This window comes from Hongsoonwoonella zoysiae, assembly GCF_013266695.1.
Lineage (GTDB): Bacteria > Pseudomonadota > Alphaproteobacteria > Rhizobiales > Stappiaceae > Hongsoonwoonella > Hongsoonwoonella zoysiae.
In genome coordinates this window covers 557,374-671,107 of the sequence record NZ_JABRXF010000001.1, presented here as the reverse complement: position 1 = coordinate 671,107, position 113,734 = coordinate 557,374, and the positions used below count along the sequence as shown (strand labels likewise).

Annotated in this window: 103 protein-coding genes, 1 tRNA gene and 1 pseudogene (1 of these 105 cut by a window edge); 53 read left to right on the top strand and 52 right to left on the bottom strand. The window is 61.8% G+C overall.

What is annotated here, in order from left to right; translation table 11 throughout:
• The first annotated feature begins 35 nt into the window (after positions 1-35).
• Complete coding sequence (locus tag HPQ64_RS03090; RefSeq protein WP_172886909.1) at positions 36-2,039, top strand: VTT domain-containing protein; 2,004 nt, start codon at positions 36-38, stop codon at positions 2,037-2,039.
• Here HPQ64_RS03090 and hisA read toward each other — a convergent pair.
• The 4 genes from hisA to hisB are packed head-to-tail and all read right to left on the bottom strand — an operon-like array spanning position 2,036 to position 4,565.
• A complete protein-coding gene (gene hisA, locus HPQ64_RS03085) occupies positions 2,036-2,770 on the bottom strand; it encodes a 1-(5-phosphoribosyl)-5-[(5-phosphoribosylamino)methylideneamino]imidazole-4-carboxamide isomerase (RefSeq protein ID WP_172886908.1) in 735 nt (244 codons plus the stop codon). The genes HPQ64_RS03090 and hisA overlap by 4 nt on opposite strands.
• A 34-nt stretch (positions 2,771-2,804) precedes the next feature.
• A complete protein-coding gene (hisH, locus tag HPQ64_RS03080; protein ID WP_172886907.1) occupies positions 2,805-3,455 on the bottom strand; it encodes an imidazole glycerol phosphate synthase subunit HisH in 651 nt (216 codons plus the stop codon).
• Positions 3,456-3,457: 2 nt separating this feature from the next.
• On the bottom strand, positions 3,458-3,967 hold the full coding sequence (locus tag HPQ64_RS03075; protein WP_172886906.1) for a DUF2628 domain-containing protein: 510 nt from the start codon (positions 3,965-3,967) through the stop codon (positions 3,458-3,460).
• 4 nt (positions 3,968-3,971) lie between these two features.
• Positions 3,972-4,565, bottom strand: coding sequence for an imidazoleglycerol-phosphate dehydratase HisB (hisB, locus tag HPQ64_RS03070; protein ID WP_172886905.1), 594 nt, complete (start codon positions 4,563-4,565; stop codon positions 3,972-3,974).
• Between the two features lie 180 nt (positions 4,566-4,745).
• Here hisB and pyrF point away from each other — a divergent pair, with 180 nt between their 5' ends.
• Positions 4,746-5,459, top strand: a complete 714-nt coding sequence (gene pyrF / locus HPQ64_RS03065; RefSeq protein WP_172886904.1) for an orotidine-5'-phosphate decarboxylase — start codon at positions 4,746-4,748, stop codon at positions 5,457-5,459.
• A 6-nt stretch (positions 5,460-5,465) separates the two neighbouring features.
• Here pyrF and HPQ64_RS03060 read toward each other — a convergent pair whose 3' ends face one another.
• Together HPQ64_RS03060 and HPQ64_RS03055 are read right to left on the bottom strand one after the other, a co-directional pair.
• A complete protein-coding gene (locus tag HPQ64_RS03060; protein ID WP_172886903.1) occupies positions 5,466-6,650 on the bottom strand; it encodes a pyridoxal-phosphate-dependent aminotransferase family protein in 1,185 nt (394 codons plus the stop codon).
• Positions 6,651-6,721: 71 nt separating this feature from the next.
• Positions 6,722-7,903 carry an NAD(P)/FAD-dependent oxidoreductase gene (locus HPQ64_RS03055; protein ID WP_172886902.1) on the bottom strand — a complete coding sequence of 394 codons (1,182 nt, stop codon included), beginning with the start codon at positions 7,901-7,903 and terminating at the stop codon, positions 6,722-6,724.
• Between the two features lie 169 nt (positions 7,904-8,072).
• Here HPQ64_RS03055 and aepX point away from each other — a divergent pair, with 169 nt between their 5' ends.
• From aepX to HPQ64_RS03015, 8 genes are all read left to right on the top strand, one after another.
• Positions 8,073-9,719 carry a phosphoenolpyruvate mutase gene (gene aepX / locus HPQ64_RS03050; RefSeq protein ID WP_210260067.1) on the top strand — a complete coding sequence of 549 codons (1,647 nt, stop codon included), beginning with the start codon at positions 8,073-8,075 and terminating at the stop codon, positions 9,717-9,719.
• A gap of 9 nt (positions 9,720-9,728) precedes the next feature.
• Positions 9,729-10,877 (top strand): phosphonopyruvate decarboxylase, encoded by a 1,149-nt coding sequence (gene aepY / locus HPQ64_RS03045; protein ID WP_172886901.1) that lies wholly within the window; start codon positions 9,729-9,731, stop codon positions 10,875-10,877.
• Positions 10,874-12,013 (top strand): 2-aminoethylphosphonate--pyruvate transaminase, encoded by a 1,140-nt coding sequence (locus HPQ64_RS03040; RefSeq protein ID WP_172886900.1) that lies wholly within the window; start codon positions 10,874-10,876, stop codon positions 12,011-12,013. Before aepY ends, HPQ64_RS03040 begins: the two co-directional genes overlap by 4 nt.
• Before the next feature lie 240 nt (positions 12,014-12,253).
• Positions 12,254-13,489 carry an aminotransferase class I/II-fold pyridoxal phosphate-dependent enzyme gene (locus HPQ64_RS03035; protein ID WP_172886899.1) on the top strand — a complete coding sequence of 412 codons (1,236 nt, stop codon included), beginning with the start codon at positions 12,254-12,256 and terminating at the stop codon, positions 13,487-13,489.
• 93 nt (positions 13,490-13,582) lie between these two features.
• Positions 13,583-14,182 (top strand): DUF4833 domain-containing protein, encoded by a 600-nt coding sequence (locus HPQ64_RS03030; RefSeq protein WP_172886898.1) that lies wholly within the window; start codon positions 13,583-13,585, stop codon positions 14,180-14,182.
• Positions 14,183-14,331: 149 nt separating this feature from the next.
• Positions 14,332-15,450 carry an inositol-3-phosphate synthase gene (locus HPQ64_RS03025; RefSeq protein ID WP_172886897.1) on the top strand — a complete coding sequence of 373 codons (1,119 nt, stop codon included), beginning with the start codon at positions 14,332-14,334 and terminating at the stop codon, positions 15,448-15,450.
• Positions 15,451-15,453: 3 nt separating this feature from the next.
• Positions 15,454-16,287 carry an SDR family NAD(P)-dependent oxidoreductase gene (locus HPQ64_RS03020; protein WP_172886896.1) on the top strand — a complete coding sequence of 278 codons (834 nt, stop codon included), beginning with the start codon at positions 15,454-15,456 and terminating at the stop codon, positions 16,285-16,287.
• Positions 16,284-17,216: a phosphatidate cytidylyltransferase gene (locus HPQ64_RS03015; protein WP_172886895.1), complete on the top strand. Its 933-nt coding sequence runs from the start codon at positions 16,284-16,286 to the stop codon at positions 17,214-17,216. The genes HPQ64_RS03020 and HPQ64_RS03015 overlap by 4 nt, the downstream gene beginning before the upstream one ends.
• Before the next feature lie 6 nt (positions 17,217-17,222).
• Here the strand turns inward: HPQ64_RS03015 and HPQ64_RS03010 are convergent, their stop codons facing one another.
• Positions 17,223-17,720 (bottom strand): phosphatidylglycerophosphatase A family protein, encoded by a 498-nt coding sequence (locus tag HPQ64_RS03010; RefSeq protein ID WP_172886894.1) that lies wholly within the window; start codon positions 17,718-17,720, stop codon positions 17,223-17,225.
• A 210-nt stretch (positions 17,721-17,930) separates the two neighbouring features.
• Here HPQ64_RS03010 and HPQ64_RS03005 point away from each other — a divergent pair, with 210 nt between their 5' ends.
• Both HPQ64_RS03005 and HPQ64_RS03000 read left to right on the top strand, forming a co-directional pair.
• The gene (locus tag HPQ64_RS03005; RefSeq protein ID WP_172886893.1) at positions 17,931-19,151 is read left to right on the top strand and encodes an LptF/LptG family permease; all 1,221 of its coding nucleotides are present in this window, start codon (positions 17,931-17,933) and stop codon (positions 19,149-19,151) included.
• Positions 19,148-20,353, top strand: coding sequence for an LptF/LptG family permease (locus HPQ64_RS03000; RefSeq protein WP_172886892.1), 1,206 nt, complete (start codon positions 19,148-19,150; stop codon positions 20,351-20,353). The genes HPQ64_RS03005 and HPQ64_RS03000 overlap by 4 nt, the downstream gene beginning before the upstream one ends.
• A 3-nt stretch (positions 20,354-20,356) precedes the next feature.
• Here HPQ64_RS03000 and HPQ64_RS02995 read toward each other — a convergent pair whose 3' ends face one another.
• The gene (locus HPQ64_RS02995) at positions 20,357-21,124 is read right to left on the bottom strand and encodes a phosphocholine cytidylyltransferase family protein (protein ID WP_172886891.1); all 768 of its coding nucleotides are present in this window, start codon (positions 21,122-21,124) and stop codon (positions 20,357-20,359) included.
• A 94-nt stretch (positions 21,125-21,218) separates the two neighbouring features.
• Here HPQ64_RS02995 and HPQ64_RS02990 point away from each other — a divergent pair, with 94 nt between their 5' ends.
• Both HPQ64_RS02990 and HPQ64_RS02985 read left to right on the top strand, forming a co-directional pair.
• Positions 21,219-21,947: a CDP-alcohol phosphatidyltransferase family protein gene (locus HPQ64_RS02990; RefSeq protein ID WP_172886890.1), complete on the top strand. Its 729-nt coding sequence runs from the start codon at positions 21,219-21,221 to the stop codon at positions 21,945-21,947.
• Complete coding sequence (locus tag HPQ64_RS02985; RefSeq protein ID WP_172886889.1) at positions 21,944-23,068, top strand: glycosyltransferase family 4 protein; 1,125 nt, start codon at positions 21,944-21,946, stop codon at positions 23,066-23,068. Before HPQ64_RS02990 ends, HPQ64_RS02985 begins: the two co-directional genes overlap by 4 nt.
• A gap of 10 nt (positions 23,069-23,078) precedes the next feature.
• On the opposite strand, the gene HPQ64_RS02980 is transcribed toward HPQ64_RS02985, so the two are convergent.
• Positions 23,079-24,032, bottom strand: coding sequence for a stealth conserved region 3 domain-containing protein (locus HPQ64_RS02980; protein WP_172886888.1), 954 nt, complete (start codon positions 24,030-24,032; stop codon positions 23,079-23,081).
• 187 nt (positions 24,033-24,219) lie between these two features.
• Here HPQ64_RS02980 and HPQ64_RS02975 point away from each other — a divergent pair, with 187 nt between their 5' ends.
• Together HPQ64_RS02975 and HPQ64_RS02970 are read left to right on the top strand one after the other, a co-directional pair.
• Positions 24,220-25,818: a xylulokinase gene (locus tag HPQ64_RS02975; RefSeq protein WP_172886887.1), complete on the top strand. Its 1,599-nt coding sequence runs from the start codon at positions 24,220-24,222 to the stop codon at positions 25,816-25,818.
• Positions 25,815-26,456 (top strand): CDP-alcohol phosphatidyltransferase family protein, encoded by a 642-nt coding sequence (locus HPQ64_RS02970; RefSeq protein WP_172886886.1) that lies wholly within the window; start codon positions 25,815-25,817, stop codon positions 26,454-26,456. Before HPQ64_RS02975 ends, HPQ64_RS02970 begins: the two co-directional genes overlap by 4 nt.
• Here the strand turns inward: HPQ64_RS02970 and HPQ64_RS02965 are convergent.
• The 3 genes from HPQ64_RS02965 to HPQ64_RS02955 all read right to left on the bottom strand — a co-directional run bounded on the left by HPQ64_RS02965 (position 26,407) and on the right by HPQ64_RS02955 (position 30,109).
• The gene (locus tag HPQ64_RS02965) at positions 26,407-27,153 is read right to left on the bottom strand and encodes a hypothetical protein (protein ID WP_172886885.1); all 747 of its coding nucleotides are present in this window, start codon (positions 27,151-27,153) and stop codon (positions 26,407-26,409) included. The two genes, HPQ64_RS02970 and HPQ64_RS02965, sit on opposite strands and share 50 nt — an antisense overlap.
• A 74-nt stretch (positions 27,154-27,227) precedes the next feature.
• Positions 27,228-28,319 carry a hypothetical protein gene (locus HPQ64_RS02960; RefSeq protein WP_172886884.1) on the bottom strand — a complete coding sequence of 364 codons (1,092 nt, stop codon included), beginning with the start codon at positions 28,317-28,319 and terminating at the stop codon, positions 27,228-27,230.
• Positions 28,320-28,384: 65 nt separating this feature from the next.
• Positions 28,385-30,109: an ATP-binding cassette domain-containing protein gene (locus HPQ64_RS02955; protein WP_172886883.1), complete on the bottom strand. Its 1,725-nt coding sequence runs from the start codon at positions 30,107-30,109 to the stop codon at positions 28,385-28,387.
• A 382-nt stretch (positions 30,110-30,491) separates the two neighbouring features.
• Between HPQ64_RS02955 and HPQ64_RS02950 the strand changes: the two genes are divergently transcribed.
• Positions 30,492-30,568: transfer RNA gene (locus tag HPQ64_RS02950), tRNA-Arg, on the top strand.
• A gap of 201 nt (positions 30,569-30,769) precedes the next feature.
• Positions 30,770-31,390: a hypothetical protein gene (locus HPQ64_RS20300; protein WP_246270253.1), complete on the top strand. Its 621-nt coding sequence runs from the start codon at positions 30,770-30,772 to the stop codon at positions 31,388-31,390.
• On the opposite strand, the gene HPQ64_RS02940 is transcribed toward HPQ64_RS20300, so the two are convergent.
• Positions 31,274-31,816 (bottom strand): MarR family winged helix-turn-helix transcriptional regulator, encoded by a 543-nt coding sequence (locus HPQ64_RS02940; RefSeq protein ID WP_246270251.1) that lies wholly within the window; start codon positions 31,814-31,816, stop codon positions 31,274-31,276. The genes HPQ64_RS20300 and HPQ64_RS02940 overlap by 117 nt on opposite strands.
• A 253-nt stretch (positions 31,817-32,069) precedes the next feature.
• Between HPQ64_RS02940 and HPQ64_RS02935 the strand changes: the two genes are divergently transcribed.
• The 9 genes from HPQ64_RS02935 (at position 32,070) to HPQ64_RS02895 (ending at position 38,826) form a co-directional block, all read left to right on the top strand.
• The gene (locus HPQ64_RS02935; protein ID WP_172886882.1) at positions 32,070-33,128 is read left to right on the top strand and encodes a substrate-binding domain-containing protein; all 1,059 of its coding nucleotides are present in this window, start codon (positions 32,070-32,072) and stop codon (positions 33,126-33,128) included.
• Positions 33,129-33,351: 223 nt separating this feature from the next.
• The gene (nthA, locus tag HPQ64_RS02930; RefSeq protein WP_172886881.1) at positions 33,352-33,951 is read left to right on the top strand and encodes a nitrile hydratase subunit alpha; all 600 of its coding nucleotides are present in this window, start codon (positions 33,352-33,354) and stop codon (positions 33,949-33,951) included.
• A gap of 40 nt (positions 33,952-33,991) precedes the next feature.
• The gene (locus tag HPQ64_RS20535) at positions 33,992-34,306 is read left to right on the top strand and encodes an SH3-like domain-containing protein (protein ID WP_172886880.1); all 315 of its coding nucleotides are present in this window, start codon (positions 33,992-33,994) and stop codon (positions 34,304-34,306) included.
• Positions 34,306-34,653 carry an SH3-like domain-containing protein gene (locus HPQ64_RS20530; RefSeq protein ID WP_172886879.1) on the top strand — a complete coding sequence of 116 codons (348 nt, stop codon included), beginning with the start codon at positions 34,306-34,308 and terminating at the stop codon, positions 34,651-34,653. Before HPQ64_RS20535 ends, HPQ64_RS20530 begins: the two co-directional genes overlap by 1 nt.
• A complete protein-coding gene (locus HPQ64_RS02915) occupies positions 34,653-35,156 on the top strand; it encodes a nitrile hydratase accessory protein (protein ID WP_172886878.1) in 504 nt (167 codons plus the stop codon). The genes HPQ64_RS20530 and HPQ64_RS02915 overlap by 1 nt, the downstream gene beginning before the upstream one ends.
• Positions 35,157-35,180: 24 nt before the next feature.
• Positions 35,181-35,510, top strand: a complete 330-nt coding sequence (locus HPQ64_RS20680; protein ID WP_343035895.1) for a CbtB domain-containing protein — start codon at positions 35,181-35,183, stop codon at positions 35,508-35,510.
• A 153-nt stretch (positions 35,511-35,663) separates the two neighbouring features.
• Positions 35,664-36,422: a CbtA family protein gene (locus HPQ64_RS02905; protein ID WP_172886877.1), complete on the top strand. Its 759-nt coding sequence runs from the start codon at positions 35,664-35,666 to the stop codon at positions 36,420-36,422.
• 227 nt (positions 36,423-36,649) lie between these two features.
• Entirely contained in the window at positions 36,650-38,164 is a 1,515-nt protein-coding gene (locus HPQ64_RS02900) for an amidase (RefSeq protein WP_172886876.1), read from the top strand.
• Between the two features lie 155 nt (positions 38,165-38,319).
• On the top strand, positions 38,320-38,826 hold the full coding sequence (locus HPQ64_RS02895; RefSeq protein WP_172886875.1) for a DUF1097 domain-containing protein: 507 nt from the start codon (positions 38,320-38,322) through the stop codon (positions 38,824-38,826).
• Between the two features lie 161 nt (positions 38,827-38,987).
• Here HPQ64_RS02895 and HPQ64_RS02890 read toward each other — a convergent pair whose 3' ends face one another.
• Positions 38,988-40,001, bottom strand: coding sequence for an NAD(P)H-dependent flavin oxidoreductase (locus tag HPQ64_RS02890; RefSeq protein ID WP_172886874.1), 1,014 nt, complete (start codon positions 39,999-40,001; stop codon positions 38,988-38,990).
• A gap of 93 nt (positions 40,002-40,094) precedes the next feature.
• On the opposite strand from HPQ64_RS02890, the gene HPQ64_RS02885 reads away from it, so the two are divergent.
• From HPQ64_RS02885 to HPQ64_RS02855, 6 genes and pseudogenes are all read left to right on the top strand, one after another.
• A complete protein-coding gene (locus HPQ64_RS02885; RefSeq protein WP_172886873.1) occupies positions 40,095-41,000 on the top strand; it encodes a LysR family transcriptional regulator in 906 nt (301 codons plus the stop codon).
• A 155-nt stretch (positions 41,001-41,155) separates the two neighbouring features.
• Positions 41,156-41,704 (top strand): cytochrome b, encoded by a 549-nt coding sequence (locus tag HPQ64_RS02880; protein ID WP_172886872.1) that lies wholly within the window; start codon positions 41,156-41,158, stop codon positions 41,702-41,704.
• A gap of 453 nt (positions 41,705-42,157) precedes the next feature.
• Positions 42,158-42,610: a cysteine peptidase family C39 domain-containing protein gene (locus HPQ64_RS02875; RefSeq protein ID WP_172886871.1), complete on the top strand. Its 453-nt coding sequence runs from the start codon at positions 42,158-42,160 to the stop codon at positions 42,608-42,610.
• Positions 42,532-43,320, top strand: a complete 789-nt coding sequence (locus HPQ64_RS02870; RefSeq protein ID WP_172886870.1) for an ABC transporter transmembrane domain-containing protein — start codon at positions 42,532-42,534, stop codon at positions 43,318-43,320. The genes HPQ64_RS02875 and HPQ64_RS02870 overlap by 79 nt, the downstream gene beginning before the upstream one ends.
• A gap of 121 nt (positions 43,321-43,441) precedes the next feature.
• Positions 43,442-44,311: pseudogene (locus HPQ64_RS20290) on the top strand (ATP-binding cassette domain-containing protein).
• Entirely contained in the window at positions 44,308-45,615 is a 1,308-nt protein-coding gene (locus tag HPQ64_RS02855; protein ID WP_172886867.1) for an HlyD family type I secretion periplasmic adaptor subunit, read from the top strand. The pseudogene HPQ64_RS20290 and the gene HPQ64_RS02855 overlap by 4 nt, the downstream one beginning before the upstream one ends.
• Before the next feature lie 47 nt (positions 45,616-45,662).
• Here HPQ64_RS02855 and HPQ64_RS02850 read toward each other — a convergent pair whose 3' ends face one another.
• The 12 genes from HPQ64_RS02850 to HPQ64_RS02795 form a co-directional block, all read right to left on the bottom strand.
• Positions 45,663-46,508, bottom strand: coding sequence for an ABC transporter ATP-binding protein (locus HPQ64_RS02850; protein WP_172886866.1), 846 nt, complete (start codon positions 46,506-46,508; stop codon positions 45,663-45,665).
• Complete coding sequence (locus HPQ64_RS02845; protein WP_172886865.1) at positions 46,505-47,260, bottom strand: ABC transporter ATP-binding protein; 756 nt, start codon at positions 47,258-47,260, stop codon at positions 46,505-46,507. Before HPQ64_RS02845 ends, HPQ64_RS02850 begins: the two co-directional genes overlap by 4 nt.
• An 11-nt stretch (positions 47,261-47,271) precedes the next feature.
• Entirely contained in the window at positions 47,272-48,426 is a 1,155-nt protein-coding gene (locus HPQ64_RS02840; RefSeq protein ID WP_210260066.1) for a branched-chain amino acid ABC transporter permease, read from the bottom strand.
• A gap of 3 nt (positions 48,427-48,429) precedes the next feature.
• Positions 48,430-49,458, bottom strand: a complete 1,029-nt coding sequence (locus HPQ64_RS02835) for a branched-chain amino acid ABC transporter permease (RefSeq protein ID WP_172886864.1) — start codon at positions 49,456-49,458, stop codon at positions 48,430-48,432.
• Between the two features lie 69 nt (positions 49,459-49,527).
• Positions 49,528-50,862 (bottom strand): substrate-binding protein, encoded by a 1,335-nt coding sequence (locus HPQ64_RS02830; protein WP_172886863.1) that lies wholly within the window; start codon positions 50,860-50,862, stop codon positions 49,528-49,530.
• 408 nt (positions 50,863-51,270) lie between these two features.
• Positions 51,271-53,241, bottom strand: a complete 1,971-nt coding sequence (locus tag HPQ64_RS02825) for a beta-galactosidase (protein WP_172886862.1) — start codon at positions 53,239-53,241, stop codon at positions 51,271-51,273.
• A gap of 23 nt (positions 53,242-53,264) precedes the next feature.
• Positions 53,265-53,900 carry a 2-dehydro-3-deoxy-6-phosphogalactonate aldolase gene (locus HPQ64_RS02820; protein ID WP_172886861.1) on the bottom strand — a complete coding sequence of 212 codons (636 nt, stop codon included), beginning with the start codon at positions 53,898-53,900 and terminating at the stop codon, positions 53,265-53,267.
• Positions 53,900-54,859, bottom strand: a complete 960-nt coding sequence (locus HPQ64_RS02815) for a 2-dehydro-3-deoxygalactonokinase (protein ID WP_172886860.1) — start codon at positions 54,857-54,859, stop codon at positions 53,900-53,902. The genes HPQ64_RS02820 and HPQ64_RS02815 overlap by 1 nt, the downstream gene beginning before the upstream one ends.
• The gene (locus HPQ64_RS02810; RefSeq protein WP_172886859.1) at positions 54,856-57,030 is read right to left on the bottom strand and encodes an alpha-galactosidase; all 2,175 of its coding nucleotides are present in this window, start codon (positions 57,028-57,030) and stop codon (positions 54,856-54,858) included. The genes HPQ64_RS02815 and HPQ64_RS02810 overlap by 4 nt, the downstream gene beginning before the upstream one ends.
• Before the next feature lie 13 nt (positions 57,031-57,043).
• Positions 57,044-57,895 (bottom strand): carbohydrate ABC transporter permease, encoded by an 852-nt coding sequence (locus tag HPQ64_RS02805; RefSeq protein ID WP_172886858.1) that lies wholly within the window; start codon positions 57,893-57,895, stop codon positions 57,044-57,046.
• Positions 57,895-58,812: a carbohydrate ABC transporter permease gene (locus HPQ64_RS02800; protein ID WP_172886857.1), complete on the bottom strand. Its 918-nt coding sequence runs from the start codon at positions 58,810-58,812 to the stop codon at positions 57,895-57,897. Before HPQ64_RS02800 ends, HPQ64_RS02805 begins: the two co-directional genes overlap by 1 nt.
• A gap of 77 nt (positions 58,813-58,889) precedes the next feature.
• Positions 58,890-60,134: an ABC transporter substrate-binding protein gene (locus HPQ64_RS02795; RefSeq protein WP_172886856.1), complete on the bottom strand. Its 1,245-nt coding sequence runs from the start codon at positions 60,132-60,134 to the stop codon at positions 58,890-58,892.
• Positions 60,135-60,343: 209 nt separating this feature from the next.
• On the opposite strand from HPQ64_RS02795, the gene HPQ64_RS02790 reads away from it, so the two are divergent.
• Both HPQ64_RS02790 and HPQ64_RS02785 read left to right on the top strand, forming a co-directional pair.
• Positions 60,344-61,180: an IclR family transcriptional regulator gene (locus HPQ64_RS02790; RefSeq protein ID WP_210260065.1), complete on the top strand. Its 837-nt coding sequence runs from the start codon at positions 60,344-60,346 to the stop codon at positions 61,178-61,180.
• A 39-nt stretch (positions 61,181-61,219) separates the two neighbouring features.
• Positions 61,220-62,299: an ABC transporter ATP-binding protein gene (locus HPQ64_RS02785; protein WP_172886855.1), complete on the top strand. Its 1,080-nt coding sequence runs from the start codon at positions 61,220-61,222 to the stop codon at positions 62,297-62,299.
• A 4-nt stretch (positions 62,300-62,303) separates the two neighbouring features.
• Here the strand turns inward: HPQ64_RS02785 and HPQ64_RS02780 are convergent, their stop codons facing one another.
• Positions 62,304-63,323, bottom strand: coding sequence for a substrate-binding domain-containing protein (locus tag HPQ64_RS02780; protein WP_172886854.1), 1,020 nt, complete (start codon positions 63,321-63,323; stop codon positions 62,304-62,306).
• Here HPQ64_RS02780 and HPQ64_RS02775 point away from each other — a divergent pair.
• The 7 genes from HPQ64_RS02775 (at position 63,313) to HPQ64_RS02745 (ending at position 70,549) form a co-directional block, all read left to right on the top strand.
• A complete protein-coding gene (locus tag HPQ64_RS02775) occupies positions 63,313-63,651 on the top strand; it encodes a hypothetical protein (protein ID WP_172886853.1) in 339 nt (112 codons plus the stop codon). The genes HPQ64_RS02780 and HPQ64_RS02775 overlap by 11 nt on opposite strands.
• Before the next feature lie 28 nt (positions 63,652-63,679).
• Positions 63,680-64,951 carry an ABC transporter substrate-binding protein gene (locus HPQ64_RS02770; protein ID WP_172886852.1) on the top strand — a complete coding sequence of 424 codons (1,272 nt, stop codon included), beginning with the start codon at positions 63,680-63,682 and terminating at the stop codon, positions 64,949-64,951.
• An 82-nt stretch (positions 64,952-65,033) separates the two neighbouring features.
• Complete coding sequence (locus HPQ64_RS02765; RefSeq protein WP_210260064.1) at positions 65,034-65,969, top strand: carbohydrate ABC transporter permease; 936 nt, start codon at positions 65,034-65,036, stop codon at positions 65,967-65,969.
• A complete protein-coding gene (locus tag HPQ64_RS02760) occupies positions 65,966-66,799 on the top strand; it encodes a carbohydrate ABC transporter permease (RefSeq protein WP_172886850.1) in 834 nt (277 codons plus the stop codon). The genes HPQ64_RS02765 and HPQ64_RS02760 overlap by 4 nt, the downstream gene beginning before the upstream one ends.
• Before the next feature lie 26 nt (positions 66,800-66,825).
• Positions 66,826-68,484, top strand: coding sequence for an alpha-glucosidase family protein (locus tag HPQ64_RS02755; protein WP_172886849.1), 1,659 nt, complete (start codon positions 66,826-66,828; stop codon positions 68,482-68,484).
• 100 nt (positions 68,485-68,584) lie between these two features.
• Positions 68,585-69,682, top strand: coding sequence for an ABC transporter ATP-binding protein (locus HPQ64_RS02750; protein ID WP_172886848.1), 1,098 nt, complete (start codon positions 68,585-68,587; stop codon positions 69,680-69,682).
• 120 nt (positions 69,683-69,802) lie between these two features.
• Entirely contained in the window at positions 69,803-70,549 is a 747-nt protein-coding gene (locus HPQ64_RS02745) for a winged helix-turn-helix domain-containing protein (protein WP_172886847.1), read from the top strand.
• Here HPQ64_RS02745 and HPQ64_RS02740 read toward each other — a convergent pair.
• The 14 genes from HPQ64_RS02740 to gyrB all read right to left on the bottom strand — a co-directional run bounded on the left by HPQ64_RS02740 (position 70,507) and on the right by gyrB (position 91,375).
• A complete protein-coding gene (locus HPQ64_RS02740; RefSeq protein ID WP_172886846.1) occupies positions 70,507-73,179 on the bottom strand; it encodes an ATP-binding protein in 2,673 nt (890 codons plus the stop codon). The two genes, HPQ64_RS02745 and HPQ64_RS02740, sit on opposite strands and share 43 nt — an antisense overlap.
• 47 nt (positions 73,180-73,226) lie before the next feature.
• Complete coding sequence (locus tag HPQ64_RS02735; protein WP_172886845.1) at positions 73,227-74,294, bottom strand: ABC transporter ATP-binding protein; 1,068 nt, start codon at positions 74,292-74,294, stop codon at positions 73,227-73,229.
• Positions 74,291-76,456, bottom strand: coding sequence for an ABC transporter permease (locus HPQ64_RS02730; RefSeq protein ID WP_172886844.1), 2,166 nt, complete (start codon positions 76,454-76,456; stop codon positions 74,291-74,293). Before HPQ64_RS02730 ends, HPQ64_RS02735 begins: the two co-directional genes overlap by 4 nt.
• A 238-nt stretch (positions 76,457-76,694) precedes the next feature.
• A complete protein-coding gene (locus tag HPQ64_RS02725) occupies positions 76,695-77,729 on the bottom strand; it encodes an ABC transporter substrate-binding protein (RefSeq protein WP_172886843.1) in 1,035 nt (344 codons plus the stop codon).
• Between the two features lie 182 nt (positions 77,730-77,911).
• Positions 77,912-78,703, bottom strand: coding sequence for an inositol monophosphatase family protein (locus tag HPQ64_RS02720; RefSeq protein WP_172886842.1), 792 nt, complete (start codon positions 78,701-78,703; stop codon positions 77,912-77,914).
• Positions 78,704-78,802: 99 nt separating this feature from the next.
• Positions 78,803-79,684 carry an SMP-30/gluconolactonase/LRE family protein gene (locus tag HPQ64_RS02715; protein ID WP_172886841.1) on the bottom strand — a complete coding sequence of 294 codons (882 nt, stop codon included), beginning with the start codon at positions 79,682-79,684 and terminating at the stop codon, positions 78,803-78,805.
• Between the two features lie 19 nt (positions 79,685-79,703).
• The gene (gene edd, locus HPQ64_RS02710; protein WP_172886840.1) at positions 79,704-81,524 is read right to left on the bottom strand and encodes a phosphogluconate dehydratase; all 1,821 of its coding nucleotides are present in this window, start codon (positions 81,522-81,524) and stop codon (positions 79,704-79,706) included.
• 116 nt (positions 81,525-81,640) lie between these two features.
• The gene (gene zwf, locus HPQ64_RS02705) at positions 81,641-83,113 is read right to left on the bottom strand and encodes a glucose-6-phosphate dehydrogenase (RefSeq protein ID WP_172886839.1); all 1,473 of its coding nucleotides are present in this window, start codon (positions 83,111-83,113) and stop codon (positions 81,641-81,643) included.
• Between the two features lie 13 nt (positions 83,114-83,126).
• Positions 83,127-84,068 (bottom strand): carbohydrate kinase family protein, encoded by a 942-nt coding sequence (locus HPQ64_RS02700; protein WP_172886838.1) that lies wholly within the window; start codon positions 84,066-84,068, stop codon positions 83,127-83,129.
• Positions 84,069-84,133: 65 nt separating this feature from the next.
• On the bottom strand, positions 84,134-84,931 hold the full coding sequence (locus HPQ64_RS02695; protein WP_172886837.1) for an ATP-binding cassette domain-containing protein: 798 nt from the start codon (positions 84,929-84,931) through the stop codon (positions 84,134-84,136).
• A complete protein-coding gene (locus tag HPQ64_RS02690; protein WP_172886836.1) occupies positions 84,928-86,004 on the bottom strand; it encodes an ABC transporter permease in 1,077 nt (358 codons plus the stop codon). The genes HPQ64_RS02695 and HPQ64_RS02690 overlap by 4 nt, the downstream gene beginning before the upstream one ends.
• A 153-nt stretch (positions 86,005-86,157) precedes the next feature.
• Entirely contained in the window at positions 86,158-87,168 is a 1,011-nt protein-coding gene (locus tag HPQ64_RS02685) for a sugar ABC transporter substrate-binding protein (RefSeq protein WP_210260179.1), read from the bottom strand.
• A 35-nt stretch (positions 87,169-87,203) separates the two neighbouring features.
• Complete coding sequence (locus HPQ64_RS02680) at positions 87,204-88,526, bottom strand: ROK family protein (RefSeq protein WP_172886834.1); 1,323 nt, start codon at positions 88,524-88,526, stop codon at positions 87,204-87,206.
• Between the two features lie 395 nt (positions 88,527-88,921).
• Positions 88,922-91,375, bottom strand: a complete 2,454-nt coding sequence (gene gyrB / locus HPQ64_RS02675) for a DNA topoisomerase (ATP-hydrolyzing) subunit B (protein WP_172886833.1) — start codon at positions 91,373-91,375, stop codon at positions 88,922-88,924.
• Between the two features lie 247 nt (positions 91,376-91,622).
• Between gyrB and HPQ64_RS02670 the strand changes: the two genes are divergently transcribed.
• Positions 91,623-92,816 carry a lytic murein transglycosylase gene (locus tag HPQ64_RS02670; protein WP_172886832.1) on the top strand — a complete coding sequence of 398 codons (1,194 nt, stop codon included), beginning with the start codon at positions 91,623-91,625 and terminating at the stop codon, positions 92,814-92,816.
• Between the two features lie 346 nt (positions 92,817-93,162).
• Complete coding sequence (locus tag HPQ64_RS02665) at positions 93,163-93,936, top strand: FkbM family methyltransferase (RefSeq protein WP_172886831.1); 774 nt, start codon at positions 93,163-93,165, stop codon at positions 93,934-93,936.
• A 37-nt stretch (positions 93,937-93,973) separates the two neighbouring features.
• On the opposite strand, the gene HPQ64_RS02660 is transcribed toward HPQ64_RS02665, so the two are convergent.
• The 6 genes from HPQ64_RS02660 to HPQ64_RS02635 all read right to left on the bottom strand — a co-directional run bounded on the left by HPQ64_RS02660 (position 93,974) and on the right by HPQ64_RS02635 (position 99,527).
• A complete protein-coding gene (locus HPQ64_RS02660; RefSeq protein WP_172886830.1) occupies positions 93,974-94,273 on the bottom strand; it encodes an HPr family phosphocarrier protein in 300 nt (99 codons plus the stop codon).
• 19 nt (positions 94,274-94,292) lie between these two features.
• A complete protein-coding gene (locus HPQ64_RS02655) occupies positions 94,293-94,697 on the bottom strand; it encodes a PTS sugar transporter subunit IIA (RefSeq protein WP_172886829.1) in 405 nt (134 codons plus the stop codon).
• Positions 94,698-94,900: 203 nt separating this feature from the next.
• Complete coding sequence (locus HPQ64_RS02650) at positions 94,901-95,377, bottom strand: HPr kinase/phosphorylase (RefSeq protein WP_172886828.1); 477 nt, start codon at positions 95,375-95,377, stop codon at positions 94,901-94,903.
• The gene (locus HPQ64_RS02645) at positions 95,374-97,191 is read right to left on the bottom strand and encodes a sensor histidine kinase (RefSeq protein WP_172886827.1); all 1,818 of its coding nucleotides are present in this window, start codon (positions 97,189-97,191) and stop codon (positions 95,374-95,376) included. The genes HPQ64_RS02650 and HPQ64_RS02645 overlap by 4 nt, the downstream gene beginning before the upstream one ends.
• 55 nt (positions 97,192-97,246) lie before the next feature.
• Positions 97,247-97,945 carry a response regulator transcription factor gene (locus HPQ64_RS02640; protein ID WP_172886826.1) on the bottom strand — a complete coding sequence of 233 codons (699 nt, stop codon included), beginning with the start codon at positions 97,943-97,945 and terminating at the stop codon, positions 97,247-97,249.
• Between the two features lie 202 nt (positions 97,946-98,147).
• Entirely contained in the window at positions 98,148-99,527 is a 1,380-nt protein-coding gene (locus HPQ64_RS02635) for an MATE family efflux transporter (RefSeq protein WP_172886825.1), read from the bottom strand.
• A gap of 265 nt (positions 99,528-99,792) precedes the next feature.
• On the opposite strand from HPQ64_RS02635, the gene HPQ64_RS02630 reads away from it, so the two are divergent.
• The 9 genes from HPQ64_RS02630 to HPQ64_RS02590 all read left to right on the top strand — a co-directional run bounded on the left by HPQ64_RS02630 (position 99,793) and on the right by HPQ64_RS02590 (position 108,798).
• Positions 99,793-101,607, top strand: coding sequence for an adenylate/guanylate cyclase domain-containing protein (locus HPQ64_RS02630; protein ID WP_172886824.1), 1,815 nt, complete (start codon positions 99,793-99,795; stop codon positions 101,605-101,607).
• A 414-nt stretch (positions 101,608-102,021) separates the two neighbouring features.
• Positions 102,022-103,635: a phosphoenolpyruvate carboxykinase gene (locus tag HPQ64_RS02625; protein WP_172886823.1), complete on the top strand. Its 1,614-nt coding sequence runs from the start codon at positions 102,022-102,024 to the stop codon at positions 103,633-103,635.
• A 124-nt stretch (positions 103,636-103,759) separates the two neighbouring features.
• Complete coding sequence (locus tag HPQ64_RS02620) at positions 103,760-104,272, top strand: GNAT family N-acetyltransferase (RefSeq protein WP_172886822.1); 513 nt, start codon at positions 103,760-103,762, stop codon at positions 104,270-104,272.
• Between the two features lie 71 nt (positions 104,273-104,343).
• Positions 104,344-104,679, top strand: coding sequence for an XdhC family protein (locus HPQ64_RS02615; protein ID WP_172886821.1), 336 nt, complete (start codon positions 104,344-104,346; stop codon positions 104,677-104,679).
• 3 nt (positions 104,680-104,682) lie between these two features.
• Positions 104,683-105,378 (top strand): XdhC family protein, encoded by a 696-nt coding sequence (locus HPQ64_RS02610; protein ID WP_172886820.1) that lies wholly within the window; start codon positions 104,683-104,685, stop codon positions 105,376-105,378.
• Positions 105,378-107,003 carry an NTP transferase domain-containing protein gene (locus HPQ64_RS02605; RefSeq protein ID WP_172886819.1) on the top strand — a complete coding sequence of 542 codons (1,626 nt, stop codon included), beginning with the start codon at positions 105,378-105,380 and terminating at the stop codon, positions 107,001-107,003. The genes HPQ64_RS02610 and HPQ64_RS02605 overlap by 1 nt, the downstream gene beginning before the upstream one ends.
• A gap of 120 nt (positions 107,004-107,123) precedes the next feature.
• The gene (locus HPQ64_RS02600) at positions 107,124-107,789 is read left to right on the top strand and encodes a L,D-transpeptidase (protein ID WP_172886818.1); all 666 of its coding nucleotides are present in this window, start codon (positions 107,124-107,126) and stop codon (positions 107,787-107,789) included.
• 65 nt (positions 107,790-107,854) lie between these two features.
• Positions 107,855-108,346 carry an OmpA family protein gene (locus tag HPQ64_RS02595; RefSeq protein WP_425483805.1) on the top strand — a complete coding sequence of 164 codons (492 nt, stop codon included), beginning with the start codon at positions 107,855-107,857 and terminating at the stop codon, positions 108,344-108,346.
• A 245-nt stretch (positions 108,347-108,591) separates the two neighbouring features.
• The gene (locus HPQ64_RS02590; protein WP_172886816.1) at positions 108,592-108,798 is read left to right on the top strand and encodes a hypothetical protein; all 207 of its coding nucleotides are present in this window, start codon (positions 108,592-108,594) and stop codon (positions 108,796-108,798) included.
• Positions 108,799-108,940: 142 nt separating this feature from the next.
• On the opposite strand, the gene HPQ64_RS02585 is transcribed toward HPQ64_RS02590, so the two are convergent.
• The 5 genes in view from HPQ64_RS02585 to HPQ64_RS02565 are tightly spaced (at most 32 nt apart) and all read right to left on the bottom strand, a layout consistent with a single transcriptional unit that may run on beyond the window.
• Positions 108,941-109,348, bottom strand: a complete 408-nt coding sequence (locus HPQ64_RS02585; protein WP_172886815.1) for a F0F1 ATP synthase subunit epsilon — start codon at positions 109,346-109,348, stop codon at positions 108,941-108,943.
• Between the two features lie 24 nt (positions 109,349-109,372).
• Positions 109,373-110,797: a F0F1 ATP synthase subunit beta gene (gene atpD, locus HPQ64_RS02580; RefSeq protein ID WP_210260062.1), complete on the bottom strand. Its 1,425-nt coding sequence runs from the start codon at positions 110,795-110,797 to the stop codon at positions 109,373-109,375.
• A gap of 25 nt (positions 110,798-110,822) precedes the next feature.
• Positions 110,823-111,695 carry a F0F1 ATP synthase subunit gamma gene (locus HPQ64_RS02575; protein ID WP_172886814.1) on the bottom strand — a complete coding sequence of 291 codons (873 nt, stop codon included), beginning with the start codon at positions 111,693-111,695 and terminating at the stop codon, positions 110,823-110,825.
• A gap of 32 nt (positions 111,696-111,727) precedes the next feature.
• On the bottom strand, positions 111,728-113,257 hold the full coding sequence (gene atpA, locus HPQ64_RS02570) for a F0F1 ATP synthase subunit alpha (protein ID WP_172886813.1): 1,530 nt from the start codon (positions 113,255-113,257) through the stop codon (positions 111,728-111,730).
• A protein-coding gene (locus HPQ64_RS02565) for a F0F1 ATP synthase subunit delta (protein ID WP_172886812.1) crosses the window boundary here: on the bottom strand, positions 113,257-113,734 show its 3' portion. It continues 83 nt past the right edge of the window; 478 of the gene's 561 nt are visible here — the last part of the coding sequence; the start codon falls outside the window, past its right edge; the stop codon is at positions 113,257-113,259. Before HPQ64_RS02565 ends, atpA begins: the two co-directional genes overlap by 1 nt.

The following is a 113,734-nucleotide window of genomic DNA, read 5'->3' as shown; positions in this document are numbered from 1 at the left end:
CCTGATCGTTTCAACGAGACGCAAGACCGGCGCGCGTGACAGACATTCTCCAGCAACTCGTCAATTTCATTGGCGAGCATCCGCTCCTTGCCAATTTCGTGGTCTTCATGATCGCGATGGGCGAGGCGCTGTTCCTAATCGGTCTCGTCGTGCCCTCCACCGTGGTGCTGGTGGGCGCAGGCACGCTTGTCGGCCTCGGCAAGCTCGACCCTTGGCCGATCTTCGTCTGGACGATGCTGGGGGCCATCGCGGGCGACGCGATCTCCTATTGGGTCGGGCATATCTACAAGGGCCAGCTCAAGACCGTCTGGCCGTTCAACCGCTACCGGGTGCTGGTGGAGCGCGGCGAGGAGTTCTTTCTCCACCACGGCGGCAAGAGCGTTTTCATCGGCCGTTTCGTGCCGGGTATAAAGGCGATCGTGCCGGGCATCGCCGGCATGGTCGGCATGAACGCCACCCGTTTCACGGTGATAAATGTCCTCTCGGCGTTTTTCTGGACCATCGCGCATCTCGGCCCCGGCTTCATCGCGGGCACCGCCTTCAGCGCCGTTGGCGAGGTCAGCGGACGGCTGGCGACGGTGCTCGGCGTGCTCGTCGGCATTCTTTTCGTCGCCGTCATCCTGGGGCGCTGGTTGATCCTGATCGTGCTGCCGTTTTTTGCCGGCAGCAGAACGGCGATCTATTCGTGGCTTGCGGCGAAGGACGGCAGGTTCGCCGGCTGGCTGGCGAAGGTGTTCGATCCCGAGCATCCGCGTTCGGCGGGCATGATCGTCTCCGCCTTCCTTCTGCTCGTCACGCTTCCCGCCTTCGCGGCGATCTCGCTTGCGGTCATGCCGAGCGGCAACACGATGGAGCGCGCGGACACGGCGATCCGCAATCTCTTCCTGTCGCTCAGGACCCCCATCGGCGACGACATCATGGTGTTCATCACCATGCTCGGCGACGGGGTGGTCACCTCCGTCACGACAGGCGTCATCGCGGTCTATCTCTTCTCCCGTCGCGCATGGCGGCGGGGAACGGGTTTTCTGATCGCCATTGGCGCGACGGCGCTTTTCGTGCCTCTCTTCAAGCTCCTGTTTCACCGGTCCCGCCCGTTGGATCTCTTTTATTCCGGGGCGGACGCCTTCTCCTTCCCGAGCGGGCATGCGACGATCAACACCGTACTCATCGGCATCGCCATGGTGCTGATTGCCCATGACCGCTCGCCGCTGGTCAAGGCCGGGGTTTTCTCGGTCGGCATCGTTTATATTCTTGGCATCGCCTTTTCGCGGATCTACCTCGGCGCGCACTGGTTTTCCGACGTCATCGGCGGATTGGCGTTCGGAACGGCGATGGTGTCCGCCTTCGCCTTCGTCTTCGGCTCGATCCATAACGAGAAGATCGGCCGCTGGTGGCTTGCCGGCATTGTCACCGTGACGATTGTCGCCGTTGGCGGTTTTCATATCGACCGCAGCTTCCATACAGCGCGCTGGGATTACGCACCGCAGGCGCCGATCGTCATGATAAGCGAAAAAGACTGGCTCGACGGCGGCTGGAAGGATCTGCCGGCGCGGCGGATCGAACTTAACGGCGAGGCGGAGGAACCGCTGGTCCTGCAATGGGTTGGAGATCCCGATCCGCTTCAAAAGGAGCTTTCCGCGCTCGGGTATGAAAGCGCGCCGCAATGGTCGCTTGCCACGCTGACGGGGTTTCTTGTCGGCCAGACGCCGGCCGACGCCTTGCCGGCCCTGCCGCGTACGCACAACGGCCGCGCGCCGTCGCTTGTTCTCATTCGCGAGGATGGGGAGGAAAAAGGCCGCTGGGTGATGCGGTTATGGCCGACGATCTACAGGATCGCGGATGGCGGCCTGCAAAGGCAGGTCTATGTCGCTTCGCTCATGCATGAGCGGGTCGACTATCCGCTGAACGAGCTTTCCACGATCCGCGCCGACAGGGAGGAACCTGGAAAAGGCGACAATCCGCTGCTCTTGCTTCCCGGCACATTGGCCAAGACCAGAGCGAACGGATCGGATGTCGTGCTCGGCGGTTTCAGACCCTAGCTGTGAGCGCCCTTGATAAGCGCGATGGCCTCTTGCGGGTCAAGACGTCCGTCATAAAGCGCGCGGCCCGAGATCGCGCCTTCCAGGATCGCGCAGTCCGGCTGGAGCATGCGTTTCACGTCCTCGATGGAGGCAAGACCGCCCGATGCGATAACGGGAATGGAGACCGCGCGGGCAAGCTCCAGCGTGGAGTGCCAGTTGATGCCTTTCAGGACGCCGTCCCGGTCGATGTCGGTAAAGACGATCGCGGCAACGCCCGCGTCCTCGAAGCGTCTGGCAAGGTCGATGGCTGTCAGCTCGGAGGTCTCCGCCCAGCCTTCGACCGCCACCTTGCCGCCGCGCGCGTCGATGCCGACGGCGATACTGCCGGGATGGGCCTTGCAGGCGGCGATGACGAGATCGGGATCTCGCACGGCGACGGTGCCCAGGATCACGCGCGCGATGCCCTTGTCGAGCCAGGCCTCGATCTGGGCGAGCGAGCGGATGCCGCCGCCGAGCTGCACCGGGTTCCTCGTCGCCTCAAGGATCGCCTCGACGGCTTCGCCATTGCGGCTTTCGCCGGCAAACGCGCCGTCAAGATCGACCACATGCAGCCTCTCGAAGCCTTGATCCTCGAAAAGCTTTGCCTGCGCGGCCGGGTTATCGTTGAAGACGGTCGCCTGCGCCATGTCGCCGAGCTTCAGACGCACGCATTGTCCGTCCTTGAGGTCGATCGCGGGAAAGAGAAACATCGGGTAGGGCTTTCGTTTCGCAAGATATCCGGGCTTATGGCGCCCAGTTCAGGAAATTGGCGATGAACTCCAGACCAAGCGTCTGGCTTTTTTCCGGGTGGAACTGGGTGCCGACAATGTTGTCGCGGCCCACAATGGTGGTGATCGTACCGCCGTAGTCGGTGGTGGCGATCACATGCGCCGGGTCCGTCGGCTTCAGCTGGTAGGAGTGGACGAAATAGGCGTGCAGGCCACGCGGACCCGTGTCGATGCCTTCGAGCAGCGGGTGCGGACGAACCTCATCGATCGTGTTCCACCCCATGTGCGGGATCTTGAGGGAGGGGTCGTCCGGCTCAATCTCGACCACGTCGCCCGGAATCCAGCCAAGTCCTTCCGCGGTTTCGAATTCAAGGCCGCGCGTCGCCAAGAGCTGCATGCCGACGCAAATGCCGAGGAAGGGGCGGCCCCTGTCGATCACGGCTTCGTCCAACGCCTCGATCATGCCGTCGACGGCTGCAAGGCCACGCTTGCAGTCGGCAAAGGCACCGACGCCGGGCAGGACGATCCGCTCAGCTTTCGCCACGACATCCGCGTCGCTCGTCACACGGACGTCGGGAACATGCGCCGTCTCGCCCGCCGCGCGCTCGAAGGCCTTGGCGGCGGAGCGGAGATTTCCCGAGCCGTAGTCGATAATCGCAACCGTCATCATTAACTTCCGTTTCGTCCCAGCGTCAGTCCGACGACACTTTCACCGCCCACGCGTGGTGAAAGGCCTGTTGCGCGGCGGGGGCGGGGTTCGGCTTGATCGATCGTGCCAGGTGCCGGTGTGCCCGGTTGATCCAGATAGCCCGCAAAGAAGCGCACTTCCGCCTCGTCCCGGTCGCCGGCAGCAATCGCACCCGCGAAGTTCCAGCCGCGCCGCTCCATCGTCCAGCGGCGAAGGTTGTTGGCCTCGAACGCGAAAAGCAGCGCGAACAGCGCAGCCGAAATTCCGACCGCAGGCCCGCCGAGTGCGAAGGACAACCCCTCGATCGCGACGGCAATCGCCAGATAACCGAGAAAGACAAGCCAGAGCCGGTGCCAGAGGGTCCAGATCATGGGAATGAAGAGCGCCGGCCAGCAGAAGCCGTCCTTGATGAAAAGCGTATGGTCAGCATCGCTCTCGGTGAAAGCGGCGGGACTGGCGTCCGGCGGTGTCAGCACCGCATAGATCGTCATCGCGTCATCCTCCGAGCCGGCCTTTGGTGGAGGGTATGCGGCCCTCCTGGCGCGGGTCGGGCTCTATCGCCTTGCGCAGGCAACGCGCCACCGCCTTGAAGCATGTTTCGGCGATATGATGGCTGTTGGAGCCGTAGAGATTGGCGATATGAAGCGTAATGCCGGCATTCATCGCTAGCGCGTGGAAGAACTCCTCGAAGAGCTCGGTATCGAAATCGCCGACCTTCTCGCGCGGAAAATCGACCTGCCAGACGAGGAATGGCCGTCCCGACACGTCAATGGCGCAACGCGTCAGCGCCTCGTCCATGGCGAGATGGCAATCGGCATAGCGCGTCAGGCCCTTCATGTCGCCGAGCGCTTGTCTGAGCGCCTGGCCGATGGCGATGCCGACGTCTTCCGCCGTGTGGTGAAAATCGATGTAGGTGTCGCCTTTGGCGCGGATTTCCATGTCGATCAGCGAATGGCGCGACAGCTGCTCGAGCATATGGTCGAGGAAGCCGACCCCGGTTTCAATGTCGAAACTGCCGGTCCCGTCCAGCTTCAGCGTGACGGAAATATCGGTTTCCTTGGTCATGCGCGTAATCTTCGCAGAGCGCATCTGCCAACCCCCAGGCTCGAGTATCCGCTTCGATGGGCATTTCCCCGAAGCGCGCTGCGTTTTATCAGGCAAGGATATGCATTGAAATAGCTTACGGCGATTTCCTTTCTGGCCAATTGTCGCCTGCCGCGTTATCAGCAATTCGATTTCCCGATACGAAAGCCGCCCGGAGGATTGCGTATGCCCTTCAAGCCGAAGACCGCGACCGACCGCCTGATCGTCGGCCTGGATGTGCCGACAGTCGATGAAGCACGAGAAATCGTCAAGGAGACGAGAGGCGCCGTCGGCGTCTACAAGATCGGCATGCAGCTTCAGTTCGCCGGCGGGCTTGCCTTCGCCGAGGAGCTTGCGCGGGAGGGCCACAAGATCTTTCTCGACGTCAAGCTTCTGGATATCGACAACACGGTCGCGAGCGCGGTGCGGAATATCGCGAAGATGGGCATGAGCTTCGTGACGATCCATGCTTATCCGAAGGCGATGCGCGCCGCCGTGGAGGCGCTGGGGGAGGCGGGGGCTAAGCTTTGCCTGCTCGGCGTGACCGTGCTGACGTCGATGGATCAACAGGACATCGAGGTGGCGGGATATGCCGGAGACCTCGGCGATCTCGTCCGCTCGCGGGCCGCGGATGCGAAACTGGCTGGAATGGGCGGGATCGTCTGTTCGCCGCATGAAGCGGCAAGCCTGCGGCCTGTCATCGGCGCCGACATGGCGCTGGTGACGCCGGGCGTGCGCCCGGCGGGCGCGGATGCGGGCGACCAGAAGCGCATCATGACGCCGGGCGATGCGATCCGCGCGGGCGCCGATTACCTTGTGGTGGCGCGGCCGGTGATCCGGGCGGAAAACCGGCGCGCGGCGGCGGAAGCGATTGTGGAAGAAATCGCCTCCGCTCTTTGAGGAAGACTAATCTGCGAGCGCAGCGGTGAGGTGATCGACCGCAGCCTGCACGCCGCCCCTGCCATGGGGAACATTGAGGGCTGCAAGGCCCATTTCTATGGCGCCGAGCGTGCCGATTACCATGGGCGCGTTCACATAGCCCATGTGGCCGATGCGAAAGCCCTTGCCGTTGATTTCCCCAATGGTGCCGCCGATGGTGACGTTGCAGGTTTCTTCGCAAAAGCGCTTGAGCGCCGCCGGGTCGAAGCCCGGCGTCAGAACGACGGTCACCGAATTCGACCGTTCGACCTCCTCCAGAATATTCAGCTCCAGCGCGCCTTCCTTCGCCCAAACGTTCACCGCCTTGCGAACGGCTTCGCCCAGGAGCTTGTGGCGGCGGTGCGAGGCGTCGAGCCCCTCCTTCATCAGGATGTCGAGCGCTTCGCGGAAACCGAAGAGAAGATGCTCCGGCGGCGTGCCGCAGTATTTCTGGTAGTGCTCTTCGCCCTGGCGGAACGTCCAGTCCCAATATTGCGTTTTCAGGTCCGCGCGCTCATGCGCGTCAAGCGCCTTTTCGTTCGCAGCGACGAAGGCAAGGCCCGGAGGCGTCATCAGGCCCTTTTGCGCACCCGTCAGCGCCAAGTCCACGCCCCATTTGTCCATTTCGAAGGGAACGCAGCCAAGCGAGGCAATCGTGTCGACCATGAAAAGGGCCTGGTGGCCGGCTGCGTCGATCGCCTTTCTCAGGCGCGCGATATCGTTGACGACGCCGGACGCCGTATCGACCTGCACGACGAGGACGGCCTTGATCGTGCCTTCACGGTCTGCTTCGAGCCGGGCTCGCAGCGCTTCAGCGTCGACGGCCTTGCGCCAGTCGCCGGGCAGCACCTCCACATCGAGGCCGAGCACCGCTGCCATTTCGCCCCAGCCGCGCGCGAAGCGGCCGGAGTCAAGCACCAGAACCTTGTCGCCCCGCGAAAGCGTGTTGGTAAGTGCCGACTCCCACCCGCCGTGGCCGTTGGAGGCGTAGATGAAGGTCTTGCCTTGCGTTTTGAAGATCGCCTTCAGGTCTCGCAGGCAGCTATCGGTAAGCTCCACCAGCGGGCCGACGTAAATGTCGACCGCCGGGCGGTGCATGGCGCGAAGAACCTCTTCGGGCACATTCGTCGGCCCGGGGATCATCAGGAAGGGGCGGCCTGTGGCAAGCGTCATGGTCGGTCGTTCGCCTCGTGAAAAATGAAGCGCATCAAATAGCGCGGGCGGTCCTTTTTCAAAAGAGCCGGTTAGACGACATTTCTTTCGACCACCGGACGCATTTCGGCAATGCGAGAATAGTCGAGCGCGGAAAGATCGAGGCTCTTGTAGACGCCATGAACGATCAATTCCGCGATACCGCGCCCGACGGCAGGCGCCTGCTGCAGCCCGTGCCCGGAGAACCCGCAGGCGAGATAAAAGCCCGGAACGGCGGCGACTTCGCCAAGAATGGCATTGTGATCGAAGATGTTCATATCGTAATGCCCGGCCCATGACCCGCCCGGCTTGATGGCTTCAAAGGCCGGTATCCTGTTCGCCAGCGTCGGCCACAGCCACTCGTCGAAGAAGGTGTGGTCCACGCCGAAGTCGTCGGCCTCGACATCGGGATCGTTTTCCGGGGCGGAGCCGCAGATGAAACCCGCCCCTTCGGGCCGAACGTAGGTGCCGGTCGGGTCAATCAGCAAAGGGCAGCCGTCGATCCGCTCCCGGCAATCGAAATTGAAGATCATTCGCTTGCGGCGGCGGATGGGAAGTGCGATGCCGAGATCTTGTGCAAGGCGCGCGGCACCGGCTGCGCCCGCCGCATTCACGAGCTTGCCGCAGGCGATTTGCGATCCGTCCGACAGGGTGAGAAGGAACCCTGAACCGGAGCGTTCGGCCCGTTCAACGGCGGCATTTCGATAGTGCACGCCGAGCGAGCGCGCCTTCTTGCGAAACGCCTGCATGAGGCCGTAGCCGTCGAACCAGCCTTCTCCGGACCTTCCCCAGCAGCCGGCGGCGATCCCTTCGACGTTGAGCCAGGGGAAGCGTTTCAGAAGGTCTTCGGGCTCAAGGAAGAGGATATCTGCGCCGAGACGCGTCTGCAGCGCGTGGTTTTCTTCCAGTATTTCCCGCTTGTCGGGTGTGGCGAGAAAGAGGTAGCCGCCTTCGTGCAGGCCGATCTCCGGGACGTCGCCATCGATTGCGAGCCTCGTTCCGATCTCGCGCAGGAACCCAATCCCGTAAAGCGAGATTTCGATGTTGGTGGGTTCGGAAAACTGCTGGCGGATGGAAGCCGCGGAAAGCGTTGACGCGCAATAGCGGTAGGAAGGGTCCTTTTCGATAACCACTATTCTGCCGGGGAAACCGGGGTTCATCCCCAGATGGCAGGCGATCGAAGATCCTGTGACGGCACCGCCGACGATCGCCACATCCGCCGTTTCAACGCTCATGTCACAGTTCCCCGAAGATCATTCGCCGATTTAGGTCCGTGACCTAGGCCCGCCTCTATGCCATTGGGCAAAACCGTGGTAGGTGCTCACGCTTTCATGTCAAGTCGCCGGCGCTCGCCTGTCGACAGGTGCCAGCCAGCCGTAACGAGAAAATATCGGGGATCGAACCGTGAACCTCCATAGCGATCTTTCGCCTTCTGCCGATCAATTGTCGAAATTCACCAAACTGCGCAGGCTTTTGACCGGTGAAGGCACGAATTTCATCATGGAAGCCCATAACGGTCTTTCCGCGAAAATCGTCGAGGAAGCCGGTTTCGACGGGATCTGGGCGTCGGGCCTTTCGATATCCGCCGCACTTGGCGTGCGCGACAACAACGAGCTGTCCTGGACGCAGGTTCTCGATGTGCTCGAATTCATGTCGGATGCCTCGTCCCTGCCCATCCTCGTCGACGGCGACACCGGCTACGGCAATTTCAACAATTTCCGCCGCCTCGTAAAAAAGCTCTGCCAGCGGCAGATCGCCGGGGTTTGCATCGAGGACAAGGTCTTCCCGAAGACGAATTCGTTCCTCGCCGACAACCAGCAACTTGCGGAAATCGACGAGTTCTGCGGCAAGATCAAGGCCGGCAAGGACACGCAGCCGCATGACGATTTTTCCATCGTCGCGCGCATCGAGGCGCTGATTGCAGGCCGCGGCATGGACGAGGCGCTGCGCCGCGCGGAGGCTTACGCCGAGGCCGGGGCGGATGCGATCGTAATTCACTCCAAGAAATCGGACCCGGACGAGATCCTGGCCTTCTGCCGGTCGTGGGACCACCGCATTCCGGTGGTTCTTATTCCGACGAAATACTATCGCACGCCGACCCAGACACTGAAGGACGCGCGCGCCTCGCTCATCATCTGGGCGAACCACAATCTGCGCGCCTCCATTCAGGCGATGCGCGATACCTGCGCGACCTTGAAGCGCGAGGAGACGCTTGTGGATGTCGAGGCATCCGTCGCCCCGCTCAACGACGTTTTCACGCTTGCCGATGCCGGCGAACTGGAGGAGGCGGAAAAGGTCTATCTGGCCGGCGGGCCGCAGGCGGAAGCGGTCGTGCTTGCGGCGACGCGCGGTTCGGAACTTGCCGAACTGACCGAAGACAAGCCGAAGTGCATGCTGAACGTGCGCGGCGAAACGATTCTTGCCCGCCAGGTCAAGGCTTTGAAGCGCGTCGGCGTCCTGGAGCCGACGGTGATCGCCGGATATCGCGAGGAGGCGATCGATCTTGCCGATATCCGCAAGGTGGTGAACGCCGACTACGGGTCGACGGGCGAGGCGGCTTCTCTCGCGCTTGCCAGGGACGCGCTCACGCGCGACTGCATTATTTCCTACGGCGACGTCGTCTACCGCCCGTTCTTCCTGAACCTGCTGATGGAGCGCAAGGAGGATTTCGTCATCCTGGTCGATCCGGACTGGAAGGAGCACCGGGAGGAGCGCAATCTCGACAGCCGCGACATGGTCAGGCTTTCCGTTCCCTACGATCAGGCGTTCGACGGTGGCGAGGACCCGCATCTGGTCGATATCGGGGAGAACATCGGCGAGGCCGATGGCGAATGGGTGGGCCTCCTTCGCACCTCCGCGAACGGCTCGCGCAAGCTGAAGGCGGAGCTTGAACGCATGCGTGAAGAAGGCGAACTCGACAAGGCGGATATCGGCACAGTGCTGAAACGTCTGATCGGGAACGGCGAAAGCGTTGCGGCGATCTATGTGTCCGGAAACTGGATGAACGTCAACGACCTGCTCGACCTCGCGCAAGCGCGCAACGCGATGTGATTGCAGGCCATGATCGAAGCCAGGGAATTCATCGAGGAAGCCGGCCGCCGCGGGATCGATTTCTACGCGGGCGTGCCTTGCAGCTTCCTGACGCCGCTGATGAATGCGGTGATCGGCGCGCCGAACGCGCGCTATGTCGGCGCGACGAGCGAGGGCGAAGCCGTGGCGATTGCCGCCGGGGCGTGGCTTGCCGGGAAAAACACCGCCGTGATGTGTCAGAACTCGGGTCTTGGGAATGCGGTCAATCCGCTGACGTCGCTCAACTGGCCGTTCAAGATTCCGACGCTGATGATCGTCACATGGCGGGGCGAGCCGGGCCTCGGCGACGAACCTCAGCACGAGCTGATGGGCGAGATTACCGGTGCCCTGCTCGATACGATGAAAGTTGCCCGTTCCTCCTTTCCGGCGGAAGCGGGCGAAGTGGAAAGCCGCCTTGAGGAAGCATGCGGCTATATGGACCGGGAGCAGCTTCCCTTTGCGTTTGTGCAGGCGAAAGGCGCGGTCGCGAATTCGAAGCTCGATCAGGCGCCCGTGCCCGAACGCGCGTGCGCCGAAATCGCAGGTGCGTTTTCGGGCGTGGGCGCACCACGGCGCATCGATGTGCTGGAGAGGATCAACGCCAATGCGCCGGAAGGCGCGGGCCTGATCGCGACAACGGGTTATTGCGGGCGCGAGCTCTATTCGCTGGGCGATGCGGCGCGGAACTTCTACGTCGTGGGCTCCATGGGCGGCGCAAGCGCGATCGGCCTTGGCGCCGCGCTCAACAGCGAGCGGGAGATCGTCGTTCTCGACGGTGACGGTGCGGCGCTGATGAAGCTTGGCAACCTTGCGACCATCGGCGCGGAAGCTCCCGAAAATCTTACGCATATCGTGCTCGACAATGGCATGCATGAATCGACCGGTGGCCAATTGACCGTTTCCGAAGGCGTCGATTTCGCGGAAATTGCGCGGGCCTCCGGCTATGCCCATGTCGCGCGGGCGGGTTCACTTTCGAACCTCGATGAGGTTCTCAAGAGCGCTTTCGCCGCGAAAGGGCCCCGCTTCATCCATGTGCGGGTCTCTCCGAGCCGGATCGAAAATCTCCCGAGGCCGAAAGTCGCCCCGGTAGAGGTCGCAAGGCGCTTCCGGGATTATCTGTGCGCGGGGGAGAAGGCATGAGCGGGACGCGCGAGCCCGTTCTGCTGACGCCGGGCCCGTTGACGACATCGGCGCGCGTGAAGCGCGCGATGCTGCGCGACTGGGGCTCGAGGGACGAAGAGTTTCTGGAAATCTCCAGGAAGATCAGAGCGGAGCTTTTGAAGATCGCGGGTGCGGGTGACGCTTATGCCACGGTGCCCCTGCAAGGTAGCGGCACCTATGCGGTCGAGGCGATGATCGCCAGCTTCGTTGCCGCCGAGACAGGCGTGCTCGTTCTCGTCAACGGGGCGTATGGGAGGCGCATCGTCGATATTTCCGAGCGCCTGGGCAAGCGCGTTTCCGTCTACGAAGTTGCCGACGACAGTCTGCACGATCTTGGGGAACTGGAGCGACGCCTGGAGGCCGATCCGCGCATTCGCTCCGTTGTCGTCGTGCACTGCGAGACGACGTCCGGGCTTCTCAATCCGCTTGTGGAGATCGCGAATGTGGTGAAGCGGTGCGGCAGGGCATTGCTTGTCGATGCCATGAGCAGCTTCGGCGCCCTTGCCCTCGATGTTGAGGCTTTGCATATCACGGCACTTGCCGCTTCCTCCAACAAATGCCTGCAAGGCGTGCCGGGGCTGGCATTTGTCATCGCCCGGCGCGATGCGCTTGACGCGTCGGCGGGACGCTGTTCGTCGCTCGTGCTCGATCTTCACGGCCAGTATCGGCAACTGGAGGCGGACGGGCAGTATCGCTTCACGCCGCCCACCCATGTTATCGCCGCGCTTGCAGAAGCTCTCGACGAGTTGACCGAAGAAGGCGGACCACCCGCACGATACGCGCGCTACAAGAAAAATTGCGAACTCTTGATCGACGGAATGCGTGAACTCGGTTTTGAAACGGCTCTGGACGGAGAGTTGCAAGCCCCGATCATCGCTTCGTTTCGGGAACCGGAAGACGGCTGGTTTTCATTTGATCTTTTCTACGGCGCGCTCAAGCGGAAAGGCTTCGCGATTTATGCGGGGAAGATGAAATCCGCCTCAACCTTCCGTATCGGAATCATAGGTGCAGTCGATCCGTCGATAATTTCGCGGTTTCTGGAAGTCGTGCCTCTCGTGATTGTGGAAATGAAGAATGGACTGTTGCATCAATCACAACAGTCGCCGCTAAACTGAGACGAGGGCAACAACAGAACTCGACATTGGCGACGATGTCATATATCGGAAAAGTTTATCCGACGTGTCGAAGATTGCGTGATACCGCCTTGATCGCTATAGCGGAGATCGCCGCAAGCCGGATAAGCGTCATCGCCCGGTCAGGCAATTGCGGGTGATTGTAATTTCGCGGCGTTCGCACTGCGCGCAGTACCTATGGTTGCAAAAGGTGTGCGTCGGCGTCGCAGAGCGGGGGTAAGGATGAAGCCTGAGCGGCCAAGTTTTTCTGCGGTATCCGAACGGCGTTTTCGCCTGGCCGGGAAGGCAATCATAGAACGTCACAATCCGTATTTCGTTCCCGTCGACCGTCAACAAGACCTTTGCGAGCAAAACTCGAAGCCTTTCGTCAGCTTCGCGCATTACGATTATCTCGGCCTTACGAAGAATCCGGAAATCGTCGAGGCCGCCAGCGAAGCGCTCCACAGTCTGGGAACCGGGGTCGGTGCCTCGCGCCTCGTCGGCGGCGAGCGTTCGAGCCACCGTGCCTTTGAAGACGACCTTGCGGATTACCTTGGTGTCGGCGGCGCAATGACGTTGGTCTCCGGCTATCTTGCCAACGTCTCGCTGATCAATCACCTGATGGGGCCGCGCGACCTCGTGCTCATCGACGAGCTTGCGCATAATTCGATCTTCGTCGGCGCCAAAAGCGGCCGCTACGATTGCGTCACCTTCGAGCACAACGATCTTTCCGATCTCGAAGCCAAGCTCGAGGCGGCGCGCAACCAGTATCGCCACGTGTTGATCGTCGTCGAAGGCCTCTATTCGATGGACGGCGATATTCCCGACCTGCCGAGGTTGATGGAAATCAAGGAAGCGCACGACGCGTGGCTTCTGGTCGATGAAGCGCATTCCTATGGTGTGCTCGGCAAGACGGGCCGCGGCCTTTGCGAGCATTTCGACATCGATCCGCGCCGGGTGGAGCTGACGGTGGGCACTCTGTCGAAGTCCTTCGTGTCCTCCGGCGGTTTCGTTTGCGCGGAAGCGGGCGTCATCGACTGGCTTCGGTTCACGTTGCCGGGCTTTGTCTATTCGGTCGGGCTCGCACCCGCGGCGCTGGGCGCGGCGCATGGCGTATTGCGGTTCCTCCGCCGCCAGCCGGAACAGGTGGAAAAGCTGCACAGGAAGTCGGCTTATTTCAGGGACCGCGCCCGTTCCGCCGGGCTCAACACGGGCGCCGCCCTGGGATACGGCGTCGTTCCGCTGCTTTTCGAAACGCCTCAACAAACGATGCTCGTCTCGCAGGCCCTGATGGATGAGGGCATCTACGCTCCGCCGATCGTCCAGATCGGCGTACCGAAGGATCTGCCGAGGATCCGTTTCTTCATCTCCGCGGAACACGCTTTCGACGAGATCGATCGGGCGATCGAAATAGCCGCAGCGGCAAGCCACGGCGTGCCTGTGGCGTCGCCTGCCATCACGGCTGCCGCGGGGAGTTGAATAGCGAAGCCGGCGCGGGCACATGACATGGCGCAGCCCGAAAGTTGATGGACCATGATGCTTCTTGCTTCGATCGGGAAATATCGTTCATCGATGCTGAAGGTTGCGTTGCTGGCGGTGCTGTTCACGGCCGCAAGTTTGCCCGGCGGTGGCCATGCGTGGGCGCAAGGCGGCAGGGCTGCCGGATCGGCAGTTTCGATTTTCCGCGAACTTCCCGTCGTGCAGCCGGATTGGCCGGTGCCGGATGAACCCAACATGCTGCTCTACCTGCAGCGGTCCACCAATCCGAACACGGTCATCTACGCGGCGAGATTCGATTCGAACGGCCTGCTTGATCGGAACAGGCCGGTAGAGGTTTATTGGCGTCGCTACAATACGGACGGGGTGAAGAAGAAGCTCGGCTTTTTCGAAGAGAAAATGGCCTTCGGCGTGAGTGCCCGGCGCAACGGCAAGGAAAACGAATTCGACCTGCGGATCGTCGCCTTTCCTGAGCGGACCGCGAAGCTCGTTCAGGACCGGCCCGGATCCGCGACACTGACCCTGACGACGAGCGACGGGCGCCTTATCGAGCCCGTATATGCCTATGTCGAGGTTGCGGAAGACGGCATCTTGCCCAAGGTTGCCAGGGTCAAGGTGTTCGGAAAGGACGTTTCCACGGGCCAGGCGGTTGTCGAAACCATCTCCGTGAAATAGGAAGAGCCGAAACGCACAAAAACCTCTGGTCCTGACAGGTGCGCTGTGCATTATTACGGCCTATCCATGCGGGCTTTACACGGCGTCTCATTGTCGGCTGCGTGATCAAAACCAAATACATCGCTTGAGCTGAAGGCCTCCAACCGAAAATGATATCCAATCCCGTCAAGCCGATCAGAACGGCCATCGTCGGCGTGGGAAACTGCGCCAGTTCCCTCGTTCAAGGCATCTCCTATTGCCGCGCTCTCGGTGACGATGCGATCGGCGTGACATTTCCAGTGCTGGGCGGCTATCGCCCGCAGGATGTCGAAATCGTCGCAGCCTTCGATGTCGATCAGCGCAAGGTCGGTCGGCCCGTGGGCGAAGCGGTGTTCGCAGCACCCAACTGTACGGAGCGTTTTCATACCGACCTTGCCGGACAAACCGCGGAGGTTCTGCGGGGGCCCGATCTTGATGGCGTTTCAGCCTTCATGCGCAATCAGGCACCCGACAAGAGCTTCGTCGTGTCCTCCGTACCTGCCCTCTCAAGGGAGGATGTGGTTGCCGCACTGAAGGCGGCGGAAGCGGAGGTCGTCATCAATTTCCTGCCGGTAGGCTCGCATGAGGCGGTGGCGTTTTATGCTCAATGCGCAATCGACGCGGGTTGCGCGCTCGTGAACGGCATCCCGGTCTTCATCGCCTCCGACGCGGTTTGGGCGGAGCGTTTCCGCCAGGCGGGCCTTCCCGTTCTTGGCGACGATTTCAAGGCGCAGTTCGGTGCGACGATCACACATCGCACGCTCGCCCGGCTGGCCGATATGCGCGGCGTCAAGGTCGACCGCACGTATCAGCTCAACGTCGGCGGCAATACCGACTTCCTCAACATGATGGACATGGACAGGCTTGCCACAAAGCGGGAATCCAAGACGGAGGCTGTCCAGACCTCGATGGATACGCGTCTCGACGACAACGAGATCCGCATCGGCCCGTCGGATTACGTGCCCTGGCTGAACGACCGCAAGGTCGCCTATGTTCGCCTTGAGGGCAGGTTGCTGGGCGGTGCCCGCACTTCGGTGGAAATGCGCCTTGAGGTGGAAGATTCGCCCAATGCGGCCGCCATGGCGCTGACGGCGATCCGGTGCGCGAGAATTGCACGCGAGCAGGGGCTCAGCGGGCCGATCGAGGACGCTTGCGCATTTCTTTTCAAGCATCCGCCCGTGCAACTGGACGATGCGACGGGCTATAACCGGCTCATCGCGTTCGCGGACGGCCAAAGCCAAGAGGCCTGATCGGTGTCGGGCGATCGGCTTCGCGCGTCGGGGGAAAAGCCGCGGTCGGCATTCATCACCGGCGGGTCGAGCGGGATCGGCCTGTCGCTGGCTGAACGTCTTGCCGGTAGGGGGCATGACCTGGCGCTTTTCGCCCGCCGGCAAGTGGCCCTGGAAGAAGCGCGCGATACGATTGCTTCAAAGTTTCCCGACCGGCGGATCGAGATATTTTCGGTTGATGTGAGCAAAGGCGAGGAAGTGGCTTCGGCAGTTTCCGCCGCCGTCGACCGATTGGGCGCCCCGGGCTGGGCGGTCGCCAATGCCGGCATTGCTCGGCCGGGATTGTTCATGGAGCAGCCGCTTGAGGACCATCTCGAACAGATGCAGACGAACTATATCGGCGCGCTTCATTTCGCCCGCGCGGTAGCGCCGGCAATGTCCGGAGTTGGCGGCGGCCGCTTGATCTTCGTGTCCTCCGGCGCGGCATTCTTCGGCATCCACGGTTATTCGGCCTATGCGCCGTCCAAATTCGCGATGCGCGGGCTGGCGGAAGTCCTCAGGGTGGAGCTTGCTCCGCATGATATCGCGGTGACGCTTGCCTATCCGCCGGATACCGATACTCCCCAGCTTGCGATGGAGAGCAAGACGAAGCCTGCCGCCACGAAGGCGATTACGGCGGGTGGCGGCTTGTGGCCGGCCGATAAGGTCGCCGAAAAGATCATCGCAGGTGCGGACAAGCGAAAGTTCATCGTGGCTCCGGGCCTGCAGATGGGCCTGCTTGCCCGGTTTCACAGCGTACTCGCGCCGGCACTCAGGTCGTGGCAGGCGGGCATCGTGAGAAAGCATCACACGTCGTGACGGAGTCGCTTGGCGTCTGGCCTATCGCGGTGGCGGTCGGCTCCGCATTGTTTCTCGGCATCCTGCTACTCGCGGTCCTGAGCCTCATTCCCAAAACCGCTGTCGTCGCCCGCTCGCTTTGGCCAACGCTTCTGACGGAAATCGTCATTCTCGCCACCGGCACGGTGCCGATGCTTGTTGGCGGGCCTGTGCTCATCGTGTTTCTGGTCGCCCTGTCGGCGCGCGTTTTCTACGAGGTTTCGATCGTCGGCTTGCTGAGATGCGGCCGGGCCGTCGAAAGTCCGGGGTTCAAGAGCAAGGCCGCGGCCGGATCGGTCCTCGTCGGGGCCGGGGTCGTGGGCGCGGGGTGTTGGCTCGGGTTTCCGGCAGCCTTCTATTCGTGCGCCGGGCTGGCGGTTCCGATGGCGATAACGATCGCGTTCGGCTCAAGGACCGATGTCTCGCCGGTAAATGTCATCGCGGAAAGCCTCATCTTCCCGGGCCTGTTTCTCGTGCTCTTTGCCGCGGCTGCGGGCGAACCTGCCTTGCGTGGCGCACTCCTGCTGGCATTTCTGCTTGTCGAAACCTATGACAGTTACGCGCTTCTCGGCGGAAAGCTCGCGGGCAAAAGAAAGGCGTTCCCGAAGCTGTCGCCGAACAAGACCGTGGAGGGGCTTGCGTTCGGCGCGCTTGCGCTCGCCGCGACGGCGACCGTCGGCGGTTACTTGCTTGTTGGCGCCGATCCTCTGGCGATGTTGGGCCTTGCGGCATTGATCGCGCTTTTTTCCGTGGCGGGGGACCTTGCGGCGTCGCGGCTGAAGCGCCTTGCCGGTGTGAAGGATTATCCGGCCGTCATGCCGCGACAGGGCGGAGTGTTCGATATCGCCGATGCATGGATCATGACCGGGCCCACCGTCGTTGCCGCGGTTTATTGGCTTTCCATTGCGTGACAGCGTTCAGAAAAGAGCGTCTATCGCGATCCTGGCCACCCAAAGCAGCGCGATGGCCTGAGCCGCGGCTGCCGCATCGTCCAGCATGATTCCAAAACCGCCCTTGACGCCGTCTTGCAGAGCATTCACGGGCCAAGGCTTCACGATATCGAAAAAACGAAAGGCGACGAAGCCCGCGACCCACCAAGCGGGGTGAAAGGGCAGGGCGAGGACGGTGGCCGCCGCTCCGAAAGTTTCGTCGACGACGACGATTTGCGGGTCTTCCTCGTCGCGATCGCGAGCTATCCACGAAGCGGCCCAGGTGCCGATGGCGAATACACCGGCAAGTGCGATCGCGCCAAGCGTGACGGGCAGGAACTGCAATGCATAGGCCAGAGGCAGGCCCGCGAGGGCGCCGAACGTGCCTGGCCAGAAGGGCGCAAGCCCCGCACCGCCCGAAAGGCCGATCGCATAGGCGAGCCTCGGCAGGCCCTTGGCCTTTGGAAATTTTGATGTTCCGTGCATGGCGTGGCTCCGAAAGCGTGGCCCTCGGAGTATCATTGTGCGGGCAATCGGCAAAGCGCCTATCCGGTAACGCACGGCCTCCTTTCACGGGGAGAGATGCCTGATTGATGGAAATTTGGGCAGGATTCAATATCTTGTGCCGGTTGCAGCCGCTATGATCGGCGCGTTTCGAACGGGGCGGCATCGGGCGTGCGGTAGCAAAGCGAAGCGATGAGGGTTCTCAACACGGTCACATGGTCGTTCGCGCATGGCGCGTTGAAGCAGGTTCTCCTCGTCCTGCTTTTGATCGAGGCTGTGTTCATCGCGGAATCGCTCACAGGACTGCTGGAGACAGTTCTGCGCAATGGCGGAACGCTGCTTCAGGTCGCCCTGGTGCTTGCATTTACGACGCCGGAAATTTTCGATTTCGCACTGCCGCTTGCACTGGTAATCGGTATTTTCGTGACGTTGAACGCGACGCGCGAAGACCGGGAGATCGTGGCACTTTCGGCTGCGGGCCTTTCGTGGAGCTGGATCCCGAAGCTTGCGGTCGGTATCGGCGTTGCGGGCTGCCTTTTGTCGTTGCTCGTCTCCGGCTGGGTCAGCCCCGTCATGGCGTTTCAGAAACGGGCGTTGATCTTCGACCTGAAGGCCCAATTCATCTTCAACCGCATTACGGAGCCCGGCCGCGAGGACGCGATTCAGACGCTACAGGGAAAGACGTTCATCTCCCTCAACGAACAAACGGATAACGGTGTAAACCGCCATCTCTTCGTGCATCAACCCGGCGGCCCGGACGGCTGGCGCGTCACCCAGGCGCAAGGATGGTCTTTGAACGGACCCGATTCCGACGGTCGCTACAGTCTGGATCTCGGCAAGGTTGTCGCCCATGACTTCAACGCAGGCGAAGCGGCGGGAGGCAGGAGCATTCTCGACAATGGCCGGGGGCCGAACCTTCGCGCCCTCACCGGCGAACTTTCTCCGAAAGTGCCGGTCCTGCCGTCCGTCAGGGTCGGGGAACTCTCGCTGCCCGTCACACTCGACAATATCCTGCAGCGCGCGCCGCGCGATCGTATCTCGAAGGAATGGACCTATGCCGATGTTGTGGGCCTCGGCAGGGAGCTTTCGGCGCCACGCGAAAAGGTTCTCAAGCGCGCCGGGCAGATGACGTCGCGCGCCCTGCTTTGTTTCTTCGCGCCGCTCGTGGCCGTCGCGGCGCTGGCTTTCGCGCGGAACGGATTGTCGAGATACCTTGCCTTGCCGCTCGGCTGCGCGACGCTGCTCGTCATCGACACGGTATCGCGAGCAAGCCTTGAGCAGATCGCCCAAAACAGCCTCCTTTCTCTCGCGGTTGCGAGTGCCGCGATGGTTGTCGGCCTGACGGCGGCATTGCTGGCGTTCGCCGCCGTCAACAGCAGCAGGCTCGTTATTCCGGCGGGGCAACGCGCGTGAAAAGCGACGTCGAGTACCCGCGCCCCGGCTCGCCGCCGCCCAGGGTGAATGGCGTTGCCGCGATCTTCGGCATTTCGGGCCGGCGCGCACTCAAGCTCTATGCGCTTTCGGTCGCCATGGTCATGGCATTGTTTCTGGTCATCGCCTGGTCGATAGATCTTGCCGGAAATTTCGACGATGTCGTCGAAACCGCGAAGCGGGACGGGTTGAACACAGGCTGGCTGCTTGCACGCTATCTCGTATACCGCATGGCCGATATCGTCACACGCCTTTTCCCCGTCGCCTGTTTCATCGGACTGTTCCTGGCGGAGATGTGGCGGATGATACGGCTTGAAAGCACAATCATGGCAGCCTCCGGCTGGTCGCCCGTGCAGACGCTGCTGGTTGTCGCGCTCTTCGGCGCGGGCGCAGGCGTCCTCCAGTTCTCGCTTGAGCGCGATCTCCGCCCGGCGGCGATTTTCGCCCAGGTGGATCTGGATGTGGGCTCCTACGCCAAACGTTTCAAAAGAGGCGTATCCGAAGAGCAGCGCTGGTTCGTTGTCGGAAACGATATCCTGCGCGCCCGGGTCAAATCGGACAACGAGCCGGAACTCAGCGAACTGGAGCTATATCGCGGTGCCGGCGACGGGAAGCTTCAAGACGTGTTGATCGCCGAAAGGGCGGTCCCCACGGGCGAAGACAACATCTGGCAATTGCAGAATGCATATCTTTGGGCGCGGTTGCCGGGGCAATCGGCCGTTGGAGAAAGCCGGGTGGTGTCGGACGCGTTTTATCTCGTCTCGCGTTACGCCACGCTCGATCTTGAAATCGATCTTCTGCCGGTTCAACTCGAATATCACGGAGTAGCGGCTTTCTATCTTCCCGAGGCCGCTTTGCGAGAGCTGGAGCATGCACGCTACGCGATCGCGGCAAGCGAGGTAGCGTCGGCGCGCGCGCGCCGGGCGGCGTCTGCCGTTCTTCCGGGTTCGTTCGCGCTGCTCGGCGCAAGCCTTGCGCCGCTTGCCGGATCTGGGCGCATCCGTTCGGTTCGAAAGATTCTAATACTTCTGTTGTGCGGCTATGCGGCTCTCGTCACCCTCAAGGTCTTCTGGGCGCTCGGCGAGCTTGGCGCGGTTTCGGCACCGGTTTCCGCATGGTTCGCGGTGGCGGCGGCTCTTGCCGGCACGCTTGCCGCGACCTGGTGGCAATCCCGGCTGCGGTAGATCTCAGTTTTCCATAATGGACCTGGCGGTGGCGATCTGTGGGTAGATGCGTTCGGCAGCGCGGGCGAACATCGCCTCGTCATCAACCTCCGCCCAGGCAAGATCGTCGATCCGGAAACAGCCGATTTCCGTTTTATGCGCAGCGGCGACCAGACCGTCTTCGTAATCGGCAAGCGGTTTGTTCGCGATCATCTCTGGCGCGATCTCTTTCACCCGCATTACCGCATCGCGCGCAAGACCGATGATGCCGACAAGCTCTCCATAATGCGGATCGGGATGGAGATCGCGCTCCTTGGACATGTCGCGAAGGCGTTTGCAGCCGAAGGCCGGAGCATCATCGGCCCAGACATAGACCTCATCTCCGGCCCCGGTCGGTCCGGAAACCACGAGCGTTGAGCGCGAACCTTCCGGGTCGATCGGTTCAAGGGCGCGCGGTTCGTAGACGAGATCGGATTCCAGGACGATCACCGGGCCGTCTAGCCCTTCAAGCCCCACCATCAGGCTGTGGAGGCTGCCTTTTTCCACAAAATCGGGGTTGTGGCGCAGGTCCACGCCTTCCGGCCAGTTCTGCGCGGCGCGCTCATAGTGGTCGGCGAGATGTCCGGTTACGATGCGGATGCGCGCGACCCCGGCACGTTTCAGATTCGCTATGGATTCGCCCACAAAACTGCGCTCGCCGAAGCGAAGCAGCCCCTTCGGGGACAATTCGCCCCTCGATCCCATCCGTACGCCGCGCCCCGCGGCCAAGATCACGGCAGTATAATCGCGCATTCCATCGCCAATTTGTGCTAAGGCCCACCTCCTATATGAGAGCGGCAGCTGCGGGGCAAGCGTAATGGAAGACGAAGCAATGGGGAAAGGCAGCATGAAGACGCCTGGCCTTGGTGCGTTCGTGGGTGAATACAAGGCCAACAAGCTGGTCGAAGAGCTCAAGGGCAACTGGGCGAATGTTATCATTCATCGCGCGCCCGCCTTTCTGTTGGCGTGGTTGCTTGCCCGGTTCGGGGTCTCACCGCTCGCCGCGACGCTGCTTTCCCTTCCCGTTGCGCTTGCCTTGCCGATACTCGCTCTCGCCTTGCCGCTGAAGGCTGCCGTTTTCTGGGTCTTTGTCGCCGGATATCTGTTCCAGGTTCTCGACTGCGCCGACGGATCGCTGGCGCGGGTCACGGGACGCGTGACCTACCTTGGCGGGCGAATCGACTTCCTGATCGACATGGCGCAATGGGGCCTTCTCTATGTGGGTATCGGCATTCTGGCGGACAGGACGTTGGGGGGTGAAGGGTTCTGGACAGCGCTTGCCGCTGTTGCCGCGTGGCTGCGACTCTATGGACGCACGGTCCGCGACGCGTTCGCGGATCGGGCGGACGCCGACGCGGAAAAGCCGGCCACGCTCTCGCTGTCCCCGTCCGCCCTCGCCATCGCGTTCATTTCCGGTCTTTCCGGCCTTGTCCCGTTTCTGGCTTTCGTGGCCGCCGTTCCTTCGCTTGCCTCCTATGCGGTCTGGTTCCTGATCGTCTATTCGGTTCTCGACGTCGGCGATTCGCTGGCGCAGGAGTTGGTCAGGGCGATTAATGGCGGGCCTCGGCCACAATGAAGATAGTGGAAGTCTGTCCCTATGACATGACACGCCACGGCGGCGTGCAAAATCATATCCGCGACCTTGGCAAGTGGCTTGAGGGCCAGGGGCATGAGGTGAGGATCGTGGCCCCCCCGGCGATGTCGGGCCAGGCCGCGCAGGGCATCGATCATGTCGGTCGGTCCCGCCGGATCTCCGTTTCGGGAACGGTGACGGAAATCTCCTATCTGTCCGGCGCGCAGCGCCGTACTTTGGCGCGGGAATTGACAATGTGGGGTGCGGATATCGTCCACCTTCACACACCATGGACACCGCTCATCCCATGGCAGCTCTGGAAGGCTTGTCGTCTGCCAACCGTCGTGACGTTCCACGCAACGTTGCCGGAAAGCTCGCTGAGGGGTTTGAGCGGGTGGTTCTACCGCAGTGCCGCGCGCTATTTTCAGCGGCGCGCCGGCGCATCGGTGGTTCCCTCGCCTTCACCGCTGTCTGTGCTGCAAACCGGCCCCGGCGTTCCGGCGCCGCGCATTCTGGCTCCGACGGTCGATCTCGAACCCTGGCGGACTGCCGCGAAACCCGAGCGGCCATTCGATCCGCTCTCGCCGCATGTGGTCTTCCTCGGGCGCCTCGAGCACCGCAAGGGCGTGGATGTGCTTCTCAAGGCATGGCCGCGTGTTGTCGAAAGATTGCCCGCAGCGCGGCTCACCATCGCGGGCAATGGCGAGCGGTTCGCGCTTGTCGACGAGGCGATGAAGCAGCCCTGGGGAAAGGCGATAACCTATCGCCCCGCGCCGGATTTCGATGACGCGCGCCGGCTGGTCGCAAGCGCGGATATCTTTGCCGCTCCCGCACCCTACGGCGAAAGCTTCGGCATCGTTCTGGTCGAGGCGATGTCGGCGGGCGCCGTGCCGGTGGCGGCGGCCAATTCGGGCTACGCGACGGTCCTCGACGGGCCGGGTGCGGACCTGCTCGTTCAGCCAGGCGACAGTGACGCCTTCGCGCGGAAAATCGTGGAACTCGGCTGCGATTCTTCCCGTCTTCGGGAAATGCGGAACTGGGGCCGGGAGCACGCGGCGCAATTCGACGTGCGCGAAGTCGGCCCCGCCTATCTCGAATTGTTCGAGGAAGTTGCCCGGGGCTGATCGAAAGCGATCAGCCCGGCCTTTCGAATGGCGAGGGTTCGGGGAACCATCTTTCCAGCGTGTTTCGAACGTTCTTGACGACTGCCGGGTTCGGCGAATGCTCGAAACTGTCGTTCAAGGTGATCGTCTTCGGCTTTCTCCACTCCAGCATCTTCATCTGCAGTGCCGTCCAGGGCGTGAAATTCTCAAGCGAGGCATAGCCTTCCATCCTGCGGCTTTGGGCGCGTGTGGCAAGAGCGCCCTTGCCGGTTTCAAGCAGGAAATGCGGATAGAGATACTCGCCCGGCACGTTTCCGTTGGCGCGGAAACGCGAGGTGCGGGTCGATTTGAACTCTTCGGGGAAGCGGTCGACCATGGCCTGAAAGTTTTGTCGATCGATCAGCCTCGGGCCGTGTATCACATAGGCGTGGCGCTTCGGTCCGAATTCGCGGTCGAGTGCCGCATTGGCCGTGGCGAGCGCCAGGTTCCAGGGGCTCGATATCGCCGGATCGAGATCCGCATGAACCGGGGTGCGCTTGCGGCGCGTGAAAACAAGCGGCCTTCCATCCGGCGACGTGAAATCGGAAGTCGTGACAGGGTGCGGAATCAGCATGTCGTCTTCCATGTAGACGAACCGATCCGACAAGCCCGGCAGCATATGGAGATGGCTTACGATCGCGAATGAATTGAATGTCGGCAGGATGTCGGCCGCCATGACCTCGTCGTGGTGGACGATGCGGATTTTCGAGTGATCCGCGTCGAGCCAGGCCGGCTTCTGCGGCCTGCATGTCAGAAGATAGATGCGCCTGACGAACGGCATGTTCCGGGAAATGGATCGCAGGCTGTATTTGATCAGATCGAGGTTGTCGCGCGTGCGGTTCGGGTTGGTATCGCGCTTGTCGCCGGCGAATTTTCGAAGCTCTTCCTTGTATCCGGGAAATTCGTCATCCACCCAGGTATAGACCACGTCGATCGGCTGGCTCATCGCGACTTCGCTTGTTTCCTTTCCGCTTCGGCTTCTTTTGGCAGCGCGGCGCCATGGAAACAAGTAAGGGCGCGAAGATTGTTCACGGACCTTGGTGCACAAGCCTGTTGCAAACGGCACCTTTGAAGTCCTATTCCTGCTTGCCGGTCAGATATTCCGAATTAACCGCGAGCGGTGGGGGTCTTTTTTGCCGACAGCACGGGAAATTACCGACGGGGACCTCGTGATCGCCGCCGATTTCGGCACGTCCGGCGTCAAGGTCGCCGCCGTCGGGCCGACGCTCGAAATTCTGGCGAAATCGATCGCCGCATACCCGCTGTCCCTTCCCGGTCCGGGCAGGGCGGAGCAAAACCCGCAGGATTGGTGGGACGCGCTTTCGCGTGCCGTGACTGACCTTGCCGGCAAGGTGGACCGTCTTTCGGAGCGCGTATGCGCGATCGTCTTTTGCGCGCAGATGTGCGGCGTCCTTCCCGTTGACCGTGAGGGGGTGCCCCTTCGACCCTGCCTGATATGGCTCGACAAACGGTCGGCGCAACTATCGCGTGATCTCGTCGGCGGGTTTCCCTCGGTGCTCGGCTACAATGTCGCGAAGCTCGTCCGTTGGGTCAGAACGGCGAATGGCGCACCGTCGCTCAACGGAATGGACCCCACCGGCAAGATGCTGTGGCTGAAGCGCCATGAGCCGCAAACGTTCGAGCGCAGCCACAGGCTGCTCGATGTAAAGGACTGGCTGATCCACCGCGCGACCGGGCGGTTTACCATGACGGCCGACAGCGCAAATCTCACCTGGCTCATGGATACGCGCCCGGGCCGCGAAGGATGGTCGCAAAGCCTTTCGCGAATGACCGGGCTGCCGCTCGAGAAACTTCCCGAAATCGTGGAAGGAAGCAGCATCGTCGGCGAGCTGACGGAAAGGGCGGCGCACGATCTCGGCCTGAAAAAGGGCCTCCCGGTAATCGGCGGCAGCGGGGACGCCACGGCGACGGCCGTCGGCTCGGGCGCGGTGGCGGATGGAGCGCTTCACGTCTATGCCGGCACCAGCGGTTGGGTCAGCGGGTTCTTCGACAGACGGATCATCAGCATCCCGCATTCCTTTGCGACGATCGCCAGCAGCGTCGGCAACAGGCCGCTCCTGATCGCGACGCAGGAAAGTGCGGGTACGGCGTTTTCCTGGCTCGCAACGCTGCTTGGCGGGGGCGAGGTGTCCGACGATATGCTTGCCGAATTCCTTGAAAATGTCGGAGACCGCACGCTACATGATCCGCTTTTTACGCCGTGGCTTGCCGGCGAACGCGTGCCGGTCGACGATGATCGCCTGAGGGGCACTTTCATTGGCCTAACCTTGCAGCACGATCGCCAGGCCATGGTGCGTTCCGTCCTGGAAGGTGTCGCCTTCAACACGCGCTGGGCATACTCCAAGGTTATCAAGACCACGAAGGCGCCGGAAAACGAGCCGTTGCCGCTTGTTGGCGGCGCCGGCCAGAACCCGGTCTTCGCGCAGCTTCTGGCCGATACGCTGAAGCGGCCGGTCGTGGTCGGCGAGCCGAGGTATGCCGGTGTCCTCGGAAGTGCCGCGATGGCGGCGGGCGCCATCGGATGGTATGCGGACACATGGGCCGCGGCAAAGGCGATAGGCCATCGCGCCGACAAGGTATATGAGCCGGATTGCGAGGCTATGGAGCTTCTCGATGCGCGGTATGCGCGGCTCGACAAACTGCGCGGAACGCTCGTCAAGCTTTACCGGAGTTCGGTGATCCCGAAAGCGGAAGAGGGAACGCCGGCATGATCGACGGCCTGTTCAAACGTCATATCGACCCTCTCTGGGAAAAGGCGGCCGCGCCGCTGGTGCAGGCGCGGCTGACGCCCAATCAGGTCACGGCGGCGGGCCTCGTGCTGATCGCGGTTGCGTCGGCGGCTTATCTTGCCCACAAGTCGAGCTTGGTCTTCGGATTGACGCTTGCCATCGCCTTCGCTTTCGATGCACTGGATGGTGCGGTCGCCCGCCAGCGCGACATGCGCTCGAAGGTCGGCGGTTATTTCGACGCCATGGTGGATCGCTATCAGGAACTTGCCGTGCTCGCGGCGATAGCCTTCGTGGCCAACCTCTGGCCGGCGGCATTCTTCGCGTTTGCGGGCGGTGTGCTGACGAGCTACGCCAAGGCGAGGACGGCGGTGGAGATCCCCATCGACAATGACGCCTGGCCCGATCTCTTCGAGCGGCTGGAGCGGATCATCTTTTTGTGTGTGCTGCTTGTTGTCGATGGCGCCGCATCGACCGCAGGTTTCGGTACGCCCTGGATACTGGGCGCAGGCCTGACGCTCTACGCCGTCCTGGCCAATGTCTCTGCGCTGCAGCGCATTGCCCGGGCCACGGTTATGTTGCGGCGCTCGGACGCCGGGCAGGATCACGGCGAAGGATCGTGACAAGGTCGAAGTAGAAGGTCGCGAATACGGCGAGATAGGCGGAAATCAGCGCGGGTTCCAGCAGAACATATGCCTGGTAGACAAAAGCCTTCGCTTCGCCGAGCTCGGCGTTTTTCAGGACGAACAGCGCAAGATATGCGATCGCTGAGGCAACGCAGCCGATCGCAAGCGGCGCCCGCAGCCTGCTGACGCGCGGATTGACGCCTCCCCCGATCGCAAGCGCATCGGCGACCGGCCTTTGCAGGGCGATCGCGCCGCAGGAGAGCCCCATGACGAGTATCACCAGCGATTGGCCGACGAAGAAGGTGTAACTTCCCAGCATGTGTTCCTCGTCGAACGAGGGGAACGTGTATTGACTGAGAATGACCATCCCGACCGCCGCTCCCGCCTGCAGCGCCACCAGAAGCAGCGCGGAAATGCGCAAGAAGCGCCTCGTGTTCGGCGAACCCGCGCCGACCGACCCGGCGGAGCGCCAATAGAGCCAGGCGACGGGAAGCATGGCGAGAACAAGAAAGGCCGCGCTCGTCGAAATCCAGAAGGCGAAAGGCTCGCCGATGGCGGGATCGGAAATCGCCCGGCTGATCGTCGGCGGTTTTATCGAGGCGACTTCCGGGTGCCGTTCCATGAACTCGAAGCGGGCCCGGTATATCCAGTAGTTCACGGTCACGATGACGAATGTCATCGGGAAGAACAGCATCGCAAACAGGGCGGCTCGCCTGGGGCGGGGCCACCATCTGCTCGTTCGGTTCTCTCTGGTGCTTTCGACGGGCGTCATGGCTTGAATGCGTGAAACCTCTCGATCCAGTGGTTCGAATAGAGCTCCGGCGGAAGCGGCTTGTCAAACCAGTCGGCGAAGTCTTCGTGCCAGCGCTGGAGCGCGTCCGGCGTAACCTCGTTCCAGTCGTTGACAATTGCGACCGGCAAGCCTTCATACATGGGATCGAGGCTTGTGGTTTTCACGATCGGCACGGACTTCAGGATCAGCGCTTCCCAGGTGCGATGACAGTCGATGCTGTTTCCGCGTGGAGAAGCTTCGAAAGACAACTCCTTGTGGCGAAGCCAGACGCTGTTGCGCGGGGCTTGTCGGGGTTCCCAGAGAATCAGGTTCCCCTTCGTCTTCAGGATGTCGCGCGCTTCGGCCCGCGCCTCATGGCGTTTCCTCGCATGCGGGTGGCGAAGGAAGGTGTCCATGTTGAGGTGGAAATTGCAGTAGACCTTCAGCGGTTTGTCGCGAAATGAGGGAATCTCCTCGCGGATCGCCTTCATCGTGAGCTGCTGGTTCCCGGGTCGCGACGGAAGCCCCATGTCGCGGGACTGGTTGGGGCTTGCCGGGTCGAGCTTGTGATAGTTGAGCCCGAGGGGAAGCGGGGTCATCCAGCCGGTGTCTAGCCAGGCGGGATCAAGCTCGAAATTCTCCATGAACCAATGCAGGACCTTGCCCGATGAGCGCACCTTTTCGACGTCGAAAGCCGCCGTCGAATTGTTTTCCCGTGCGGTGACGAGCACGAAGTCGCCCTGCATGCGCTCAATAAATTCGCCGATGAAACGCGGCACATGCACAGTGTTGACGAAGACGACGGTTCCCTTCGAAAGCGGCTTGAAGAGTTCCGCCGGCGGCTCGTCGTCGAATTCGTCCCAGATGATGTCGCAGCCGTCGCGCATCACTGTGGAGGAAACGAACATATCCCGTTCCTCGCGCTGTTCTTCCTCCGGCGAGAAGGCGAAGACGCGCGCTTTCCTGCCCCAGTTCGGGTCCAGGGCGCGCATGATCGTCTTGCGCGTCGGGTAGTGCAGATAGGCGATTGCCGAACCGGTCGCGAGAACAAGAACGGCGAATGCCGCAAGGGCGTGGTACCAGGACATGGGTGCTCTGCGTTGCGCCGGCGGCTGCTCCGCCTGCTGCTTTTTGCGTGTAAACGGGATGCGGCCTAGCGATCAGCGGCGGCGGGTTCAAGTCGTCTCAGATCTTTTTCGCTTGCCGAAAGGTCGATGCCGGAGCGTCCAGGGCGGGTGTCGGAAATGATTTTTCCGGCATCCATCCTGATCAGCCTGTCGCATTTGTCGAAACAGTGCTCATCATGCGTAACCGCGATCACGAGATGGCCTTCAGCCGCCATTTGCGGGACGAGGATGTCGTAGAAAAGCTTTCGCCTTTCCGGGTCCTGATCGGCGGCGAACTCGTCAAGCACGATGATCGGGCGCTTCTCGGCAAGGGCGATGGCAAGCGCCAGACGCCTTTTCTGGCCTGTGGAAAGGGCAAGGGTGGAGAAGCTGTCGCCGTCGATCGTCACCCGGTGGGTAATGTCCATCTCGCCCATCCTGAGGCCAAGCGCTTCACGCTCCTGCTCCGTCAGGCCGTAAAGCTTGGAAAACAGGTGGAACTCGCTGAAAACCGCGCTGAAAAGTTCGCGATAGGCACTGATCGACGCGTCGTCGATCGCGTGACCGTCAAGGAGGATTCTCCCGCCGTCGGGCTTTCTGAGGCCGGTCAGCAGCGAAAGGAAGGTGGATTTGCCCGCGCCGTTGCCTCCGCTTACGAAGACGACTTCGCCGGGTTTCAGCTCAAGATCGATCGGTCCGGTGACGAAGGTTTCTCCGCTCTCTTTGTCGCTTGTGGAATTGGAGAGCGTCGCTGTCATGCCTTCCAGCCTGATTGAGCAGAAGGAAGGTTTCACCGCGGCCGGTTTGCCGGCGTTGCTCTCCCCTTCCTGCGCAAGGTCCCGTTGCAACTCGTCGATAAGCCGCATGGAAACGGTTGCCCGCGAGAAGGTCGAAAGGTTGCCGAGGACGGTCTCGATGGGGCCGTAGGCCAGAAGGACGACGGTCAGGATCTGCAGGACGGTCGCAGTGTCCGTGCCGGCAACGAGCGGCAGCCCCACGACGATCATCGTCAACAACAGCATCATTGCGCCCTGTGCCATAACCTGGCCCAGTCCGTAGAGCCGTTCGGCGGCGACCGTCAGGTCGAAATTGCGTTCGACGATGCGCCCTACGTCTTCCTGCAGATCGCGCCTGCGCTCGTATCTGAGGCGCAGTTCCTTGTAGCCGCGCAGGATGTCGTTCACCCGGTCGAAGAACAGCCATTCGGTCTTGGAGGCTTCCTCGGCGGTGGATTGGGCGGGGCGCTGGGCGATGATATAGCCCGATGCGCCAAGGCAGACGACACCGATGGTTACAAGGCCGCTTTCCCAGGAAAGATAGAGAAGATAGGGCACGCACAGGACGATAAGGAATATCGCCTCCAGCGACTGGATCAGGTTCACGGCCGCGCGCGTTGCCCGGTTCACTTCCTGCGTGACGATGGAGTAAACCTTGCCGTGGTCGTGTTTGCTCAGGAAGGATGCGCTCGCGTGCAGCAACTGCTGGCTCAGGCGTACGCGCAGCTTGTTTTTCGTTGCTTCGACGAGCCGGAAATTGCGCATCCGCGCTTGAAACGAAAACGCCAGAGTGGCGACGATGCAGGCCAACAACAGCGCTATATACTCGAGATTGCGATCGCCACCGGCAAGCGCGTTGACGGAAAAGATCATTCCGCCGCGCGTAATGCTCGCCAACAGAGCAAAGACGAGAACCGGATCACGCAGGATGTTCCCTTCGTTTATAAGAAAACGGAACAGGATAAGCATGCCCCGTGTGGGCGAAGCTTTGCTCAATGCCAATCTCCTGTCGCATCAGCTTCGACACCGGCCGAACTGCCGGAATGTGGAAAAGCTGACCGAGTTTGCAGTTCGTGAGTGTCCTGCCCGGCTCTGCCGAACACGATGACACTCATAATGCGTCCATGCCCGCCGCTGTATGCAGGCTTCCCGGCGGGTAATGCCAATCACTTCAACTGAATAGAGCCAATCTGCGTGGAGGGAAATGGCAGGCTCGCCTCAACCGGGATTTTTCATGCCGGCGTTGCCATTGCGCACCCCTGCCGGTGCGTTGTGGTGGGGGTTCCTTCGCCGCCGCCGGCTTTGCCACCTGACAAAGCAATTGCCCTGTGAAGTCAGATGGGTTATCCCTGCCGGACTATCTCATTGCGAAGCGCTTGCACCCGTAGCTCAGCTGGATAGAGCGCTGCCCTCCGAAGGCAGAGGTCACAGGTTCGAATCCTGTCGGGTGCGCCATTATCCTTCGGTCCATTCCCCTCACATAGTTTGCATTTGATCCCGGAGAGAAAGTTTACGCTTTCTCCTGAGCGAACGGGTTTCGCGCGGGCTCTACGCCGTGCCCTCTTTAGTCGAACGAACCCAAATCATAGTCGAGGAATGAGACGAGCCAAATTTTGTCGTCGACTTCCCGCAGGCCAAGAATTGGCCGGCGAACACTTGGCTGAGACCGATTTTACGCCTGCCGGTGCAGATGCGCCCGCATCGCCTCATTCGTACGGTTTGGTCATGGAAAGGGTGCTCCGGCTCTGGCGGCGGCTCATATTGACGAGCCGAGGTTGTATAGAGTTAGCCGGGATAGGCGCCTGTGAGGCCCTGATGGGGCCGCTCATTGTTGTAAACCGCCATAAAGCGGTCGAACCTTTCGTGGTGCCGAAGGAGATTGAAGGCTACACGCTCTGCTGTTTTGCTCTTCAGCGTCAGATGCATACGCTCGTGGTGTGCGTTCTGCTGCGGGCGGTCGGGCTTGATGCGCTCGATCCGGATGCCCAGGTGCAGTCACCCTACGGAAAGCTTGCTCCATTCGAACAGTGCCGGCGAATTGCGAAGGGAATGCCGTTGTTGTTGCTCGCCGTCGAATACAGCCGGTTTGTCCTTTCGCGACGGTCCCAAATCTGGCGCCTTTTCACTACGGTGCTGCAAACGTTAAATTGTCGCTACGACCTAGTTGCGCACCAGCGTCTGCAGAATTTTGGTCAGTTCGTCAGCCTTGTTTTGCTGCAGACGATTGACGAGCTTTTCTTCTTGCTCTCCGACGACGCCTTCGAGGCGGCTGATTAGCGCGCCGCCTTTGGCCGTGAGAAACACCAGAACCTTGCGGCGATCGTTCGGATCAGGCGCGCGATAAACGAGCATGGCCGTTACCATCCGGTCGATGATTTTGGTCAGGGTCGTCGAATCGACGAGGACACGCGTGGCAAGATCGCCCATTGCGAGCCCATTACCATCCTTGAGCGCGCTCAGAATCCTGAACTGTTCTATTGGAATGCCTTCCGGGCGCAGCTTGTCCTGCAACTCGTCCTCGAGCTGCCGGTTCACGGTTGCGATAAGATAGGCCAGTTGGTTTTGCATCGAACTGATCCCGGCAATTCCGAAATTCTTAATTTCAATATCCTCAAGTTCATAGAAATACCCCGTGTCGGCTTTCTGCGCAAGCGCGGACAAGGCCGCACGCGGATGCGGGCTGCGGGTTTCAAGTTCGTTCAAGCCGTCTTGCCGTATTTCATCGCGGCTTGTCGCCAGCGTGAGGAATTAGTAGATTTGACAGTAGCCGGATCAATTATCGACTGACTGCCGGAAGGGCGGCCCCTTAAAACCACGAACAAATAAAAATCCCGGCTCGTAAAATTGAACGCGAAGTCGGATTTCGAAATTCACGATCCAGGCCGCTTGTTTATTCTCTAAGTGTAAATCGCCTATCTTCGGAAATAGTCCGGCTCTTGCGAGGCAGGCGCGAGGTATGAAGACAAACGCAATCAGGATCGGATTGTTGACCCCCGGGGAAGGTCCGGCCGGGATCTGGTCGCCCTCTGCGCAGGCCAGCGCCTTGCTGGCCGTTGCCGAGATCAATGAGGCCGGGGGCCTGCTGAACCGCGAATTGGAGCTGGTGCTCAAGGACGGGGGAAATACTGCCCGCGAAGCCACGCTTGCCGCGGAAGACCTGGTTGAACTGGACGAAGCCGATGCGGTTGTCGCGCTGCTGCCGAGTTTCGCGCGCGGGCCGGTTTCCCGGGCGATCGGGACTCGGGTGCCTTTCATCTACACCCCGCAATTCGAAGGGTTCGAGAGCGATACCTCCGTGGTGACGGTGGGAGAAACCTCGGACGAACTGCTTAGGCCCGGTCTGGCGTGGTTGTGCGAGTACAAATCTACCGAGCGCTTCTATCTCCTTGGAAACGACTATATCTGGCCACGTTCCACGCTCGCCACTGCGCGGCGGATCATACATGATATGGGCGCAAGTGTTGTCGGTGAACGGATCCTGCCATTCGGATTCACGGATTATGGGCCTGTGCTCGATGAAATCCGGCGATCGCGGGCGGATGTGATCATGCCCTATCTCCTCGGATATGAGGCGCTCGGATTTAATCGCGCGTTCGTCGAAGCAGGCCTCGACAAGCACGTGCTCAGGTTCTCGTCCGCGTTCGATGAAACAGTGCTTTATGCGCTGGGCCCCGACTGCACCGAGAACATTTTCGTGACTTCAGCCTATTTTTCGAGCCTTCGTTCCCATAACAACGACCGCTTTCTGGAGCGGTATCACCAATCTTTCGGCGAGAGCCCGCCACCGACCAACGGTTTCGGGCAATCGTGCTATGAAGGCGTCCACTGCCTGGCAGCTTTAGCCGCGGCAACGGGCGATCTCGACCCTCGCGACCTTCAGCGGCGCGTCGGGAGAACGATACAGGGACGCACCGCGCGCGGGTTCGATATGACCGCCGTTGCCGGTGGCACTCGTCCGGTCCACCTGGCAACAGTAGATGGAATAGAATTTCGAATTATCGATTTTCAGCCCTGACCCGACGGCGAAGACTTTCACCAATATAGTAAAATAGCGCTGAGCCGGTTTGTTTTATGTTGCGGCGCAACAAAATCTTTTGGCCGTTGTAGCAAAAAATAGTTGCATTTTCAGATAACGCGGTTTCAAATAATTACGCCAAGGCTAACCAGCCGCCTGCAAAAGGCTGGTTCACCGGGAAAACCCGCCGGCCCAAAAGCAAAAGCCACCAGAGAGGCGAACCATGTCCCATTCACATACCAAACCGCCGGTGCCAGTCGCCCTGCGCGTCAAGGCGATCGAAACGCTTCTGACCGAAAAAGGGGTGCTTGGCGCAGGTGTTGTCGATGCGATCGTCGATGTGTTCGAACATGAACTCGGCCCCAAAAACGGCGCAAAGGTCGTGGCCAAGGCGTGGACCGACCCGGAGTACAGGTCCTGGCTGCTCAAGGACGGCACGGCGGCGATAGAATCCCTCGGTTTTTCGGGATTCCAGGGCGAATATATGGTCGTGGTGGAGAACACTCCCGAAGTCCATAACGTCGTCGTCTGCACCTTGTGTTCCTGCTATCCCTGGCCGGTGCTCGGGCTGCCGCCCAACTGGTACAAGACGGCTCCCTATCGCAGCCGGGTGGTGCTCAACCCGCGCTCCGTCCTTGCCGAATTCGACCTTCAAATTCCCGACGACGTCGAAGTGCGCGTCTGGGATTCCACTTCGGACGTCCGCTACCTCGTGCTTCCCGAACGTCCCGCCGGGACAGATGGCTGGAGCGAAGATGAGCTGGCGGCTCTTGTTACGCGGGATTCCATGATCGGCACCGGCATATGCCGGCTGGCTGCCTGAAAAATCCCTGTCCCGTTCGCGAAGGACCGGAGACATAGCAATGAACAGCATTCACGACATCGGCGGAATGGACGGCGTAGGGCCGTTGCCGCTGGAGGAAAACGAGCCGATCTTCCATGAAGAATGGGAAAGGCGAATGTTCGGTGTGAAAGTCGCGCTGGCGATCGAGGGCGTCTACAACATCGACGAGACGCGTTGGGCGATGGAGCGCATCCCCGCGCTGCGCTGGCTGCAGTCGTCCTATTACGAGCAATGGGTCGACGGCGTTACCCGCAGCCTGCTCGAGAAGGACATTCTCACGCAAGAGGAAATCGACGCTCGGATCGACATCCTCCGCAAACAGGGAGGCGAATGATGCCTGTTACCCCTGACATGATCCCCGGGATCATCGCGACGAATTTCTCGCCCAGGGCGGATGTGCCCCAAGCGCCCGCCTTCAAGGTCGGCGACAAGGTGCGCGCCGTGGTCATGGCGAAGCCGACGCATACCCGGCTTCCCCGTTACCTGCGTGGCCGCGTGGGCACCGTTGTGACACATTACGGCGGCTTCGTTTTCGCGGATACCAGGGCCGTCCTCGAAGGCGATCACCCGCAGCATCTCTACTGCGTCCGCTTCGAAGGTTCCGACGTCTGGGGGCCGGATGCCGGCCCGAAAGACGCGATCTACGCCGATCTCTATGAGAGCTATCTGGAGGAAGCGTGATGGCCGGAACCGGATCGCTACCCGATTTCGATCCCCTTTCGATCGAAATCGCCTGCGGACAATCGGACCATGTGGACGCCCCGAAATTCGCCCAGCCGTGGCATGCGCAGGCATTCGGCACATCGATGGCCTTGAGCCGTGCCGGGCTGTTCACCTGGGCGGAATGGGTCGAAACCTTCAGCACGATTATCCGCAACGTGCCGCCATGGCCCGGCGAGGACAGCAACTCGACCTACTACAGGCAATGGGAAACGGCGCTTGAGACCATTCTCCTGAAAAAGGGGATACTCGGCGCCGACGAGATTTCCCAGGCAGCGGAAGACTGGCGCAGGTCTTACCTTGCCACGCCGCATGGCCACCCGGTGGAGTTTCGGCGAGGCCTTGAAGAAAGCATCGGCTCGCACGGCGATGAGGGGCACGACCACCACCATCATCATCATCATGATGGCCGGAGGCCGGAGCCGATTGCCGTCAGCCCCGCGCGGTTAGCCGCAGCCGGTTAGGCGCGGCGGCAACCTGACTTGGCAATGGCGGATCTGGTGGGAAATTCCGCCATGTCCAAGGTATGTGTGCAAAAACTCTTAGAAGACATCAGCGAAAAAGAGCGCACGCATCCCGCTTCCATCTCCAGAGGGACAGGCCGGCCGGAAAGCGGCCAGGAGGACGTTATGAACGATATCAAGGCAATCCCATCCATCAACGCCATACCGGCCGATCGCGTCACCGTCGCGAAAGCGGCGATGCTGGCGCTTGTGTTTGGAATGGGCATCGTTTTCGCGGTCGGCTTTGCCTCGCCGAACGTGCTGCACAACGCCGCGCATGACAGCCGTCATTCGCTAGGCTTTCCCTGTCACTGACAGAGCGCTTTCCCTTCAGGCGTGATCGCCTGAAGGATAAGAAATCGCTCCAGATTCAATGTCTTGAGCATATCCTCGTCGCCAGATCCGGTTCAGATCCGGTGGGATATGCCCTGAAGGGAGGCCGCCGCGTTTCGCGGTGGTGAAGGATCGATGATCAGCCGGATTTTCGGTTGTGCCCTGGGTGCTGGATGCGCCGCCGGGCTAACCCTTGCCTTCCTGCAGGCGGTGTTTACCGCGCCGATCATTCTGCAGGCCGAAATCTACGAAACCGCGGCAGCCTCGGGCCTGTTCCAGCAGGCTGCCGCATCCGCAAACGATGTCGGCGTCTGGCTCGTGCATGATGGCGAGGCCCATGGAGGTGCCGGCGATGCTGGCGGTGTCCTTGGCGCCCTTTCGGGAGACTGGGCACCGGCGGATGGCGCGGAGCGTACATTCCATACAAGCCTGACCAGCGTTCTGATCGGCTTCGGCTTCGCTCTCCTGCTTCTGTCGGCCATGTTGTTAAGCGGACGAAAGATCGACCCCTCATCGGGGTTGCTCTGGGGTCTTGGCGGCTTCGCTGCTGTCGCTCTGGCTCCCTCTCTCGGCCTTGCGCCGGAGTTGCCGGGCTCCGCGGCGGCCGATCTTTCAGGCCGGCAGGCCTGGTGGATCGCCACCGCCATCGCCACGGCGGCCGGGCTCCGTCTGGCCACGGCGGGAGGGCCTTCGCTTGTCAAGCTGGCCGGCGTCGCATTGATCGTGGCGCCGCATGTTGCCGGCGCGCCGCAACCGCATGAATACACATCCACCGCGCCGGCGGAACTTGCGGGCCAGTTTGCCGCGGCTTCACTGGTGTGCGCCGCTGTTTTCTGGGCCGTTCTCGGCTCGGGACTGGGGTACTTGTGGCAACGGCGGGGCGGCTTCGCCTGAGACGTCGCGCCATCCGGCCGGCCAGGGTGTTCTTGCCGGCCGGATGGCAACCGGGAGCGATTCACGCAACGAACCCGATATCCTGACATGCCGGGCTGAAGTGTCGGCCGCGGTATAGCTGCGCCCTAATACTAGTAATTTCATATATTGCGTTTTCTTTTTTACCGGACGCAACGGACGAACCTCACCCGAAATGCAGGGTGTCCTTTTGGGGAAAGGAAATAACGATGGCGATCAACAGGCCGAACGTTCAGCAGATCATGGAGATCGCTGCGGAACTTGGCATGACGATGTCGGAGGAAAAGGCGGCGGAATATCTTGCGGTCATGCAGGCCAATTTCGACCCTTACGACATGGTCGATGAGATGCCGGACAACATTCCGGAAGTCAAATACCCCAGGACGCCGGGCTATCGGCCCTCGCGAAAGGACAACGAGCTCAACGCCTGGTACTACAGGAGCGAAATCAGGGGCGCGCCGACCGGTAAGCTCGCCGGAAAGACCGTTGTCATCAAGGACAATGTGGCGGTCGCCGGCGTTCCCATGATGAACGGGTCATCGACGCTCGAAGGTTTCGTTCCGGGAATGGATGCGACGATCGTGACCCGGCTTCTGGATGCCGGCGCCACCATTCTCGGCAAATCGACGTGCGAGCAGTTTTGCCTCTCGGCCGGCAGTCATTCTTCCGACCCCGCGCCCGTTCACAACCCGTACAAGTACGGCTATTCGGCGGGTGGATCTTCCTCCGGCAGCGCGGCCCTTGTGGCCACCGGCGAGGTCGACCTGGCGATCGGGGGCGACCAGGGCGGCTCGATCCGCATCCCTGCGGCTTTCTGCGGCGTATACGGCATGAAGGCGACTTACGGGCTCGTCCCCTATACCGGCGTGATGCCCATCGAGATGACGGTGGACCATACGGGGCCGATCACCGGCAACGTGCGCGACAACGCGCTGATGCTGGAGGTGCTTGCCGGTGCCGACGGGCTGGACCCGCGTCAGTATTCGCCGAAAACCGACACTTACACCGCCGCGCTCGACCGTGGCGTGAAGGGAATGAAGATCGGCATTCTGAAGGAAGGTTTCGAGGTACCGCTTCTGGAAGAAGATGTCGCCGAAAAGGTAAGGGCCGCGGGCGACCGGTTCCGCGAGCTTGGCGCTGACGTGGAAGAGGTCTCGATACCCGAACACCCGCAGCTTGCCGCGCTTTGGGGGCCGATCGGCATGGAGGGCCTCGCCGTTCAGATGATGTTCGGTAACGGCATGGGCTACAACTGGAAAGGTCTTTACGACGTCGCGCTGATGGAGGCTCACGCGGGTTGGCGGCAGAAGGCGGACGATCTTTCTAAGACGCTCACCATCGCCATGCTTGTGGGCCGTTACATGCAGACGCGCTACCGCGGCGCCTTTTACGGAAAGGCGCAGAACATCGCCCGGCGCATGAAGGCAATCTACGACCGGGCCTTTGCGGAATATGACGTCATCCTGACGCCGACTGTCGCGATGAAGGCGACCAAACTGCCCGGGCCCGACGCGCCCATCGCCGAGATCGTATCCCGGTCATGGGAGATGCTTGGGGCGACCGCCCAGTATGACGTCACGGGCCATCCGGCGATGTCCATTCCCTGCGGCATGGGCGAGGGCTTGCCCATCGGCCTGTCCATCGCCGCCGGAGACTATCAGGAAAGCAAGATCTACCAGGCAGCCGCCGCCTTCGAGGCTTCGGTGGACTGGAAGCATGCCTGAGCGAACTTCGCGCCCGAAAATCAGGCGGCGTGCCGACCGCACGCCGCGAGCAGGGAGACGGGCGCGCGAGGGGATGCCCTGCCTCATGGAAGAAAGACCAGCGCCGGTGCGGCCGGCGCCAACCGGAGGGAAAAGCAATGTCCGGAATTATGGCAATGGCAATCAGCGTCGGGTTCTTTGGCGGTATCGCCACGTGGTCGGTACTTTCCGTGGGAACGATCCTTTTATGGGGCGTCTTCACCGCATGGGCTTCGTACTTCGCGGCGGGTGGCGACAACAAGGCGATCATGCTCAATATCGCCTGCAATTCCTTCGGGTCCCTCGTGGCCTGGGCAGTGGCCGTCCTCGCCCTTTCCAATCCCATAACCGGGCTGCCCGGTCCGGCGTGGATCGGGCTCCTCGTGGCTGCAAGCATCGTCTTCTTCGTGCTTTCGTCGCAGATCCCGGCGCTTGGCTTCGTTCCCGGCATCGTCTTCGGCTATGCCACGACATTTGCCTACCTCAGCCAGACGCCCGGCGCGTTTGCCTATGAGGCGCTGCTTTCGGCGAGCTTTCAAAATGTCCTGCCGCTGGTGGTGGTCTCCATGGCAATCGGGACCATGTTCGGGGCGGCCTCAGCGAAGGGCGTCGGGTTTCTATCCGCCCGATCCGAAACAGCCTGATCATCATAAATCGGCCGGGACCGTTTGAGGGACCCGGCCGGTTTTCATCCTTCGGCATTGGCGCCGGTCGCCAGAGGCATCGGTTCAAATAAGCATTATTCAATTTTAGAAATAAATATCGTGATTAAAATCTTTAATATGAAACGCTTACCAGCGCCATTTCATGCATTCAAACCCAGCTCCGGATCGATGTTGGATCCCTTTCGGAAGCCTTCGGCAAGCTTTGCCACGACTTCCCTGGCGCTTGTTCTTTCATTGACGAAACCCACGCCCTGGCCGGCGTAGAGGCTGAGCTTGTCGGCCATCTTCGGGCTGTCGACCTTCCGCAAGCCTCCGCCCATGAAGCGAAAGAGGTTCCAGCCTCCCCGCCCGCGAATGGCGCGGTGGGGCGTGCCGTATTTCCAGCCGTAGGAATATCCGGTCATGAATTTGGGGGCGTCGGTATCGGCATCGATCAGCTTTTGCTTGTAGGCGTCGTTCGTATCGCACTCATGGCAGGTCAGGAACGCCGTGCCGCACCAGATCCCCTCCGCACCAAGACATCTTGCGGCCCGCACCGCCCGGCTCTCGCCGATCGCGCCGGCAGCAATCACGGGCCGCCCTTCGGCGACATCCACCACCGCCGGAAGCAGCGCCATCAGGCCGACACGCCCGCGAATATGCCCACCCGATTCAATGCCTTGCGCAATGAGCATGTCGGCGCCATCCCGAATGGCCTTGCGTGCCTCCTTGACGGAACCGATCTGCACGGCGGTGACGATACCAGCTTCCTTCGCACGGGGGATCGTCTCTTCGAAGTCGCCGTAGAAGAGGGAAAGCACCTTCGGCTTTTCCTCAAGGACGACCTTGAACGACGCCTCGAAAACCTCCGGCCCACCATATTGCGGAACCAGGTTCACCCCGAACGGAAGGTCCGTCAGCGCCCTCGTCTCGTGGATCCAGCGCCGCAGGATCCTTGGCGGAACGCGCAGCCCGCCCAGGTGCCCCAATCCACCGGCTTCACTGACGGCGGCAACCAGTTCGGGTCCTGAAAGGCCGGCCATACCGGCCTGAAACACGGGAACCTTTATGCCGCACAGCTCGGACGCCCTTGTCGACAAATATTGATCGCCGTCCGCGACCCAAAGACCCTCAAGAGCCTTTTCCGGCGTTCGGGCATTGTGTTTCGGTGCCATCGTCTCCTCCATTCCTATATATTTGTAGACGAAAGGCACCAATCCCGTAAAATGATGATATAAGAATTTTGCTATCGATATTGGAGAACGATTTTGGAGATCCGGGCGCTTAAAACCTTCCTTGCGGTGGCCGAACTCGGGACGGTGTCCCAGGCCTCGAGGAGGTTGAATTGCGTTCAGTCCAATGTGACGTCGCGGATCAAGGCGCTGGAGGAGGAGCTTGGGATCGAGCTTTTCTCGCGTGGGCGCAACGGCATGACGCTCACGCCCGCCGGCACGTATTTTCTTGATCACGCGAAAGCCGTGGTCGATGCCGAGTCCGCCGCGATTGCGTCGCTCGCCAATTTCGCGGGCGCGGTCAGGTTGCTTCGGATCGGCAGCATGGAATCGACTCTGGCAATACGGCTTCCGGCGTTTCTTGCGCGATTCCGCGCCGCCAATCCCGACGTCCGGCTCGGCCTGAGGTCGGGCCCGACCGACGAGCTGGTGGGGCTGCTTCTTGAAAACAGGATCGATATCGCCCTCATCGGCGGGCAGTTCCGCCACCCCGACCTCAAGTCCCGCATTGTTTTTTCCGAGGAAATGGTGCTGGCGACGGACACCGGCATCCAAAGCCCCGAGCAGGTCGGCGCGATGCCCCTCATCGTCTTCAAGCCGGGCTGCTCCTACCGCGCCTATGCTCAAAACTGGATGCGCAGATCCGGTTTCGCGCCGAACGACATAATCGAGCTTGGTACGCTGGAAGGTATTCTCGGCTGCGTGGCTTCGGGCGTCGGCGTCACCTTGCTGCCACGCTCGGTTGTCGAGAGCAGCGGGCATCGGAACATCGTAAATCTGCATCAGCTCGGCGATCAGGACAGATTTATAGACACGCTCGCGGTTCGAAGCGCGGCCGCACCGGAAAACGGCGCTGTCGATGCGTTCTTGGACCTTCTTTGCGGGGCACGCCACGCCGCCCCGGGTATCGGCGATTCAGTCGGCCGTCTTTTGCCGGCGTGAGTGCCATGTCTCCCGCAATTCCGGCGGTGGATTTGGCAGGGCGAACGGGCGTCTCATTCGTTTTTCCAGATACTTGCAATCGGATATTGCTGTCTATGCCCGGCCTGTCGAATTGTTAAAATCTTGCCGATACCGGAATTGAAGAGATTGGGAAGATGAAACTCAGAGATACCGGCCTGGCCTTCGGTGTTGTAACGATCGCCTGTCACTGGACAGGCGCATTTTTATTGCCCGGGTTTCTGCTGCTCGCGGTTTATACCCTTGCCGGCTCCGCTTCGCCGGATCCGGAGAGCCTGAACACGCTGACCAGCCTTGCGTTCCTGTGCGCGGTCCTGTTTTCGTTCCGTATCTACTGGAGGCTGAAGCACTACCACCCGATGCCTTTGGGGGGTGCGAAGCCTGTTGAAGTGATCATTGCCCGTTGCGTGGCCTTCGGACTTCTGGTTGCCGGCGTCGTATTGCCTCTCATCCTCTGGGCATCGCTTTCTGCGAGTGGCCATGAGTTTCGGCTTTTCGGTCTGGCGTTCCCCCGGATCTGGTCGGAAGGTGAGGCTTCCGCGTTTTACCTCACAGGGCTCTTCTGGCTAGGTGTCATCGCCTTTACGCTCGGCTTCCTCCTGCATCTTTTCGGAGCTTTCAAGCATCAGGTGATCCTGAAAGACGACGCCGTCCTGCGCTTGATGGGCAAGAAAGTCGAACTGTAAAATCTCGCTTTCACTTGTTCGGAATGTATTCGGACTCGCGCTCGTGAGAGCGGGTAATTGTCTGCTAAGATACAAATGCGTAAAATTACCTCTCAGCGTCATTGAAAATGTGTTCTTGGTTTTACCTCCATTCGGTGCGTCACTTGTTTCCCTTGATATTCAAGGGTTTATACAACTGGTTCCACCTTCTCGAGGATGCCTCGCATCAGCCCGCTTGCCGCGGAAGACCGTTGTCATCTGAACGGCCTCGAGCTGGATGACGCGCTGTCCGCGCGCAAGGTGGAGCCGCGCTGCGCGATCTACGTTGTCTGCCTGAAAACGGGCGGCATCGCGCATTGGCCCCGGAAGCGGTATCGCGTTCGTGATCGGAAATCGCTCCAGAATCGATATGGCGGAGCATGTTCTCATCGCAAAAGCTTCACTGCGCCCAAATGGAAAGGATCTGCCGGCGGCATGAATGAGACGGGGGCAGACGGCGAGGTGGTCCGCACACCGCTTGCGGCGGGGCTTTCGCTGATCGCCTCGCGCCTGGGCGTGCGCAGGTCGGCGCAAACGCTTTTGAGCGGCATTCCGCTGACGGAAGAAGGCGACCTGCCGGTTTCGCGTCTTGCCGATGCCGCCGCGCGTGCCGGGTTGACGGTTCTCGAGGTCGAGCTTTCCCGCCTGACGCCGCTTGACGTTCCGGCGATCGCCATTGGCGATGGTGGCGGCATCGAGGTGATCGCCGATATCGTGCCGGGGGGCGAGGACGCAAGCCTGCCGGCCTCGTTCTGGGCAATGACGGTGAAGTCGATTTCAAAGCGTATCGCAAAGGGTTTTCCGGAGCGGTGTACGCCTTTTCCTTGGAGGTCGAGGGGGCTGCCGCATTGGGTCAGGCGGTGGAGGCGCTTTCGCTCGGCCGCCTGATCCGCCGCAGCATGTGGGCGAACCGGGGGCTTTACGGCCAGATCCTGCTCGGCACGCTGATGGTCAACCTGCTTGGCCTCGCCATGCCGCTTTACATCATGAACGTTTACGACCGGGTGGTGCCGACGGGGGCGCTTGAATCGCTCTGGGTGCTGTCGGCGGGCGTGATCCTGGCGGGCCTCTTCGATGTGGGCCTGCGCCAGCTGCGCGGCTATTTGACTGACATCGCCGGACGGCGGATGGACGTGGTCCTCGGCAACCAGGTGCTTGACCGCATGCTGCAGGCGCGCATCGCCCGCACGCAGGCTGCCTCGGGCAGCACGGCGCATGCGGTGCGCGAGCTGGATGCCCTGCGCGAGTTCTTCAATTCCGGCACGCTGGTTGCGCTTGGCGACCTTCCGTTCCTGGGCCTTTTCCTTGTGGTGCTGTGGATCGTTGCGCGCAACATCGCGCTCGTTCCGCTGGTGGCCCTGCCGGCCGTGCTGTTTGCAAGCCTTGCGCTTCAGCCCTTCATCGTTGCCTTCATGGGCCGGGCCTACAAGAACGCGTCCAACCGCAACGCGGTTCTGTTCGACATTCTAGGTGGCATGGAGGCGCTGAAGGCGCTGGGGCCGAAAGCTGGGCTGCCCGGCGCTGGGAGCGCGCGCATGCCGCCAGCCTCACGGCCATGGTGCCCATTCGCGGCCTGTCGCTCGTCAACGCGAACCTGATCGTGATCGGGCAAGTGACCGTCACGGTGGTGATGGTGATCTTTGGGGTGCATTCCATCGGCGCGGGGGAGCTCTGTCCCAGGGCGGGCTGATCGCGGCTGTACTCCTGAGCGGACGGGCGATGGCCCCGCTCGGGCAGCTGGTGCAGGCGATCGGCAGGCTTAACGGCGCGGTGGTGGCTTTTCGCGCGCTGAAGCCTCTTCTGGAAGCCCCGCCGGAGCGCCCCGCCGGGGAGGCTTTCGTCCAGCCGGAGCGGGTAAACGGCGCGATCCGCTTCGATAGGGTCGACTTCGCATACTCCCTGCAGGCGGGCCAGGACCCCGAAGGCTATACGCCCGCAAAGGTGCTTGACGGGCTGTCGCTGTCGTTTCCGGCGGGCGAAAGGGCCGCGGTCGTTGGCGCGATAGGCTCCGGCAAGACGACGCTGGTCAAGCTCGTGCTCGGCCTTTACCGGGCGTCGTCCGGCCGCGTCTTCGTAGACGATCTGGATGTCACGCGCGTCGAGCCGGCGGGCCTTCGCCGAGCGATCGGCTAAGTGCCGCAGGTGCCGCAGTTCTTCCAGGGCACGATCCGCGAGAACATAACGCTGCATTACCCGCAGGCGAGCGAGGAGGAAATCCTCGCGGCGATGGAAGGTGCGGGTGCGCGCAACTGGCTGGAGCAATGTCCCCTCGGCCTCGACCAGCCGATCGGCGAGCATGGGGGCGCCCTGTCCGGCGGCCAGCGGCAGTCTCTGGTGCTTGCGCGCGCGCTGATCAGGAAGCCGCCGGTCCTGTTGCTCGACGAGCCGACAAGCCAGCTCGACAGGCGCACGGAAGCCGCCTTCATCTCGCATCTGGGCAGCATCGTCGCGGGGAAGACGCTGCTGGTCGTCACCCACCGCCCGGCACTTCTGTCGCTGGTCGACCGGCTGGTGGTAATGGACCGTGGAGCGATCGCCGCCGACGGGCCGAAGCAGGAGGTCCTGCGCAAACTGGGGCAGGCGGCATGAGCGAGCGGCGTGTGATTACTTCCACGAGTGCTGCCCTCATGGCGCCGCCGCGCTTTGCTGCGCGCGCCATGCTCATCGCCGTCTGTGTCGTTCTGTCGGGCTTTCTGGCCTGGGCCTGGTCGGCGGAGCTTGACCAGATCGTCTTCGCAGAGGGGCGGGTCATTCCTTCCGGAGAGGTTCAGACGGTCCAGAATCTGGAAGGCGGCATCGTGGAGGAGATCCTGGTGCGCGCGGGCGACCGCGTGAAGACGGGGGACGTCCTTCTGCAGATCGCCGGCACGTCGCTGACGGCGGAGCTTAACGGCACCCGGCAGAAGCTTTACGAATTGCGCGCGGAAATCGCCCGCCTGACGGCGGAGATCGAGGACGTGTCGCCGGTTTTTCCGCAAGAACTCATTGAAGAGCGCCCGGATGCAGTGGAGCGTGCCATGACGCTTTACGAAAGCCGGCAAAAGCAGCTTGCCGACAATCTCGCTGCGGTGGACGAGCAACTGGCCCGACGCGACGAGGAGCTGGAAACGCTTCATGCCCGCAGCCGTCTCATGGTCGAAGACCGGGAGCTTCTGGAAAAGGAGGTCGCGCTTGTCGAGCTGCTGGTCTCTCAAGGCGCGGTCAGCGAGGTGGAGGTGCTGCGACTGAAGCGCGAGCTGAACCAGCTCGACGCGGAGCGCAAGAAGAACGAGACGGCGATCGCTACCACTGGCGCGCTTCTGGCGCAGGGCAAGCAGCAGCGCGGCGAGATCATCAACCAGTTCCGCACGGAGGCGATCGAGCGGCGCAACGAGCTGAATACCGAGGCCGAGGGTTTGAGCGAGGCGCTCGTCGCCTCGACGGACCGGGTCAGCCGTACCGCGATGCGCGCGCCCGTTTCGGGCATCGTCAAGCAGGTGCTAGTCAATACGGTCGGCGGCGTGATCCAGCCGGGCGAAACGCTGGTCGAGATCGTGCCGGAGGAAGACACGCTCGTTGTCGAAGCGCAGATCAAGCCGGAGGATATCGCCTTCCTTTGGATCGGCCAACCGGCGAACCTGCGCCTCACGGCCTATGATTTTGCCATCTACGGTTCGCTGTCGGGCGAGCTTGAGTATCTCAGCGCCGACACCGTTTCCGATGACGAGGGCCGGCGTTTTTACATCGGCCGCATTCGCACGGACGACACGAAACTTCCCCACGCCGAAGAGGAACTGCCGATCCTGCCCGGTATGGTCGCCCAGGTCGACCTCGTCACCGGAAAACGCTCCGTACTCGACTATCTCCTCAAGCCCGTCAACCGCGCCAGGCAGCGCGCGCTCAGGGAGAGATAGGGCGGACGAAGCCGCCCTTCCTTGAACCGGGACCACGCCTCCGCGCTTCATAGCGCCAGGTAGTCGTGCCTCAGTTCCTCGTTGTCGAGAACTTCCTGCGCGGTTCCGTCGAAGACGATCTCGCCGGTGTCGAGGATGATCGCCCGGTCGGCGAGGTGAAGCGCTGCAATGGCGTTCTGCTCGACGATGATCGTCGTCATGCCGAGCGATTTGATCTCCTCGAGCGTCCTCTCGATCTCCTGCACGATGACGGGGGCTAGCCCCTCGTAGGGCTCATCCAGAAGCAGCAGCTTCACGTCGCGCGCGAGAACGCGGGCGAGCGCCAGCATCTGCTGTTCCCCGCCCGACATGGTGGTGGCTTCCTGCTCGCGCCGTTCGGCAAGGCGGGGGAAAAGCTCGTATATGCGCTCCAGAGACCATCCCTTGGGCGGGGCGATCTGGGCGAGCTTCAGGTTTTCCTCCACGGTCAGCCCCTGGATGATCCTGCGGTCTTCCGGCACCAGGCCGATGCCGTTGCGCGCGGCCTCATGCGCGCGCATTTCATGCAGCGGCTTGTGGTCGAGCCAGATCTCGCCATGGCGCACGGCGGGGCTGTCGACCCTTGCGATGGCCCGCAGGGTGGAGGTCTTGCCCGCGCCGTTTCGCCCTAGCAGGGCCAGGATCTCGCCCTCGCGCACGTTGAAGTTCACGCCTTGGACGACATAGCTTTCGCCGTAGTAGGCGTGCAGGTTCCAGACGGAGAAATAGGACCAGTCACCACCCCGGTTCTTCTGCGGCGGCACGCCGGGTGCCGCGCCCTTGTAAGGATCGTCGGAGATGAGCTTGCCGTCGCTTGCGGCCGGCTTCGCCTCTTGCGACTGGGCCTTGGGAACGATCGTCGCGACTTCGTTCATAGATGTGCGCCCCCCAGATAGGCTTCCTGGACCTTCGGATTGCCTTTGATCTTCTCCGGCACGTCCTCCACGATAACGGTTCCTTGCGCCAGGACGGAAATCCTGTCGGCAAGCGAGAAGACGACGTGCATGTCGTGTTCGATCACCACCATGGTGATCCCGCGTTTGGAGATCAGCTTCAAAAGGTCGATCGTGTTGTTGGTGTCGGCCCGCGCCATGCCGGCGGTCGGCTCGTCGAGAAGAAGCAGCTTCGGCTCCTGGACAAGGCACATGGCAAGTTCCAGCCGGCGCTTGTCGCCGCGCGAAAGCTGGCCGGCGATCTGCTCCGCCTTCTTGTCGAGGCCGACATCCTCCAGCATCGCCATCGCCTTGCCGCGCACGCCTTTTTCGTTGGCGACGCTGCGCCACATGTTGACCTTGAAGTCGCCGTCGCGCTTGGCGAAGGCGGGGATCATGACATTGTCGATCAGCGTCAGGTCGGCGAAGATTTCCGGCGTCTGGAAGACGCGGGCGATGCCGATCTGGTTGATCTCATACGGCCGGATGCCGAGCAGCGAGCGGTCGGCGAAGGTCACCGAGCCGCTGTCCGGCTCCAGCCTGCCGACGAAGCAGTTGAGCAGCGTCGACTTTCCAGCCCCGTTCGGGCCGATGATGGCATGCACCGTGCCCTCTTCCACGTCGAGGTTGACATGGCTGAGCGCCTTGAGGCCGCCAAAGCTCTTGTTGACGTCTTGAACGGAAAGAATGCCCATTTCTTGCCCCCTCACTCGGCCGGCTGGGGCGCGGCTTGCGCCGAGCCTTCGCCTCCGCCGCCGGTGGAGCGCCGGAACAGGTTGATGATCCGGTTCACGCCTTCCATCAGGCCGCCGGGCAGGAAGATGACGATCACCATGAAAAGGACCCCCAGAGTGAGGTGCCAGCCCTCGCCGACGAAGAGGCCCGTCACCGAAACGGCGATATGCTGCAGCGTTTCGGGCAGGAAGCTGAAGGCGGACAGGAGCGTCCCCTCGTTGAAGGCGGAAAAGATGTTCTCCGCGTATTTGATCACGCCCGCGCCGATCACGGGGCCAAGCAGCGTTCCCGCCCCGCCCAGGATCGTCATCAGCACCACTTCGCCCGACGCCGTCCACTGCATGCGTTCGGCACCCGCCAGCGGGTCCGTCACGGCCAGAAGGCCGCCGGCAAGGCCTGCGTACATGCCGGAGATGACAAAGGCGGCCAGCGCGTAGGGGCGCGTGTTGAGGCCGGTGTAGTTCATCCGGTTCTGGTTCGACTTCACGCCCTGCAGCATCAGCCCGAAGGGCGAGCGGAAGATGCGCAGCGCAATGTAGAAGCAAATTATCAGCAGCACGCCGCAGAAGTAGAAGCCGGGATAGCCCGTCATCTCGATGCCGAAAAGATCGGATGAGGGAAGTACGGCGCCATAGTCGCGCCCGAAGGCGGTATCGAGAATGCGCGGGTCGGATTGGGAGAGCTGCAGGCCGGTCTCGCCGTTGGTGATTGGCGTCAGCACCGAATAGGCGAGGTTGTAGCACATCTGTGCAAACGCAAGCGTGAGGATGGAGAAATAGATGCCCGTGCGCCTGAGCGAGATCCAGCCGATCAGGAGCGAGAAGAGGCCCGCCGTCAGAACGGAGAAGACGAGTGCCGGCAGCGGGTTCATGCTGAGAAGCTTGAAGGCCCACACGGTGGTATATGAGCCGACGCCCAGGAAGGCGGCGTGGCCGAAGGAGAGATATCCCGTCAGCCCCAGCAGAATGTTGAAGCCGAGCGCGAAGATGCCGTAGATCGCGAACTTCTGCAGAAGGTCGGGATATCCCGCGCCAACCGGCTCCAGGATCACGGGGCCTGCCAAAACGGCTGCGATGAACACCAGCATGAGGATGGCGTCGCTGTATTTCTTGAAAGTCTCAACCATCGCTCAGCCCTCCATCACGCCCTTACGGCCCATCAGGCCGCGCGGCCTCACAAGCAGGATGATCACGGCGATCAGGTAGATGATGATCTGGTCGATGCCGGGAAAGATGCTCTTCACTTCGTTCATGGAGGCGAAGCTTTGCAGGATGCCGAGCATGAAGCCGGCGGAGACCGCGCCGCCCAGGCTGCCCATGCCGCCCACGACGACGACGACGAAGGAAAGCACCAAAAAGTCCATGCCCATGTGGTAGTCGGGCGAAAGGATCGGCGTGTACATGACGCCGGCAAGTCCCGCCACCACGGCGGCAAGGCCGAAGACGATGGTGAAGCGGCGGTCGATGTCGATGCCGAGCAGGCCCACCGTTTCCCGGTCGGCCATGCCGGCGCGCACCACCATGCCGAATGTGGTGAATTGCAGGAAGGCAAAGACACCGGCGATCACCACGCCCGAGAAGGCCAGATACACCATGCGCCAGTAGGGGTAGACCACGGTGTTGGGCGCAAAGCCCAGAAGCGCGCCGATGTCGGCGGAGCCTGAAAGTGCGTCGGGCGCGGGCTGGGGGATCGGGTTTGCGCCGAACATGGACTTGACGAGTTCCTGCAGCACGATTGCCAGGCCGAAGGTGACGAGGATCTGCTCGACGTGCGGACGCTTGTAGAAATGCTTGATCAGGCCCCGTTCCATAACGATGCCGATGGCGAGCATGATCGGAATGGCGAAAAGGATCGAGAAGGGCACCGAATAATCGAGGATGAAGCGGCCGGCGTCGCCGAACCAGGCCTCGATGTAGGGCGTGCGGATCTCGAGCGGCGTGCCCCAGGCTGTCTGCTGCGTCGGGTCGACGGTAACCATCTCCCAGCTCAGGATTTCCTTCAGCGTCACGGCGCAGAAGGCCCCCAGCATGAAGAGCGCGCCATGGGCGAAATTCACCACGCCCAATGTGCCGAAAATCAGCGTCAGCCCCAGCGCGATCAGCGCGTAGGCGCCGCCCTTGTCCAGTCCGTTCAGGACCTGAAGTAAAATTGCGTCCATCGTCTTGAATATCCAGGCTGAATTGCCGGCCGCGTCATGCGGCCGGCTTCAGTTTTGCCATCGGGCGTATCAGGCGCCGTTGTTGTACGGGCCCAGTTCGCCACCCAGCATTTCGGCCGGATACTCGACCTGTGCGCGCGGCGTGACCTCGACCACTTCCAGAAGGTCGTAGTTCGACGTCGGGTTTTCCTTACCCCTCACGACCAGCACGTCCTTGAAGCACTGGTGGTCGGCGGCGCGGTATTCGGTCGGCCCGTTGCCGAGGCCGTCGAAGGTGAAGCCTTCGAGCGCCTTGCCCACTTCGCTTGGCATAAAGGTGCCGGCACGCTCCGCGGCGTCGGCATAAAGCAGAGCCTGGCAGTAGCAGGTGTGCGCGGCCTGGCTCGGCGGGAAACCGTACTTCTGGCCGAAGGACTTCACGAAGGCGACGGAGCCTTCGTCCTGCAGCGACCAGTGCCAGTTGGTGGAACCCAGGATGCCCTTCACGTTTTCGCCGGCACCCTGCGCCATCAGGCGGGAGTAGAGCGGAACGATGATGGCGAAGTCCTTGCCGTTCACCTGTTTGTCGCGCAGGCCGAACTGCACGGCCTGGGTGAGCGAGTTCACCATGTCCTTGCCGTAGTGGTTCAGCACCAGCACGTCGGCGCCGGAGTTCAGCACCGGGGTGATATACTGCGAGAAGTCGCCGGCACCCAGCGGCGTGCGGACGGCGGCGACCGTCTCCCAGCCCATCTGCTCGGTGTATTTCTTGATGGAACCTTCCTGCGACCAGCCCCAGGTGTAGTCGGCGGTCAGGTGATAGGCCTTGCGGTCGGTGCCATAGGCGTTCTTCAGCACGGGGCCGAGGGCAGCGCCCGACATTTCGGTGTTGAAGAAGTGGCGAAAGCCGTTGGCCCGCTTGTCCTTGCCCGTGGTGTCGTTGGAGTGGGTAAGACCGGCCATGAATATGACGCCGGCGTCCTGGCAAAGGCCCTGCACGGCAATCGCCACGCCCGAGGACGAGCCGCCGGTGATCATCACCGCGCCGTCCTTTTCGATCATGCGCTTGGCGGATGCGCGCGCGGCGTCCGATTTGGTCTGCGTGTCGCCGGTGACGAATTCCACCTTCTTGCCGAGGATGCCGTTGCCCTTCAGCGCCTTGGAGGAGAAGGTGTTCAGCATGCCGCCGTCACCCTCGCCGTTAAGGTGTTCCACCGCGAGCTGATAGGCACGCAGCTCGTCCGCGCCCTCGTCGGCATAGGCGCCGGTCTGTGGAACGTTAAAGCCAAGGATGACGCTGCCGCCCTTGGGCTCGTTCGTATAGGCGTAAGCGCCGCGGATGAAAAACTGCGGCGCGGCCAGGCCGACGCCGGCGACCGCCGCACCCTTCATGAGCCCGCGGCGGCTGATATTACGCTTGATCATGGATTCTCCTCCAACGTTTCCCGATGCCTCGTTCGAAAAGGCTTATTTTTCGCGAGCGAAGACGCGCGGGGCGCGAAGTGCTCGGAAAACTAACGTTGAGGAAATCAAAATCTTACGCAACGCTATTTTAGTATAATACCGACATAACGACACTCGGCGGCGGAAACGAATGGTTTATTTGCGAGGAAAAATAGAAATATTATGTTTTAGTAATTTGTGCATTGCAGCAAAATAAGAATATAAAAGTAAATAATGATCAAAAATTGTGCAATTAGTAATATGATGGCAATCTTTACATGATATTACATGAAGTGTTTGGCCTCGCTGCGTGTTCGGCGTTTGAGGGTATGGTCCGGCCGGCAGGCGGCGGCGTCACAAGCGTAGTAGTTCCCGCTCGCGCCTTGCCTGCTATCGCCCGCGCCTTTCGACCACCGCGACACCCGCTCCGGGAATCGTCTCCCCACCCAGGAGGATTTCGCCGTCGCCAATGAACGCCGAAATGCCCTGCTCGTCCTCCAGGTGGTTGAAGATGAACCGATGCGGACCATGGTCGCGGATCCGTATGCCGTCCGGCAGTACAAGGCGCTCGATGCCGGCCTGCGCGAGACAATAGGCCACCGTCTCGTCAAGCAAGTCCTCGTTCGGCCAACCGGCCAGATAGGCGCGTTTGTCGCTGGCAAGAAGGGCCGGGTGGCCGTCCTCGCTCTCGATGATTGCGGTCGCGTCCTCGCCGGGCCGCAGAAATTCGCGCCAGCGCTCCAGGAAAAGGCCGGCCTCACGGTACTTCAGGCGCACTTGCGCGCCGGGGCGAAGCGATTCCACGCGCCACACGTCGAAATCGATCACCTCCCGGAAGCCGCCGGGCGGAAGGTCGGCGGGTATCCGGAAATCTTGCGTCTTCGCGCCTGTGCGCGGCCCGGCGAGCACCATGGCCTGCGTGTTTGCAAGCTCGTCGATGAACTTTCGGTTCGGGCACATCAGGCCGGGCAAGATGATCAGCTTGCGGTCCCTCACGGCATCGGCCGTGGGCGGCACGACATCGATGGTCAGCCCCGCCTTGCGAAGTGCCCGGTAGAAGGCGAGCACGAGCTTCAGGTAGGAAAAGTCGGCGCCCTGCGGCTGGATTTGCCAGGCCCAGTCGCTTTCATAGTCGAAGACGAGCGCGACATCCGCACGTGCGTTCCCGACGCTCGCATCGAACTTGGCCAGTTCCGCCGAGACCGTCCGGCAGGTCTCATAAGCCGCGTTCGGGGATCCGTCCGGCAGAAGCAGCGCCTCGTGGTATTGCTCCTGTGCGAAAGGCGCCTGCCGCCAGCGGAAATACGAGACGACCTCCGCCCCCGCCGCAAACGCCTCATACGCCCACAGGCGCTGCGCGCCAGCAAGCGGCGCGGGGTTCCAGGGCGCCCAGTTCACGGGGCCGGGCTGTTGTTCCATCACCCACCAGCGCCCGCGCCCGCAGGCACGGTAAAGGTCGTGGTGGAAGGCCTGCATGTCCGGATCGCCCACGCGCATGTATTTCAGCTTGTGCGCCTCGTCGTCCCCGTCACGCTCCAGAAAGCCGAGCGGATAAGAATCCCAGGATGCGGCGTCGAGATCCTGCGAAAGCCGGTAGTGGTCGAAATCCGTCACCGAGCCCATGAAGTTGTGCAGGATGTCGCGTCCCGGAGAAAATTCACGAATAATTTCCACCTGCCGCCGGTTGAAGCGGATCACCTGATCTGAGGAAAAGCGGCGGAAGTCGAGTCGGTGCGCAGGGTTCGCCTCCGTCACGGTCAGGTTCGGCAGCTCGATCTCGCTGAAATCGCGGTATTCCATCGACCAGAAGACGTTGCCCCAGGCATCGTTAAGCCGGCTAATGGTCTGGTATTTTTCCTTCAGCCATATTCGGAAGGCGTCGCGCGCGGCTGTCGAATAGCTCACCACCGTGTCGTGGCAGCCGTATTCGTTGTCGGTCTGCCAGGCGGTAATGCCCGGATGTTTCCCGAAGCGGGTCGCAAGCTCGGTGACGATCCGGTCGCATTCCAGCGCGTAAGCCACGTGGGAGAAGCAATAGTGGCGGCGCGAGCCGAAGCCGCGCGGGCGGCCATCGGCATCCAGCGCCACCATGTCCGGCATTCGGTCTACCAGCCATTTCGGCGGGGTTGCCGTCGGCGTGCCGAGCACGACCTTCAGCCCCTTTTCATGCAGCGTGTCGATGGCGCGTTCGAGCCAGCCGAAATCATATTCGCCGGGGTTCGGCTCCAGCCTGCTCCAGGCGAATTCGCCGATTCGCACGAAGGTTATCCCCGCCTCGCGCATCATCCCGGCGTCCGTTTCCCAGCGCTCCTCGGGCCAGTGTTCGGGGTAGTAGCAAACACCCAGGCTTTGCTTGGTCATGCGAAAGATCCGTAGAGCCAGGTTTAGGAAAGGGCGTCATAGGCGGCAACGGCGGCATGCGCGCGCTTCGCCACTTCTTCCGCCGAATATCCAGGCTTGTAGAGCGAAGAGCCGAGGCCGAAGGCCCGCGTTCCCGCCTTGCGATAGGCCGCGAAATCGCCATCCGCCACACCGCCCACGGCGGCGATCACCGTTTCCTTCGGCAAGACGGCGGTCAACGCCTTGATTCCGTCGGGGCCGAGGTTGAAGGCGGGAAAGAACTTCAGCGCCGATGCGCCATGCTTCAGCGCCGCGAAGGCTTCCGTCGCCGTGAAAACGCCCGGAAGCGATACAAGCCCGAGGTGGGCTGAGCGCGAGATCACTTGCACGTCGCAATTGGGCGAGACGATCAGCCCGCCGCCGACGTCCTTTACCGCGTCGACCTGTTCCGCCTCCAGCACGGTGCCGGCCCCCACCAGTACGCTTTCAGGAAGCGCGCGCCGCAGCGCCTCGATGGATTTCAGCGGTTCCGGCGAATTGAGCGGCACTTCGATCGCCTCGAATCCGGCTTGCGCCAGCGCCTCGCCGATCGCGACCGCTTCGTCCGGCCTCACGCCGCGCACGATCGCGACGAGATCGCGCCGGAAGTCGGGCCAGGGGGTGGAAGTCGTTTCCGGCATCAGTTTCTTTCCTTGTCGCAGGGCCAGATCATCTTCGCCGCCCTGAGCAACCCCGCCCGCGTCAGGGCGCTCGCTTCGATCAATTCGGCCTTGATCGAAAGCTTGCCAAGCGCGGCTGAATAAAGCCCGCCCACCGCTTCATCGGCCACCAGCGTCACCGAATCCGGCCTTTGCCTTCCAAGCGTGTCCATGATCTCGCGTCCGATCAGAAAGCCGGAAAGCGCATCGGCTGTTTCATCGCCCGCGATATCGAACAAGAGCCCGTCGGCGCGCAGCGCGAAGAGCCCGCGCGACAGGCCTATGTCCCGGTCGATGGCGCGTTCAAGGCCGCATTGAAAGCCTTCCGACTGTGGGTCCACTCCGGGCTTCGCACCGCCGATTGAATGGCGAAGGATGGAGTGTTGGGAAAGAAGCGCGAAAAGCTCGCCCGTCATCGCGGTCGAAAAATCGGTGACCCTGCCGTTGACGATCTCGACCCATTTCGAATGCGTTCCCGGCATGAGAACCGTTCCCGAAAACGCCTCATCGCCGCTTGCCGTTGCGAGCCCCAGAAGCTGCGTTTCCTCGCCACGCATGACGTCGGGGCGGGCCGAATCGCGCCTTGCGATGCCAGGCATGATGCGGATATCCGCGCCAAGCCGGTTATCGACGCTCACCGCTTTTTCGTTCAAGCCTGAAAGCGACGCCGGAAGATCCGCATAGGGCGCTTCCCGCCATCCCTGGCGCGATCCGGCCATGCCGCAGATCATGATCTTCGGGCGTTCTGCTCGCGCATGTTCGCTCCCGCAAAGGGATGCGAGGTGCCGCCGCAATGCGGGTTCATAGTCTTCGCGTGAGAGTGTCTGCATGCCCTCTGCCGCGCGCCGTTCGGCAACCACGCTGCCGTCCGCCTGCATCAGCCAGATGCGCAGGTTCGACGTTCCCCAGTCGACGCAGATGTATTGGGTTTGCCCGCTCATGGGACGCGCCTTCCGGTAATCACATGGATGCTGTCTGGCCAGGCGAGCGGCAGACGGATGCCCGACGTCATCAATGCCGCGCCCGAAAGCGTCAGGCTTTCGCCATGGGCAAGCGGCGAGCCCGAGGAGCGCCGGGCCCGGTCGTTGATCGGGAAACCGTCTGGAAAAGCGATCTCGTAGCGCGCCTTGGGGTCAAGTCCCGTCAGGCGCACGGGTGCGGTCGCCTTTCGCGAAATCGTGGCGTCCTGCACTAAGGAGGCGACAAAGCCTGCGCCGTCTTCTGAGATTGCAATGCGCCCGCTGATCTCATCATCCGCCGGGGCAAGGTTCAGTGTCGTACCCTTGTGCAAGACATCGCGCCAGTCCTTGTGAAAACGGATCGCGTTTTTCAGCGTTTCAGCCTCATCCCCGGTCAGCGCCCTGACATCGAGTTCGAGCCCCATATGCCCGCCCACGGCCGCCGACCATGCGCGGAACACCATGTCGAGCTTGCGCCCGCTGGTGTGCGAGGGCGAAGGGCCGATGTGAAATCCGAAAAGCTCGGGCGGAAAGAACAGCGAGGCCTCGCGGTGCATCGGCCAGCGGTCATGCGCATCGTTGTTGTCGGAAAGCCAGAACCGCTCTGTGTGGCGCAGGATGCCGAAATCGATCCGCCCTCCACCGGAAGCGCAGCTTTCGATCTCGACAGTGGGATGTGCTTTCCTTACCCGGCTCAGGAGTTCGTAAAGCGCATGAACCTGTTTGGCTGCCACAGGCTTGCCGTGCCGGGCAGGTGCGGTCAGCACGCGGTTCATGTCCCATTTCAGGTATTCGATCGGATGCTGCTTGAGAAAATTGTTTAGCCGGCTAAACAGATGATCCGAAACCTCCGGCCGGGCGATATCCAGTGCCAGCTGTTGCCGGCCTTCGTGGCGGGTGTGGCCCTCAATCTCAAGCACCCAGTCGGGATGGGCGCGGTAAAGATCGCTGTCCGCGTTCACCATCTCCGGTTCCACCCAGAGGCCGAAGCCCATGCCGAGGTCGCGTACATGGTCGATCAGCGGCGTCAGACCGTCGGGGTACTTGTCGGGGTCGACCGTCCAGTCGCCAAGGCCGGCAGTGTCATCGTTTCGGTTCGGGAACCATCCGTCGTCCAGGACGAAACGTTCCACGCCAAGGCTCGCGGCCTTTTCCGCCAGTTCCTTCAGTTCGTCCACGTTGTGGCGGAAATAGACAGCTTCCCAGCTGTTGAAATGAACGGGCCTTGGTTGGTCGGGCTTCGGGTGGCGGACGATCCTCTCTCGCGCGAAGCGCTGGAATTTCCGAGCGATCCCGTTTTCGCCTTCGTCCGACCAGGCGACGAAAAGTTCCGGCGTCTCCAGCCTTTCGCCCGGTTCCAATACGCATTCGCCCGGAAGGTAGAGAATGCCGGCCTGTATCTGCCGGTCGCCGTCCGCTGTTTCCTCGGCGATCATTCGCCAGTTGCCGCTCCAGCCGAGGTGGGCTGCGATCGCTTCGCCGTGATTTAGACCTGCCGCAGAGGAAAGCGACAGGATGCCGGGGAAGGCTTCATGCGATGTTCTCCCGGTCCGGTTCTCGTGTCCCCTCTGCCCGCGCGGCCACGGGGATAACTCCCGCTGGAACTCCGCGCACCAGCGTCCGTGCCAGGTGCTCACACGGTCGTGATCTCTCGATATGGGGATGGCGGGGCACGATAGACGGTCGACGCCACGTGGGATTTCTAGGGAATTCTCTATTGCCGCTTTTGCCACGAGAATTCCCGTTTTTTCGTCGAGCTCGACGCAAATTCCAAGCCGCAATCCGGCGGTGTTATCGCTTGCCGATATCTCCAGCTTGTCCCCTTCCGCGTTGATGCCATCGAGCCGAAATTGCGTTTCGAATCCGGTGCCGTCCGCGCGGTGCGAAAGAAGGGCGGGATGACCCGCAAGCCCTTGACCCGTTTCGGGAAAAAGCGAAAGGGGGAAGGCCTCGTCCAGGCCCGCGTGAACAACCGGACGGGCAGTGGCAAGCGCCAGTGCGGCCAGATCTTCATCCCCGGGTAGCGCTTTCCCGAAGTGGATGACGTGCGGAAGGCGATCGTCTTCGGCAGCAAGCGCCAGCGTCACACCACCGCCGTCGATCCGCCACGTCCGGATTTTTCCTTTTATGTCAGTACCCTGGCTGCCGGTCATGGCGAACCCCGCATCAGCCCTTGGTCGCGCCGAGGGTCAGCCCGGCGATGAAGTGTTTCTGCATCAGGAAAAACATGATCACCGGCGGAAGGGCGGCGACGATAGAACCGGCGGAGACCAGGTGCCACGCCGCAAGCCATTGACCGTTTAGGGAATATAGCCCTGCGGTCACGGGCAAGGCGTGCTTTCCCTGCACCAGCACCGTCGCCCAGAAGTAATCGTTCCAGATGAATGTGAAGACGAGAACGGAAAGGGCGGCAATCGCAGGCCGCATCAGCGGCATGACGACGCGGGTGAAAATCTGCCATTCCGAAACGCCTTCTACCCTCGCGGCTTCAATGAGTTCAAAGGGAAGCGCGCGGATGAAGTTGCGCATGAAAAGCGTACAGAACCCGGTCTGGAAAGCGACATGGAACAGCACCAGTCCAGCGGTCGTGTCGTAAAGACCGAGGTTCAGCGTCATGTCGCGAACCGGAACCATAAGTATCTGAAAAGGAACGAAATTTCCGGCAACGAACATGAAGAAGAGCGCCAGGTTACCCTTGAAACGATAGATGCCGAAGGCAAAGCCCGTCAGGCAGGAAAGGCCGACGGCGCCAATGACGGTCGGGATCGTGACCTTGAAGGAATTCAGGATATAGGCGCCGATCGGCGAGTTTTCGAAAATCGCGGTATAGTTTTCAAGAAGATGAAAGTCGCGCGGCCAGCCCCAATAATTGCCGGCGGCAAGATCTCCCGCCGAACGGATCGAGGTCAGCATCACCGCAAGCAGCGGAATAAGCCAGAGGAACAGAGAAACCGGCAGGGCTACCTTGTAAACTCCGCGCCAATGCGCGCCCGACTTCTCGATTGGCGCCGGGAACATCAGCGCGCCCCCCGCTCTTCGGAGAACATCCGCACAAGGAAGACCGTGATGTAGACCATCATGATGGCGAAGAGCACGACGGCGATCGCCGCCCCGTAGCCCATGCGGAAGCCATATTCCGAGAGCGCCTGTTCATACATGTAGTAGGCCAGTACGCGGCTCGACCCATATGGGCCGCCGTCGGTCATGATCGATACGAGATCGAAGGAGCGCAGCGCGCCGATCACCGTGACGACGACGGCGATGAAAGTCGCGGGCCGGAGTTGCGGCAGGACGACATGCCAGAGCATGCGGATGCCTTTCGCGCCGTCGAGACGGCCGGCCTCGATCTGCTCCGGAGAAATATTATTCAAACCAGTGAGATAGAGGATCATGCAGTAGGCGATCTGCGGCCAGAGGCCTGCGACGATGATGCCGTAGGTGACGTAGTCCTCATCCGCCAGAACCGCGATGGGCTTCAGCCCGAAAGCCTCGAAAACCTGCGCCAGAAGGCCGAAGGAAGGGTCGTAGAACCATGCGAAAACGAGGCCGACGACCACCTGGCTGAGGACGAAGGGAAAGAAGAACAGCGACTTTATGAGGCGGATGCCGAAGACGGTCTGGTTCAAAAAAAGCGCCACGAACAGCCCCGCCGGCACGGCGAGCATATAGAGGACGAGCCATATCACGTTGTTTTTCAACGACGTATAGAATGCGTCGTCGTCGAAAAGCTCGACGTAATTGGCAATCCCGATGAACGTCTTTTCGCCGATGCCGTCCCACTCGTAGAGGCTGATCCACATGGATTGAAAGATCGGCAGGATCACGTAGACGAGAAACATGAAGGCGCCCGGAGCAAGAAACAGCCATGGCGCGGCCTGGCGCTGGTGACGCTGCCAGAATGTCGTGGTGCCGGATATGGCCGCTGGCCGGTTCATCCCTGCCGCCTTTCGATGGACCTCAAGAGAAGGAAAGGCCGGGCGGAAAGCGCCGCCCGGCATCATTCATCTTACGGCTACTTGTAGACGCGGGAACGAATCTTCTCGAGACGCTCGAGAATCCGGTCCTGGTTGCCGGGCTTCACCATGAATTCCTGGAAGCCTTCCATACCGGCTTTCGCCATTTCCGCACGGGCATCACGATCATAGAACTGCGCGAGAGCATAAGCTTCCGACAGCATCTCGAAGCCCTGGCTCAGGTATTTGTCCTCCGGACGCTTCGAGCCCTTGTTGGTCGGCAACTGACCAAGGATCTCGTTCATCTGCGTCTGGACTTCGGCGCGGGCGACATAGGCCAGGAATTTCTTCGCGTCTTCCTTGTTGCTGGCGTTCGCCGGAATGTGGATCGTGTCGGTCGGCGCGTCCTCGGCCTTGGGTAGCCCCGGCGTGATTTCCGGGAATTGCATGAAGCCGAGCTGATCTTCGGTAAGTCCGCCGGACTTGAAGAGGTCGACGGCGAAATTGCCCATCAGATACATCGCCGCCTCGCCGTTGACGAAGAAAGGCACGGCCTCCTGCCAGTCGTAGGCGGCGTGGTTTTCAAGGAAATAACCAGGTTCAACCAGCTCCGACCACTTGTCGAACACCTCGACGACCTTCGGGTCGGTATAGGGAACCTTTCCGGCCGTAAGGTCCATGTGGAACTCGTAGCCGTTGACGCGCAGGTTCATGTAGTCGAACCAGCCGCCCGTCGGCCACAGCGCCTTGGAGCCGATGGCGAACGGCGTGATGCCGTTTTCCTTGAGTTTTGCGGCTGCCGCCTTCAGTTCGTCCCAGGTCTTCGGAACCTCGATGCCGAGATCGTCAAAGATATCCTGACGATAATAGATACCCCACTGGTAGTAGGTGTAGGGAACGCCCCATTTCTTTCCGTCGATCGTCATCGAGGAGGCGGCGGAGGCGAGGCTTTCGTTCAGCCCGTTTCCCTCCCAGACGTCGCTTACATCCTCGAAAAGGCCGGCATTGACGAAGGGCGCCATCCGGTTTCCGGCATACCAGGCGGCGATATCGGGCGCTTCGGCCGTCAGGAAGTTGCGGATCGACGTCTTGTAACCCTCGTGATCGAAGATGTTCCACTTGACCTCGACGTCTGGGTTTTCGGCCTTGAAACCTTCGATCGCGGCTTCGAAAGCGGCCTTGGGGGCCGGATCCGAAGTGTCGGTGTTGATCACGAGCGTGCCGGCGTGCGCCGAAGCGGCCAGGCCGAGCGACAGGACGGCGGCGAGCATGGCCGGCTGACCGGCGGATTTCCTTGAGAACATGTTTCCTCCCAATGCCGCTGGCGCGGCGTGTTTCCCGGCGGTGCCGGGCTCGTTCTCCCGATTTCGAAACAAACGTCGAAACAAGTGCCGAGACACCGGAAGGTTCCGCTTGACGGGAATATTAAAGTCTCATTCAATGGAACTAAGTTTCGACTATTGAAAATCTTAAGAAGAGTGCTTAGGACTGTCAAGACGGCAGGAGCAGTTCGATGCGAGAAGCGGAAGCGCTGAAAACAGGCGGAAAGGACATGCATTCGGATGCGGGTGCAGCCCGTGGCAGCGACCTTTCAAGCCCCATTTCCAAGGCGTTTTTTCTGCTCGACGCTATTGCGGCAAGCGACGGCCCGGCGCGGTTCGCGGAGTTGCAGCGCGCAAGCGGGTTTCCAAAGGCGACGCTGCACCGTCTTCTGCGGCAACTTGAGCAGGAGGGGATGGTCGCCCACGATGCTCGCGCGCAGCGCTATCGCCTCGGCCTTCGCCTGATCAGGCTCGCTCACGGCGCATGGCAGGATGCCTCGCTCGCGCAGGTGGGCGGGCCCTATATCGAAGAGCTTTCGGCAGAACTCGGCATGACCGTTCATCTCGGCTGCCTTGAGAGCGGCCAGGTGCTCTACCTCGACAAACGCAACCGTACCCACGGAATCGAGATGTTTTCCCGCCCCGGGCGCATCGGTCCGGCCTATTGCACGGGCATTGGAAAAGCGATGCTGGCAAACCTGCCACCGGAGCGGCTTTGCGAGGCGTTGGACCGGCAGGCCTTCTACCGTCACACGCCAAAAACGTTGATCGACCGCGCGGCACTTGAGGCGGAATTGGCCGAAATCCGCGAACGTGGCTACGCCTTCGACAATGAGGAGCACGAGCCTTCGATCATCTGTGTCGCCGTGCCGATTTTGTCAGTCGGGGGCGCGTTGATCGGCGGACTTTCGGTTACGACGACGACGCTTGCGGGCTCGATTGAAAAGCTGGAGGCGATGGTGCCTCAACTGCAGAAGACCGCGCATCGCATTGCGCGCGCCGCGGAGGTCCAGTTTCTCGACCGCTGACAATAGCATTAGTGACAGGATTGTTTGGGAGGACATTCAATGGCCCGGGTGGAACTTGAGGGAGTGCGCAAGACTTTCGGCACGACGGACGTCATTCATGGTGTCGATCTTGAGATCGAGGATGGCGATTTCGTCGTTTTCGTGGGTCCTTCAGGCTGCGGCAAGTCCACGCTCCTGCGCATGATCGCGGGGCTGGAGGATGTCACCTCCGGCGAAGTGACGATCGGCGGCGAACGGGTGACCGGGATCGATCCCGCCAAGCGCGGCGTGGCCATGGTTTTCCAGTCCTATGCGCTCTATCCGCATATGACGGTGGAGGAGAACATGAGCTTCGGCCTGAGGATGACCGGAGCGCCGAAGGCGGAGATCGCCGGGCGCGTGCGCCGTGCTTCGGAAATCCTGCAGCTCGACGCGCTGCTTCGCCGCAAACCGTCGCAGCTTTCCGGCGGCCAGCGCCAGCGGGTTGCCATCGGCCGGGCAATCGTAAGAAACCCGCGCGTGTTCCTGTTCGACGAGCCGCTTTCCAACCTCGATGCGGAGCTTCGTGTGCAGATGCGCGTGGAAATTGCCAAGCTTCACCGCGAACTTGGAAACACGATGATCTATGTCACCCACGATCAGACGGAGGCCATGACGCTGGCCGACAAGATCGTGGTATTGCGCTCAGGCCGCGTGGAGCAATTCGGAACGCCGCTGGAGCTTTACGAAAACCCGGCGAATGCCTTCGTCGCCGGCTTCATCGGCTCGCCGAAGATGAATTTCCTGAATGCGATCGCGACCGATGGCGGCGCGGGCCGCGTGAAGCTCGGCGGCGACGGACCGACGCTCGACCTGCCGATCGAAGGTGCTGCGCTGAAATCCGGCACGACGGTGCGCGTCGGCATCCGCCCGGAGCATATGGACAAGTCCGGCGATGCGGATGTCAGCCTGCCGCTCACCGTGGAAGTGGTCGAGCATCTGGGCGGTACGTCCTATGTTCACGGGCGCTTGCCGGATGGCGAGATCGTGGTGCTGGAGCGGCGCGGATACGACACGCACAGGGTGGGCGAAACCGTCGAGGCGGCTTTCAGCCTGAGCGATGTCCGCGTGTTCGACGAGGGCGGGTTGCGACTCAGATAAGCGGCTATTTCCTGGCCGACCCGACCGAGGGTCGAAAGACGAGGTCGACCGGTGCGACTTCCTGGAGCTCGCTTGCCGGCTTTCCGGCGATTCGGCCGAGCAGGATTTCGGCCAGACGGTAACCGCCGTTCCTGATGGAGGAAACGGTGGCGGCAAGCGGCGGCTCCAGCGTTTCGGCCTTGAGGAACGGCAGACCGTCGTCATGGGCGATAATGGAAATATCCCGGCCGATCGTGAGCCCCCGATCCCGCGCGGCGCGATAGGCGCCGAAGGCGAGCAGGACACTTGCCGCCAGGACCGCGGTCGGTGGGGCCGGGCGATCGATCAAATGGCATGTCTGGCGGTAGCCCATTTCCTCCACCATCGGGCCATTGAAGATCAGCTCCGGGTCGGCGGACAGGCCGCGCCCGGCAAGGGCCAAGCGAAAGCCTTCTTCGCGCGCCTGGGCGAAATTGAGTTCGCGGATGCCGTTCAATAGCGCAATCCGTTCGTGGCCGAGGTCGAGCAATAGCTCCGTCGCCTGGCGGAATGCGCCTTCGTTGTCGATATCGAAATAAGGAAAGTCCAGGCCATCTTGCGAGCGGCCGTGAACGGCGAAGGGCATGTTCAGCCCGGCAAGCAGGGAAAGACGTTCGTCGTGGCTTCGCGGGGAAGAGACGATGAAGCCGTCGACGCGGCCCATGGTCGCCAGATGGCGGTAGGTATCAAGCTCCTCGGTCTTGCGGGTCGCTTTCAGGGAAAGATCCATGTCCGCTTCGCCGAATTTTTCGGCAAGACCTGCGAGAAAATCGGAAAAATGCGGATCCACGAGCAGGTTCCGCTCGGCGGGAAACAGGATCGCGACGCTGCCCGTCCGCCCCGTCGCCAGACGCCGGGCCGCGGCGTTCGGCGTGTAGCCGAACCGCCTCGCCGCCTCGACAATCCGCCGCCGTGTTTCCTCGGCAACTTCCGGGTAGCCGTTGAGCGCGCGCGAAACTGTCGTTTGCGAAAGCTGCAGGTGTTCGGCGAGGTCCTTGAGTTTCATCTTTTCTTCAAAGCGCTTTGGATTTTGCGGCTACAGTACAAATTTGCGCCTCGCACCCCTTTGGTTCGATGCCACCATGATTGCCGGAAATCCACTGAACGGCAACAGGAAACAGCAGGAGCTTGCCGTTTACGAAATTGGCCTCGTAAAAGTGCTAGTTGACTCGCTTTCGGCGATGCTCTTATGCTTTCTCCAAAGCGCTTTGGGAGAAGGGTTTGCGAAGTCGAAATTCAGCCCGTTCGCTCGTCGACGTGTCATTCGGCGCCTGAATTCAGACATTACAGGCGCAGTCTGGGTGCCGGGGCCGGGAATTGGCGTGAAGCTTTGAAGCGCATCTCAGTCGGGAGGAGAGCATCATGAAATTCCAAGCATTGTTCGGCGCGTCCGCGCTGGCACTGGCAGCAGTTTTGACCGCAAGTCCGGTAACGGCGGCAAGCGTTTCCATCTCATGCGGTGCGGTGGGGCAGGAACTCGAGCTTTGTCGCGAGGCGGCCGACGCCTGGGCGAATAAGACCGGCAATGAGGTCGTCGTCGTCTCGACGCCGAATTCGACGACCGAACGGCTGGCGCTCTACCAGCAGCTTCTGGCCGCCGGGGCGGACGATATCGACGTGTTCCAGATCGACGTGATCTGGCCGGGCATCCTTGGCTCGCATTTCATCGACCTGGCGCCTTATTCCGTTGGAGCGGAGAAGGAGCACTTCTCCTCGATCATCGAAAACAACACCGTCGAGGGCAAGCTTGTCGCCATGCCGTGGTTCACGGATGCCGGCGTCCTCTACTACCGCTCCGACCTTCTGGAAAAGCACGGCGAAGACGTGCCGCAAACCTGGGAGGAGATGACGGCGACGGCGAAGAAAATCCAGGATGCCGAACGGGCGGAGGGCAACGACGGCATGTGGGGCTTCGTTTTCCAGGGCAAGGCCTATGAAGGGCTGACCTGCGATGCGCTTGAATGGATCGACGCTTATGGCGGCGGAACGATCGTCAATGCCGAAGGCGACGTCACCGTCAACAACGAGAGCGCGCTGGCGGCGCTGAAGGTTGCCGGAAGCTGGGTCGGCAATATCGCGCCCGAGGGCGTGCTCAACTACGCGGAAGAGGAAGCGCGCGGCGTCTTCCAGTCCGGTAACGCGGTCTTTATGCGCAACTGGCCCTACGCCTGGGCGCTCGGCAACTCCGTGGACAGCCCGGTGAAGGGCAAGATCGGCGTCACGGCCCTGCCGAAGGGCGGCAGCGACGGTAAGCACACCGGAACGCTCGGCGGCTGGCAGCTTGCGGTTTCCAAATACTCCAAAAACCCTGAAGTGGCCGCCGATCTCGTCATGTACCTGACGAGCTACGACGAGCAGAAGCGCCGCGCCGTGAAGGGGGCCTATAATCCGACGATTGCCGCCCTTTACGAGGACCAGGAAGTGCTTGAGGCCAATCCCTTCTTCGGCGAGCTCTATGACACGTTCGTGAATGCGGTCGCCCGCCCGTCGCGGGTCACCGGAACGACCTACAACCAGGTTTCCAACGAGTTCTGGAACGAAACCCACGCAGTGCTTTCCGGCACGAAGTCGCCCGAAGACGCGCTTTCCGATCTTGAGCGTTCTCTCAAGCGCATGAGCCGGCGCGGCTGGTAGGCGCCAATACCGGCGCCGCACGGTCTTCGGGTGGCGCCGGTCTCCGATGAACCGGGCTTTCGCGAAACCGAAGGGGGTGGCCATGTCCGTTGCCGCAGCAAGCGCGTCGGAACTGACCCGCGCGCGCGTCAGGTCCGCATGGATTTTCCTGACGCCGATGATGATCGTACTGGCGCTGGTTGCCGGCTGGCCGCTCATCCGCACGATCTATTTCGCCTTCACCGACGCCAATCTTTCCGCGCTCGACAACACCCGGTTCATCGGTCTCGCGAACTTCCTGGAGTATTACGAGGGGGAATGGTACGGCCTGCTCGTCGACCCCGACTGGTGGAACGCGGTGTGGAACACGATCTGGTTCACCGTGGTTTCGGTCGCGCTTGAGACCGTCTTCGGCATGATCGTGGCGCTCACCCTCAACACCGCCTTCAAGGGGCGCGGATACCTGCGCGCGGCGATCCTGATCCCCTGGGCGATCCCGACGATCGTTTCCGCCAAGATGTGGGGCTGGATGCTGCATGACCAGTTCGGCATCCTCAATGAAATCCTGATGGGCATCGGCATTATTTCCCAGCCCATCGCCTGGACCGCCTCGCCCGATACCGCGATGTGGGCGGTCATCATGGTGGATGTCTGGAAGACGACGCCCTTCATGGCGCTCCTCATTCTGGCTGGCCTCCAGATCCTGCCGACAGACTGCTATGAGGCAGCGAAGGTCGACGGCATCCACCCGGTCAGGGTCTTCTTCAAGGTCACGCTGCCGCTCATCCGCCCGGCGCTGGTGGTGGCGCTCATCTTCCGCGGCCTCGACGCGCTGCGCATCTTCGACCTGATCTACGTGCTCACCTCCAACTCGCGCGAAACCATGACCATGTCGGTCTATGCGCGCCAGCAACTGGTCGACTTCCAGGAAGTGGGCTACGGATCGGCCGCCTCGACCATGCTCTTCATGATCATTGCCGTGCTGGTGGTGCTGACGCTCACCGTCGGCAAGGTGCGTCTCGGGGAGGATGCGAAATGAGCGCGAAACGCTTCATAGGCAGAATAGCCTTCTGGGCGCTCCTGATCGCGATCGCGGTTTTCGCGGTCTTTCCCTTCTACTACGCAATCCTGTCGTCTTTCCGCTCGGGTTCCCAGCTTTTCACCGCCTCGATCCTGCCCGGCCATATCGACTTCAGGAATTATATCTCAGTCTTTACCGAACAGCCGTTCGGCCGGAATATTCTGAATTCCGTCGTCGTGGCTTTCACGGTGGTGGCGATATCGCTCTTCCTCGGGCTGACGGCGGCCTATGCGCTGGGCCGGGTGCAGTTTGCCGGGCGCGGCTTGCTGCTTTTGACGATCCTCAGCGTTTCGATGTTTCCGCAGGTGGCCGTGCTTTCCGGCATGTTCGAGCTTATCCGCACGCTCGGCATTTATAATTCCCTGCCGGGTCTTATCCTTTCCAACCTGATCCTGACGCTGCCGTTCACCGTCTGGGTGCTTACCACCTTCATGCGCGAATTGCCGAAGGAACTGGAGGAAGCGGCCTATGTGGACGGGGCATCGCCCTGGACGGTCGTCAGCAGGATATTCATGCCGCTGATGTGGCCGGCGATGGTCACCACCGGCCTGCTTGCCTTCATCGCGGCGTGGAACGAATTCCTCTTCGCGCTCACCTTCACGCTTTCGGCGGAACAGCGCACGGTCCCGGTCGCGATCGCGCTGCTTTCGGGCGCGAGCCAGTTCGAGCTTCCCTGGGGCAATATCATGGCGGCATCGGTGATCGTGACCGTTCCTGTCGTCGTTCTCGTTCTCATCTTCCAGCGGCGCATCGTTTCGGGCCTTACCGCCGGCGCGGTGAAAGGCTGACGCGACACGCAATCAAGGGACAATCCATGTCGTCATTGCATGCAGAAACGCCGGTTGCAGCCCGTTCGCCCGCTCACGCGGACTGGTGGCGCGGGGCGGTCATCTATCAGGTCTATCCGCGCTCGTTCGCCGATTCCAACGGCGACGGCATCGGCGACCTGCCCGGCATCGTCGACCATATCGACCACATCGCGGAGCTCGGCGCGGATGCGATCTGGATTTCGCCGTTCTTTCGTTCGCCGATGGACGATTTCGGCTACGACGTCGCGGATTTCTGCGATGTCGATCCGATGTTCGGCACGCTTGCCGATTTCGACCGCCTGGTGGAGGCCGCACATGAGCGCGGACTGAAGGTGCTGATCGATCTCGTTATTTCGCACACTTCCGACCAGCATCCGTGGTTTGCCGAAAGCCGGTCGAACCGCGAAAACGACAAGGCGGACTGGTATGTCTGGGCGGATGCGAAACCGGACGGCACGCCGCCCAACAATTGGCTATCGGTTTTCGGCGGCCCGGCCTGGGAGTGGGACACGCGCCGGCATCAGTATTATCTGCATAACTTCCTGAAATCGCAGCCGGACCTCAACTATCACAACCCGCAGGTTCAGGATGCGGTGCTTGATGCAGCCCGCTTCTGGCTGGATCGCGGTGTCGACGGTTTTCGACTGGACACGGTCAACTTCTACTTCCACGACAAGGAGTTGAAGGACAATCCGCCGGTTGGGGACAAGGCGAGGGTAGCTGGCGTAGCACTTTCAAACCCTTACGCCTATCAGGACCACATCCACGACAAGACGCAGCCGGAAAACCTCGCGTTTCTGGAACGTCTCCGGAAGCTTTGCGACAGCTACTCCGGCGTTGCCACCATTGGCGAAATCGGCGCGGATCACGATCCGCTCGCCACGATGGCGGCCTACACGCAGGCCGGAAAGCGTCTCAACATGGCCTATACGTTCGACCTTCTGTCCGAAAATTTCTCGGCCCGGTTCATCCGCAAGACGGTGGAGGATTTCGAGGCGGCGATCGGATCCGGCTGGCCAAGCTGGGCATTTTCCAATCACGACGTGCGGCGTGTGATCTCGCGCTGGAACCTTGATCACGACATCAACCGTGCGGCTCCGATGCTGGTCGCCCTCGTCGCCTCGCTCCGGGGCAGTCCATGCATTTATCAGGGCGAGGAGCTTGGCCTCGTGGAGGCGGACGTTCCTTTCGAGAAGCTTCAGGACCCTTACGGGCGCCAGTTCTGGCCAGAATACAAGGGCCGGGACGGTTGCCGTACGCCGATGCCCTGGTCCGACAGCGCGGCGCACGCCGGTTTTTCAAGCGCGGACCCATGGTTGCCCGTTCCGGCGGACCATGCCATGCGCGCCGTTTCTGCGCAGAAGAACGATCCCGGGTCCGTTCTGTCCCGCGTGCGTCGTTTTCTCTCCTGGCGGTCGCGGAGTGCGGCGTTGCGCAAAGGCTCGATCCGTTTCCTCGATTTGCCGGAACCGGTTCTGGCTTTCGTGCGCGAAGAGGGCGGCGAAGCGGTTCTTTGCGCCTTCAATCTGGCGGCGGAACCTTCGAGCGTGCCGTTGGGCGATCTCATGCAGCCGACGCTTTTTGAGGGGCACGGCTTTACGGGGCTCATACAGGAAGGGGTGCTGCGGCTCGACGGGCATGACGCTGGATTCTTCCGGATTTGACGCGGCGGCGCAACGACACGCAGGCGAAATGAAGATGGTCAACTTTCTTGCATTCACGCGGTCCTGCCTGATTGCAGATTGATCTTGCGGGAGGAAAACAATGGCGGAAGTGGTCCTCAGGAACGTGGCCAAGCAGTTTGGTAACGTAAAGGTGATCAAGGGGGTGGATCTCAACATTGCCGATGGGGAATTCGCGGTCTTCGTCGGGCCGTCCGGTTGCGGCAAGTCCACGCTGCTGCGGCTGATCGCGGGGCTGGAGGATATCACGAGCGGCGACCTCCTGATCGGCGGCGAACGCGTGAATGCCAAAACGCCGAAGGAGCGCGGCATTTCCATGGTTTTCCAGTCCTACGCGCTTTATCCGCATATGACGGTCTACGAGAACATGGCCTTCGGCCTGACGCTTGCCAAATCCGGCAGGCAAGAAATCGACAAGGCCGTTCGTGGAGCCGCCGAAATCCTGGAACTGACGCCTTTGCTGGACCGGCTGCCGAAGCAGCTTTCTGGCGGGCAGCGCCAGCGTGTCGCTATCGGGCGGGCGATCGTTCGCAACCCTCGTGTCTTCCTGTTCGACGAGCCGCTGTCCAACCTTGACGCAGCGCTCAGGGTGCAGATGCGGATCGAAATCGCCAAACTCCACAAGGAAATGGGCGTGACGATGATCTATGTAACCCATGACCAGGTGGAGGCGATGACGCTTGCCGACAAGATCGTCGTGCTGAATGCAGGCAACGTGGAGCAGGTCGGCCCGCCGCTGGAGCTCTACCATCATCCGCGCAACATTTTCGTCGCCGGCTTCATCGGCTCGCCGAAGATGAACTTCATTAAGACGAAGATCGATGCGGCAGGCCCCGACGGGTTGAAGGTCGGGTTGCCTGGCGGCGGTGAAGCGGTGGCGAGAGTGAAGGGGGACGGCGCATCGGCGGGAGACAGCGTTATCCTCGGGGTTCGCCCCGAGCATCTGACGACGCAAAGCGAAGGCGCCGACACCGTTTTGAAAGGCAAAGTGGATGTATTGGAACAACTGGGCGAGGCATATCTGCTGCACACGAGACTTGCCGATGGAACGCTCGTGACGGCGAAGATCCCGGGCGATGCAGCTTATAACGAAGGTGATGACATCAGCCTTGGCGTTCCCAACGAGCTTTGCCATATCTTCCGTGCATCGGACGAAATTGCATTTGGCCGTATTATGTAACGTAGCGTCTTCCTACCTGCAGGCATCCACAGGCGTGCTTCCGCTTGCCGTTCGGCAAGAGTCGTGAAACATTTACGCGGCTAAAGAACAAAAGAGCGACGGCATTGCGGGAGGAGGCCGATGACATCGTCGGCAACGGGTGGACGTGTGGCGGTCGTCGAGGACGACCGGATTGTCCGCGACACGGTGGTCGACATTCTGCAGGAAGGCGGCTTCAGCGCGCTGGCGTGCGATAGCGCGGGCGCGCTTGCGAAGCTCATGGGAGATGTAAACCCTCCGGAATTGATCATCCTGGATCTGCAACTCCCGGACCGGGACGGACTTGCCGTGGCCGGTTCCATCCGCTCGTCGAGCGATATTCCGATCATCATGCTGACCGGGCGCGGCAGCGACGTCGATCGCATCGTCGGCCTGGAGATCGGCGCGGACGACTATATGGTCAAGCCGTTCAATCCGCGCGAGCTGCTCGCCCGGGTGAAGGCCGTGCTTCGCCGCAAGGCGCCGGGCCAGATTTCGGCGGTGTCGGCCGAAGTGCAGCGGCGCGGCTATCGCTTCCTGGGCTTTTCCCTCGATCTTGACGGCCGCAGGCTTACCGACCCGGCCGGCGAGCCGGTTTCGCTCACGGTGTCGGAATTCGATCTTCTAGCCGCCCTCGTCGAGGCGCGCGGGCGTGTGCTTTCGCGCAACCAGCTTCTCGATCTCATGCGCCGGCGCAATGACGATGTGTTCGACCGGACGGTCGATGTGCTTATCCTGAGGCTAAGGCGGAAGATCGAGCCGAGCCCGCGAAATCCGTGCTTCATCCGCACCGAACGCGGGCTAGGTTATGTGTTCGACGCGCCGGTCGAACCGCTGGCGGTTTCCTGAAGCCTGGCGTCATTGAGGACTTCACGCACACGAAGCGCCAGGGTTTCCCGCCGGTATGGCTTTTCCAGAATACGTTCGGGCATGGGAGGCGATGGCCGGTCCGGCGGCGTCTGGCGCATGAAGCCGGAGCAGAAAAGCACCGGCAGCCGCGGCCGGACCTTCAATGCATGTTCCGCAAGTTCGGGGCCGTTTACCCCGCCGGCCAGCACAACGTCGGTGAAGAGCAGGTCGAAATTTTCCGCCCGGATACTCTCCAGCGCGTCATCCGCATTGGAGACCGCGGTTACCAGGTAACCAAGGCTGGAAAGCATGTCGACCGCCGTTTCACGGACGAGGTCCTCATCTTCTACAACCAGAATCCTCTCCCCATTTGCCTGGGGCGGGGAAATGGCCGCAGCCTTGGCCGGCTCGGGCAGCCTTGCCGTGTTCGCGGCGGGGAAGCGAAGCTCGATTGACGTCCCCTTCGACGGCGCGCTTTCGATCTCGATGCGTCCTCCGGACTGGCGCACGAAGCCATAGACCATCGAAAGTCCGAGACCGCTTCCGCGTCCGAAGGGTTTCGTGGTGAAGAAAGGCTCCAGAACCCTTGCCCGGACATCGGCGGTCATACCACTGCCGGTATCGCTTACAAAGATCGCGACTTCACCGGTTCCGCCCTGCGCATCCGGCTTCGAGCGCGTCGTGATGGTGATCTGCCCGCGCCCGTCGATGGCGTCTCTGCTGTTGAAGACGAGGTTGAAGAGCGCGTTTTCCATTTGCGCCGGATCGACCATGACAGGAGGGATCGCGCGGTCGAGGTCGAGCAGAAGCTCGATGCCCGGATCGAGGCTGTAGCCGAGCAGGTCGTTCAGGCTCTCCACAAGATCGTTAAGGTCAGTCACCTGCGGCAGAAGTGCCTGCCGGCGGGCGAAGGAGAGAAGACGCTGCGTCATGGCAGCGCCGCCTTCGGCTGCTTCGAGGGCGCGCAGAGAGCGGCTTTTCAGCTTTTGGGAGGCGGAATCGTCGTCATGGATGAGCTGAAGATTGCCAACGATCGCCGCAAGACGGTTGTTAAAATCATGTGCGATTCCGCCTGTAAGCTGGCCGACGGCTTCCATCTTCTGCGCCTGCTGCAATTGCTGCTGCAGGGCCTTGCGGTCGGTCAGGTCCGTCAGGCTGGCGATCACGCCGCCCTTGGGCATCGCGCCTGCGCGAATTTCGATCGTCCGGCCATCCGGCGTGTGCAATTCGAGGACCGCAAAGGGCGCGATGCGTCCGCGCGCGAAACGCGGTAGGTCGATTGAGCGTCCGTCGACCGTACGTGCCTTCACGTTGGTCGCCGAAAGCCTTTCGAGCAATTCCGGCATCGAAACGCCTTCGCGGATCTCCCCGGGGTTCAGGCCGCTCAGTTCCGTAAAGCGCGGGTTCCAGGCGATCAGGCGGCCCTGGCTGTTGAAGAGCGATATTCCGTCGGAAAGGTTGTCGAAAATCGCCTGCAGCGTCTTCGCGTTGTCGGCGAGCTTTTCGGAAAGTTCCTCGCGCTCGATAGCCTGGCGCTTGAATATGTCGAAGGCGCGGGCAAGATCGCCCAGTTCGTCCTGCCGTTCCACGCCGGGAACTTCCGCGCTGCGGTCTCCGGCGGCGAGGCGCGTCATGGCGCCGGTTGCGCGGCGCAGGTTCGTGGCGACGTCGCGCATGACGAAACTGGCGGCGCCCAGGGCGGCAAGCAGGCAAAGGCCAGCGACGGCGAGAAGCGCGGATTTGCCGAAACGAAGAACCGAGATCGTTTCCTCGCTGCGCATGAGGGCGGATGAGCGCACCACGTCGGCAAGGGAAGAAACCGTCGCCGTCAGTTGAGCCGACGCCGTGTTGATCGCCGCCAGCAACACCTCCGAGCGGTTACGCGTGCTGAGCTGCCTGAGCCGGCTGACGAAGATCGGCTCCAGTGCATCGATCTTGCCGTTGAGGGACGCGTGCGGCCCGAAGGCGAGTTCGCTTTCCACCGATTTTGCGGTCTTTGCGAAACGCTCGCGGATTTCCTCGACTGCATTGACCGTTTCCGCCGCACTTGCCTCCAGCACGAGTTCGCTCACATCTCCCAGGCGCGCCACGAGGCTCGCCGAGAGGGTGTTCGGGTCGCTGGATGTATCTTCGACCCTTTTGGCGGAGTTCCGGAAGTCGGCAAGGGCGGTCAATGCGTGCGTCATGCCGGCGTCCGCCGCGAGACGCTCACCGGTGACGTCCAAAAGCGCCCTCAGTATCCCTTCCAGGCGCGCGGCAAGGCGAACGGCGGAAGGAACATCCGTTGGCCGGGGAATGTTCTTTTCGTTGAGGCGCGGCAGGCTGATGGCGAGTTCGGTAAACTCGGCAAGGCGCGCCTCGATTTCGGCACGCCCCGCCGCGATCTGCCGTTCGCTTCTGAGTTCGGCGATATATGGCGCGCGCGCGGCAAGGCTCGCGCTCCGCTCCGCCACCGTCAGGACAAGAGAAAGATCGCTCAGACTGTCAGCCTGAAGGGTCTCAAGCGCCGTTTCGGTGCGCGTGAACCCATGCCAGCCGGTGACGCCGGCAAGAAGCGTCAGGCCGACCAGCGCGCCGAGCGCCACCATCAACCGTCCATGGACACCGCGCGGCCTCAGGGTGCTTGACATGTTTCCCCGCATGAGGGGCTATTCGGACGGCAAGGCCCCGTTTGTGCTTACCTTGCCACCAGCGCCATCCCCGTTTCGTTGAAACATGCCACCGCATCGGTGCCGGGCGCAACGGCGCCGGCGACATTATGATCGATAGCGAAGAGTTCGCCGACGTCGCTTTCAAGCGCGTATTCCATGTGCGAGCCGAGGTAGACGGACTTTCGCACGACGACCGGGAGACCCTCCTCCTTGCGGGTGGTGTCGAGGCGGATGGCGTTCGGGCGGATCGCGACGAGCACATCCTCCGGGGCTTCCGGACGGTCCGGCACCTTGATGTGAACACCGCCGACATCCACCATGGCGGAGCGTTCGGCCCGGCCCGTGATCCGGCCTTCGATCAGGTTGGCGCCGCCTATGAAGTCGGCGACAAAGCGGTCGGCCGGGCGCTCGTACAGATCACGGGGCGTGCCTTCCTGGGCGATGACGGCCCTGTTCATCACGATGATCTTGTCGGAAACGGCAAGCGCTTCCTCCTGGTCGTGGGTGACATAGATGGAGGTCAGGCCCAGGCTTTGCTGCAGATCGCGGATGTCGTCGCGCATGCGCCGGCGCAGCTTGGCGTCGAGGTTGGAAAGCGGCTCGTCGAAAAGAAGCACTTCCGGTTCGAGAACGAGTGCGCGCGCCACGGCCACGCGCTGCTGCTGGCCGCCGGAAAGCTCGCTCGGCAGGCGGTTTTCGTAGCCTGCCAGGCCGACGAGCCTGAGGCCTTCGGCCGCCTTTTCCTCCCGGTCCTTGCGCGAGATGCCGGACATTTCGAGGCCGAAGGAAACGTTCTCGATCACCGTCATATGCGGAAAGAGCGCATAGCTCTGGAAGACCATGGCCACGTTGCGGTCCGTTGCGTGAAGCAGCGTCACGTCCTTGCCGCCGATCAGGACCTTGCCTTCGCTGACGGATTCAAGCCCCGCGATCATGCGCAAGGTCGTGGTTTTGCCGCAGCCCGACGGGCCGAGCAGCGTGACAAGCGTGCCGGGAGCGGCCGTAAAACTTACGTTGTCGACGGCGACGACGTTTCCGAAACGGCGGGTGACATCGCGGAATTCAACGCCGCCCGATTTGGTGTCGACGCTCATGCGGGGACCTCCTGTTTGACTGCGTCAGAGGATGTTCTTCTTGAAACCTTGCGCTCGCCGACGGCGAACTGGATGAGGGTGATGGCCGCTGCCATGATGACGATCAGCGTTGCGCTGTAGGCGATTGCGAGGCCGTATTCGCCGTTTTCCACACGGCCGACGATATAGGATGTCGCAAGGTCGTAGCGCGCACTGACAAGGAAGATCACTGCGCTGACCGATGTGATCGCACGTACGAAAGAATAGACGAGAGCCGCCACGATCGCGGGCCGAAGCAGCGGCAGCACCACGCGGCGCACCGTCTGGGCGCTGGTCGCGCCGAGCGTCATCGCGCATTCGTCGAGGCTCTTGTCGATCTGGCTCATCGCCGCCACGCCGGCGCGGATGCTGACCGGCATGTTGCGGTAAATGAAGCAGAGCACGAGGATGATGCCCGTGCCGGTGATCTCCAGCGGAGGCGTGTTGAAGGCGAGAATGTAGCTGACGCCGATAACCGTACCGGGAATGGCGAAGCTCAACATGGTGATGAACTCGAAACCCGCCTGGCCGGCGAAGCGCTGGCGCACCAGCAGATAGGCCGTGAGGAGGCCCATGCCGGCGGTCAGCGGTGCCGAGATGGCGGCAATCTCCAGCGTGGTAAACAGCGAATCCCACGCCCGTCCCGACCAGAGAAGTCCGAAGTCGGTCCATTCCAGCCCGAAGTTTGCGGCGAAATGGTCGAGCGAGAAGCTGTTGTCCCGGCCCCAGTTCTTCACGAAGCCGCCGAACATGATCATCGTATAGAGGATCAGCGTGAAGATCGCCCAGGGAATGGCGGTTGCGTAGCAAACGTATTTCAGCCCGCGAGGAAGCTCGGAAGGCCGGCCGGAATCTCCCTTTCCGGTCAGCGTCTGGTAGGATTTCTTGCCGAGCCAGCGGCGCTGTACGTAGAACGCGCCGACGCACAGCATCAAAAGGACGATGGCAAGCGCGCCCGCACGGCCGGGGTCGTTTTGCGATCCCACGACGGCGAAGAAGATCTTGGTCGAAAGAACGTCGTAATTGCCGCCGAGAACGAGCGGGTTGCCGAAGTCCGCGAGGCTTTCGATAAAGCCGATGAGGAAGGCGTTGGCAAGGCCGGGGCGCAGGAGCGGCCAGGTGACGTATTTGAATGTCTGCCACCGGTTGGCGCGCAGTGTGTGCGAGGCTTCTTCCATGGAAGGAGCGATGCCCTGCACGACGCCGATCAGAACGAGGAAGGCGATGGGCGTGAAAGCGAGCGCCTGAGTGATGAGAATGCCGGGCAGCCCGTAGATCCAACGAGACGGCGCGACATCGAAGGCGTCCGCGAAGAAGTTCGTCACCGTACCGTTGCGTCCGAAGAGCAGGATGATCGCAAGGCTGATCACGAAGGGCGGCGTGATGATCGGCAGAACAGTGAGCAGCCGCAAGCCGCGCTTGAAGGGGAAATTCGTGCGCGTCGCGACCAGCGCGAAGGCAAGCCCGAGAAGGGTGGTGATTGCACCGGTCAGGACGCCAAGGCGCAGGCTGTTCCAGAAGACGCCGCAACGCCGGTTTTCGCTGATGCAGGAAAGACTCCAGATATCCTGGTCCGTCATCCTGTGAAAGAAAGAGACGAGTGCCGATTGTTCGCCGTCGGGTATGGCGGCATTCGTCAGGATCGTGCTGACGGGCAGGAAGACGAAGAAGAGTATCGTGCCGATCACGAGGCCGATCGCGCCCGTGACGAACCGGTCGCCTTTCATCCAGCCGCGCGCGGCAAGGCCTTCCGTCAGCATGAAAAGGAACGAGAAGAGCGTTACGTTCGCGCCGTAGCCGAAGCCGTTTTGAAAACCGTCTGTTGAACCCAGCAGGCTTTCAAGGAATGTCCAGGACCAGCCGTTCAAACCGAAGGCGAAGCCCTGCAGGATCATATATGCGATGCCGATGATGCCGGCCGCCGTCAGTGACGTGGCGCGAGCGTGCACATCCTTCGTCAGATAGACGATCGGCAAGAGCAGGGGCACCAGCAACGGCAGGAGCCAAGGCGCGGAGCCGAAGAGGCCGGCAAAAAGAGCGGGCAGGGACCATGTCCGGTCGTCGGACAACGGCGTGTCGTACCACGGCAGGAGAGCGAATCCGATCCAGCCCGCGGCGAGCCAGAACCATTGGCTGCGTCGCATGTCGTTACGTCCTTGGAATATACGATTCGTCCGCCAACCGCGGACAAGCATTCGATGAACGAGAGAGCGGCCGGCTCTTTGCTACGCGTTTCGGCTCACGTCGGGAGGGAGCCGGCCGCCTGATGAGAGCGTCATGGCCGCAAAGAAAGCGGGCATGACGCTCTAACGCTCTGAGTTCGATCAACCTTCCGCTTCCGGATTCTACCATCCGATTGCGGGTCAATCTGACGGCTTGCCCTTAATTGAGGCTGCCGATCTCATCATCCCAGCGCGACAGCAGGCGCTGACGCGTCGCGGAGCTTCCGTATTCCTTGAAGTCGTAGTCGATAAGCTTCACCGTATCGAGGCTCGGTGCCTCCGGCGGAACCTTCGCGCCGGCGTTCGAGGGAACCTGGAAGCTCTTCACCGACGCACCGATTTCCTGTGCTTCGGCGGTCAGCGCCCAGTCGTACCACTTGCGCGCGGCTTCCGGGTTCGGACCGCCTTTGATGATGCTCATCGAGCCGATTTCGTAGCCCGTGCCTTCGCAAGGCGCGATCACCTTGACCGGGAATCCGCCAACGCGCTGCTGCACGCCGTCATGCATGAAGTTGATGCCGATGCCGGTTTCACCGCGTGCGGCGGCTTTCGCGGGTGCGGAGCCGGATTTGGTGTACTGGTTGATGTTGTTGTGAAGCTGCTTTTGATAATCGAAGGCGGCGTCTTCGCCCAGAAGCTGCACGAGAGAGGCAAGAGCGGTATAGGCCGTGCCGGAGGAATTCGGGTTCGCGATCTGGATCTCGCCCTTGTATTCCGGCTTGATCAGGTCGGCCCAGCACTTCGGCACCGGCAGGCCTTTGTCTTCCAGAACCTCGGTGTTGTAGGTGAAGCCGAGCGCGCCCGCGTAAATGCCGACCGTGCGGTTGCCCGAAGAGGTCGCCTGTGAGACCGCCCAGGGCTGCAGCTTTTCGAGCATCGGCGAGATGTATTCCTCAGTCAGGCCTTCTTCGGCCGCCTGCAGGTGCGGGTCTCCGGTGCCGCCCCACCAGACGTCACCTTTCGGATTGCTGGCTTCGGCCTTGAGCTGGGCATAGGTCTCGCCGGAGCTTTTGCGCGTCATGGCGACGTCAACGCCGGTTGCGCGAGAGAAGCCGTTGGCCATCGCCGAGCACCACTCCTCGCCGACGCTGCAGTAAAGGACCAGGCTTTCGGCCATCGCCGCGCCGCTGGACATCGTCACGGCGAGTGCGGCGGTCGAGGCGAAAAGGCGGAGCTTTCCGGAGATCTTTTTCATCGTTTCCTCCAAACAGAATTATCCGGGGCTTTAAACAGCCCCGTTTTGCGGACGATCGCCAGACTGCCGGTCCATGGTCAAAGAAACGATCCGACCGGCGTTTTGCAGCGAACCCGTTCATCCAGCCTGCAAGCGCGATATGAACCGGGAATTTCAGCCGCCCGGCGCCGCTTGTAATTCTGTTAACAGACGAAACCTGTCGCTTTGCTCAGGAAACCCTTCAGGCCAGGGGTACAGGCGAAAATTGTATTGCCTTCCATCAGGCCGTTATCGGCCATGAAGTCGTTCACGAAGCCGCCCGCTTCGGCGATGAGGACAATGCCGGCCATCACGTCCCAGGAGTTGATGTGGTTTTCGAAGTACCCGTCAAGGCGGCCGGCGGAAACAAGGGCGAGAGACAGCGCGCCGGCGCCCTGGCCGCGATGGCTGCAACGCTCCTCGAACAGTGTGGCGATGGTGTTGACGTGGAGTTCCGCGGGCTTGCGGAAATTGGCGCCGATCGCCACGACCGCCTCCGTCGGCTCGGTCGTGGTGGATACGCTGATAGGCTCTCCGTTGAGGGTCGCGCCCTGGCCGGCAGCCGCGGAATAAAGCTCGTCCTGGATCGGGTCGTAAATCACGCCGACGGAAGGCCTGCCGTCCACGACGAGGCCGATCGAAACGCACCAGAAGCCGATGCCGCGCACGAAGTTATGCGTGCCGTCGATCGGATCGACGACCCAGACGATGCGCTCCGGGGTGCCGCCGGTTTCCTCGCCGATGAAACCGTCTTCGGGAAACACCGCGGCCAGACGCGTGCGGATCAGCTTTTCCGTTTCCTTGTCGACTTCGCTGACGAAATCCTGCGTGCCCTTCGCCTCCACGGTGAAGCGGCGGTTCCGGAAACGGTCGAGGGCAAGCTTGCCGGCCTCTCGCGCGGCGGCTTCGGCGACGCGCCGGCGTGCCGACAGGAGTGCTTCGTTCGCATTCGACATGAAATCGTCCTCATATAAAAAAATCTGTCTTGGCCGTGTCCGGTTAAACGCCGTATGTGAACGGACGATTTCAGTTTCACCGGATAATCGTGTGCGCAATCAAGATGTGCGGAACCGATAGGACGGCAAGCCGTGCCTGCCCGGCTTGAAGGCGAAAAGGCTTCCGGACATCGGGTATTCCAGGAGAAGATCTGGATCGTTTCCGGGCCTCAGGCTCGTCACGACAAGCGTGTCGAGATCCGGCCCGCAAAAGCAGGGGATCGTCGGACGGGGAACAGGCATCTCGACCTTTTCGATCAGTTCCCCGGCAGGCGAAAAACAGTTGACGACGCCTGCGGATACGCCCGCCGACCAGTAGTTGCCTTCGCTGTCGATCGCCGCACCGTCCGGGCGGCCGTCCTCGTTCTTCAGCTCAACGAAGCGGCGGCGGTTCGTCGCCGAACCGGTTTGCGGGTCGAAATCCCAGATGTCGACGTAACCGGGGGTGCTGTCGGAGTGATACATCCTCGTTCCGTCGGGCGACCAGGACAAGCCGTTCGAGACATAGAGCCCGTCGACGACTTTCGTCACCTGGCCATCCATCGTCACCCGGTAGAGCGCGCCGATCGGTTCGCGCGGCGAGCTTTCGTGCATCGTACCGACCCAGAACGCTCCGTCGGGACCGACCTTGCCGTCGTTGGTGCGGGTGCGCGCGTCATCTTTCTCGATGTCCGCGATATGGATTTCTTCACCCGTTTGCGGGTCGAACAGAACGACGGAGTTTCGACGGGCGACGATGAGGCGCCCGTCGTCCGTCAAACCGAAGGAACCTATGGTGTCGGCGAACGACCAGGCCTTGCGTTCGCCGCTCGCCCAGTCGCAGGCGTGGATGGCGCAGCCCTTGATGTCGCACCACAGTAGTGTGCCGGAGCGCTCGTCCCAGGTCGCCCCTTCGCCAAGTTCGTTGCGCACGTCGATCAGACAGCGGATTTCATGATTCACTGGAATGTCCCTCAAAAATTCAAGCGCCGAAGACGTGGGCTCCGGTGTCGGCGGTGCCGACCATCGTGCGGAACGCGGCGAAGAGATCCCGCCCTACGCCCGCCTGATTGGCCGAAAGATCGGCGGTTACAGGCTCGCGCGCATCGAATTCCTGCCTGTCGACCAGAACTTCCAGCGTTCCTTTCGTTGCATCGACACGCACTATATCGCCATCGCGCACCTTCGCGATGGGCCCGCCTTGCGCGGCTTCCGGCGTGACATGGATCGCAGCCGGCACCTTGCCGGATGCGCCGGACATGCGCCCGTCCGTCACAAGCGCGACCTTCAGCCCCCGGTCCTGCAGAACGCCAAGGGCTGGCGTGAGCTTGTGAAGCTCGGGCATCCCGTTCGCTTTCGGCCCCTGGAAACGGATGACGGCGACGAAATCCGAAGTCAGCTTCCCCGCCTTGTAGGCTTCCTGCATCTCTTCTTGCGAATGGAAGACGCGGGCAGGCGCCTGGACGATCTGATGTTCGGACTTGACGGCGGAAACCTTGATGACCGCCTTGCCGAGGTTGCCCGAAAGGACGGAAAGTCCGCCCGTCGGGTGGAACGGTTTTGCGGCCGTGGCGAGCACCTTGTCGTTGCCGGAAACCTGCGGAGCGGCTTCCCGGCGCACCGTGCCGTCGTCATTGAGCTTGGCTTCCACGGTGTAACCCGAAAGGCCGGTGCCGTTCACCGTGCGCACGTCCTCGTGCAGGAGGTTGTCCGAAAGCAGTTCGCGGATAAGGAAACCGAGCCCGCCGGCGGCCTGGAAATGGTTCACGTCGGCAAGGCCGTTCGGATAGATGCGCGCAAGCAGGGGGACGACGTCCGAAAGGTCGGAAATATCGTCCCACGTCAGCCTGATCCCGGCTGCGTGGGCGATGGCGACAAGGTGCATGGTGTGGTTCGTGGAGCCGCCGGTGGCGTGCAGGCCGACGACACCGTTGACGATGGCGCGTTCGTCGATCACCTCGCCCGCGGGCGTGTATTCGTTGCCAAGTGCGGTGATCGCAAGTGCGCGTTGCGCGGCCTCCTTGGTTAGCGCATCGCGCAAGGGCGTGTTCGGGTTTACGAAGCTTGCGCCCGGCAGATGCAGGCCCATGATCTCCATGAGCATCTGGTTGGAGTTTGCCGTGCCGTAGAACGTGCAGGTGCCGGGTGAGTGGTAGGATTTCGATTCCGCTTCCAGAAGGGCGGCGCGGTCCACCTTTCCTTCGGAATAAAGCTGGCGCACCTTCGCCTTCTCGTCGTTGGGCAGACCCGACGGCATGGGCCCGGCCGGCACGAACACCGCCGGCAGGTGCCCGAAGGAGAGCGCGGAGATGACGAGCCCCGGCACGATCTTGTCGCAAATGCCAAGGAAGACCGCGGCGTCGAACATCTGGTGCGACAGGCCGACCGCCGCGGCCATGGCGATCACGTCGCGCGAGAAGAGAGAAAGTTCCATGCCCGCCTGACCCTGGGTGACGCCGTCGCACATCGCCGGTACGCCGCCGGCCACCTGCGCCACGGCGCCCATGTCCCGGGCCGCTTCGCGGATGAGATCCGGAAACCGTTCATAGGGCTGGTGCGCGGAAAGCATGTCGTTATAGGCGGTGATGATGCCGAGGTTCGGCACAACGTCGCCGGAAAGCCGCTCCTTGTCGACAAGCCCGCAGGCCGCGAACCCGTGGGCGAGATTGCCACAGGAAAGCGTGCCCCGGCGCGGGCCGTCCTCGCCCGCCTTGCGGATGCGCTCTAGATATGTTTCACGGCTGTCGCGGCTTCTTTTCGCGATACGCTCCGTAACTTCGCCAATCCTCTCGTGAACGGTCATCGGTCAATTCCCCTGGCTTTCGGGCAGCCCGGCCGGTGGCACGCGGGCTTCATCCTCAATGGTGCTCTAAATCGATTTAGGGCGGTCGGGCGGTTTCGCATCGCCCGCCTGCCGGTTCAGATCATGTCTTCGAACCAGGTACGCCCGTCGCGTTCTATCAGCGCGATGGAGGCCGAAGGTCCCCAGGTGCCGGAGGTATAGCCCTTCGGCGCGTCCTTGGCCTGCGACCAGCATTCCAGGATAGGGTCTACCCAGGCCCAGGCGGCGTCGACCTCGTCGCGGCGCATGAAGAGCGTCTGGTTGCCGCGGATCACGTCCATGATCAGGCGCTCGTAGGCGTCCGGATTGCGCACCTTGAAGGCATCGGCGAACGACATGTCGAGGGGAACCTCGCGCAGGCGCATGCCGCCGGGGCCAGGGTCCTTGATCATGATCTGCATGCGCACGCCCTCATTTGGCTGAAGCCGGATGACAAGGCGGTTCGCGTTGATGGAGCCTGCTTCGCTGTCGAAAATCGAATGCGGGATCGGGCGGAACTGGACGACGATCTCCGAAACGCGGGCTGCGAGCCGCTTGCCGGTCCTGAGGTAAAACGGCACGCCCGACCAGCGCCAGTTGGCGATCTCCGACTTGATTGCGACGAAGGTCTCGGTCGTCGAATCGCTACGCCCCAGCTCTTCCAGATATCCCGAAACGGCGCCGCCGGCGGAAGCTCCCGCACGATATTGGCCGCGTACGGTGCGTTTTTCGGCGGTTTCCGGGTCAAGCGGCGTAAGCGCCTTGAGAACCTTGAGCTTTTCGTCGCGCACGGAATCCGCATCCATGGATTCCGGCGGCTCCATGGCGACAAGGCAGAGCAACTGGAGCAGGTGGTTCTGCACCATGTCGCGCAGCGCGCCTGCCGTATCGTAATAGCCGGCGCGGCCTTCCACGCCGAGGCTTTCGGCAACCGTGATCTGCACGTGGTCGATATGGGCGGAGTTCCACAGCGGTTCGAACAGGGCATTGGCGAAGCGGAGCGCCATCAGGTTCTGGACCGTCTCCTTGCCCAGGTAATGGTCAATCCGGAATATCTGATCTTCGCGGAAAACCCTACCGACCGTGTCGTTGAGTTTCTTCGCCGAAGCGCCATCCTTGCCGATCGGCTTTTCAATGACGACGCGCGACTTGTCGCTCACCAGGTCGTGCGCGCCGATGCGCTCGCAAATCGGGGCGAAGAAATCCGGCGAAACGGCGAGATAGAATGCGCGCACCACATCGGGGCGTTCTCCGAGCAGCCTGGCCAGATCCGGCCAGCCCTTGTCGGCGCCTGCGTCCACGGCAAGATAGTCTATGCGTTCAAGGAAGCGCTTGAACACGGTCTCGTCGATGTCGCCAACGTGTTCGCGTACGGACGCTTCTGCCCAGTCCCTGTATTTGCCGGGTTCGAGATCGCGGCGGGCGCAGGCGATGATGCGGGCCTCGTCAGGCAGTTGCCCGTCGCAATCACGGTGATAGAGAGCCGGCAGCAGCTTGCGGTGCGCAAGGTCGCCGGTTGCGCCGAAGACGATCAGATCGAAGGGGTCCACTTCGATGACGCGGGATGCCATGGGACGTGAATCCTCAAGGTTGAGCTTGCAAGGAAGCGAGGTCGCCCAGGGAGGGAAGGTCGGCGCCTCGCCGCGAACAGGTTATAGCCGCCGCATCGACGGCGAACGACAGAATGGCGGACAATGTGTCCACATCGATATTGCGCAGTCGATCCGCCTTCAATAGCCCTTTGCGCGACAGTGCGGCAAGAAGGGCTGCTTGAAAACTGTCGCCCGCGCCGACGGTATCGGCAACATCGACCGTCCTGCCCGGAACGTGAAGTTCCCTCCCTGCGGTGAAACCGTAAGCGCCCTTTCCGCCGTCGGTGACGATGACAAGGCGGACGCCGCGTTCGATCCAGGATGCGGCCAAGGTCACCCGGTCCGCGCCGGAGTAGAGGTTCTCGAGATCTTCCGCGCTGATTTTCAGGATATGGACGTGATCGAGAAGTTCTTCGAGCCGGGCTCGCCAGCTTTCCATGTCCGGGACGACTGTCGGCCGGATGTTCGGGTCGTAGGAGATCACGCGCCTTGCGCTTTCGCGCCTGACGAGATCGAGCACGCTCATGCCGACCGGTTCCACAAGTGCGGAAAACGAGCCGAGGTGGATCGCCTCGATCTTGTCGTCAAGCTTCGGCAGGTCTCCGGTTTCGATCAGGCGGTCCGCCGCACCCTCGCCGTTGAAGGCATATTCGGGAGAGCCGTCCGGGCCGAGGCTGACCACGGAAAGGGTGGTCGGCGCGTTTTTCTGGACGGCGAAGCGCAGGTCGACGCCTTCGCTTTTCAGGGCCTGGCGCAAGCGCCGGCCGAACAGGTCCGTGGAAAGCCCGCTGAAAAATGCCGCCTGCGTTTCAAGGCGCGACAGGCCGACGGCGACATTGAACGGCGAGCCGCCAATCCGGGCGTCGATCTGGAAGCCGGTCGCCGTTTCTTCGGCGAAAAGGTCGAACAGCGCTTCGCCGCACACGAGGATCATGGGGTCTTTTCGTCCATTTGCATGAAATCGGAAAAGGTCCCGCCGGCCGAAGCCGGCGGGTTCAGTCAGGCTGCCTGGGCGTTTTCCGGCGGCTCCATGGCGCCGGTCATGATGGCGACCGCATCGGACATGGAAAAATCCTTGGGGTCGATGACGGCATGCCGCCGTCCAAGACGATGTATGTGGATGCGGTCTGCCACTTCGAAGACATGCGGCATGTTGTGCGAAATCAGCACGATGGGCAGGCCGCGCGCCTTCACGTCCTTTATGAGCTCCAGAACGCGCCGGCTTTCCTTCACGCCAAGGGCGGCTGTGGGCTCGTCCATGATGACGACCTTGGAGCCGAAGGCGGCGGCGCGGGCGACCGCGATACCCTGGCGCTGGCCGCCCGACAGCGTTTCCACCGCCTGGTTGATGTTCTGGATCGTCAGGAGGCCGAGATCGTTGAGCTTCTCGCGCGAGATTCGCTCCATAGCCTTGCGGTCGAGCTTCCTGAAATACTTGCCGAAGAAGCCTGGCACCCGGATTTCCCGGCCCATGAACATGTTGTCGGCGATGGAAAGCGCCGGCGACAGGGCGAGGTTCTGGTAAACCGTCTCGATCCCTGCTTCTCGCGCATCCATCGGCGAGGTGAAGTGGATCGGGCTGCCCTCCAGCCGGATTTCTCCTTCATCCGGCACGACCGCACCGGATATGGTCTTGATGAGGGTCGATTTGCCAGCGCCGTTGTCACCGATCACCGCCAGGATTTCGCCCGGATAAAGGTCGAAATCCGTATGGTCGAGCGCGACGACGCGCCCGTAACGCTTGACGAGGCCGCGTGCGGTGAGAATCGGTTCGCGCTTGGAGGTGTCCCGGGTCATGATGCCACCTTTCTGATCCACTGGTCGATTGCCACGGCGAAGATGATGAGCAGGCCGATCAGGAGATAGGTCCACTGCGGGTCCGTTCCGATCAGGCGCAAGCCGAGCGAGAAGACGCCGACGATGAGCGCGCCGAACATCATGCCGAGGATCGAGCCGCGCCCGCCGAAGAGCGAAATGCCGCCGATCACGACAGCGGTGATGGATTCGATGTTGGTGAATTGTCCCGCCGTTGGCGAAACGGATCCCAGCCGGCCGATCAGAACCCAGCCTGCGAAGGCGCAAATCAGGCCGCCGAGCGAATAGACCGAAATAAGGGTTCGCCTGACCCGCACGCCGGAAAGCTCCGCCGCTTCAGGATCGTCGCCGATGGCGTAAACGTGCCGACCCCAGGACGTGTGATTTAGAACGTATTGCAGCAGCAGGACGAGAAGGATCATGCCGATCACGCCATAGGTGAACACGGCTCCGCCAATATTTATTTTTTCGCCGAAGAACTGGAGAAGCGGGGCCTGTTCGGAGATATCCTGGCTGCGGATCGTTTCATTGGCCGAATAAAGGAAGTTCGTCGCCAGCACGATCTGCCACATGCCAAGCGTCACGATAAAGGGCGGCAGCTTCATGCGCGACACAAGCGTGCCGTTGATGAAGCCGCAAAAAGCGCCGCAGCCGAGACCGCACATGACGGCGAATCCAGCGGGCAAGCCGTAACGGAAGGTGAAGTGCCCCATCACGGTCGATGACAGCACCATGATCGCGCCGACCGAAAGATCGATGCCCGCGGTCAGCACGACGAGCGATTGCGCCATGCCGACGATGCCGACGATCGCCACCTGCTGCAGGATCAGAGTAAGCGCGAAGGGAGAGAAGAACTTCGAACCCAGGATTATGCCGAAGCCCGCGACGGAAGCGAGCAGCACGATCAGCGGCACGCCCGCGGGGTGGGAGTGCAGCGTGTGCTGTATCTGGTCGAGCAGGCTTCGGGAGTGCGTGTCGAAACTCGCGACCCCGGTCGAGCTTCCGTCAAGCCCCTTTTCGAAGTCGCGGTCTTTTGCCGTTTGTGCATCGGCCATGGTTGTCTCCACCCTTAATGGTCGGAAGCGGGGCTCTCAGGCGTTGCGAATTGGCTGCTTTCGCCCCTTTCCGGATACGGCTTCGTCTTGTCGGCGCTTCCGTGGGCGGCGAGGCGGCCTGATGCCGCCTCGCCCTCTTTTTTCCGGTTCAGATCAGCCCCAGCACTTGTCCATGCCTTCCTTGGTGTCGATGGATTCGACGCCGGGAGCGGGCTTGTCGGTCACGAGGGAAACGCCAGTGTCAAAGAAGTTCTTGCCTTCCGTCGGCTCCGGCTTGGCGCCGCTGTCGGCCCAGGCCTTGATCGCCTCGATGCCGAGCGATGCCATGAGCAGAGGGTATTGCTGCGAAGTCGCGCCGATGATGCCGTCCTGGACATTCTGAACGCCCGGGCAGCCACCGTCCACCGACACGATCAGGACGTCGTTTTCGCGGCCCACGGCCTTGAGCGCCTCATAGGCGCCGGCGGCCGCCGGCTCGTTGATCGTGTAGACCACGTTGATGGTGGGATCCTTGGTGAGGAGGTTTTCCATGGCCGTGCGGCCGCCTTCCTCGTTGCCCGCAGTCACGTCGTGGCCGACGATGCGCGAGTCGTCCTCGTCACCCCACTTGTTCGGGTCTTTCACGTCGATGCCGAAGCCGGTGAGGAAGCCCTGGTCGCGCAGCACGCCGACCGACGGCTGGCTGACGGCGAGGTCGAGCAGGGCGATCTTCGCATCGCTCGCGGCATCTCCGAGCGAGGCCGCCGCCCATTGGCCGATCAGCTCGCCGGCCTTGAAATTGTCGGTCGCGAATGTCGCGTCGGCGGCATCGATCGGCTCAAGCGGCGTGTCGAGCGCGATCACGAGGATGCCGGCATCGCGCGCCTGCTTGACGCTGTCGACGATCGCCTTGGTGTCGGAGGCGGTGAGCAGAATACCCTTCGCACCGTCGGCAATGCAGGTTTCGATCGCCGCCACCTGGCTCTGATGGTCGCCGTCGATCTTGCCGGCGTAGGATTTCAGCGTGATGCCGAGTTCATCGGCCTTGGCGGTGGCGCCTTCCTTCATCTTCACGAAGAACGGATTGGTGTCCGTCTTGGTGATGAGGCAGGCGGTGATGTCCTCGGCCTGCGCCGGGGCAATGGCTGCCATTGCGCCCATGGTTGCAAGGACGGAGCCGGTCATTAGGAGCTTGCGGATCATGTGTTTTCCTCCCTGGTCTATCGTGGTGGTGACGCACGGGAGCTGACCAGTCCGGCTTCCGTGCGTGTCTGAGAGCGGAGTTCGGCCGTGCCGGCTGACGCCGGCCCTTCGCCTTGCCCCGGGTCGTCGCCCGTCAGGATCGAGGCCCTGGGCGAGAAGTTGAAGAACATCGGCAGGCTGGCGGCGCCGATCGCCCCCGCATCCGGGCCGAACGATCCGCGCTCGATCATTGGCGGCTTGCGTGCCTCCGGCGCGGTATTGGCCATGGCCTGGCGAAGGCGCGACATGAGCTGTTCGATCAGGCCTCCATCAATATCCGCGTCGATTACCAGTATCGATACGTCGACGATGGCGTGGGCCGACCAGACGGCGGGAAGAAGCGCGTCGATGCAGTCGTCGAGCCATTCGACCACGGCTGGCTGACCTGTTTCCACCGCCTGCTCGAGGTCCGTGCGGCTGGCGGTCGCAATGCCGCGAAAGGCCAGATGCCGGGTGAGGGCGGCGAGCGATGCGCGCGTAATGAGAAGATCCCAGGGACCGGAGGGTTTCGGCGCGGATGGGAGCTTGCTCGGCGGGACGGGCATGACCGCGAAATGGCCGGCATTGCCGGAGACGCCGCGCAGGCAATCGCCACCGGTCACGACGCCGCCGCCGATCGCCGGGCCGATGAAAACGTAAAGGAAATCATCGTGTTGGCGACCGACGCCATAGAAAAGTTCGGCGATTGTCGCAGCAGTTGCGTCGTTTTCGCAGAAGACCGGGAAAGGCAGCGCCCCTTCCAGCAGCCTGCGAAAGTCGACATCGTCCCAAAGGCGAAACGTGTCGCCCGGAAGACCGAGCTCATGCAGCCATGCACCCAGGTTGAAGGGTATGCCGAGGCCGACGCCCGTTACCCGCTCGCGCTGGGATTCATCCAGCAATTCCAGGAGGTTGTCGATGTCACGGGAGATTATTTCGCAGGCTTTATCGGGTGTCGGCAGGATGCGGTCGTGCGCTCTGCGGCCGATGACCCTGCCGGAAAAGTCGACCAGAACGGTCTCGATGGACGTCCGATCTAGCCGAACTCCGAAACCGAAGGCGCCTGCTGCGTCAAGGCGCAAGATCGTCGCCGGCTGGCCGCGGCCGCCGTCGTGGCGTTTGCCGATGGTTCGAATAAGGCCGCCGGCCTCCAGTTCCTGGATGATTCCGCCGATCGCGGCATTGGTAAGATTGGCGAGGCGGGCGAGTTCCGCCTTCGAGGCTTCGCCGACGCGGCGCAGCACCTGGAGAACGATCCGCTCGTTGTATCGGCGCAGCTGAACCGAATTGGAGCCGCGACCGACCCGAGGCCGCTTCGTCACTTTGTCCTCCCTTCGCTTCGGCTTATTATTATGATAATTATTACGCGGTTGCCTAGCCGCGCCATTATGCCGAAACTAATTAATTCCAGTTGATTTAATTAATCCATAGACGCGGTCTCGTGTCAATAACCTTGATGTTTTTGCTGAAAAATACCTGACGGATTTGCAATGTGCCGATTAATTTCACGCCTTTCGCGAGACGCGCACCGAAATCCGGCCTGAAATGGGTGCTGGCTTAAAGCGGCGCTATCCCCGCGGCGGCGAAAAAGGTGAATTTCGGGGACATTCGGATGCATTTACGGGAAACGAAAATTCCTCAGAAATCCAACCATGCGGAGAATGCACAACGGCCGGAGTGAGGCTCCGGCCGTTATAAATGTCGTCACGTAAACTGCTCAGACGTCGAGATTGGCCACCGCGAGCGCGTTCTCCTGGATGAACTCGCGGCGCGGGTCGACGTCGTCGCCCATCAGCTTGGTGAAGATGTCGTCGGCGGCGTCCGCCTCCTTCACTTTCACCTGGAGGAGGGAGCGGGCGTTGGGATCGAGCGTCGTTTCCCAGAGCTGGTCCGGGTTCATTTCGCCCAGCCCCTTGTAGCGCTGGAGCGAGATGCCCTTGCGCCCGACCGCGAAAACCGCATCGAGCAGGGCGCGCGGCCCCCTGATCTCGTTGACCTTGTCCTTGCGGTTCAGCATCGCCGCCTTCAGGTAAATCGCCTGAAGATGCTCCGCGTAGCTGTTCAGCTTGCGGGCATCGGCGGAGCCAAGCAGGGCGGCGTCGATCATGGTGACTTCCTTGACGCCGCGTACCGTGCGCTCGAAATGAAGCGAGCCGTCGTCGCGCGCCTCGCCCGTCCAGCCGCGCTCGAACTCGTCGGCGAGGATATCCAGCCGGCGGGCGATATAGGCGGCCGCCTCGTCCGCCTTGGAGCGGTCATGCAGGACGTCGGGGTTGAGCGCACCGGCGATCGCCGCCTGTTCGACTGTGTCACGGTCGTAGCGCGAATGAAGCCCGTCGAGGACGCCGGCGATCTTGCGGGCCTTCTCGATCACGCCGCGCAGGTCTTCGCCGGCAAGGGTTTCGCCGGAATGAAGCGTCAGCGTCGCTTCTTCGAGGCCCGAGGAAATCAGGTAGTTTTCAAGCGCTTCCTCGTTCTTGAGGTATTGCTCCGAGCTACCGCGCTTGACCTTGTAGAGCGGCGGCTGGGCTATGTAGATGTAACCGTTCTCGACAAGGTCCGACATCTGTCTGAAGAAGAAGGTGAGAAGCAGCGTGCGGATGTGGGCGCCGTCGACATCGGCGTCCGTCATTATGATGATCTTGTGGTAGCGCAGCTTGTCGATGTTGAACTCCTCCTTGCCGATCCCGGTGCCGAGCGCGGTGATCAGCGTGCCGATCTCGTTGGAGGAAAGCATCTTGTCGAAGCGCGCACGCTCCACATTGAGGATCTTGCCGCGCAGCGGAAGGACCGCCTGATATTCCCGGTGCCGGCCCTGCTTGGCCGAGCCGCCGGCGGAATCGCCCTCCACCAAGAAAAGTTCGGCCTTGGCGGGATCGCGCTCCTGACAGTCGGCAAGCTTGCCGGGAAGGGAGGCGATGTCGAGCGCGCCCTTGCGCCGCGTCAGCTCGCGCGCCTTGCGCGCCGCCTCGCGCGCGCTTGCCGCTTCCACCACCTTGGAGACGATGGAGCGTGCCGGCGAGGGGTTTTCCTCAAGCCATTCGGAAAGGGCGGCGTTGACGATGTTTTCCACCACCGGGCGAACCTCGGAGGAGACAAGCTTGTCCTTTGTCTGGGAGGAGAACTTCGGATCGGGCACCTTGACGGAGAGAACGCAGGTCAGGCCTTCCCGGCAATCCTCGCCGGAAAGGGAAACCTTTTCCTTCTTCAACAGGCCGGAGGTGTCGGCATAGCCCGTGATCTGGCGCGTCAGCGCGCCACGGAAGCCGGCAAGATGCGTTCCGCCATCGCGCTGGGGAATGTTGTTGGTGAAGCAGAGCACCTGCTCGTGGTAGCTGTCGTTCCACCACATGGCCACTTCGACAGTGATGCCGTCCCGCTCCTGGCGCATGGTGATGGGCTTTTCGATCAGCGGGTGCTTCACCCGGTCGAGATAGCGCACGAAAGCCTCAAGCCCGCCTTCGTAGTAAAGTTCCTCGCGGCGCGATTCGACCCCGCGATCATCGGTCAGGATGATGCGAACGCCCGAGTTGAGGAAGGCAAGCTCCCTCAAGCGGTGTTCCAGCGTTTCGTAATCGAACTCCACCCTGGTGAAGGTATCGGTGGAGGGGAGGAAGCAAACTTCCGTCCCCGTCTTGCCTTCGGCGACACCGACGACCTTGAGATCCTCTTCCGGGTCGCCGTGCCGGAAGCGCATGAAATGTTCCTGATTGTTACGGTAGATCCGCAGCTCCAGCCACGAGGACAGGGCGTTCACAACCGATACGCCGACGCCATGCAGGCCGCCTGAAACCTTGTAGGAATTCTGGTCGAACTTACCGCCCGCATGAAGCTGGGTCATGATGACCTGGGCGGCGGAAACGCCCTCTTCCTGGTGAATGTCGGTCGGGATGCCGCGCCCGTTGTCGGTGACGGTCACCGAGCCGTCGGCATTGAGGGTGACGGTGACGTAATCGGCATGGCCGGCGAGCGCCTCGTCGATGGCGTTGTCGACGACCTCATAGACCATGTGATGCAAACCGGAACCGTCGTCAGTGTCGCCGATATACATTCCCGGGCGCTTGCGCACCGCGTCGAGCCCCTTGAGGACCTTGATGGATTCCGCCCCGTATTCACCGCCGTTGGCGGGCGTTTCGGGCGTTCCGTTGCCAGGGGTTTCAGTATCGCTCATCCGAATCACTTTTCCGGTCAGAGAAGACGTTCACACCCGGTTATACGGCCTTGTGCGCAGCGTTCAACCGAAGCCGCATTCCCGGGCATGTGAATGCATCGGTTTTCCTTAAAAAACATGGGTTTTTAAAGGCAATCGCCTCGTTGCCGGGGGGCAGCGCAGTCACGTCCGGTTTCATGAGCGGACTTGACTTCGCCGTGTGCGGTTGGGCCAATTGGCGTCACGGCAGGGATACGGGAGAAGGCTCATGAAAAGAGCGCGACGTCTGGCAGCAGGAACCGTCGTTGGCGCGGTCGCGGCACTTTTCGCGGGGCAGGCCGCGGGGCAAGGCTGTGGCGGCGATTTTCGAGCATTCCTGCAAGGGGTGAAGCAGGAAGCGCTTTCCAAGGGGCTATCGGAACGGGCGATCGACGCCACGCTTTCCGGCGCCTCCGTCGACCGCAAGGTGCTTTCCCTCGACCGCCGGCAGGGCGTCTTCAAGCAGACCTTCCTGGAGTTCTCCAAACGCTCGGTCAACGGATACCGGCTGAAGCATGGCGCGGCGAACATGCAGAAATACGCGAGTGTCTTCGCCCGTGCCGAGCGCGACTACGGCGTGCCGGCACCGGTGATAACCGCATTCTGGGGCCTTGAAACCGACTACGGCGCGGTGCAGGGCGACTTCAACACCGTGAACGCGCTGGCAACCCTTGCCCATGATTGCCGGAGGCCCGAACTTTTCCGCCCGCAGCTTCTGGCGGCGATCGAAATGGTGCAGCATGGCGACCTCGACCCGCGCCGCACCACAGGGGCGTGGGCGGGCGAAATCGGGCAGGTGCAGATGCTGCCCGAAGATATCGTGCGCTACGGCATCGACGGCGACGGGGACGGGCATGTAACGCTGAAAACGAGCGCCCCGGACGCCATCATGACGGCGGCGCATTTCATCCAGAGCCTCGGCTGGCGGCGCGGCGAACCCTGGCTGCAGGAAGTCAAGACGCCATCCAGCCTGCCATGGCAGGAGGCTGGTCTTCACACATCCAAAACCGTGGCGGACTGGGCGCGGCTCGGCGTTCAGCCGCGTTCAGGCCCCTTGCCTTCGGGAAATCTGCGGGCCTCGCTGCTTCTTCCGCAAGGGCGTAACGGTCCGGCATTCCTCGCCTATCCGAATTTCAATATCTACCTGCAGTGGAACCAGTCCTTCATCTACACGACATCCGCCGCCTATTTCGCCACGCGCCTGGCCGGAGCACCGCCCTATGATGCCGGAAACCCGGACCCGGGCCTGAGTGACGCGCAGATGATGGCGTTGCAGCAGAAGCTTCAGGCGAAGGGCTACGACGTCGGCGGGATCGACGGGATACTGGGCAGCGGCACGCGCGCGGCCGTTCGCGCGGAGCAGGCACGCCTTGGATTGCCGGCCGATGGCTGGCCGACGGCGGGATTGCTGGCGAAGTTGTGAGGCGCGTCGTGCTGCGGCACCGTTCAGGCTGAAAAATATAAAGGCAAAAGGAATTCACGAGCTCCGCCCGGAAGCCCGGGCTGTCGGCCCAACGTCGGTAGTTTGGGATGATTTGATAAATCACGGCAACTTGAAGGCCATCAAATGCCTTTTGACAGATTTTAGGTTGACCAACGCAACGTCATTTATCCCACCGGAGCTTGATCTACCAACTCAACATACCGGCAGGGCTCACGGTTTCGCGGGCCAGGCAAGCTCTGTTCGCGGTCCTTCGCCGAATGCCGCCCGAGTGGGAGGCTGCAGTATGCCGCATCTGCCGGAGCTAAAGTTCAGGAATTGATTTTGCATGTCTCAAAGATTCAAATTTATAAATAGTTTCATCAAAAGAACAAAGTCGATTCAGGCGTTGAATCGGGATATTGAAATAATTAAAAGATTTATATCTGAAAATAAAGCTTTCGAATTTAGTATAAAAACTGAAGATAATACGATATTTCATCTTCCAAATCTTTTCGATGATGAAATACAAAAAATTATATACTCTTCTAGAAGGTTTTATGAACAAGAAATACTAGAAAGTATAGAGAAATACGTCCCTGAGGATGCGACGATCCTCGATATTGGAGCCAATATCGGAAATCATGCGCTCTATTGGGCCCGGAAAAGCCCAAACAGGAAGATCGTTTGTTTCGAGCCGGTGAGTTCCACTTTTGAAATTCTTAAAAAAAATATCGAAGCAAATAATATAAACGCCCAGATTTCGGCTCACAATTTTGGCGTTTCCGATAAGCCTTCGAAGGCGCGCATCGACCGCTTCAGCGCAAGCAATATAGGGGCGACCAGGCTGCGGCATGATGAGGCCGGAGAACTTAGCCTGATTTCAATTGACGGGTTCATTTCGGAAGAAAATAAAATCGGTATGCTTAAAATAGATACCGAGGGATTTGAGGTAGAAGTACTCAAAGGAGCCGATAAGACGATCGAAAGGCATAAGCCAATCATATTCGTTGAGACGTTTGCAAATAAATTTCACGAAACGAATAAGATTTTAAAAAGGCATGGATATACATTGCGAGAGAAGTTTCCCGGCGATAACTTTCTCTACATTCATACTGGTTAAAGCGCGCCACTTGCAGCGCAGCTCGAGATCCGCTTTTTCAATCCGTCTCGCCGAAACCGTCGCACACGAGATCGGACAGCGCTTCCAGCGCGGCGCGGGCATCAGGCCCCGTCGCTTCCACGAGGATGGAGCAGCCGGGCGAGGCGGCGAGCATCATAAGCCCCATGATCGACGTGCCGCCGACGCTTTGTCCGTCCTTGGTGATCGTCACATCGGCATTGAAGGTTTCGGCCAGCTTGACGAATTTGGCGGAGGCCCGGGCATGCAGACCGCGGCGATTCACGATCTTCAACTCGCGCTTCAACTCGGCAGTCTTTTCGTTCACCGGTCCATCCATATCCCGTAAGCCCTGGCGCTCAGCCCTGGCCCGACAGGACCTGGCTGGCAACCGAAATGTACTTCTGCCCGGCCTTGCGCGCTTCGTCCACCGCCTCGGCGAGCTTCATTTCGCCGCGCACGCTTGCAAGCTTGATCAGCATCGGCAAGTTGACGCCCGCCACGACCTCGATCGTCGTGCCGTCCATGACGGAGATCGCCAGATTGGAAGGCGTGCCGCCGAACATGTCGGTGAGGAGAACGACGCCTGAACCGTCGTTGACGTTTTCGACGGCTTTCAGGATATCCTGCCGGCGCTGTTCCATATCGTCATCGGGGCCGATGCAGATCGTGTCGACCTGATCCTGAGGGCCGACGACATGCTCCAGCGCCGATTGGAATTCTTTCGCCAATTGGCCGTGGGTGACGAGTACGAGACCGATCATACCCTATGCGTGCCTTGTCCGCGCATGTCCGTCGCGTCCTTTTCACGTTGTCTTTCGGGCTCAAGTTTGTCTTTCGGGTTCCGCCCCGCCGCCGGTCAACACTGAAAACCGAATGCGGATCAGGATCAAGCCCCTAAAACGGAGCGCCCAATTTCGGCAAGGTGGCGCGGCAGTGCAAGAAAAATCGGCACCTGCCGTATCCTTTATCCCTCCACAAGCTGTGGAGGACCTTCGAAGACCCAGCGTAGGACCCGGCGCGCATCCAGGCTTTCGCGCCCCTCGGGCAGGCGGATGACGGGCAGTTTCACGCCCAGTATTTCCTCGCGGCCGTGGCCTTGTTCCGGCAGACGGTCGATTTCGCCGACCGGTGCCAGGTCAACCACGAGGCGGGCGACCGCCGCAGGTTCATGGGAAACGCGCACGATGCCTTCGCCGCGCCTTTCCCAAAGGCCTTCCAGAGGTTCGGGCGGGCGCACGACGAGGCGGCCGTTCACCGCCTCGCCCAGGCAATAGTCGTCGGAAACGAAGGCCGCGAAGCGCCCGCGCGCCGTCGCGCGGTCGACGAGTTCCTCGCCGAGGTTCGATTTGCCGCTTCCCGACGATCCGCGAATCAGCACGCCGGCCGACCCGATGACCACGCAGGTGGCGTGAATGGTTTCAGGGGGCGTCCGGGGGCTCATTTCGCGTTGTCCGCCGGCAGGCGGACGGTGAAGCGCGCGCCGGCGACATTCTCTTCCCCCGTTCGCGGGTCTTCCTTCATGCGGTTTTCGGCCGAAATCGTGCCGCGATGCGCCTCGACGATCTGGCGGGTGATGGACAGCCCAAGGCCCGAATTGTTGCCGAAGCCGTCATCCTCCGGCCGGTCGGTGTAGAAGCGCTCGAAGATGCGCTCCAGAACGTCGGGCCGGATGCCGGGGCCGTCATCCTCGACGGTGATGATCACGGCACCTTCCTCGCGCCTTGCGTTTATGCGCACAACACCGCCTTCCGGCGAGAAGGAGCGTGCGTTGTCGACGAGGTTGTTGACGACCTGGGCAAGCCTGCTGTCGTGGCCGATGATCCGGTATGGATGGGGCTGGCGCGACGCCTCCACCTTGAGCTTGACGGGGGCGGCACCCGGCCCGGCGCGCTCATTGGCGAAGTCGACGACCGTGCGCAGGAGCGTCGCCACATCGACGGGGCTCGCGTCCGCGCGGGCAAGCTCCGCATCGAGGCGCGAAGCGTCGGAAATGTCGGTGATCAGCCGGTCGAGGCGGCGCACGTCGTGCTGGATGATCTCCAAAAGGCGCTCGCGCGAGCTTTCGTTTCTGGCAAGGGGCAGGGTTTCGACCGCGCTGCGCAGGGATGTCAGCGGGTTCTTGATCTCATGCGCCACATCCGCGGCGAAGGTTTCGATCGCATCCATGCGGTTGTAGAGCGCGTTCGTCATCTCGCGAAGCGCGCCGGCAAGATGGCCGATCTCGTCCTGGCGGGTGGAGAAATCCGGAATCTCCTCGCGCGACTTGATGGATCGGCGCACGCGCTCCGCACTTGCCGCAAGCCGGCGGACGGGCCCGGCGATGGTGCCGGCAAGCAGGATCGAAAGGACGACCATGACCACGGCGGCGACGAGGAAGACGCGCATGATGGCAAGCCTTTCTGCCCGCACGATCGCGTCGATGTCGCCGCCTTGCGTGGACAGAAGAAGCGAGCCAAGCACCGCGCGGAACCGCTGCACGGGAACGGCAACGGAGACGATAAGCTCTCCGCGCGGGGAAACGCGGACAACGCTTGCCGGCGAACCGGCAAGGGCCGCCTCGACCTCCGGATAAGCGCGCCCGTTGCCGGCCCCGATCTCCTCGTAAAGCGGAAGGTCGCCGCGCCGGAACCAGAGCTTCAGGTCCGCCCAGATCTGGTCGAGCAGGCCAGGCTCCTCCGGCGCGGGCGGCGGAAGATCGAAGCGCAGGATCTGCCCGCGCGCGTAAAGATGGCGCGAATCGAGGATCAGGATGCCTTCGGGATCGTAGATGCGCGCGCGCGTCTTCGTCGGCGAAATGAGGCGGCGGAGCACCGGCGCCACACGTTCCGGATTGATCGGGAAGTCGAGAAGGCGGGAATCTTCAATCGGCGTGACGCTTTCGCCGGCCTGGAGCTGGAGAAGCTTTTCCGGATCGACCGTCAGCCCGTCGGTTTCCACGGAGGCGGAAGCGGCAATGGCGCCGGCGATGATCTCGCCTTGCGTCAACAGGCTCTGGACGCGCGCATCGATGAGACCTGCGCGAAACTGGTTGAGATAGAGAATGCCGGCGACGAGCACACAAAGGCCGACGAGGTTGAGCACGACGATGCGCCGCGTCAGCGAGGAAAAGACGTAAGTACCGAGAAATATGCCGATGCGGCGGAAGAAACGGCGGCGCACGCGTCGGTCGCCGAGGCGGCGCAAGGTGGCCGCGCGCTCGGCGTCGGACGGCGCCAGCCGGCCGCCTTCCTCGCGTGTTTCGGTGTCAACCGCCATTCGTTACTCCCGCGCCGCCGGGAAAGGGCGGCGCGATCGCGGATCATCGATCCGCTCAGACCTCTCGGAACCGGTAGCCGACGCCGTAAAGGGTTTCGATCATGTCGAAATCGTCGTCGACCTGCTTGAACTTCTTGCGCAAACGCTTGATGTGGCTGTCGATCGTCCGGTCGTCAACATAAACCTGATCCTCATAGGCAGCGTCCATCAGCGCATTGCGGCTCTTTACCACGCCGGGGCGCTGGGCGAGCGCGAAAAGGATCAGAAATTCGGTGACGGTCAACGTGACCGGCTCGCCCTTCCAGGTGCATGTATGGCGTTCCTGATCCATGACGAGGAGGCCACGCTCGAGGATCTTGTCGCCCTGGGGCTTGGCCGCTCCCGCCTCGCGCGGCTGGATGCGGCGCAAAACCGCGCGCACGCGCTCCACCAGAAGGCGCTGGGAAAAGGGCTTCCGGATGAAATCGTCCGCGCCCATCTTCAGGCCGAAGAGCTCGTCGATCTCGTCGTCCTTGGAGGTCAGGAAAATCACCGGCAGGTCGGATTGCTGGCGCAGCCTGCGCAGAAGCTCCATGCCGTCCATGCGCGGCATCTTGATGTCGAAGATGGCAAGATCCGGCGGATGCGTCGTCAACCCGTCGAGCGCTGACGCGCCGTCGGTATAGGACTGCACGCGGTAGCCTTCGTTTTCCAGGGCGATGGAGACGGAGGTCAGGATATTGCGATCGTCATCGACGAGAGCAATGGTCGGCATTGTGCGGGCCTTCGGTCTGTGCGTGTTCATGGTGCTGATCGATGCTTGCCTTTGGCCCTTCAATTGCGCGGAAAATATGGCGCGATTTCTTCAATCGACACTATTCCGTTAAGCACGATCCTTCAATCGCCGCGATGAAATCCCGCCAGGCGATGGATTTTTGATTTGTTAACCTTATTCCGAAGTTCGCCGCGTGGCGATGTCAGCTTCGCCGCGAGACGACCTGAAACCTGACCGCAAGGCACAGGAAGGAAATACAGACGCCCGCAAGCAGCCCGCCAAAAAGGCCCGATACGCCGAGATCGAGCGCGACACCGCCTACCCAGGCGGACGGAATTGCGAAAAGCCAGAAAGCGGCGATCTGCAGCAAGGTGGGAACCCAGACATCGCCGAGCCCGCGCAGCGCACCGAGCGCTACACCCATGCCGGCATCGCCCGACAGCATGAAGGCGGCAACGGCAAAGGCCTGAACGGCAATCGCGATGACCTGCGCATCGCCCGTGATGAGACCCGCCAGGGTTTCCGGAACGAAAAGGAAAGCGAGCATCACCGGAACGGGCAAGAGCGCGCCAAGGCCGATGCCGGCCCAGCCGGCATGGCGCATTGCCGCACGCTCGCCCGCGCCGAAGGCCCGCCCGACGCGGATGGCGGTCGCCCCGCTGGTTCCCACCGCCATCATGAAGGTCAGTGTGACGAAGCCCGTCACGATCTGATAGGCGGCAAGGTCGTTGGCGCCGATCAGGCCCGCGAACATGACGACGGTCGCGAAGGCAGCGCTTTCCACACCCTGGGCGATGCCCATCGGCAGGCCGAGGTGGCGGAGCTGACGGCCCGTCGCCCCGCCGAGGCGAAGAACCGCATCGGCCCACTGACGGGCGCCGGCTGAAAGCAGAAAACGGCCGCCGCGAGCGGTGCTCCGGAATACGATGACGAGGATCGCAAGCCCTGCGAACGTTCTGAGGATCGAGCTTGCAAATGTCGCGCCTTCGGCGCCGAGCGGCTCCAGCAGTCCGCCCCAACCGAGCGCCATGACGCCGTTGAGCGGTACATTTGCGAGATTGACGGCAAGCATGACGACCATACCCGCTTTCGGCCGTCCGATCGCCTCCAGGAACATGTTGCAGACCATGAAGACCAAAAAGCCGGGCAGGCCCACGGCAAAGGCGAAAGTGACTGCCGCCGCGCCGGCTGCAAGATCTTCGTTCTGGCCGGTCAGCAGGAAGAAATCCTGCGAGAAAGGTGTGATGATCAGGATAGCGAACGCAAACAGGAACGCGTGGACGAGGGCCACGCGCAGGACGTTTCCGACCATTGCATCATCACCGGCGCCGATCGCCTGCGCCGTCATGACGGCAGCGGCCTGCAAGGCTCCGATCGCGACCATCATCAAGCTTACTTGTGTGGCGAGGGCAAGAGCGAGGTAGGCAAGCTCATCCGCTCCGGCCCAGCCGGTCATGATCGTATCGACCGTCGTGATCACGATGATGCCGGCCCGGGCCAGGATGATCGGCGCGGCGAGCGCGAACGTACGGCGGATATGATGGCCGATCGGGATCGGCCGATCGCCGGCTGTCAATGTCATGAAGCCTCGCTGGAGAAATGCCCGGGCGACCAAGGGGAGCGCGAGGGTTAGCCATAGCTGGCGCGGCTGTCACATCAATTTGTTTTCAATATCGAAGGAAGCATGCTGCCGGCCACCGAAGTGCAAGTCCTTAGACCTGCGCAAAAATCGACATTTTTACGTCTCCCATCATCCGAATCAGATGGCTGATACCCTGTAAATACTGCCTAACAGCATGGATTTCGAGGGCCACCCGGATTATGATCCGTCGCAGGGGAGGGTTCCGATGGAACGCCGTCTCGCCGCTATCCTGTCATATGATATCGTAGGGTACAGCCGCGCCATGGGTGCGGATGAACACGGGACACTGGAGCGCCTCAAGGCTCATCGCCGAGACGTGATCGAGCCCAAGGCGGCACAGCATGGCGGACGTATCATCAAGCTGATGGGCGACGGGGCGCTGATGGAATTTTCCAGCGTCGTGGATGCCGTCGGTTTCGCGGTGCAAGTGCAGACGACAGTCGCAGGCAGGGATGCCGATCTGACCGAGGATCAGCGCCTGCGCTATCGCATCGGTATCAACATCGGCGACGTGATCGCCGAGGGGGACGATATCTATGGCGATGGCGTCAACGTCGCGGTCAGGCTGGAGCGCCTTGCCAAGGCCGGTGGGGTTTGCGTGCGGCGCAATGTCCGCAACCAGGTGCGCGGCAAGCTGGCCCTCGACTTCGAGGATCGAGGCGAAATCGGGTTCAAGAATATCGAGCGTCCGGTCCGTGTCTTCGATCTCCTCATGAACGCAAAGGCGGCAGCTTTGGCGGCTGCGCTTGACGAAATTCCGCCTGCGGCGAAAAGCGGTTTTCGCGGCAGCATAAACGGCGCCTTGTCCTTTCCGGACAAGCCGTCCATCGCCGTCCTTCCATTCGACAACATGTCTGGTGATCCCGGGCAGGAATATTTTTCAGACGGTGTCACGGAAGAGATCATCACCATGCTCGGGCGATGCCGATGGCTTTTCGTTGTCGCCCGAAACTCGACCTTTGCCTACAAGGGTAAGCTGATCGATATACGCCGCATCGCGGAGGAACTTCGCGTCCGCTATGTGCTCGAAGGCAGTGTGCGGCGGTCCGGCAGCCGGATCCGGATCAAGGCCGAACTCGTCGATGGGCGTGACGGCGCGCATCTGTGGGGCGAGCGTTACGACAGGGATATCAGCGATATATTCGATTTGCAGGATGAGATCGCCAGCATCATCGCGGGAACGCTGGAACCTGAGCTCAGCTCGATCGAAGGTGCCGCGTTGGGCGGGCGTTCGACCAGCGACCTTAACGCTTGGGACTGCTATCAGCGCGGGCTCTGGCATCTATACCATTTCAAGAAGGGCGATCTGGAAAGCGCGAAGGCCCTGTTCGACCGCGCAATCGCGCTCGATCCGTCATTCGCGCTCGCCCATGCCAAGCTTGCCTACACTCATATCCAGCTTGGCTGGTACGGGCGTTGGGAGGATCGCCCCCGCCGGATAGCGGACGCTATCTCCATTGCCCGGCAAGCGATATCGCTCGATGAGCGGGAGCCGGCGGCACGTGTTTCGCTTGGCCGCGCTCTTGCCCTGTCCGGCGCATTGGACAGGGGTGAAGAGGAACTGCGTACAGCGGTCGCTCTTGACCCTTGCTTCGCGCAAGCGCATTTCGCCCTCGCTCAGGCGCTTTGTTTCCTTGAAAGGCCGGATGAAGCGATCCGAGAGGTAAATGAGGCGATTCAGCTGAGCCCGCGCGACCCGCACATGTGGACATTCCTGAACGTGCGGGCGATTGCGCACTACCAGGCAGGTAACCTGGAGGCGGCGGAAGAAGATGAACGCACCGCACTGCGCCAACCTAACACCACCTTCATTCCTGCCCGCCTGCTTGCGGCGATCCTGGGGCGGCAGGGGCGCCGAGACGAGGCGAAGGAAGCTCTTGCCGAACTCGAGAGATTGCGGCCGGGCTATACATGCGCGGAGGCGCGGCGCGAATGGTATTTCGGCCCGCGTCCCTTCATATCCGAGCGGTTTATCGAGCGGCTTCTTACAGATCTGCGCGCAGCCGGCCTACCCGATTGAATTCGCGTGGGAAGGGCGTTCCGGCGACGCGACCCTGCGGCCAGCCGCGTACCCGAGGCGGGGATTAGGGAAATCCGCCGAAAAACGATGAGGTACGTATAGCAAGCGCAAATATTGGCGGATAACTAGGCGAATTGTGGTCAGGAAAAGTCTTGCAGGCGAGGATTCCGTAGATCAAATCGATTTAATTACCAAGGTTCAACCTTCGGGCGACTTGTTGCTATTTCGCGCTTCAACTACCGTCTTGAAATTCCCGTCCAGCGGATCGGTTTCGTTCTTTGCCAGCCGAAACAGAAGTTTAGTGGCAGTGAACGACGCGACTTAACAGTCGGCTCACGGGAGCGGATCGACCCGGTAAGCACGGGTGGAAAGTTGAAACAGGCGTTCAATCAAGAACAGGGACTTCGCGGGATCATGAAAGAAAAGGGTGTTCGAAACCCTGCCATCGGCATCGTGGAAACGGGACTCAAGGGGCTTGCCGGGATCTGTTTCAACCTCAGCGAACCCGCTCTTTACGAATATGCGATCCGGCGTGGCGAAGCATCGATCGCCGCCGGCGGCGCGCTTCTGGTAGATACCGGTATCCACACCGGCCGTTCGCCCAAGGACAAGTTCGTCGTGCGCGACAGCACCACCGACAAGGCCGTGTGGTGGGACAACAACGCGGCGATGGAGGCTGAGCACTTCGACACGCTTCATGCCGACATGCTGAAGCACGCCGAAGGCATGGAGCTTTTCGCGCAGGACCTTTACGGCGGAGCCGACGAAAACGAGCGGATCGCCGTTCGCGTCGTCACCGAATTCGCCTGGCATTCTCTTTTCATCCGCAACCTTCTAATCCGCCCGGACAGGGCCGCGCTCGAAAGCTTCGTGCCGGAGATGACGATCATCGACCTGCCGAGCTTCAAGGCGAATCCCGCGCGCCACGGAACGCGCGGCGAGACGGTCATCGCCTGCGATTTCACCCGAAAGATCGTGCTGATCGGCGGCACGTCCTACGCGGGCGAGATGAAGAAATCGGTCTTCACCTTCCTGAATTTCGCGCTGCCCGGGCGCGGTGTCATGCCGATGCACTGCTCGGCGAATGTGAACGATGCCGGCGAGACGGCGGTTTTCTTCGGCCTGAGCGGCACCGGCAAGACGACGCTTTCCGCCGACGCTTCGCGCACCCTCATCGGTGACGACGAGCACGGCTGGGGCAAGGACGGCGTCTTCAACTTCGAAGGCGGCTGCTACGCCAAGACGATCCGCCTTTCGCAGGAAGCCGAGCCCGAAATCTATTCCACGACGCAGCGCTTCGGCACGGTGCTTGAAAACGTCGTCGTCGACGAGGAAACCCGCGTCCCGGACTTCGACGACGGATCGAAGACTGAAAACACGCGCTGCGCCTACCCGATCCACTTCATCTCCAACGCAAGCGTAACGGGCCGCGCGCCGCAGCCGAAGAACATCATCATGCTGACGGCGGATGCCTTCGGCGTGATGCCGCCGATCGCCAAGCTGACGCCGGCCCAGGCGATGTATCATTTCCTGTCCGGTTACACCGCGAAAGTGGCGGGCACCGAAAAAGGCGTGACGGAACCGCAGGCGACCTTTTCCACCTGCTTCGGCGCGCCCTTCATGCCGCGCCATCCGTCCGAATACGGCAACCTCTTGCGCGACCTCATCGCCGAGCACGGTGTCGACTGCTGGCTGGTCAACACCGGCTGGACGGGAGGCGCCTTTGGCACCGGCCACCGCATGCCGATCAAGGCGACGCGGGCGCTGCTGACGGCCGCCCTTGACGGCTCGCTCAACGACGCGGAATTCCGCACGGATGCGAATTTCGGCTTTGCCGTACCGATCTCGGTGCCGGGCGTCGACAGCGCGATCCTCGATCCGCGCTCGACCTGGGCCGACAAGGCGGCCTACGACCGGCAAGCGGCGCGCCTCGTCGACATGTTCGTGAAGAACTTCGAGATTTTCGAAGCGCATGTGGATGCGAGCGTGCTGAACGCGGCCCCCGGCTTCAAGGCGGCGGCGGAATAAGGTTCAAAGCCTTCGATTTGTGAAGGTGGCCCCGGACGGGACGTCCGGGGCCATTGCTTTTTGCGCGATTTTTCAGTGTATTCGCTCACAGTTTTCCCTTCTGGCGAAATCCTGAAAGACAGATTTGACCGAATTCCTGACGACAAGGCTTCGCCTGCGCCCAAGATGCCACTCCGATCTTGAAGACTGTCTTGCGATGGATCGCGACCCGCTGGTGACCCGTTTCGTCGCCGGCCCCTGGGGTGAACCGGACGCACACCGTGCATTCGTGCTGGAGCGTATGTCTCATCCCTATCCTCCCGGCATGGGGTACTGGACGATCCTGGACAGGAAAGCTGCAGAGGGTGAAGCATTCCTGGGGTGGATACTCCTGCTTCCCGTCGAGAGCGAAGAAAACGCGGCGGAGATCGGCTGGCGGCTCGCAAGGCAGTGCTGGGGCAGGGGAATCGCGCCGGAAGCGGCGCTGCCGGTGCTCCGATACGCTCTCGAAACGCTAAAGGTTTCCACAGTCGTCGCCGAGATCCACCCGCAAAACGCAGCCTCGATCGCGGTCGCGGAAAAGATCGGGCTCAGGTTTGTCGGGCAAACCATGGCGGATGGCGCGCCCGCGAAGTCCTACCGGCTGTCATCCAATTGAGCGAAAATCGCTTTTCTCGCTGTCGCGCGGGTGCCCTCGACCATATATTCTGTCCGCAAAGGAGAAAGCCGATGGCCGATACCCCAAACCGCGATACGCTCGACCCGCTCAAGATCGCCGAAGACTGGACGAAGGCGGGACGCAAGGTCGCGCTTGCCACCGTCGTCGAGACGTGGGGCTCAGCACCCCGCCCCGTCGGGTCGCATCTCGTCATCGACGGGGAGGGCGATTTCGAGGGTTCCGTTTCCGGGGGCTGCGTGGAAGGCGCTGTGGTCGCCGAGGCGCTGGACGTTCTGGAGACCGGCAAACCGACGATGCTGGAATTCGGGGTGGCGGACGAAACCGCATGGCGGGTCGGGCTTTCGTGTGGCGGGCGGATCCGCGTCTTCGTCGAACCGGTGGCGTGAGAGATGGACCTCAAACTGCTTCAGGAGCTGAACGAGGAACGGGAATACCGCAGGGCGGCGATCCTCGTCACCGATACCAAGAGCGGCGAACAGCGGCTGGTGCGCCACGCCGACTGCCTCTCCGGCGACCCGCTAGCCGGGGAACTGGCGAAGCGATTCCGCTCCGGCAAGTCCGGGATGGTTGAAACGGAGGACGGAAGAGAGCTTTTCCTGACCGTTTCCGTGCCCCCGCGCCGGCTTGTGATCATAGGCGCGGTGCATATCTCTCAGGCTCTGGTGCCGATGGCGGAAATCGCCGGCTTCGACGTGACGGTGATCGATCCGCGCACGGCTTTCGCCACGCCCGACCGCTTTCCGGAGCGGCTTCTGAGAGCGGAATGGCCGGAAGACGTGTTGAAGGATGCGCCGCTCGACGCCTTTACGGCGCTTGTCGCGGTAACGCATGACCCGAAGATCGACGACCTCCCCCTGAAGGCCGCACTTGAGGCAGGTTGCTTCTATGTCGGCGCGTTGGGCAGCCGCAAGACGCACGGCAAGCGCCTCGACCGGCTGAAGGAGGCGGGCGTTTCCGATGAAGCGCTTTCGACCATCGACGCGCCGATCGGCCTCGATATCGGCGCGGCAACGCCGGCGGAAATCGCTGTCGCGGTGCTCGGCTCGATCATCAAGGCGCTGCGCAAAGGCTTGGAGGCCAATTGATGAAGTTCGGCTCGCTGCCCGTTCAGGACGCCGAAGGAGCGCTGCTTGCACATTCGCTCAAGCTTGACGGGCGGGCGCTCAAGAAGGGCCGAAGGCTTTCGGCGGAAGACATCGAGGCGATTGCTGCCGCAGGCATTCGCGAGATCATTGCCGCGAGGCTGGATGAGGGCGACCTGCATGAGGATGCTGCCGCGGACCGGCTGGCGCGGGCCGCCGACGGCGGGAATATCCGGCGCGATCCCGCGTTCACGGGGCGGGTGAACCTCTTTGCGCGAGAGGCGGGGGTTCTTGTCGTCGAAAAAGCGGCCGTCGACGCGGTCAACCGGATCGACCCGGCGATTACCTTCGCGACGCTTGAGAATTTCACCTCCGTCGACAAGGGCCGGATGGTGGCAACGGCCAAGATCATCCCCTTCGCCGTCGCTGAAAACCTGATCGAACTGGCGGAAACGACCGTACTCGACGCTGTCATGATCGCCCCTTACAGGGCGCGGCGCGTCGGCCTTGTCGCCACCGAACTGGAACACCTGAAACCGTCCGTCATGGACAAGACGCGGCGCATCACCGAGGAGCGGCTTGCGGCTTCAGGCTCCGAAATCATCTCCGAACTGCGTGTGGAGCACGAGGCGGCGGCCGTCGCCATGGCGATGCTTCAACTTCGCGATTTGGGCGCGGAGATGATCATCGCCTTCGGGGCGTCCGCCATCGTCGACCGGCAGGACGTGATCCCTTCCGCGATAGATTCCGCGGGTGGGACGGTCATTCATCTCGGCATGCCGGTCGATCCGGGGAATCTGCTGCTTTTGGCAGATCTTGACGGTATCCCGGTGATCGGTGCGCCCGGCTGCGCCAGAAGCCCAAAGGAAAACGGCTTCGACTGGGTGTTGAACCGGCTGATCGCCGATCTGCCGGTAACCGCGCATGACATTACCGGACTGGGGGTCGGCGGTCTCTTGATGGAAATCGGCACGCGCCCGCAGCCGCGCGAGAAGAAGCCTGAGAAAACCCCGCGCAAACGCAAGGTCGCGGGCGTGCAGCTAGCCGGCGGACAATCGCGGCGCATGGGGGCGGTGAACAAGCTGCTGGCGGAAATCGGCGGCAAGCCGCTGGTTCGCCTGGCAGCGGAGACCGCGCTTGCAAGCGGGCTCTCGGGGCTTACCGTGGTCACGGGCCATATGCGCGAGGATGTCGAGAAGGCGCTTTCGGGGCTCGATATCTCGCTTGCGCATAATCCGGACTATGGCGAAGGCATCGCCAGCACGATCCGCCGCGGTATTCGCGCCGTGCCGGAAGATGCTGATGCCGCACTCGTTCTCCTGTCCGACATGCCGGGCCTGACGGGCGAGATGATCGACCTGATCATCGCCGCATATGATCCGGGCGGCGGCAAAACGATCGTCGTACCAACGGTGGCGGGAAAGCGCGGAAACCCGGTGCTGTGGGACCGGCGCTATTTCGCGGATCTGCTGCGGCTTGAGGGCGATACCGGCGCACGCCATCTGATTGCGCGCCACGCCGGCCAGGTGGCGGAAGTGGAAATCGGCGAGGCGGCGCGCCTTGACGTCGATACGCCGGAAGCCCTTGCGGCATCAGCAAAATCGGGCTTGCCCGACGATAACCTGTAGCATTGTGGCAACACGAGTGACCATTCAGCCGCAGTTATATTGACGCAACGGCAAATTTGGTTAGTAATATTCACAGGCGGCTGGGGGGCCGCTTTATTTTTTCGGGAGGGACTTCGGGCCATGGATCTCACCCGCAGAGCATTGACGAAAGGCGCAGGGGCGCTCGCCACGGCATCGGCCTTTTCGCTTCCGGCCATTATCCCGGCAAGCGGCGATGTCTCTTCCAAATGGTTCACAGGCCCGGTCGAGGACAACGGCTTTTCCTACCGTGCGACGAATTTCTCGGTGATAAAGCCGCACTGGCGGCGCCAGATGGTGAAATATTTCTCCGAAGAGCCACCGGGTACCGTCGTCGTCGATACGCGCAACCATTTTCTCTATTGGATCTGGGAAAACAATACCGCGCTCAGATATGGCGTCGGCGTCGGGCGTGAGGGTTTCAAGTGGTACGGACACGCGCGTATCGACCGGAAAGCGCTCTGGCCACGCTGGGTCCCGCCCGCGGAAATGCTCGAGCGGCAGCCCGATCTGCCGAAGCTGGTGAAGGGCGGTGCGCCGAACAACCCGCTTGGGCCGCGCGCGCTTTATCTCTACCGGGACGGCTCGGACCTCGGCTACCGCCTCCACGGCACGCTGGAGCCCTGGAGCATCGGCAACGATGTTTCCTCCGGCTGCATCCGCATGTTCCCGGAAGATGTGATCGATCTTTACCAGCGCTGCCCCGTCGGCACACGCGTATTGGTTCTTCAGCATCTGGGGGGCGGCAGCGCCGAAAGCGACGGCTGAGCCGGACCGTTTCAGCGCGCTCAAGGAGATTGCCCATGACAACATCTACTCTTCGCCGTGCTGCCATGGGCGCCCCTTTTGCGGTCGTGCTAGCGGCCCTTGCCCTATCCGGTTGCAACACGCTCGAGGCGGCGACAACGCCGGATGTTACCAACGCGACGGCGGCGGGATTTGAGAAAATTTCAGCCGGTAGCGAGCAGGATTTCATCGTCAACGTCGGCAGGCGCACCTATTTCGCAAAAGGGTCCGCCGCGCTTGACGATACGGCGAAGATGACCCTCGACAGCCAGGCCGAATTCCTGAAGGCCAACCCGAACTGGTACGCCAAGATCCAGGGTTTTGCCGACGACCCCGGCGAAGAGGCGGCGAATGTGGCCCTTTCCCAGAAGCGGGCGGATGCCGTTATGGCCTATCTTGTCTCCAAGGGTGTTGCGCCGGACCGCCTTTGGGCGAAGGGTTATGGTATGGAACGGCTCGTGCGCGATTGCGACGACATTGAATGCAAGGCGCAAAACCGCCGCGCGGTGACGAACCTGCGCGAGGAAAAGGAAGCCTGAGCCGAAAGCGGCTGTGGGCTAATCCATCGGTTTACGATCATTTCTGCATTGCAGCATTCGCATGGCTGAAATTGTGCACTGCGGTTGCGGAATGACGCCACATTGCGTATATAACGTCTCGATGAAAATGAGACCCGCGGTCGGTCATTCCGCCGGACGGGTCTTTTTATGGAAAATTCCAAAAACCACCCGCTGGCGCGATCGGGCTTCCGGTCCGCGACGCCGGACAAGAAGGATTTGACGTCATGACCGTACAGAGATTGCCGCGCGCCGGACAGTGCAAATGGGCCGAGGGCACGGGCGGAGACTACTACTTCCCCTGCCAGAACCGCGTCGAGGCCGGTATTTCCTATTGCGCCGAACACCATGCGCTTGTCTATATTTCGCCGGAAGAGCGTCGCCGCCAGCGCGAGAATTCGCAGGTGAGCCAGCAGCGCCGCATCGCCGCCTGAAGCGGAATTGTATCGCTAGGCAACACGCGAAAAATTCATGAGACCCCGGTCATCTGGCCGGGGTTTTCGTTTTTATGCCCCTAATAGAAAACGCCCGGCCAAATGACCGGGCGTTTTGTGTTTCGTGATGTTGACTAGCGCGTCAGGAAGCCTTGAGCGCCGCCTCGACCTCGCGAAGCTGGGAAAGCAGTGTTTCCGCGGCCTGCTTCGCTTCATCGTTCTTTGCGTCCTTGACGTCTTCCTCGGCGTCCTGGATCTGGGAACGGATTTCCTCGGCGTTCAGATCCTGAACCGGAATCGCCTGCTCGGCCAGAACCGTCAGAGCCTCGGCGCCGGCTTCCGCGAAGCCGCCGCGCACGAAATATTCGTCCACGTTGCCGTTCGGCCGACGCACCTTGAGGATGCCCGGCCGGATCGTCGACATAAGGGGGGCATGCCCCTTCATGACGCCGAACTGGCCCTCGGTGCCGGGCACGACGACCTCGATCGCCTCGTCCGACACGAGAAGGCGCTCCGGCGCGACGAGCTCGAAATGAAATGCTTCCGCCATCGGCCTGTCTCGTCCCGTTTCGCGTTACGCGGCTTCAGCGGCGAGCCGCTGAGCCTTTTCGACCGCCTCTTCCATCGTACCGACCATATAAAAGGCAGCTTCCGGGAGGTGGTCGTATTCGCCGTTCACAAGGCCTTTGAAGCCCTTGATGGTGTCCTCGAGCGCGACGAGCTTGCCCGGCGAACCGGTGAAGACCTCGGCCACGAAGAACGGCTGCGACAGGAAGCGCTCGACCTTGCGGGCGCGGGCGACGGTGAGCTTGTCTTCTTCTGAAAGCTCATCCATGCCCAGGATCGCGATGATGTCCTGAAGCGCCTTGTAGCGCTGCAGCGTTTCCTGCACGCGGCGGGCGGTCTCGTAATGCTCTTCACCGATGATGCGCGGGTCGAGCATGCGCGAGGTGGAATCGAGCGGATCCACGGCCGGATAGATGCCCTTTTCGGCGATGGAGCGGCTCAGAACCGTCGTCGCGTCGAGGTGAGCGAAGGTGGAGGCCGGGGCCGGGTCAGTCAGATCGTCGGCGGGCACGTAAACAGCCTGCACTGACGTGATCGAACCCTTGGTCGTCGTCGTGATGCGCTCCTGCATGCTGCCCATGTCGGTGGCAAGGGTCGGCTGATAGCCCACGGCGGAGGGGATACGGCCGAGAAGGGCCGACACTTCCGAACCCGCCTGCGTGAAGCGGAAGATGTTGTCCACGAAGAACAGCACGTCCTGGCCCTGGTCGCGGAAATGCTCGGCGACCGTTAGGCCCGTCAGCGCGACGCGGGCGCGGGCTCCCGGAGGCTCGTTCATCTGGCCGTAAACCAGAGCGGCCTTGGAACCTTCTCCGCCGCCTTCCTTGTTCACGCCGGATTCGATCATTTCCCAGTAAAGGTCATTGCCTTCACGGGTACGTTCGCCGACGCCGGCGAAGACGGAGTAACCGCCGTGCGCCTTGGCGACGTTGTTGATAAGCTCCATGATCAGAACGGTCTTGCCGACGCCGGCGCCGCCGAACAGGCCGATCTTGCCGCCCTTGGCGTATGGAGCCAGCAGGTCCACGACCTTGATGCCGGTGACCAGGATTTCCGCCTCGGTCGACTGTTCGATGAACGTCGGCGCATCCTGGTGAATGGCGCGCTTGGTGTCATGCTTGATCGGGCCTGCTTCGTCGACCGGCTCGCCGATGACGTTCATGATGCGGCCGAGCAGACCGTCGCCCACGGGCACGGCGATCGGTTCGCCGGTGTCCGCCGCCTCCTGGCCGCGGACGAGACCTTCCGTGCCGTCCATGGCAATGGTGCGGACCGTGTTCTCGCCGAGGTGCTGGGCAACCTCGAGAACGAGGCGCGTGCCCTGGTTGTCGACTTCCAATGCGTTCAGGATCGCCGGCAGATGGTCGTCGAACTGAACGTCGACAACGGCGCCGATGACCTGGGTAATCCGTCCGACTGTCTTGTCAGCCATCTCTTCAATCCTCGTGTCGATCGGTTCAGAGCGCCTCGGCGCCCGAAATGATTTCGATGAGTTCCTTGGTGATCTGCGCCTGGCGCTGGCGGTTGTAGGTGATCGTCAGCTTGTCGATCATCTCGCCGGCGTTGCGCGTGGCATTGTCCATCGCCGTCATCTTTGCGCCCATCTCGCCCGCGACGTTTTCAAGCAACGCGCGGAAGAGCTGGACGGAGATGTTGCGCGGCAACAGATCGGAGAGAATCTCCTCCTCGCCCGGCTCGTATTCGTAGACGACGCCCTCGGCGTTCTCGTCCTTTTCGAAGACGGCGGGAATGAGCTGCTGCTCGGTCGGGACCTGGCTGATCACCGACTTGAAGCGCGAATAGAACAGCGTACAGACGTCGAACTCGCCATCGTCGAACATCTTCAGCACGCGCGCGCCGATCTCGTCGGCATGCTTGAAGCCGATCTGCTTCACGCTTCTGAGATCGACCGTGTCGATGATGTGCTGCGACAGCTCGCGCTTGAGCACGTCATAGCCCTTCTTGCCGACGCAGAGGATCTTCACCGTCTTGCCGTCGGCGATGAGCCTGCGGGCATGGTCGCGCGCGAGCTTGGCGATCGACGTGTTGAAAGCGCCGCAAAGCCCGCGCTCGGCGGTGGCGACGACAAGCAGATGCACCTGATCGCCGCCGGTGCCCTTCAAAAGGGCCGGAGCATCCTCGCGGCCCTCATAGGCGACCGCGAGATTTGCCAGCACGGTTTCCATGCGCTCGGCATAGGGGCGCGCGGCTTCCGCTGCTTCCTGGGCGCGACGCAGCTTCGCCGCGGCCACCATCTGCATGGCCTTGGTGATCTTCTGCGTCGCCTTAACCGAGGCGATGCGGTTTCTGAGGTCCTTAAGGCTGGCCATTGCCGCCCCTACTCCTTCGTCCGGTCAGCCGTTCAGGCGAAGTTCTTGGCGTAAGCCTCGACCGCCGACTTGAGCTTGCCTTCAAGCTCGTCGTCGAGGGCCTTTTTCTCCCAGATCGCGTCGAGCAGATCCTTGTGCTCGGCGCGCAGGTTCAAGAGCAGGCCTTCCTCGAACTCGCGAACCTTGTCGACCGGAAGCTTGTCGAGATAGCCGTTCACGCCGGCGTAGATGACCGCGACCTGTTCTTCCGTCTTGAGCGGGGAGAACTGGGGCTGCTTGAGAAGCTCGGTCAGGCGGGCGCCACGATTGAGAAGACGCTGCGTCGTGGCATCGAGGTCGGAGCCGAACTGGGCGAAGGCCGCCATTTCGCGGTACTGCGCCAGCTCGCCCTTGATCTTGCCGGCGACCTGCTTCATCGCCTTGATCTGGGCCGAAGAGCCCACGCGCGACACCGACAGGCCGACGTTCACCGCCGGGCGAACGCCCTGGTAGAACAGATCCGTCTCGAGGAAGATCTGGCCGTCGGTGATCGAAATCACGTTCGTCGGAATAAACGCCGACACGTCGTTGCCCTGCGTCTCGATGACGGGAAGCGCGGTCAGCGAGCCGCTGCCGTGGTCCTCGTTCAGCTTGGCGGCGCGCTCAAGCAGGCGCGAGTGGAGGTAGAAAACGTCGCCCGGGTAAGCTTCACGTCCCGGCGGGCGGCGAAGCAGCAGCGACATCTGGCGGTAGGCGACGGCCTGTTTGGACAGATCGTCGTAGCCGATAACCGCGTGCATGCCGTTGTCGCGGAAGAATTCGCCCATGGCGGTGCCGGAGAACGGCGCCAGGAACTGCAGCGGCGCCGGGTCGGACGCGGTGGCGGCGATGACGATGGAATATTCGAGCGCGCCGTTGTCTTCCAGAACCTTCACGAACTGGGCAACGGTGGAGCGCTTCTGGCCAATGGCGACATAGACGCAGTAAAGCTTCTGGTGCTCGTCGTCACTCTGGTTGAGGGGCTTCTGGTTCAAGAAGCTGTCGAGCAGGATCGCGGTCTTGCCGGTCTGGCGGTCGCCGATGACGAGCTCGCGCTGGCCGCGGCCGATCGGGATGAGCGCGTCAATGGCCTTCAGGCCCGTCGACATCGGCTCGTGTACCGACTTGCGCGGCAGGATGCCCGGTGCCTTCACGTCCACGCGGCGGCGTTCCGTCGCTTCGATCGGGCCCTTGCCGTCGAGCGGGTTGCCGAGCGGGTCGACGACGCGGCCGAGGAGGCCCTTGCCGACCGGGACTTCCACGATGGCGCCGGTCCGCTTGACCGTGTCGCCTTCCTTGATGTCACGGTCGGAGCCGAAGATAACGACGCCGACGTTGTCGCTTTCCAGGTTGAGGGCCATGCCCTTGATGCCACCTGGGAACTCGACCATTTCGCCGGCCTGGACCTTGTCCAGACCGTAGACGCGGGCGATGCCGTCACCTACGGAAAGAACCTGGCCGACCTCGGAAACTTCGGCTTCCTGGCCGAAATTCTTGATCTGCTCCTTGAGGATGGCGGAGATTTCCGCGGCCCGAATATCCATCAGCCGACCTCTTTCATCGCGAATTTGAGGGAATTGAGTTTGGTCTTCAGCGAAGTGTCGATCATCCGGCTGCCGACCTTGACGATCAGGCCGCCGATCAGTTCAGGATCGACCTTCGCGGAAATCTTTACGGTCTTTCCGGTCGATTCATGAAGCGCCTTCTTCAGCGCCTCCACCTGATCGTCGGAAAGAGGGGCCGCGGACGTGACTTCCGCGGTGGATTCTCCGCGCTTGACGGCAAGGGCGGCACGGAAGGCCGCGATCATGCCGGGCACGGCGAAAAGGCGGCGGTTCTTGGCGGCAAGCTTCAGGAAGTTCGCCGCAAGGCCCTTGAGGCCGGCCTTGTCGAGGATTGCGGAGAGAGCCTTGAGCTGCTCGTCGGCGGAGAAAACGGGGCTCTGCACGAGACGGCGGAGATCGGCGCTTTCGCCCAGAAGCTTCTCGAAGCCGTCGAGATCATTCTCGACGGCTTCTACG

Excerpts from the sequence above, each read along its gene's own strand:
- HPQ64_RS02935 (WP_172886882.1), top strand. The coding sequence starts at position 32,070 with ATGAAGACAAACGCAATCAGGATCGGATTGTTGACCCCCGGGGAAGGT.
- HPQ64_RS02845 (WP_172886865.1), bottom strand. The coding sequence starts at position 47,260 with ATGGGCATTCTTTCCGTTCAAGACGTCAACAAGAGCTTTGGCGGCCTC.
- hisB (WP_172886905.1), bottom strand. The coding sequence starts at position 4,565 with ATGCGCTCTGCGAAGATTACGCGCATGACCAAGGAAACCGATATTTCC.
- HPQ64_RS02915 (WP_172886878.1), top strand. The coding sequence starts at position 34,653 with ATGGCCGGAACCGGATCGCTACCCGATTTCGATCCCCTTTCGATCGAA.
- HPQ64_RS03025 (WP_172886897.1), top strand. The coding sequence starts at position 14,332 with ATGATATCCAATCCCGTCAAGCCGATCAGAACGGCCATCGTCGGCGTG.
- HPQ64_RS02610 (WP_172886820.1), top strand. The coding sequence starts at position 104,683 with ATGGACCTCAAACTGCTTCAGGAGCTGAACGAGGAACGGGAATACCGC.
- HPQ64_RS02785 (WP_172886855.1), top strand. The coding sequence starts at position 61,220 with ATGGCCCGGGTGGAACTTGAGGGAGTGCGCAAGACTTTCGGCACGACG.
- HPQ64_RS02995 (WP_172886891.1), bottom strand. The coding sequence starts at position 21,124 with ATGCGCGATTATACTGCCGTGATCTTGGCCGCGGGGCGCGGCGTACGG.
- HPQ64_RS02585 (WP_172886815.1), bottom strand. The coding sequence starts at position 109,348 with ATGGCGGAAGCATTTCATTTCGAGCTCGTCGCGCCGGAGCGCCTTCTC.
- HPQ64_RS02655 (WP_172886829.1), bottom strand. The coding sequence starts at position 94,697 with ATGATCGGTCTCGTACTCGTCACCCACGGCCAATTGGCGAAAGAATTC.
- HPQ64_RS03010 (WP_172886894.1), bottom strand. The coding sequence starts at position 17,720 with ATGCACGGAACATCAAAATTTCCAAAGGCCAAGGGCCTGCCGAGGCTC.
- HPQ64_RS02990 (WP_172886890.1), top strand. The coding sequence starts at position 21,219 with ATGAAGACGCCTGGCCTTGGTGCGTTCGTGGGTGAATACAAGGCCAAC.
- hisH (WP_172886907.1), bottom strand. The coding sequence starts at position 3,455 with ATGACGGTTGCGATTATCGACTACGGCTCGGGAAATCTCCGCTCCGCC.
- HPQ64_RS02805 (WP_172886858.1), bottom strand. The coding sequence starts at position 57,895 with ATGTTCCCGGCGCCAATCGAGAAGTCGGGCGCGCATTGGCGCGGAGTT.
- HPQ64_RS20535 (WP_172886880.1), top strand. The coding sequence starts at position 33,992 with ATGAACAGCATTCACGACATCGGCGGAATGGACGGCGTAGGGCCGTTG.
- HPQ64_RS02650 (WP_172886828.1), bottom strand. The coding sequence starts at position 95,377 with ATGAGCCCCCGGACGCCCCCTGAAACCATTCACGCCACCTGCGTGGTC.
- atpA (WP_172886813.1), bottom strand. The coding sequence starts at position 113,257 with ATGGATATTCGGGCCGCGGAAATCTCCGCCATCCTCAAGGAGCAGATC.
- HPQ64_RS02760 (WP_172886850.1), top strand. The coding sequence starts at position 65,966 with ATGAGCGCGAAACGCTTCATAGGCAGAATAGCCTTCTGGGCGCTCCTG.
- HPQ64_RS02640 (WP_172886826.1), bottom strand. The coding sequence starts at position 97,945 with ATGCCGACCATTGCTCTCGTCGATGACGATCGCAATATCCTGACCTCC.
- HPQ64_RS02685 (WP_210260179.1), bottom strand. The coding sequence starts at position 87,168 with ATGACCGGCTCCGTCCTTGCAACCATGGGCGCAATGGCAGCCATTGCC.
- HPQ64_RS02575 (WP_172886814.1), bottom strand. The coding sequence starts at position 111,695 with ATGGCCAGCCTTAAGGACCTCAGAAACCGCATCGCCTCGGTTAAGGCG.
- HPQ64_RS02835 (WP_172886864.1), bottom strand. The coding sequence starts at position 49,458 with ATGGACGCAATTTTACTTCAGGTCCTGAACGGACTGGACAAGGGCGGC.
- HPQ64_RS02755 (WP_172886849.1), top strand. The coding sequence starts at position 66,826 with ATGTCGTCATTGCATGCAGAAACGCCGGTTGCAGCCCGTTCGCCCGCT.
- HPQ64_RS02750 (WP_172886848.1), top strand. The coding sequence starts at position 68,585 with ATGGCGGAAGTGGTCCTCAGGAACGTGGCCAAGCAGTTTGGTAACGTA.
- atpD (WP_210260062.1), bottom strand. The coding sequence starts at position 110,797 with ATGGCTGACAAGACAGTCGGACGGATTACCCAGGTCATCGGCGCCGTT.
- HPQ64_RS02635 (WP_172886825.1), bottom strand. The coding sequence starts at position 99,527 with ATGACATTGACAGCCGGCGATCGGCCGATCCCGATCGGCCATCATATC.
- nthA (WP_172886881.1), top strand. The coding sequence starts at position 33,352 with ATGTCCCATTCACATACCAAACCGCCGGTGCCAGTCGCCCTGCGCGTC.
- HPQ64_RS02825 (WP_172886862.1), bottom strand. The coding sequence starts at position 53,241 with ATGACCAAGCAAAGCCTGGGTGTTTGCTACTACCCCGAACACTGGCCC.
- HPQ64_RS02790 (WP_210260065.1), top strand. The coding sequence starts at position 60,344 with ATGCGAGAAGCGGAAGCGCTGAAAACAGGCGGAAAGGACATGCATTCG.
- HPQ64_RS20530 (WP_172886879.1), top strand. The coding sequence starts at position 34,306 with ATGCCTGTTACCCCTGACATGATCCCCGGGATCATCGCGACGAATTTC.
- HPQ64_RS02600 (WP_172886818.1), top strand. The coding sequence starts at position 107,124 with ATGGATCTCACCCGCAGAGCATTGACGAAAGGCGCAGGGGCGCTCGCC.
- HPQ64_RS02735 (WP_172886845.1), bottom strand. The coding sequence starts at position 74,294 with ATGAGCGTCGACACCAAATCGGGCGGCGTTGAATTCCGCGATGTCACC.
- HPQ64_RS02815 (WP_172886860.1), bottom strand. The coding sequence starts at position 54,859 with ATGAGCGGGCAAACCCAATACATCTGCGTCGACTGGGGAACGTCGAAC.
- HPQ64_RS03040 (WP_172886900.1), top strand. The coding sequence starts at position 10,874 with ATGAGCGGGACGCGCGAGCCCGTTCTGCTGACGCCGGGCCCGTTGACG.
- HPQ64_RS02905 (WP_172886877.1), top strand. The coding sequence starts at position 35,664 with ATGATCAGCCGGATTTTCGGTTGTGCCCTGGGTGCTGGATGCGCCGCC.
- HPQ64_RS02590 (WP_172886816.1), top strand. The coding sequence starts at position 108,592 with ATGACCGTACAGAGATTGCCGCGCGCCGGACAGTGCAAATGGGCCGAG.
- zwf (WP_172886839.1), bottom strand. The coding sequence starts at position 83,113 with ATGGCATCCCGCGTCATCGAAGTGGACCCCTTCGATCTGATCGTCTTC.
- HPQ64_RS02850 (WP_172886866.1), bottom strand. The coding sequence starts at position 46,508 with ATGAACGAAGTCGCGACGATCGTTCCCAAGGCCCAGTCGCAAGAGGCG.
- HPQ64_RS03005 (WP_172886893.1), top strand. The coding sequence starts at position 17,931 with ATGAGGGTTCTCAACACGGTCACATGGTCGTTCGCGCATGGCGCGTTG.
- HPQ64_RS02660 (WP_172886830.1), bottom strand. The coding sequence starts at position 94,273 with ATGGATGGACCGGTGAACGAAAAGACTGCCGAGTTGAAGCGCGAGTTG.
- HPQ64_RS03075 (WP_172886906.1), bottom strand. The coding sequence starts at position 3,967 with ATGACGATCTATGCGGTGCTGACACCGCCGGACGCCAGTCCCGCCGCT.
- HPQ64_RS02895 (WP_172886875.1), top strand. The coding sequence starts at position 38,320 with ATGGCAATCAGCGTCGGGTTCTTTGGCGGTATCGCCACGTGGTCGGTA.
- HPQ64_RS02740 (WP_172886846.1), bottom strand. The coding sequence starts at position 73,179 with ATGTCAAGCACCCTGAGGCCGCGCGGTGTCCATGGACGGTTGATGGTG.
- HPQ64_RS03030 (WP_172886898.1), top strand. The coding sequence starts at position 13,583 with ATGCTGAAGGTTGCGTTGCTGGCGGTGCTGTTCACGGCCGCAAGTTTG.
- HPQ64_RS03060 (WP_172886903.1), bottom strand. The coding sequence starts at position 6,650 with ATGACGCTTGCCACAGGCCGCCCCTTCCTGATGATCCCCGGGCCGACG.
- HPQ64_RS02765 (WP_210260064.1), top strand. The coding sequence starts at position 65,034 with ATGTCCGTTGCCGCAGCAAGCGCGTCGGAACTGACCCGCGCGCGCGTC.
- HPQ64_RS02695 (WP_172886837.1), bottom strand. The coding sequence starts at position 84,931 with ATGACCCGGGACACCTCCAAGCGCGAACCGATTCTCACCGCACGCGGC.
- hisA (WP_172886908.1), bottom strand. The coding sequence starts at position 2,770 with ATGTTTCTCTTTCCCGCGATCGACCTCAAGGACGGACAATGCGTGCGT.
- HPQ64_RS02810 (WP_172886859.1), bottom strand. The coding sequence starts at position 57,030 with ATGACCGGCAGCCAGGGTACTGACATAAAAGGAAAAATCCGGACGTGG.
- HPQ64_RS02970 (WP_172886886.1), top strand. The coding sequence starts at position 25,815 with ATGATCGACGGCCTGTTCAAACGTCATATCGACCCTCTCTGGGAAAAG.
- edd (WP_172886840.1), bottom strand. The coding sequence starts at position 81,524 with ATGACCGTTCACGAGAGGATTGGCGAAGTTACGGAGCGTATCGCGAAA.
- HPQ64_RS02615 (WP_172886821.1), top strand. The coding sequence starts at position 104,344 with ATGGCCGATACCCCAAACCGCGATACGCTCGACCCGCTCAAGATCGCC.
- HPQ64_RS02980 (WP_172886888.1), bottom strand. The coding sequence starts at position 24,032 with ATGAGCCAGCCGATCGACGTGGTCTATACCTGGGTGGATGACGAATTT.
- HPQ64_RS03035 (WP_172886899.1), top strand. The coding sequence starts at position 12,254 with ATGAAGCCTGAGCGGCCAAGTTTTTCTGCGGTATCCGAACGGCGTTTT.
- HPQ64_RS02800 (WP_172886857.1), bottom strand. The coding sequence starts at position 58,812 with ATGAACCGGCCAGCGGCCATATCCGGCACCACGACATTCTGGCAGCGT.
- HPQ64_RS20680 (WP_343035895.1), top strand. The coding sequence starts at position 35,181 with ATGGCGGATCTGGTGGGAAATTCCGCCATGTCCAAGGTATGTGTGCAA.
- HPQ64_RS02900 (WP_172886876.1), top strand. The coding sequence starts at position 36,650 with ATGGCGATCAACAGGCCGAACGTTCAGCAGATCATGGAGATCGCTGCG.
- HPQ64_RS02960 (WP_172886884.1), bottom strand. The coding sequence starts at position 28,319 with ATGTCCTGGTACCACGCCCTTGCGGCATTCGCCGTTCTTGTTCTCGCG.
- HPQ64_RS02605 (WP_172886819.1), top strand. The coding sequence starts at position 105,378 with ATGAAGTTCGGCTCGCTGCCCGTTCAGGACGCCGAAGGAGCGCTGCTT.
- HPQ64_RS02730 (WP_172886844.1), bottom strand. The coding sequence starts at position 76,456 with ATGCGACGCAGCCAATGGTTCTGGCTCGCCGCGGGCTGGATCGGATTC.
- HPQ64_RS02745 (WP_172886847.1), top strand. The coding sequence starts at position 69,803 with ATGACATCGTCGGCAACGGGTGGACGTGTGGCGGTCGTCGAGGACGAC.
- HPQ64_RS02770 (WP_172886852.1), top strand. The coding sequence starts at position 63,680 with ATGAAATTCCAAGCATTGTTCGGCGCGTCCGCGCTGGCACTGGCAGCA.
- HPQ64_RS02880 (WP_172886872.1), top strand. The coding sequence starts at position 41,156 with ATGAAACTCAGAGATACCGGCCTGGCCTTCGGTGTTGTAACGATCGCC.
- HPQ64_RS02595 (WP_425483805.1), top strand. The coding sequence starts at position 107,855 with ATGGGCGCCCCTTTTGCGGTCGTGCTAGCGGCCCTTGCCCTATCCGGT.
- HPQ64_RS02985 (WP_172886889.1), top strand. The coding sequence starts at position 21,944 with ATGAAGATAGTGGAAGTCTGTCCCTATGACATGACACGCCACGGCGGC.
- HPQ64_RS02820 (WP_172886861.1), bottom strand. The coding sequence starts at position 53,900 with ATGCCGGAAACGACTTCCACCCCCTGGCCCGACTTCCGGCGCGATCTC.
- HPQ64_RS02670 (WP_172886832.1), top strand. The coding sequence starts at position 91,623 with ATGAAAAGAGCGCGACGTCTGGCAGCAGGAACCGTCGTTGGCGCGGTC.
- HPQ64_RS02700 (WP_172886838.1), bottom strand. The coding sequence starts at position 84,068 with ATGATCCTCGTGTGCGGCGAAGCGCTGTTCGACCTTTTCGCCGAAGAA.
- HPQ64_RS02890 (WP_172886874.1), bottom strand. The coding sequence starts at position 40,001 with ATGGCACCGAAACACAATGCCCGAACGCCGGAAAAGGCTCTTGAGGGT.
- HPQ64_RS02840 (WP_210260066.1), bottom strand. The coding sequence starts at position 48,426 with ATGGTTGAGACTTTCAAGAAATACAGCGACGCCATCCTCATGCTGGTG.
- HPQ64_RS02780 (WP_172886854.1), bottom strand. The coding sequence starts at position 63,323 with ATGAAACTCAAGGACCTCGCCGAACACCTGCAGCTTTCGCAAACGACA.
- HPQ64_RS03055 (WP_172886902.1), bottom strand. The coding sequence starts at position 7,903 with ATGAGCGTTGAAACGGCGGATGTGGCGATCGTCGGCGGTGCCGTCACA.
- HPQ64_RS02720 (WP_172886842.1), bottom strand. The coding sequence starts at position 78,703 with ATGTCGAATGCGAACGAAGCACTCCTGTCGGCACGCCGGCGCGTCGCC.
- HPQ64_RS02875 (WP_172886871.1), top strand. The coding sequence starts at position 42,158 with ATGAATGAGACGGGGGCAGACGGCGAGGTGGTCCGCACACCGCTTGCG.
- gyrB (WP_172886833.1), bottom strand. The coding sequence starts at position 91,375 with ATGAGCGATACTGAAACCCCTGGCAACGGAACGCCCGAAACGCCCGCC.
- HPQ64_RS02630 (WP_172886824.1), top strand. The coding sequence starts at position 99,793 with ATGGAACGCCGTCTCGCCGCTATCCTGTCATATGATATCGTAGGGTAC.
- pyrF (WP_172886904.1), top strand. The coding sequence starts at position 4,746 with ATGCCCTTCAAGCCGAAGACCGCGACCGACCGCCTGATCGTCGGCCTG.
- HPQ64_RS02625 (WP_172886823.1), top strand. The coding sequence starts at position 102,022 with ATGAAAGAAAAGGGTGTTCGAAACCCTGCCATCGGCATCGTGGAAACG.
- HPQ64_RS02665 (WP_172886831.1), top strand. The coding sequence starts at position 93,163 with ATGTCTCAAAGATTCAAATTTATAAATAGTTTCATCAAAAGAACAAAG.
- HPQ64_RS02725 (WP_172886843.1), bottom strand. The coding sequence starts at position 77,729 with ATGAAAAAGATCTCCGGAAAGCTCCGCCTTTTCGCCTCGACCGCCGCA.
- HPQ64_RS02795 (WP_172886856.1), bottom strand. The coding sequence starts at position 60,134 with ATGTTCTCAAGGAAATCCGCCGGTCAGCCGGCCATGCTCGCCGCCGTC.
- HPQ64_RS02965 (WP_172886885.1), bottom strand. The coding sequence starts at position 27,153 with ATGCTGTTCTTCCCGATGACATTCGTCATCGTGACCGTGAACTACTGG.
- aepY (WP_172886901.1), top strand. The coding sequence starts at position 9,729 with ATGATCGAAGCCAGGGAATTCATCGAGGAAGCCGGCCGCCGCGGGATC.
- HPQ64_RS02645 (WP_172886827.1), bottom strand. The coding sequence starts at position 97,191 with ATGGCGGTTGACACCGAAACACGCGAGGAAGGCGGCCGGCTGGCGCCG.
- HPQ64_RS02855 (WP_172886867.1), top strand. The coding sequence starts at position 44,308 with ATGAGCGAGCGGCGTGTGATTACTTCCACGAGTGCTGCCCTCATGGCG.
- HPQ64_RS02690 (WP_172886836.1), bottom strand. The coding sequence starts at position 86,004 with ATGGCCGATGCACAAACGGCAAAAGACCGCGACTTCGAAAAGGGGCTT.
- HPQ64_RS02830 (WP_172886863.1), bottom strand. The coding sequence starts at position 50,862 with ATGATCAAGCGTAATATCAGCCGCCGCGGGCTCATGAAGGGTGCGGCG.